General features: G+C 45.5%; 77 protein-coding genes and 1 tRNA gene. 24 read left to right on the forward strand and 54 right to left on the reverse strand.

Going from position 1 to position 89,903, the window contains the following annotated elements; genetic code table 11:
• Positions 1–81: 81 nt before the first annotated feature.
• Positions 82–744 carry an HNH endonuclease signature motif containing protein gene (locus NDI42_RS11605; protein WP_190457396.1) on the reverse strand — a complete coding sequence of 221 codons (663 nt, stop codon included), beginning with the start codon at positions 742–744 and terminating at the stop codon, positions 82–84.
• A 281-nt stretch (positions 745–1,025) separates the two neighbouring features.
• Between NDI42_RS11605 and NDI42_RS11610 the strand changes: the two genes are divergently transcribed.
• The 5 genes from NDI42_RS11610 (at position 1,026) to NDI42_RS11630 (ending at position 4,171) form a co-directional block, all read left to right on the forward strand.
• Positions 1,026–1,316, forward strand: coding sequence for a UPF0175 family protein (locus tag NDI42_RS11610; protein WP_190457398.1), 291 nt, complete (start codon positions 1,026–1,028; stop codon positions 1,314–1,316).
• Positions 1,313–1,795 carry a PIN domain-containing protein gene (locus NDI42_RS11615; protein ID WP_190457401.1) on the forward strand — a complete coding sequence of 161 codons (483 nt, stop codon included), beginning with the start codon at positions 1,313–1,315 and terminating at the stop codon, positions 1,793–1,795. The genes NDI42_RS11610 and NDI42_RS11615 overlap by 4 nt, the downstream gene beginning before the upstream one ends.
• A gap of 155 nt (positions 1,796–1,950) precedes the next feature.
• Positions 1,951–2,748: a vWA domain-containing protein gene (locus NDI42_RS11620; RefSeq protein ID WP_190457403.1), complete on the forward strand. Its 798-nt coding sequence runs from the start codon at positions 1,951–1,953 to the stop codon at positions 2,746–2,748.
• A gap of 244 nt (positions 2,749–2,992) precedes the next feature.
• The gene (locus tag NDI42_RS11625; RefSeq protein WP_190457405.1) at positions 2,993–3,853 is read left to right on the forward strand and encodes a TlyA family RNA methyltransferase; all 861 of its coding nucleotides are present in this window, start codon (positions 2,993–2,995) and stop codon (positions 3,851–3,853) included.
• Between the two features lie 75 nt (positions 3,854–3,928).
• Positions 3,929–4,171: a hypothetical protein gene (locus tag NDI42_RS11630; RefSeq protein ID WP_190457407.1), complete on the forward strand. Its 243-nt coding sequence runs from the start codon at positions 3,929–3,931 to the stop codon at positions 4,169–4,171.
• Positions 4,172–4,258: 87 nt separating this feature from the next.
• Here the strand turns inward: NDI42_RS11630 and NDI42_RS11635 are convergent, their stop codons facing one another.
• The 3 genes from NDI42_RS11635 to NDI42_RS11645 all read right to left on the reverse strand — a co-directional run bounded on the left by NDI42_RS11635 (position 4,259) and on the right by NDI42_RS11645 (position 8,126).
• A complete protein-coding gene (locus NDI42_RS11635; protein ID WP_199311284.1) occupies positions 4,259–5,614 on the reverse strand; it encodes a DUF697 domain-containing protein in 1,356 nt (451 codons plus the stop codon).
• Between the two features lie 264 nt (positions 5,615–5,878).
• Positions 5,879–6,232, reverse strand: a complete 354-nt coding sequence (locus tag NDI42_RS11640) for an FxLYD domain-containing protein (RefSeq protein WP_190457411.1) — start codon at positions 6,230–6,232, stop codon at positions 5,879–5,881.
• A 238-nt stretch (positions 6,233–6,470) separates the two neighbouring features.
• Positions 6,471–8,126: a flavin monoamine oxidase family protein gene (locus tag NDI42_RS11645; RefSeq protein ID WP_190457413.1), complete on the reverse strand. Its 1,656-nt coding sequence runs from the start codon at positions 8,124–8,126 to the stop codon at positions 6,471–6,473.
• 88 nt (positions 8,127–8,214) lie between these two features.
• Here NDI42_RS11645 and NDI42_RS11650 point away from each other — a divergent pair, with 88 nt between their 5' ends.
• Positions 8,215–10,326, forward strand: a complete 2,112-nt coding sequence (locus NDI42_RS11650) for a right-handed parallel beta-helix repeat-containing protein (RefSeq protein WP_190457415.1) — start codon at positions 8,215–8,217, stop codon at positions 10,324–10,326.
• A gap of 78 nt (positions 10,327–10,404) precedes the next feature.
• Here NDI42_RS11650 and NDI42_RS11655 read toward each other — a convergent pair whose 3' ends face one another.
• The 9 genes from NDI42_RS11655 to NDI42_RS11695 form a co-directional block, all read right to left on the reverse strand.
• The gene (locus NDI42_RS11655) at positions 10,405–11,904 is read right to left on the reverse strand and encodes a YcjF family protein (protein WP_190457417.1); all 1,500 of its coding nucleotides are present in this window, start codon (positions 11,902–11,904) and stop codon (positions 10,405–10,407) included.
• A 92-nt stretch (positions 11,905–11,996) separates the two neighbouring features.
• Positions 11,997–12,070 (reverse strand) — tRNA-Met (locus NDI42_RS11660).
• Positions 12,071–12,119: 49 nt separating this feature from the next.
• A complete protein-coding gene (locus NDI42_RS11665; RefSeq protein WP_190457418.1) occupies positions 12,120–13,073 on the reverse strand; it encodes an asparaginase in 954 nt (317 codons plus the stop codon).
• A 147-nt stretch (positions 13,074–13,220) separates the two neighbouring features.
• Positions 13,221–13,721: a CGLD27 family protein gene (locus NDI42_RS11670; RefSeq protein ID WP_190457420.1), complete on the reverse strand. Its 501-nt coding sequence runs from the start codon at positions 13,719–13,721 to the stop codon at positions 13,221–13,223.
• 4 nt (positions 13,722–13,725) lie between these two features.
• Positions 13,726–14,205, reverse strand: a complete 480-nt coding sequence (gene rsfS, locus NDI42_RS11675; protein WP_190457423.1) for a ribosome silencing factor — start codon at positions 14,203–14,205, stop codon at positions 13,726–13,728.
• 138 nt (positions 14,206–14,343) lie between these two features.
• Positions 14,344–14,979, reverse strand: a complete 636-nt coding sequence (gene yqeK / locus NDI42_RS11680) for a bis(5'-nucleosyl)-tetraphosphatase (symmetrical) YqeK (RefSeq protein WP_190457425.1) — start codon at positions 14,977–14,979, stop codon at positions 14,344–14,346.
• A 161-nt stretch (positions 14,980–15,140) separates the two neighbouring features.
• Entirely contained in the window at positions 15,141–16,370 is a 1,230-nt protein-coding gene (locus tag NDI42_RS11685; protein ID WP_190457514.1) for a glycosyltransferase family 4 protein, read from the reverse strand.
• Between the two features lie 287 nt (positions 16,371–16,657).
• Positions 16,658–17,110 carry an ATP-binding protein gene (locus NDI42_RS11690; RefSeq protein WP_190457427.1) on the reverse strand — a complete coding sequence of 151 codons (453 nt, stop codon included), beginning with the start codon at positions 17,108–17,110 and terminating at the stop codon, positions 16,658–16,660.
• 22 nt (positions 17,111–17,132) lie between these two features.
• On the reverse strand, positions 17,133–18,131 hold the full coding sequence (locus NDI42_RS11695; RefSeq protein WP_190457429.1) for an anti-sigma factor antagonist: 999 nt from the start codon (positions 18,129–18,131) through the stop codon (positions 17,133–17,135).
• Between the two features lie 298 nt (positions 18,132–18,429).
• On the opposite strand from NDI42_RS11695, the gene NDI42_RS11700 reads away from it, so the two are divergent.
• Positions 18,430–19,218, forward strand: coding sequence for a 7-carboxy-7-deazaguanine synthase QueE (locus NDI42_RS11700; RefSeq protein WP_190457431.1), 789 nt, complete (start codon positions 18,430–18,432; stop codon positions 19,216–19,218).
• A gap of 225 nt (positions 19,219–19,443) precedes the next feature.
• Complete coding sequence (locus NDI42_RS11705) at positions 19,444–20,919, forward strand: esterase-like activity of phytase family protein (protein WP_190457432.1); 1,476 nt, start codon at positions 19,444–19,446, stop codon at positions 20,917–20,919.
• 75 nt (positions 20,920–20,994) lie between these two features.
• Here NDI42_RS11705 and NDI42_RS11710 read toward each other — a convergent pair whose 3' ends face one another.
• The 6 genes from NDI42_RS11710 to bchL form a co-directional block, all read right to left on the reverse strand.
• Entirely contained in the window at positions 20,995–21,639 is a 645-nt protein-coding gene (locus NDI42_RS11710) for a DUF3318 domain-containing protein (RefSeq protein WP_190457435.1), read from the reverse strand.
• 79 nt (positions 21,640–21,718) lie between these two features.
• Positions 21,719–22,276 carry a hypothetical protein gene (locus tag NDI42_RS11715; protein ID WP_190457516.1) on the reverse strand — a complete coding sequence of 186 codons (558 nt, stop codon included), beginning with the start codon at positions 22,274–22,276 and terminating at the stop codon, positions 21,719–21,721.
• A 161-nt stretch (positions 22,277–22,437) separates the two neighbouring features.
• Positions 22,438–22,671, reverse strand: coding sequence for a hypothetical protein (locus NDI42_RS11720; RefSeq protein WP_199311280.1), 234 nt, complete (start codon positions 22,669–22,671; stop codon positions 22,438–22,440).
• 209 nt (positions 22,672–22,880) lie between these two features.
• Positions 22,881–24,287, reverse strand: a complete 1,407-nt coding sequence (locus NDI42_RS11725) for a ferredoxin:protochlorophyllide reductase (ATP-dependent) subunit N (RefSeq protein ID WP_190457437.1) — start codon at positions 24,285–24,287, stop codon at positions 22,881–22,883.
• Between the two features lie 50 nt (positions 24,288–24,337).
• On the reverse strand, positions 24,338–24,928 hold the full coding sequence (locus NDI42_RS11730) for a DUF5331 domain-containing protein (protein ID WP_242017723.1): 591 nt from the start codon (positions 24,926–24,928) through the stop codon (positions 24,338–24,340).
• 14 nt (positions 24,929–24,942) lie between these two features.
• Positions 24,943–25,809 (reverse strand): ferredoxin:protochlorophyllide reductase (ATP-dependent) iron-sulfur ATP-binding protein, encoded by an 867-nt coding sequence (gene bchL, locus NDI42_RS11735; RefSeq protein WP_190417874.1) that lies wholly within the window; start codon positions 25,807–25,809, stop codon positions 24,943–24,945.
• 698 nt (positions 25,810–26,507) lie between these two features.
• Between bchL and thiO the strand changes: the two genes are divergently transcribed.
• On the forward strand, positions 26,508–28,535 hold the full coding sequence (gene thiO, locus NDI42_RS11740) for a glycine oxidase ThiO (protein ID WP_190457439.1): 2,028 nt from the start codon (positions 26,508–26,510) through the stop codon (positions 28,533–28,535).
• 253 nt (positions 28,536–28,788) lie between these two features.
• Positions 28,789–28,968 (forward strand): photosystem II assembly protein Psb34, encoded by a 180-nt coding sequence (gene psb34 / locus NDI42_RS11745; protein WP_190417870.1) that lies wholly within the window; start codon positions 28,789–28,791, stop codon positions 28,966–28,968.
• 114 nt (positions 28,969–29,082) lie between these two features.
• Here psb34 and NDI42_RS11750 read toward each other — a convergent pair whose 3' ends face one another.
• The 5 genes from NDI42_RS11750 to NDI42_RS11770 form a co-directional block, all read right to left on the reverse strand.
• Positions 29,083–29,883 (reverse strand): tetratricopeptide repeat protein, encoded by an 801-nt coding sequence (locus NDI42_RS11750; RefSeq protein WP_190457441.1) that lies wholly within the window; start codon positions 29,881–29,883, stop codon positions 29,083–29,085.
• A gap of 102 nt (positions 29,884–29,985) precedes the next feature.
• Positions 29,986–32,046 (reverse strand): ribonuclease catalytic domain-containing protein, encoded by a 2,061-nt coding sequence (locus tag NDI42_RS11755; protein ID WP_190457443.1) that lies wholly within the window; start codon positions 32,044–32,046, stop codon positions 29,986–29,988.
• A gap of 159 nt (positions 32,047–32,205) precedes the next feature.
• Positions 32,206–32,421 (reverse strand): 30S ribosomal protein S18, encoded by a 216-nt coding sequence (gene rpsR / locus NDI42_RS11760; protein WP_190417864.1) that lies wholly within the window; start codon positions 32,419–32,421, stop codon positions 32,206–32,208.
• A gap of 65 nt (positions 32,422–32,486) precedes the next feature.
• Positions 32,487–32,681, reverse strand: coding sequence for a 50S ribosomal protein L33 (rpmG, locus tag NDI42_RS11765; RefSeq protein WP_190435516.1), 195 nt, complete (start codon positions 32,679–32,681; stop codon positions 32,487–32,489).
• A gap of 53 nt (positions 32,682–32,734) precedes the next feature.
• A complete protein-coding gene (locus NDI42_RS11770; RefSeq protein ID WP_190457444.1) occupies positions 32,735–33,280 on the reverse strand; it encodes an RDD family protein in 546 nt (181 codons plus the stop codon).
• Between the two features lie 111 nt (positions 33,281–33,391).
• Here NDI42_RS11770 and NDI42_RS11775 point away from each other — a divergent pair, with 111 nt between their 5' ends.
• Entirely contained in the window at positions 33,392–34,630 is a 1,239-nt protein-coding gene (locus NDI42_RS11775; RefSeq protein WP_190457522.1) for a molybdopterin-binding protein, read from the forward strand.
• Positions 34,631–34,708: 78 nt separating this feature from the next.
• Here the strand turns inward: NDI42_RS11775 and NDI42_RS11780 are convergent, their stop codons facing one another.
• Positions 34,709–36,328, reverse strand: a complete 1,620-nt coding sequence (locus NDI42_RS11780; RefSeq protein WP_190457446.1) for a serine/threonine-protein kinase — start codon at positions 36,326–36,328, stop codon at positions 34,709–34,711.
• Between the two features lie 405 nt (positions 36,329–36,733).
• Between NDI42_RS11780 and pheT the strand changes: the two genes are divergently transcribed.
• From pheT to NDI42_RS11795, 3 genes are all read left to right on the forward strand, one after another.
• A complete protein-coding gene (pheT, locus tag NDI42_RS11785; RefSeq protein WP_190457448.1) occupies positions 36,734–39,292 on the forward strand; it encodes a phenylalanine--tRNA ligase subunit beta in 2,559 nt (852 codons plus the stop codon).
• A 67-nt stretch (positions 39,293–39,359) separates the two neighbouring features.
• Entirely contained in the window at positions 39,360–39,629 is a 270-nt protein-coding gene (locus tag NDI42_RS11790) for a YciI family protein (RefSeq protein WP_190457450.1), read from the forward strand.
• 354 nt (positions 39,630–39,983) lie between these two features.
• A complete protein-coding gene (locus NDI42_RS11795) occupies positions 39,984–41,912 on the forward strand; it encodes an alpha-amylase family glycosyl hydrolase (protein ID WP_190457452.1) in 1,929 nt (642 codons plus the stop codon).
• A gap of 251 nt (positions 41,913–42,163) precedes the next feature.
• Here NDI42_RS11795 and ubiG read toward each other — a convergent pair whose 3' ends face one another.
• The 7 genes from ubiG to NDI42_RS11830 all read right to left on the reverse strand — a co-directional run bounded on the left by ubiG (position 42,164) and on the right by NDI42_RS11830 (position 53,112).
• Positions 42,164–42,922 (reverse strand): bifunctional 2-polyprenyl-6-hydroxyphenol methylase/3-demethylubiquinol 3-O-methyltransferase UbiG, encoded by a 759-nt coding sequence (gene ubiG, locus NDI42_RS11800; protein ID WP_190457454.1) that lies wholly within the window; start codon positions 42,920–42,922, stop codon positions 42,164–42,166.
• 494 nt (positions 42,923–43,416) lie between these two features.
• Positions 43,417–44,943 (reverse strand): trehalase family glycosidase, encoded by a 1,527-nt coding sequence (locus NDI42_RS11805; protein WP_190457456.1) that lies wholly within the window; start codon positions 44,941–44,943, stop codon positions 43,417–43,419.
• 16 nt (positions 44,944–44,959) lie between these two features.
• Positions 44,960–45,835 carry a class I SAM-dependent methyltransferase gene (locus NDI42_RS11810; RefSeq protein WP_190457457.1) on the reverse strand — a complete coding sequence of 292 codons (876 nt, stop codon included), beginning with the start codon at positions 45,833–45,835 and terminating at the stop codon, positions 44,960–44,962.
• 367 nt (positions 45,836–46,202) lie between these two features.
• Positions 46,203–46,820: an NUDIX hydrolase N-terminal domain-containing protein gene (locus tag NDI42_RS11815; RefSeq protein WP_190457459.1), complete on the reverse strand. Its 618-nt coding sequence runs from the start codon at positions 46,818–46,820 to the stop codon at positions 46,203–46,205.
• Positions 46,821–46,853: 33 nt separating this feature from the next.
• Positions 46,854–49,640 carry a malto-oligosyltrehalose synthase gene (gene treY, locus NDI42_RS11820; protein WP_190457461.1) on the reverse strand — a complete coding sequence of 929 codons (2,787 nt, stop codon included), beginning with the start codon at positions 49,638–49,640 and terminating at the stop codon, positions 46,854–46,856.
• A gap of 125 nt (positions 49,641–49,765) precedes the next feature.
• A complete protein-coding gene (treZ, locus tag NDI42_RS11825; RefSeq protein ID WP_190457463.1) occupies positions 49,766–51,592 on the reverse strand; it encodes a malto-oligosyltrehalose trehalohydrolase in 1,827 nt (608 codons plus the stop codon).
• 311 nt (positions 51,593–51,903) lie between these two features.
• Complete coding sequence (locus tag NDI42_RS11830; protein ID WP_190457465.1) at positions 51,904–53,112, reverse strand: TPM domain-containing protein; 1,209 nt, start codon at positions 53,110–53,112, stop codon at positions 51,904–51,906.
• A 280-nt stretch (positions 53,113–53,392) separates the two neighbouring features.
• Between NDI42_RS11830 and NDI42_RS11835 the strand changes: the two genes are divergently transcribed.
• Both NDI42_RS11835 and NDI42_RS11840 read left to right on the forward strand, forming a co-directional pair.
• Positions 53,393–54,121 carry a LemA family protein gene (locus NDI42_RS11835; protein WP_190457467.1) on the forward strand — a complete coding sequence of 243 codons (729 nt, stop codon included), beginning with the start codon at positions 53,393–53,395 and terminating at the stop codon, positions 54,119–54,121.
• A 448-nt stretch (positions 54,122–54,569) separates the two neighbouring features.
• On the forward strand, positions 54,570–55,613 hold the full coding sequence (locus NDI42_RS11840; protein ID WP_190457468.1) for a threonine aldolase family protein: 1,044 nt from the start codon (positions 54,570–54,572) through the stop codon (positions 55,611–55,613).
• 238 nt (positions 55,614–55,851) lie between these two features.
• Here the strand turns inward: NDI42_RS11840 and NDI42_RS11845 are convergent, their stop codons facing one another.
• Positions 55,852–56,553 carry an alpha/beta hydrolase gene (locus NDI42_RS11845; protein ID WP_199311281.1) on the reverse strand — a complete coding sequence of 234 codons (702 nt, stop codon included), beginning with the start codon at positions 56,551–56,553 and terminating at the stop codon, positions 55,852–55,854.
• A 210-nt stretch (positions 56,554–56,763) separates the two neighbouring features.
• Positions 56,764–58,089 carry a hemolysin family protein gene (locus NDI42_RS11850; RefSeq protein ID WP_190420072.1) on the reverse strand — a complete coding sequence of 442 codons (1,326 nt, stop codon included), beginning with the start codon at positions 58,087–58,089 and terminating at the stop codon, positions 56,764–56,766.
• 232 nt (positions 58,090–58,321) lie between these two features.
• Between NDI42_RS11850 and mfd the strand changes: the two genes are divergently transcribed.
• A complete protein-coding gene (gene mfd / locus NDI42_RS11855) occupies positions 58,322–61,819 on the forward strand; it encodes a transcription-repair coupling factor (protein ID WP_190457470.1) in 3,498 nt (1,165 codons plus the stop codon).
• A gap of 565 nt (positions 61,820–62,384) precedes the next feature.
• A complete protein-coding gene (locus NDI42_RS11860; RefSeq protein ID WP_190457472.1) occupies positions 62,385–62,750 on the forward strand; it encodes a Mo-dependent nitrogenase C-terminal domain-containing protein in 366 nt (121 codons plus the stop codon).
• A 201-nt stretch (positions 62,751–62,951) separates the two neighbouring features.
• Here the strand turns inward: NDI42_RS11860 and cobW are convergent, their stop codons facing one another.
• Together cobW and NDI42_RS11870 are read right to left on the reverse strand one after the other, a co-directional pair.
• On the reverse strand, positions 62,952–63,998 hold the full coding sequence (gene cobW / locus NDI42_RS11865; RefSeq protein WP_190457474.1) for a cobalamin biosynthesis protein CobW: 1,047 nt from the start codon (positions 63,996–63,998) through the stop codon (positions 62,952–62,954).
• A gap of 174 nt (positions 63,999–64,172) precedes the next feature.
• Positions 64,173–64,595, reverse strand: coding sequence for a DUF2267 domain-containing protein (locus tag NDI42_RS11870; RefSeq protein ID WP_190457476.1), 423 nt, complete (start codon positions 64,593–64,595; stop codon positions 64,173–64,175).
• Between the two features lie 343 nt (positions 64,596–64,938).
• On the opposite strand from NDI42_RS11870, the gene NDI42_RS11875 reads away from it, so the two are divergent.
• A complete protein-coding gene (locus NDI42_RS11875) occupies positions 64,939–65,376 on the forward strand; it encodes a DUF4332 domain-containing protein (RefSeq protein WP_190457478.1) in 438 nt (145 codons plus the stop codon).
• Between the two features lie 238 nt (positions 65,377–65,614).
• Here NDI42_RS11875 and NDI42_RS11880 read toward each other — a convergent pair whose 3' ends face one another.
• The 3 genes from NDI42_RS11880 to NDI42_RS11890 all read right to left on the reverse strand — a co-directional run bounded on the left by NDI42_RS11880 (position 65,615) and on the right by NDI42_RS11890 (position 69,046).
• Complete coding sequence (locus NDI42_RS11880; protein ID WP_190420083.1) at positions 65,615–66,334, reverse strand: biliverdin-producing heme oxygenase; 720 nt, start codon at positions 66,332–66,334, stop codon at positions 65,615–65,617.
• A 197-nt stretch (positions 66,335–66,531) separates the two neighbouring features.
• Positions 66,532–67,200: a fasciclin domain-containing protein gene (locus NDI42_RS11885; RefSeq protein WP_190457480.1), complete on the reverse strand. Its 669-nt coding sequence runs from the start codon at positions 67,198–67,200 to the stop codon at positions 66,532–66,534.
• A gap of 226 nt (positions 67,201–67,426) precedes the next feature.
• Entirely contained in the window at positions 67,427–69,046 is a 1,620-nt protein-coding gene (locus tag NDI42_RS11890; RefSeq protein ID WP_199311282.1) for a gamma-glutamyltransferase family protein, read from the reverse strand.
• A gap of 81 nt (positions 69,047–69,127) precedes the next feature.
• Between NDI42_RS11890 and NDI42_RS11895 the strand changes: the two genes are divergently transcribed.
• On the forward strand, positions 69,128–69,886 hold the full coding sequence (locus NDI42_RS11895) for a ferritin-like domain-containing protein (protein WP_190457482.1): 759 nt from the start codon (positions 69,128–69,130) through the stop codon (positions 69,884–69,886).
• Between the two features lie 148 nt (positions 69,887–70,034).
• Here the strand turns inward: NDI42_RS11895 and NDI42_RS11900 are convergent, their stop codons facing one another.
• From NDI42_RS11900 to NDI42_RS11935, 8 genes are all read right to left on the reverse strand, one after another.
• On the reverse strand, positions 70,035–70,904 hold the full coding sequence (locus tag NDI42_RS11900; RefSeq protein WP_190457484.1) for an aldo/keto reductase: 870 nt from the start codon (positions 70,902–70,904) through the stop codon (positions 70,035–70,037).
• 162 nt (positions 70,905–71,066) lie between these two features.
• Entirely contained in the window at positions 71,067–71,849 is a 783-nt protein-coding gene (locus tag NDI42_RS11905) for an ABC transporter permease (RefSeq protein ID WP_190457485.1), read from the reverse strand.
• Positions 71,834–71,965, reverse strand: a complete 132-nt coding sequence (locus tag NDI42_RS11910; RefSeq protein WP_277876864.1) for a hypothetical protein — start codon at positions 71,963–71,965, stop codon at positions 71,834–71,836. The genes NDI42_RS11905 and NDI42_RS11910 overlap by 16 nt, the downstream gene beginning before the upstream one ends.
• 188 nt (positions 71,966–72,153) lie before the next feature.
• Positions 72,154–72,942, reverse strand: coding sequence for an ABC transporter permease (locus NDI42_RS11915; protein WP_190457530.1), 789 nt, complete (start codon positions 72,940–72,942; stop codon positions 72,154–72,156).
• Between the two features lie 139 nt (positions 72,943–73,081).
• A complete protein-coding gene (locus tag NDI42_RS11920) occupies positions 73,082–74,062 on the reverse strand; it encodes an ABC transporter ATP-binding protein (protein WP_190457487.1) in 981 nt (326 codons plus the stop codon).
• Positions 74,063–74,263: 201 nt separating this feature from the next.
• The gene (locus NDI42_RS11925) at positions 74,264–75,304 is read right to left on the reverse strand and encodes a hypothetical protein (RefSeq protein WP_190457489.1); all 1,041 of its coding nucleotides are present in this window, start codon (positions 75,302–75,304) and stop codon (positions 74,264–74,266) included.
• Between the two features lie 71 nt (positions 75,305–75,375).
• Positions 75,376–77,082 (reverse strand): DEAD/DEAH box helicase, encoded by a 1,707-nt coding sequence (locus NDI42_RS11930; RefSeq protein ID WP_190457492.1) that lies wholly within the window; start codon positions 77,080–77,082, stop codon positions 75,376–75,378.
• A gap of 303 nt (positions 77,083–77,385) precedes the next feature.
• Positions 77,386–78,684: a Glu/Leu/Phe/Val family dehydrogenase gene (locus NDI42_RS11935; protein ID WP_190457495.1), complete on the reverse strand. Its 1,299-nt coding sequence runs from the start codon at positions 78,682–78,684 to the stop codon at positions 77,386–77,388.
• A gap of 529 nt (positions 78,685–79,213) precedes the next feature.
• Between NDI42_RS11935 and NDI42_RS11940 the strand changes: the two genes are divergently transcribed.
• On the forward strand, positions 79,214–79,792 hold the full coding sequence (locus NDI42_RS11940; protein ID WP_190435610.1) for a DUF4126 domain-containing protein: 579 nt from the start codon (positions 79,214–79,216) through the stop codon (positions 79,790–79,792).
• A 59-nt stretch (positions 79,793–79,851) separates the two neighbouring features.
• On the opposite strand, the gene hemH is transcribed toward NDI42_RS11940, so the two are convergent.
• Positions 79,852–81,015 carry a ferrochelatase gene (hemH, locus tag NDI42_RS11945; protein ID WP_190457532.1) on the reverse strand — a complete coding sequence of 388 codons (1,164 nt, stop codon included), beginning with the start codon at positions 81,013–81,015 and terminating at the stop codon, positions 79,852–79,854.
• A 111-nt stretch (positions 81,016–81,126) separates the two neighbouring features.
• Between hemH and NDI42_RS11950 the strand changes: the two genes are divergently transcribed.
• Together NDI42_RS11950 and NDI42_RS11955 are read left to right on the forward strand one after the other, a co-directional pair.
• On the forward strand, positions 81,127–81,750 hold the full coding sequence (locus tag NDI42_RS11950; RefSeq protein ID WP_190457497.1) for a class I SAM-dependent methyltransferase: 624 nt from the start codon (positions 81,127–81,129) through the stop codon (positions 81,748–81,750).
• Positions 81,751–81,927: 177 nt separating this feature from the next.
• Positions 81,928–82,779, forward strand: a complete 852-nt coding sequence (locus NDI42_RS11955) for a hypothetical protein (RefSeq protein ID WP_190457498.1) — start codon at positions 81,928–81,930, stop codon at positions 82,777–82,779.
• Between the two features lie 127 nt (positions 82,780–82,906).
• Here the strand turns inward: NDI42_RS11955 and NDI42_RS11960 are convergent, their stop codons facing one another.
• The 4 genes from NDI42_RS11960 to NDI42_RS11975 form a co-directional block, all read right to left on the reverse strand.
• A complete protein-coding gene (locus tag NDI42_RS11960; RefSeq protein ID WP_190457500.1) occupies positions 82,907–83,110 on the reverse strand; it encodes a type II toxin-antitoxin system antitoxin in 204 nt (67 codons plus the stop codon).
• 3 nt (positions 83,111–83,113) lie between these two features.
• A complete protein-coding gene (locus NDI42_RS11965; protein ID WP_190457503.1) occupies positions 83,114–84,049 on the reverse strand; it encodes an SPFH domain-containing protein in 936 nt (311 codons plus the stop codon).
• A 116-nt stretch (positions 84,050–84,165) separates the two neighbouring features.
• The gene (locus tag NDI42_RS11970; RefSeq protein WP_190457505.1) at positions 84,166–84,567 is read right to left on the reverse strand and encodes an ExbD/TolR family protein; all 402 of its coding nucleotides are present in this window, start codon (positions 84,565–84,567) and stop codon (positions 84,166–84,168) included.
• Positions 84,551–85,201, reverse strand: coding sequence for a MotA/TolQ/ExbB proton channel family protein (locus NDI42_RS11975; protein ID WP_190457507.1), 651 nt, complete (start codon positions 85,199–85,201; stop codon positions 84,551–84,553). Before NDI42_RS11975 ends, NDI42_RS11970 begins: the two co-directional genes overlap by 17 nt.
• A gap of 309 nt (positions 85,202–85,510) precedes the next feature.
• Between NDI42_RS11975 and NDI42_RS11980 the strand changes: the two genes are divergently transcribed.
• A complete protein-coding gene (locus tag NDI42_RS11980; protein WP_190457508.1) occupies positions 85,511–87,295 on the forward strand; it encodes an energy transducer TonB in 1,785 nt (594 codons plus the stop codon).
• Positions 87,296–87,673: 378 nt separating this feature from the next.
• Here the strand turns inward: NDI42_RS11980 and NDI42_RS11985 are convergent, their stop codons facing one another.
• Both NDI42_RS11985 and argJ read right to left on the reverse strand, forming a co-directional pair.
• Positions 87,674–88,018 carry a hypothetical protein gene (locus NDI42_RS11985; RefSeq protein ID WP_190457510.1) on the reverse strand — a complete coding sequence of 115 codons (345 nt, stop codon included), beginning with the start codon at positions 88,016–88,018 and terminating at the stop codon, positions 87,674–87,676.
• A gap of 470 nt (positions 88,019–88,488) precedes the next feature.
• Complete coding sequence (argJ, locus tag NDI42_RS11990; protein ID WP_190457512.1) at positions 88,489–89,730, reverse strand: bifunctional ornithine acetyltransferase/N-acetylglutamate synthase; 1,242 nt, start codon at positions 89,728–89,730, stop codon at positions 88,489–88,491.
• Between the last annotated feature and the right edge of the window lie 173 nt (positions 89,731–89,903).

An 89,903-nucleotide genomic window follows, 5' to 3' on the forward strand; every position in this document is an offset into this window, starting at 1 on the left:
TCTCTTCAATCTCCGCCCCCTAAAGCGTCTGCCAAATCCTGTAATTGCTTAGTCAGACTACACTTAAGGCTGGTTATTTGGCTACTGGGTCATCCAAATGAGCGAACGGTGAGTTAATCGATTAGGTGGTTCAACACGTAACACAAAAATTATTTGTTTGGGAGCGTGCCGAATTGTAATTCTAGCCCCTGTAATTTCTACATCCCAGTTATTAGAGTAACTCTGCCATTCATTTTGAACTATTCTAAAAATTTTATTGCCAAATTGGTCATAAAATAAAGCACTAATTCTGAATGGGCTTCCAATCTCTTCAGGAGGTTCGATTTTTAAGAGTGACTCCCCAAAAACCTCTATTAAATTGTATGTATCAATTATTGTTGTAACTCCTAAAACAATTTGAGGATGCTCATAACCAATATCAAAAGCCCCAAAGGAAAAACCATTTTCTAAACACTTTGGGCTTAGCAAAGCTCTTTTAATTTTTTCCTTTGACCAAATTTTTTTAGTTACATTATCATGGCAAGTTCCACAAAGCAAAGCCATTTTAGATGGTTCATGCTCTATAGCATCAACAAAAGCTGGATCAATATGCTCGTATTGATAAATAGCACTACCACAAACTACACATCCAAATCCACATCTTTGTCGGATTTCTCTTTTAATCGATAAAGGTATATCTTTACTTAAGCCATGCCTATTTTTATTATTGGAATTTATTTTGTTTCGTCTTTTTGCATCTCCCATAGTTACCTATACCAAAAGTAAGATTTATTTGACCAGTATGTTCACTGTCTAATTTACCAAAAATTAGCCGTCATACTAAGTATTCTAATAGTCAGTAGCATTCTTGTATTAGAGTGCATTATATAAAGATAGCAGTGTTGCTCTAGCGACTTGTAGATAGTAAGCAATTTTATGTAAAACATCACTTGCAAGCATTTCAATCATTGTCGCAGGGAATAATTGACAGTTGAATTTGAGACACTTGAAAATGTAGTGGAAAGCGATCGCGCCTTGAGGAAAAAATGACAGCATCAGAGATTGAGGTTAAGTTCACTGTAGCAGTCCCCAAAGTATCTGAAGAACACATAGCCCAAGCTCAACACAAAGCGCATGAGGCGTTTGTGATGGAACTGCTGAGGCAAGGAGATATCAGTGCGGGAAGGGCGGCAAAACTGTTAGATATAGATCGGTGGCAGCTAGGTGAGCTGATGTTTGTCTATGACATCTCACCTTTTGATGACACAATCACCAGAGAAGAACTAGAACACGAGGTAGCTGAATGCGCCCGTGATTTGGAGAAATTTCCTCAGTGATTGTTGTCTCGGATACTACGCCCCTAAGCGAACTAGCAAAAGTTGGACGGCTGACGTTACTACAGGACATCTTTGGGCGCGTCATCATACCCCTAGAAGTCTACAACGAGGTAACAACGGGAACTCACCCAGCTGTTACAGCAGTGCAGTCAGCAAGTTGGATTGAGGTGCAGTCAGTCACGGATATTAATAAAGTTCTTACCCTTCAAACAGATACAGGGCTTGATTTGGGTGAGTGTGCTGCCATTGTACTTGCTCAGGAGCTGGGAGCGAATCGGCTGCTGATAGATGAGCGTACTGCGCGGCGAGAGGCGCAAGTTCGGGGATTGCCTGTTATTGGCACGATTGGAATACTGTTGCTTGCCAAACAGAGATCGCATATCTCTAGCGTTAAAGAAGTGCTAGACGACTTGATAGCCAACGGCACACGCATTAGTCAACGGCTTTATGATGATGCCTTGACGATCGCAGGAGAGTAGGGCAATATTGTAGTATGCGTATTACAAATAACGGCGCTGCTTTGGGGAATTGCTCACCAAGCGGTTTGAATTGTGCAGTGCTTCGCACTATGGCGCTGCAACGCTTACGCATTTAAGTTTTTAACGATTATCTAACTTTAAAGGTGGTGAGATTGATGACAAAAGCTCTCAATCATGTTGATGTGTGCTTTGTAATTGATACAACTGGCAGTATGGGTGGTTTCATCCAAGAAGCAAAACAGCAATTGTTGGATACAATTCACCTGTTGTCCGCTGATATTGATATCGATTTGCAAGTCGGTTTAGTAGAATACCGCGATCATCCTCCACAAGATACGACTTTTGTAACTCGCGTCTATCCGCTGACTGCGAAGTTGCAGGAGATGCAGAAAAACATCAACAAACTAGAAGCTAACGGTGGTGGAGATCATCCGGAAGCGGTTTATGATGGCGTTCAGGATGCAGCGAATCAGATGAAGTGGAGACGCAACAGTTGTCGCTTCATCTTACTGGTGGGTGATGCGCCGCCACATGGTTTCCACGCAGATCGAGACAGCAGCGGCTTCACGCATACCGATCCGGCACGGTATCCTAATGGCTTAACGGTGCAGTCGGTGACGGCGGCGGCGGAAAATCAGCGGGTAACGGTTCATGCGCTGTGCATGGGAAGCGATCGCACTACGTTGCAGTCGTTTACCGCGATCGCAACTGGGACGGGTGGACAATGTGCGTCTGTCCGCGATGCTAAAGATGTTATCAGTCAAATGGTAACTGTGCTAACTAGCGAATTCCGTAACTTGGAATTTGACGGTAAAGTATTAGATACGGTACAGCGTCTTGGTTCTCTAGATGTCAGCGCTACTGCTGAAACTCTCGCTTGTCCAAGACTGCAAGTTGCATCTGCGATCGCGCGACTTGGAAAGCGTGGCTTTTTAAAGGCATTAATTGTCTAGGTAATGCTTGCGTGACCTAACTTTGTAGAGCATACATACTTTAGTACGAGAGGAACAGTAATAGTGGCTTCGACTTGAGCGAAGCAGCGAACGTGGGAGGAAGGAGCGAAGAACCTGGGAGGTAAGCGATTAAGTAGCTATCCTTTAAAAAGTGTGTAATAACTAACCAGCGGAGTTCCTCTTCTGATTGCGATCGCTTTGCTCTCTTAACTTGCACGCAAGCAATCCCTAATATATATAATTAATGGCGAAACAACGACTCGACACATTATTAGTAGAACTTGATTTATGCGTCTCCCGACAGTTAGCACAACGGCTAATTCGAGCTGGGGAGGTAATGGTAAATCAGCAAGTCATTGATAAGCCGGGAACTGAGGTAGAAACCGAGGCAAAAATTAAAATTAAAGAGCGATCGCGTTTTGTTTCTAGAGGCGGTGAAAAACTTATCCATGCTTTAGAAGAATTTGGCATTTCCGTACAAGATCGTATTTGCTTAGATGGCGGAATTTCTACTGGCGGATTCACAGATTGTTTGCTGCAAGCTGGGGCAAAAAAAGTTTACGGGATTGATGTTGGTTACGGACAAGCTGACTGGAAATTACGCAATGATGAGCGGGTAGTGTTGAAAGAACGGACTAATCTGCGCTATCTCACACCCGAAGAATTGTACGGTGATGAACAGCCAGCAGATTTAACAGTTGTAGATGTTTCGTTTATTTCCCTAACCAAAATTCTCGATGCTTTGTGGCAATTAACGCAGCCTCCCAGAGAAGCGGTATTGTTAGTGAAGCCGCAGTTTGAAGTTGGGCGCGAACGTGTAGGTAAAAAAGGCGTAGTACGAGATACTGACGATCAGGCAAATGCGATTTTTCAGGTATTGCAAACAGCCCAACAATTAGGGTGGAATTATCGCGGCTTAATTTGGTCGCCAATAACTGGCCCGGCTGGGAATATCGAGTATTTGTTGTGGTTAGGAATGGAGAACGCTACACCAAATATAGACTCCACCCCCGTTAATCCAGAGGGGGCTAAGCTGAGCTTAGAGGAGATTAAACAAATTACTCAAGCTGCTGCATCTCACTTTCGGAGTAATTTAAAATCGTAAATTTTTCTGTCATCTTTGTTACTGTTTCTCTAGATTCAGGTGAAATGAAGACAGAAGCATTCAGAGGGCGATCGCATGAGTACCGAAGAACAAGCACGGGGATTGATGGCACAACACCGTCAACACAAAGAACACTTGCATGATTCGATGTTAAGTCGTGCGGAAGCGGCGGAACCCGAAAACGCCCACACCCAGGAACAGGCGCGAGAATTGATGGCGCAGTACCGTCAACATAAGGAACACTTGCACGATTCGATGTTAAGCCGTGCGGAAGCTGAAATTGGTGTTCCCCAGGAAACTACCGACACTTCTGAGTAGCAACGCTTGTTTCTAAATTCTGATCAAACTAGCCTTTGCGTTGGCAGGCTTTGTTTTGCTTCGCGACATGAATGTATAGCCACCATCTTAGTCGTTCGGCATTCCCAGGTTTTGCTGTAATTCCTGGCGCAAGCGATAGAGAATTGTATTTGGTTCGACTTGGCTAAGAATCTCTTGAATCACAGTATTAGCTCCCAGTTGTCCCCAAGTGCAGCCTTGTTCTAGATAAGCCTGCGCCGCACGACCGACCGCGTAAGCTCCGTATCCGGCGATACCAGCTTGCGCGATCGCAGCGGAGCCATAAGCAGTAAGATTAGTTGCATTCTCACCACTAGCGACAGCAGCAGCACTCTTACCCAACCCAAAAACGATACTTGTACCGAGTTCACCCAGCAGCAAGCCACCAGAACTCAATAGAATTGTTTTCAGAAGCTTACCAGCTTCATATCCAGTCATGGGAAGACCGTACAACCTCGCTAGAGAGCGAATCAGAGCCAAATCTGCCACCGTTCCTCCCAAAACGTCCAAAATAGCAATCGGATTAAGGGCGACGGCGAGAGCCTTGTATCTGACAAAACTCCAAATCAGCTTTTCTGCATCAGCGTCAAGCCCTGCTACAGTTTTTTCGGCAATATTCGCCTCAGCAACTCTTGCTTGAACTAAAGCATTGAGAGCCAAAAGCGATCGCCCTTCCCGATTTAAAATATTCAAAATCTTCTGCTTCAACTCGTCTACTTGTGGCGGCGGCGTTTCCCATTCATAACTTATACGACCATCAGGCCATTCAACGCGCACTGAAAGCGGTGCAGGTTCCGCCGCCACCATCACAATTTCATCCTCTTCTAGAGGTCTGGTTAATTGCGTCTCCAAGCTACCAGCACCCAGTTGTTGCAAATTGCGATAAATTGTTTTTCGGTCTATCTCAGGATATAAATCTATCTTGTTAAAGACCAAAATTAAAGGTTTTTGAGTTTGGCGCAATTCGCAAAGCGCCTGATATTCAGTTCGCGTGATGTCACCAGAAACTACAAACAAAATTAAGTCAGCTTGACGCGCTACACCCCGCGCCATTTCTGCGCGTGCTTGTCCCTGAATTTCATCCAATCCAGGCGTATCAATTAACTCCACCTGCACTTTACTATTAGTGCTAGGTGTCCACCGCACCGACCGAGGCCACTGAGTCACGCCATTGAGGGGGCCTGTTTGCAGAATCTTTTCTCCCATCAAGGCGTTCAAAACCGCCGACTTACCACGACTAACTAAACCAAAAGCAGCAATGTGAATAACGCTAGAGTCTAGCTTTTCTAAACTATTCGTCAAAACTTCTAGTTCAGTTTGCAAAGCGGCTGTCGGGGAATGGGGTTTTACCCGTGTTTTGGAAGAATACCAGGATAGCGCTTGTCGTAAACTAGCACGAGCGCGGTTGATGTGAGTTTCTTGCAGGTTGGTACGTGCTGGCTTTGTCTGACGCTCAGCAGGTGCATTAGTTTGGGACGATTGAGGATTCAAGGCTACATAGAACCAGAGGCTACAGATCCATTTTCGTTTAATTACAGTTCGGATGAGATCGCTCTTGATTGGGAAAATATATAATCAAGAGCGCATTTCTACAGTTCAACTGCAAGAAGCGATCGCTTCTTGCTGCGTGTAGCTAGCTATTAAAGCAGATGATTCCCACAGCCGCATTCAACTCAGCAACCCAGGAGGTTACTTACTCCACTCTACAAAAGTAGGTTGTACCTTTGTACCCTTCTCCGTTACCCCACTAAATGAGGCGGAAGCACCGGGGGGAACAGTTGCAGGTTGAGCCAAGATGAAGCCATTATCTATTAAATTGCCTTTGCGATCGCGTACTTCATAATTAACCTTGATATTTTGCGCTGTATCGCCAGTTTGATTAGTAACTCTTCCCTCTAGCAAATTACCATCATATTTCACATTACTGATAGGCATTCTGGCAGCTTCAGCATCAACTGCACTTAGCCTTTGTGGATTAATTGAAGGGGTATTTTGTTTGCACAAAGCACCTAAATTCACAGTTCTGCCATCAGCAGTTTGCATATAGCAAGCTAATGAATCAGTCGGTGATTGTGCGACCAACTCAGATGCAGTGAAAAAAGAAAGTAATAACAATAATACAATTGTAGTTAAGCGCCCAAGTTTTAGCATAATATTTTTTACGTATTATTCATATCTTGCACTATTTTTAATAATCTGGAGGCTGAGCCTGGTAAAGAGAATTAGCCTGCAAAGGCAGGCTTTGTTTGTGTAGCGCCATTTAGTCTGAGCGCACTTTTTCTTAAGGTATTGCCAGTCTCCGATTAACACGGCGACGAGTTCTGAGAGTGTCATCTATTCTGGCTTTCTGTGCCGCTGCACTAGCTGTCAAACCTAAATCTTGCATAATTCTCCAAGCAGCAAGTTCACCAGTTGCACAGCCACCTTCCATGTAACCTTGCGCTGCCAAAGAGCAATGTTCGCCAGCAAAAAAGAGATTGCCTACACGCTCTCTTTCTGCACCAGCAATTGTACTATATTGCCCGACTAACCAACAGGAATAAGAACCACGACTATAACGTTCTCCAGGCCAATAAGCTCGAATTGCTTCGCCTTGTCGCTTAGCAGTAATTCCGGGGAAAATTCGCTCTAATTGTGGTAATAATATTTGAGCTTGAGTTTCCGGAGTTCCACTCCCCAAAGCTACACCGTTGCGTCCGCCTGTATAGTTAGTTATGAAACCGCTAGTACCAGGGGCGTAACGAGTTGGTTCCCAGCTAGATTGAAACCCTAAATCTGTATATACTGCTGCGGTTGAATTATAGCGAGTGCGCCAGATTCTTTCCTGGTAGGCTGTGATTAATTTAGAATTAGTGCCATAGCCTAATTGAGCGATCGCTAACTTTTTCGCAGGGGGTAAATCAACAGCTAGGGGAATTTGTCGCAGGACGCTAAAAGGCAACGTCAATAAAACTCGCTCATAAATGCGATCGAAAGCGCTTGCTCCCGATCGTAAACTTACTTGGTAGCGACCATCAGGAAGGGTGCGAATTGCATCTAAAGCTGTTCCTAATTGGATAAAAGGTGATAATCTCGCCGCGAGTCTTTGAGGAACTTGTTCGTTACCTCCGACAACATGAAAACGCTCATCACTGAACCCGTAGACGCTAAAATCTTTTGGCAAAGGCTCATAAAAGAAGAATAATAAATTTAAACAAGATTGTTCTTCTGGTTCTCTACCGTATTCTGTGGTGTAAGCTAACCGAATCATCTGCCGCAAAATTGGGCTAATTGGTGCAGAGTCTAAATATTGAGCGATTGAGGTACGGTCTAAATTAAGCCCCGCCTGATTGTATGATTTGTAGGTAACTCCATCGCCAATTGCTGCTAAATCCTGAGATATTTTCTGCGCCAAAGGTACGAAAAAATTAGCAACATCGGTGAGAGTATATTTTGTTCCTTGAAAATACCAAGTTTCTCCTACTAACCCGCGATCGATAGGTTTCAGGTTAATGGCGGTTAAGCCGAGTTCGCTGACAAGACGGCGCATGAAAGTATGACCGGAGTCGATAAATTCTCCGCCGAGTTCTACGGTGGTAGAAGTTCCGGCGGCGTTGGGTAAACTCCGCATTCGTCCGCCGATGCGGTTGTTCGCCTCGACAATATCCACAGGAACGCCAGCTTGAGATAAGCGGTAGCCAGCGATTAAACCTGCAATTCCTGCACCTACAATTAGCACTTTAGAACCACTAGCTACTGCAACGGAATCGCGATCGCGTCCCAATGCTGCTGTACCCAGTGCTGAAGCTGCTGCTAAACCTCCATAAAGCAGGCGGCGGCGAGATATTTTTTCGGCGAACATATCGCGGACTTCAGCGGTAGGAATTCCACTGTTGAGGGAAGTTTGAGCGATTTTGTAAGCGCGATGCAGGGTTTCCAGCAGAATAGACCTAGCCATTTTTTGTCAAGTGTGGCAAAGTGCTTTAACAATATATCCTCAGCAAGATGTATTGTCATGTGCAAGAGACGAAGTGAGGAAGTTCTCGATGGGAATCTCAAAGCGATCGCTTTTAAGGTACGCCCCCTTTAGTGGTTATTCGCTTTCCTTAAGTTTGCTGTTAGTTGGAATGCTTACATCAACTGGGGTAGCCCAAACTACTCCCTCCGAGTCAGCCCCTTTTAACGGACTTGGGCTACTAGCCGACGAATCGATCCCCCAGGGGGACAGCAACGAAGCCAGAATTTCCGAAGATGTGGGTTTCAGTCCCCGTTTTGGAGTTGGTTACAGCACATCGGGCGCTGGCTTTGATGCGTTTACCAGCTTCGAGGGTTTTGTTCCCCTATTGCAAACTGCGGGAAGCAACCTGACATTTCTGGAAGGACGGTTGCTTTGGTCAACCAATAATTCTACACTCGGCGGCAATGTATTATTGGGACACCGATTTTACAACTCGTCTGATAATAGAATCTTTGGCGGTTACGTTTCCTATGACAACCGCAACACCGGGAATGCTGTTTTTAACCAACTCGGTACGGGTTTTGAAAGTTTAGGTGAAAACTGGGATTTCCGAATTAACGCTTATATTCCTATTGGCGATACCCGACAAGTAGTGGAAGAAAATGTTTTTGATACGGGTTTGTCGGTTTCTGCGCCTTTTTTTACCGGAAATTTTTTAAGTTTTGTAGGGGAGACTTCGCGCCAAATTAACCGCCGTTTGGAAGCAGCAATGGCGGGATTTGATTTTGAGGCGGGAGCAAAAATAGCGAGTTTGGGCGATTCTGGTGACATCAGAGGCTATGCTGGGCTGTATTATTATGATGCGAATGGTAGCGATGAAATTCTCGGCTGGCGCACCCGATTAGAAGTACGTCCAACTGATAGTTTAAGGTTGGGTTTGTCGGTTCAAGATGACGCAACTTTTGGCACTAATGTTGTGTTGAGTGTGGCGGCAAATTTTCCCGGAAGCCGCCCCAGAGGTAGCAGAAATCAAACATTAGCAAGAATGGGGGAGTGGGTAGCGCGTCAAGTTAATATTATTGTTGATGAACAATTTGAGGCTGAGACGATACGCGATCGCTTCACAGTTTTGGCAACTAATCCCAATACCAATGAGCCATATTTCTTCCAGCACGTTAACTTAGATGCACAGGTGGGAAATGGTACTTTTGAGCTTCCATTTGGTACGCTACAAGATGCGCTGAGTGTAGCTAAGTCTGACAATATTATTTATGTGCAACCAGGTAAAAATTTAACTGAAATTCCCACCTTCACTCTCCCAAATAATGTAGCGCTATTGTCAACTGCCCCTGTGCAAAATATTAATGGTGTAGTATTACCGCTTTCTGGTGCTGGGGTACAGCCTATAGTTAGAGGAGGTGTCACTTTAGGGAATAATAACACCATTTCTGGGTTTGCGATCGCTAACCCCAACGGCGCTGGCATCACTGGAAATAACATCAGCAATCCGACAATTCGAGAGAATGCGATCGCTAACACAGCAACTGATGGCATCCGATTAGATAATCCTACTGGCAAAGTTACTATTTCTAACAACAACTTTTCTAATATTGATGGTAATGGCATTAGTATCAACACTGCCAATACTCAATCCGAGTTAGTCATAGATTCAAATATCATTACCCGCGACATTAGCGGTTTTGGTTTCACAGGAATTAAGATTGTAGCTGGTGATGATACCGTAACCACAGCCACCATTTCTAATAACAAAATTTCCGAAAGTATGTTTAGAGGTATTCAAATAGATGCTGTGGGCAATTCCCAAACTCGCCTGTTAGTCGAGTCTAATACTATTAGTGGCAGTCAATTTAATGGAATTACCATCAATGCCGATGAAAACGCCCAAATTTCCACCAGTGTCCGATTAAACACCCTGAGAAACAATAATGTTGTTGGCGCTTTTGGCGGCGGCGAATTTGACGCGCAAGCTTATAGTAACTCTTCGGTTTGCTTGCAACTTGATAATAATAAAAGCACACCGAGTACCAACGGACAGGATTATAATTTAGCCAATAACAATGTTGGCATTTCTACATTCCAAGTTGAGGATACGCTGGCAACAAATACTGGCACTGTTACTGAGAATCCTGCACCATTAGACTTACCGAAAGTACCGCGTGGAACTTGTGGCTTTCCGTAGGATTAAGAATACAGATAATAATTAAAGCCCGCCTATGCGGGCTTTAATTATTATCTGTATTCAGTCGGTCGGCGTTTTCTAACTTCCCGCGATCGCGCTTTGCTGTGACTCCGGCAAAATCCGCCCTACCGCTTGTTTCACGAAAGACTGCAAGAAAACCGTGCGTTGATTTTGCTGGAAAACTCTTTGCAGCGTCTCTTTTAATTGGTCAATATTAAAAGGATGCCCCTCGGCGGTTATACTGGCTTCCTGCGCTTGGAAGTATTCAATCAAGCACATTCCTGCCAACCGAGTTAGATAGGCGGCGCTGACGCCCTGAACTGCGCCTCCAGCGACAAAAGTGATGGCATTGCCTTTGAGAATACCGCCGATGGTTTGAGTAGAAAGTTCTACCAAACCAAGTTTAAGCATCAAGCTACCCATTGTTCCCGCCACTGTCTGCGCTTGCTGGAGGGAGAATTTTTGCTGATACATAGCGCCCAAATCTATCACCATTTGGGCATTAATCGCAGCAGTTGCCAACAAGTCTAGGGCTGGTACGGGGTTGGCAAAAGCTGTAGCAGCTGCTATCCACTGGAATTGTTCAATTACCGGTAAGGCGCGATCGCGTCTTACCTCATTTAAGGCTGTTTTCGCCTCTGTTTTCAACGCACCAGCTACCCGGAAGGTAGTTGTCCACACCAACTGTTGACTTTCTTGGGCTAAAATTTCACTCAAGCGACCAGTCAGTACACTCATGTCTGGGGCTGGAGTTTCCATCCATTCTTGCACCGAACCATCAGAGGAATGCTGACGCACTTTGATCGGACTAGGAGAGGCAGCGATCGCTACTACATCCTCTGCCATCATCATTGATAGCATCCGTTGCCGTAACTGTTGCAACACAGTCGCGCCCTCTTCTGGCAAATATTGGTCTTGCTTGTTAAAAACCAATACCGGTCGATGATTTGCTCTCACCAGCTGCTTTAATATTTGATACTCTGGGTCTGTCAAATCCCCATTTGTGACAAATAGCACTAAATCTGACCTCTCCTCCAACCCCTCCCCTAACAGCGGAGGGGAGTCTGACACCTTCCCTTTAAGGGAAGAAGGCTGAATCGTTAGGTCAGTCGCAGTAAATAAAGCTGGTGTCTCCTGCAAATCCAGTTTTTGCTGCTGTTGAGGAACCCAGTTTGACTTTAAAACTTGAATTAAGGTAGTTTTCCCTACCGCCTTCCCACCAGTAACAGCCAGGTGTATCTCTTGGCGATCTATTTCGGCTACGAGTTGCCCAACTTTTTCTCGCAGTTTACCATTGGTAACGCGACCTTCTGCTTCTGTCTCTAATTGAGTAATAACAGCTTGTGCTTGCGTGATCGCGTCTTCCACCGTTTCCCTGTCTATCTTACCCATCTCTGGCAACTTAGTTTCTTTAGCTGTCCTTCCGAACCACCAGAAACCAGTACCGACTGCTAAAGCGCCCAACATCCCCAACTCACCGAGATGTAATACCGAATGATGCAGACTCTGCAACATCCACAGCGATAATGATAAGCCTACTCCCCCCACCAAAACGGGTCGCCGCAAGTTGACAGCCATAAACAGTTAAATGTAATTCTAAATACTTATTTACCAGCATAAAACAAAACCCTGCAACCGTTTCCGATTACAGGGTTTGTTTTACTACTAAGTGGCGGGAAGTGGATTTGAACCACTGACCTTCGGGTTATGAGCCCGACGAGCTACCAGGCTGCTCTATCCCGCGTTGCCGCTTTCACTTATTTAATATAACACTAAATTCACGAATGTGACAACTAAAGCAAAGATAATTCTCCAACTACCTCTAAACGCTTGAATTTGCCCAGGCTCATAAAGTGTTCAGATAGAGTTTCCGCCACGGTGGGAGTAATCCAGCCCATCTGCTTGAGCAAGTGAATGGCAACGGCATATTTAGCTCGTCCGGCACCATCCATTACCTTAATTGCCAGCCCCATGCCAACACCTTCTCTACCGATGCACTCAATCCCTTCAGCACCGCCTTTGCTGACGATTTCCCCTTCGGTTAAGCGCATCAGTTCTGTATCAAATTCCCCTTCTCCTGCCACTAGAGTCGGGTGATGAGTCATAGCGCGGACGATGCGCTCCATATCCAAATTGTTACCAGAGGCAAGCTGAGCAAACAAGGTAGCCATTTGCCCCAGTTGCATGAAGTAGGTAGGAGCGCCACAATCATCGTGGGCGCTAATAAACTCTGCCGCAGGCATTCGCAGCAACTCGGCAACTTTGCCTAAAATTAGCTGCTGAACTGGGTGATTGCGCTGCAAATAGGTATTCAAAGGCCAATTTCTTGCCTGACAAACCGCGAGCATCCCCGCGTGTTTCCCGGAACAATTGTATTCCAGAGGACTCTTCTTGCCTGGTGGAATTGGACACTGGAGTGCCGAAGGATCGACATCGCTGCGCCAAAGGATGTTAAACGCTTGCCTTACCTGCTGGGTAGTCCCCTTGTGAGAACTACAGATAATCGCTAAGTCTCGATCCGTCAGGTTGTAGCGTTCCAGGGTACCAGTGGTGGTGACTGCTAGTGCCTGAAATGGCTTGAGTGCGGAACGGACGAAAGCGGCTGTTTCTGCGCTACCCGCAACCGATAGTACGCGCCCCCGGTTGTCGCATACGACTGCTTGGGCGCGGTGTGTTGATTCGATAATGCCTTCGCGCAGCAACCGGACTTCGAGTTCTGCGGCTTGAGTTCTTTTTCCCCTTGTCATGGGTAAGACTTTAACATTTTTTGTCGATTGTCAGTAGTCATTTGTTCATTGTCAGTAGTGATTTGTTGGTTGGGGTTGGAACTGGGAAAGTTGTTAGAACCTCCTGCAACGTTTCAACTTGACAAATCTTCCCTAAGCAATGAGTAATTACAAAAAGTTCCAGATTATGCCACCAGCAACGAAAAATAAGGCGAGGATGCCGAATGTTCGCTGCAAGCGCTGGAAAATCGGCTGGATTTGGTAGGTGACAATGAAGCGATCGCGTGCCAAAATCTCTTCCGGCTTCGTCCAGCATTGACCGTCATACCAGCCTGATTCCTCATAAAATACTGTAGAACTCGAAAGGCGCGATCGCACGTAAGACCAGCCTAAATATAGTCGCAACAGTGCGAATACCACTCCCACGGAAGCGATTGCCCCACCACAGATGATAAACTTGCCCAGATACTTTCCCGGAGCAAAACTAGCCGCCGACAGCGGTGCTGCTATCATCCACGATATCCCCCAAAGCACCGCCAGCTTTTTGAGATAATCTCCCAAATCTTGCGTCACCCAGCAAAATAACCAGGAATCCTTCAACTCCTGGTACTCATTAATAGGCTGCTGTTCAGTTGGAACCGGGCAAACAGTAACTGTCGATTCCATCATGGTCTTATTCTCCCACTGGCTGGGATGCTGTAAACTCTATTCGTTCAGCGTGTCCCCAAAATGCTTCCAGATTATAAAACTCGCGCTCTGGAGGAAGCAAGATATGAACAATTACATCGCCGTAGTCCATGACTATCCAGCTGCCCTCTGCTTTTCCTTCCACACGCAGTGGTAGCCGTTGGCACTGTGTTTCCACCTTTTCTTCAATCGACTGCGCGATCGCCCTTACCTGTACCCTAGAGAATCCGGTAGCGATCGCAAAGTAATCTGCTAGATAGGATACCTCTGCCACATTTAGCAATACAATATCAGACGCTTTGCGGTCATCTGCTGCTGTGGCAACTGTCATTGCCAGTTCTTGAGAAGCGTTCTGTTTTTCTGCATTTACGGGACGCACGGGCAACCCATTCGTCCCTGTTCGGCTAGAGAGTAATGTTTCCTCTGTGCTGGGCGTTGTCGAATGTACCTTAAACTGTTCTGACATTAAATCCTTATTTCCTTGTTCAAAAACACCTATAAATTCGTCAACAATTGATTTAACTTACAGCGACCCTGACTAAATCCCCAATTATGAATTCTAAATTTCAAATTATGATTTTTGGGCTTCCCGCCTCAAGTTTCTCTAGCTGCCAACTTTTTTACTTTTGATCATTTCTTCTGCTGATTGCTGCTTTTTGCTAGCCATTTGCAATGCCCAATTCCGGGTACGGATCGTGCGCGGATGAATTAAGCAACGGGTATCGAGTAGATATTTCAGAGAATAATCGCAAACCAGCCAAACAGCTTTGTAGAGATTTTCCCAGGCAGCTTGTCTCAAAGCTTCTAACTCACGTGTATCGCCTCTACCTGGTTCTAGGCTATCAGCTAAAAATACGATACAACTCAAGTTACTCATGCCTGGTCTGCCCAAGGTGTGATCCTGAATTGCCTGCAAAATTTCTTCATCAAATATTCCAAATTTGTCTCTAGCTACAATTGCACTGACATCTGCGTGCAGCAAATGCGGATTCTCTTCGTCCACAGGGTCTATTTCCAGTCCTTCTTCCTGTGCCATTTGCAACAGTACAGAAGGCTTAAAATATTTAGCCAGGTCGTGCATCAAGCCGCTGGTTGCCGCTTTTTCGACATCAAGGTGATAATGCAGTGCTAGAGATGCAGCCATCTGCTCAACGCCCAGAATGTGTTTTATCCGAGGGGCAGGGACATTATCTGCTAACCAGGCTAAGACGCGATCGCGCTTAATTGCCACAAATTCCATAAAATAAACGGTAGATGCGTTGAACGACTACTCTGGCGAGAGCAAGAGCGGGTGCTTTTTTCCCAGCAGTTAGTAGGGCGTGATCAACGCCTTAGAGGTTCGCTTGCTGCGAGCATCGCACATAAATCCAAAAGCAACCGCCGCATTGCTCCCATTCTAGATCAATGCAACGAAACCTCGCCAAACAGCTTCTCATACCTGTCCAGAGCTGTATTGAAAGCATAATTTTCAATAGCGTACTCTCTGCCTTGCTTACCCAGCACTTCGGCTTTGTCCGGATTTTTATACAAATCTAAAATTGCTGCCGCTAGAGCCTCGCTATCTTCCGGGGGTACGACAATACCACCTTTGCTCTGCTGCACTGCTTTAGCTGCCGTACCAGTAGAGGGAACAGAAGCTATTATCGGGCGACCGCTGGCTAATAACAGCTGGATTTTAGAAGGCATATTGAAGGAGATCACGTTTTCTTTTTGCATCACCATTCCAATATCAGCCGCCGCCAGCATTTGCGGCAGTTCTTTTCGCGGTTGAAATGGTAGCAGCAAAACGTTAGTAGCATCTATGTTTTGACGGTACAGCTCCAAATCTTGCAACGCTTTTTCCTCTCCCACAATTACAACAGCAATTTCTGGAATATGCTTGAGGCGAGCGGCTGCATCGATAAGGGCTGTCAAAGGTTGGGTGCGACCAATATTACCGGAGTAGAGAACAACAAATTTACCGTTAAGTTGATGAGCCTTACGGAAGGGACTATCTTCTTTTGGTAAGGGTTGGATAAAGTTAATATCAACCCAGTTGGGAATTAGTACAATTTTGTTTTCTTGAACACCTTTGCCCACCAAATTGTCAACAAACCCATCACTAATGACACTAATCTTAGTTGCACTCCAATAGGCAAATTTTTCCAGTCCTTCAAAGATGCGAATCATCCGTTTGTTTGTGAGCAGGCCTGTATGGACGGCTGCTTCCGGCAAAATATCCTGAAGATTTAATATCACTGGGCAACGGTGCAACCATCCCAGCATCGCCGCCGGAACGGCAACTGGCAGGGGCGGCACAGTTAAAAGAATCACATCCGGGCGCAGACCTTTAAGAGCATGAACTAAGCTGATGAGGACAAAGCTGGCATCCAACATCATTCGATCCAACAAACCCGGATTAGGGCGAATCCAGACATAATTACGCTGAACTGCCACACCCTTTTTCTTTTCGGTCATGTACAATTTGCCCTTATATTCATCGTATATGCGCCGTTGCGGATAGTTGGGCATGGCGGTGACAACACGCACTTCATGACCTTGTCGTACTAGACCTTCTGCTAGTTCGGTCATTAAAGGGGCAATGCCTATGGGTTCGGGATGGTAGTTATAGGAATAAATCAAAATCCGCATTTTTCTAGGTTCAACCACATTTTGAGCGGAAAGCTTCTACCTAGTTTAATCGCGGCTAGTCCTATGTGGCAGCGATCGCGTATCCTGCTTGTAGTTGATTTCGCTCATAATCTGTAGCTAAGTGAAGTGTGTACTCACTACAGACACATTCTTAACTGTAAATTGTTCCATATTTAAGTTACCTACCTAAAGGAGCTAAGAGCCTAGCTAGGACTGGATTTTTCCTTCTTGGCTTGTAAATGCCCGACTTTGACTAGCTTACTACTGCGATCGCAGTAGTAAGCCACTCAGCGAAGGATTTTTCTTCGCATTAACAAGCAATTTCGCCCGTCACTCATCCGGATGTAACAAAGTTCATCCGTAAACTGTTGCATAAATATCAATCCCCTCCCCCCTTCATTTTCCAAGGGGTCAAAATCCTTTTGGTTTAATAATGAAAGCTTTGATTGCAGCTTTGCTTCTAAATCAAATCGCTCTCCGTAGTCCCAAACCCGCATTTCCAGGTAGCTAGCAAAAACTTTCACCTGGATTTCAATGGGAGTATTCCGCGGTAAGTCTTTGTGAGCATGGCGAACCGCATTGGTGAAGCCTTCTGTCAAGGCAACCTGACATTGCCACCATAATTCATAGGGCAGCAACGGTAGAGTAAGCTGCTCAAACCATTGCAAAACTTCTGTTAAAGCATTCAAATCCGTCTCAACCTGAAGACGGGACTGTACCAGCGGTTGTTCCTTTTGCATTAACAGAAGTAATTGGGGTTTCCTAATAAGCACCACTGTTTTTGCGAAATAAGATCAGGACAGTTTTAACAATTAGCTGGATATCGTAAATCAAGCTCCAGTTTTGCTGATAGCGTAAATCTAAGCGGATTACGTCTTCAAAATTGCGTACTTGGCTTCGCCCATTTACCTGCCACTCCCCTGTCATACCGGGTTTCACATCTAAACGCTGCCATTCTGGCACTTCATAGCGCTCAACTTCATCCGGCGTAGGTGGTCTAGTGCCTACCAAACTCATCTCCCCTTTGAGTACATTCCAAAACTGAGGCAGTTCATCCAAACTACTCTTGCGTAAAAAGCGACCCACCCGCGTCACTCGCGGATCGTTTTCATTCTTGAAAAATGCACCCGTAGCTTGGTTTTCGATTTTGTCTTTCAGTGCTTCCGCATTTACGCACATCGAGCGAAATTTCCAAACCCGAAACCGTCTACCCATCCAACCACAGCGAGTCTGACTAAAGAAGATTGGCCCAGGATCGTCTACTTTTATGGCAATAACAATGGGGATAAACAAAATTGCTGAAATGACCAAACCTATCAGCGCCCCCACCACGTCAATACAACGCTTCACCCAGGAACGCACCGAAGGATGAGTTTCTGGTAGCTGTTTGTCTGACTTTTGTCCAGGTTTAGGTGTGGTGGCGTCTTTCGACTGCTCAATCGTCAAAACCTGATCCAGTCCCGTCATCGCCAAAACCGCCATCACTTGAGGATGGACGCTCCGGAGTACCAATTTTACTCCTTTGTCCCGCGCTACTTTTACATTACTAACCAGTGCGCCGACACCACTGCTATCTATAAATGTCGTCTGGCTCAAATCCAGAACTAATTGGTCGGTGACGGAACTCCCTTGCAAAAACTGCTGACAGCTTGTTTTAAAAGCCACTGCCTCTAGCACTGTGAGGCGAGGGGGCAGTTGCACTACAGGAGTTTCGTTGTAGAACGTAATCTGAAATTCTGCCTCTGGGTTGGGGCCTACCATGAAAACCTGGTACTAAGTTGCCACTTAATATTCTGAGCAATATTTTGCCTTAGTCAATTCAACTTCATCAAAAGTTTTTGTTAATTTTTTTTAATGCTTAAGAAATAATAATAAAAGTATATTTTTTCTTTACAAAAATACAATAACCAAGCTTGTACTAGCTGACACCTTCACAGCAACAGCCGCGCCAAAGACGGAGTGGTTAATTGAGGCACTCCAGGCAGACAATAGATTGGTAGAGAGACACACTCAATGAGTACAGCGTGAGCGAGTTGCTTGCCCTCACGCTTTTTGCAACATGACCCCTAAAACCGCCGAATCCTCGAAGGCGCGGCTGATTGAAGTCTTTTCCGCTATTCAAGGCGAAGGACTCAACGTCGGCACCCGCCAGATATTCATCCGCTTTGCCCTCTGTGACCTACGCTGTTACTTTTGCGATAGCGCCCATACCTGGCACACACCAGCCACCTGTAGCATCGAGCAGACACCCGGAGAGCGCGATTTTGAAACCCACTCCAATCCAGTAACTATCCCAATGTTACTGGATTGGATAAATCGGCAAAATCAACCCGGTCTGCACGATAGCATCAGCCTCACTGGTGGCGAACCCCTGCTTCATGCACCCTTTTTGGTAAAATTTCTGCCCCACTTGCGTGACTTAACTAAATTGCCAATTTATCTAGAAACTGGCGGTCATCGCCCGGAACAGCTGGCAACGATTTTGCCCTATATCGATTCTGTGGGCATGGATATTAAGCTGCCTAGTGTGAGCGGGGAAAGCCACTGGCAAACTCACGCGGAATTTCTCCAGCTTTGTTGGGACTCACGAGCTGAAGTTTTTGTCAAGTTAATTATTTCCAGTAAAACTGAGCCAGCTGAGCTGGAACAGGCATCTGAGTTGGTAGCATCTGTTAGCCCTGGCATCCCGGTGTTTCTACAGCCAGTGACACCCCTGGAGATGCCTCATAGTATGCCACTGCTTCCGCCAACGCCCCAGCAGGTTCTGGAGTGGCAGGTGTTGATGAAACGAAGCCTTAAGCAGGTGCGAGTTGTGCCACAGACTCATAAAATGCTGGGGCAACTTTAAATAGTTCATGGTTTATTGGAGATTTCCAATGAACCATGAATAGTCCTGATTACTAAATCGGGGTGCTAAAAATAAGGTGTTTGTATAAAGAATTGATAAAGAACCCAGAAATTTATGTGAAATTACGGTGTAGAAAATCGTCTTGAAGTATCACTTAAACTGTTCTAAATCTCTCCTTAAAAGAAGCGCCCGATGCTGAGAAAGTAAAATATCCTCGTTTTAGACATGATGCAAGCAAGGCATTGGCTTTGGGCGTTTAGTTGTTCCCTGGTGGTATCTGCACTCTCTATCGCGGCAAATACTACCTCAGCTTACGCAGTTTCCCTAGAAAGCACCCTGGCAATTCCCGGTGAAAGTACGGATTTATTCCCACTCAATGGTAGTAGTGGTGGTGCCAACATCAATCGCTTAGGTTTTTTCTCGGATATTTATTACGATCGCTACGAGAATGTGTACTACGGTTTGGGCGATCGCGGCGCAGGAGGCGGTGTCCTTTCCTATCAAACGCGGGTTCAGAAATTTTCTTTGGATGTGGACCCAAACACGGGGGCTATTAGCAATTTCAATGTGCTGAAGACAATTCTGTTTACTAAAGACGGTGAGAACTTCAACGGGTTAAACCCCACGCTACTCAACGGCGATGCTGGAAATCTCGGTCTTAGCTTTGACCCGGAGGGCTTTGCAGTTGCTCCTAATGGGAATTTCTACGTTTCAGATGAGTATGGCCCCTCTGTGTATGAGTTCAGTTCGACAGGTTCGTTCCTCAAAGCATTTACGACTCCAGAAAATATAGTTCCCAAAGTGGGAAGCGTCCCCAACTATGTTGATGGCCGCGGTACGATTACTACCGGTCGCCAGGATAACCGAGGATTTGAGGGGGTGACTCTCAGTCCTGACGGTAGTAAACTGTTTGCGATGCTGCAAGACCCTTTAGTAAACGAGGGAAGCCCCGATGGACGGCGCAGCCAGAATTTGAGAATTGTGGAATTTGATACGGCAACGCGATCGCCCGTCGCTCAATATATTTACCAGCTAGAAAGTCTTGCCGCTATTAATGATCGCATTCCGGGAACTGATGACGATTTTGGGCAAAATTCTCAAGGTCGCAATATTGGCATTAGCGCTATTACCGCCCTCAATAACAATGAGTTCTTGGTGCTGGAACGCGATAATCGCGGCGTGGGCGAAGCTGATCCTCTAGGTGAAGCTCCAGTCGCCAGTAAGCGCGTTTACAAAATTGATCTCACAGGTGCCACAGATGTCAGCAACATCAGCTTGGCAGGTACAAACACGCTACCATCTGGCGTAACACCTGTTAGCAAGTCTCTGTTTCTTGACATTGCCGAACAGCTGAAAGCCGCTGGGCAGGTAATCCCTGAGAAGGTGGAAGGTTTGGCAATTGGGCCTCAGCTCAAGGATGGTTCCTACGCAATTATACTAGGCACTGATAACGACTTTAGCGTTACTCAGGGAGATGCTGGTCAGCTGGATGTTTGCACTGATGGTACAGCCTTTAGTCTCGTCTCTATTGATAGCGGCTGTCCCTCTGGACAAAAATTGCTTCCTGCCTACCTCTACTCGTTTAAAGCTAGTGCTACAGAGTTAGAGGGGTTTGTGCCGCCAGAAAAAGTGCCAGAACCAGCTGCAACTGTTGGGTTAATGCTACTGGGTTTTGGTGGTTTGTTGCTCCGGCGGCAATAAAAAGGCAAAAAAGAAGAATTATTCAATCTCGTTACCAAGTCCAGCCTGGTAACGAGAATTACTCCGGCTTCCCGTTTAAGGTGTCGCCTCGCGTGAACCTTTTACTTTGGCTTTGGCTTTGGATGCACTGCGTTTGAGAGCAGTGAGTCGCGTTTCATATTTGCTGCGTTGACGCTTACTAGGAGTTTGCTCAAGCAGAGCTTTCAAGGCGCTACCGAGACTTTTATAGGCATTGGGGAGAGAATAGCCGAAGCGGGTGGCTAGCGCGATCGCTTTCTCATCCGCTTCAATCATTTCTTTTACTTGCTTGTCCCCATTATTTTTCTGATACAGCCGGTAGCCTGATACGCCACACAACGCCAAAGCTAACAACAGCAGCAACCCATCTTGTACCCAGAGTTCGCCCACTGCGCCACCTAAACCAATGGCTAGCGCCGCCATTTCCCAACCATCTCTGGGAATGGTGTCATTTTGAATCCGAGCGACTTCGTGCCAAAATAGCAAGTTGCGCTGATCGAGTGCCAATTGATCCCATTTCACCAGGTCAATTTGAATCTCGATTTGATCCTTGCCAATTTCTTCACAGCGGAGCAGGGGGGGATTTACCTCAGTCGTTCCCTCGACTGTTACCCAGCTTTGCAATTCTGGCGGCAGTAAAGTTTTTAAACGCCGGAGTTCACTCATCTCGGCTCTGGCAGAAGAGGTTACATAGGATGTCATAGTCCAGCCCCAGGAAGTTCGCTTCTCTACAGTAAGGGTATCATTTTGCAGTATAGCGATCTTCTGGCTACAAACAGATTTACTCAGAGGGGAATCTTCCCCGCTTCTTGCGAGCTTCCATAGCCTTCTCTAACATTTGTAGTAATCCTGGGGCTTCTTCTTGAAGGGTGAGTAATAATCTCTCTCCCATTTCTTGATCGCCTGGATCGACGCCTGTTTCCATCACTTCTTTGAGGCGAGGCACCGCTACATTATCCACAATTTGAACTAAACCTGCCAGACAGCGGTGAAATTGTCTTTCTGTGAGAATCGAATCTTCCAGGGGAAACTCAATGATGGCACGAATTTCACCATCGGTCGGGTCATACTCCCATTGCAGCATTTTGGTTTCCCAGGAAATGCAAAGCATTGTCTGGAGGATAGCTTCTTTGTAAGGATGATCTTTAACTCCAGCTATAACTTGGGGAGCAAATAGTTTGAAAAACTCTCCCTCTTCATCTAGCTGAACAACAATTAAGAATTCTTCTACGTTTTCCGCTTGCACACCCGTCAGAATGCGGTAAGCTTCTTCGTCGATATGGTATTTCCAACCTTGGTTGTCTAGATAGTTGGCAATCTGTTGTAGGGTAGTACCCATGAAAGTTCGCGACTCAGGGTGAGCAGGAGTAATCTGCACCAGTATAATATAACCCGCTACCGGACAACGGCATAGAGTTGCATAGCGACTACTGGCCTAGAAAGAGCGATCGCTCCTCACGGTGCTTTTGTCTTGTAATTGTCCTTGGTGGCGGAAGCGGTTTAAGTCCTGTGGTAAGAACGACCACCCAGGTATAAGGCTGCTGCTAAGGCTATCCCTGGCAATGTGATAGCTGCTGCCATAGGAGTGTTTAACCAACCGGGTTGCTGATATTCCTGCCGATAATAAGCAGATTTTAATCCACAAGGTTGAGCTTCACTTGCTGAAGCGAACAAAATGCCACTTGCGACAAGGGCGGTGGATGCGATCGCTGCCACTGAGGATTTTACTTTCATGATAAGATTTTTCCTGCTTCGCACAATTTCCATTTATTGTAACTGGCTCTGACTGAAGTGGGATGCGATCGCGCAAATTCCCCACTCTCGAACACTCCTAAATCCAGCTAATCTGAGTTTATAAAAAAAAGAGCGATCTAAATGCGATCGCTCCTACTATATCTCTTACACGCCTCTCCGAAAAGCAAAGGGGGCAGGGGGTTAGGTTCTTAAATCTTCGCTTCTTCCCTTACCAACTTGTCCCAACCCAAATCTTTGAGGTTATTATTCCGACGCAGCGGACGAGTTACCAATTCTAGAATGTCGCGAGCATTAGTAAAGCCGTGAATCTGAGCAAAAGTGAACTCAACAGACCACTTTGTATTGATACCGCGTGCTTCTAATGGGTTAGCATGAGCCATACCAGTAATTACAAGATCGATATTCTGCTCTTTTATCCGCTGAATTTGGTTGTAATTATCTGGCTTCTCGATAATTTTGGGTGTAGGTACTCCCATTTCGTGGCAAGTCTTCTCTAACAACGCCAATTCAGCAGCTTGATAGCGCTTATCCATGTAGGGGATGCCGATTTCCGGGCAAGTCATGCCACAGCGAATTAGAAACCGCGCCAAAGAGATTTCCAGCAAGTTGTCACCCATAAAGAAGACAGATTTGCCGCGAATCAGTTGGAGATAGTCTTCCAAATTTGCCCAAATTTGCGCTTCTCGCTCATCTAATCCTTGGGGTTCAATTCCGAACACCGAGCAGATTTTCTCAATCCAGGCGCGGGTGCCATCGGGGCCAATTGGGAAGGGTGCGCCGATGAGTTTGCACTTGCGACGACGCATCAGGGTGGTGGCGGTGCGGCTGAGGAAGGGATTGACACCAGAAACATAATACCCTTCTTCCAGAACTGGTAGTTCGGTGTAACGCTTGGAGGGTAGCCAGCCGGAGACTTTAATGCCTTGCTTTTTGAGTTCCAGCGTCAAATTGGTAACAACTGGATCGGGGAGAGAACCGAAGAGAACTAGCGGTGGATGCTTGACATATTCGGCTTCATCTGCTGTTACGTCTTCTTTCTTTTTGCCAAAGTTGAGTAGGGAAGCGATCGCATTCCTTTCTTTCTTCTCAGTTTCTACCACAGGCGCTTTATCGGGACAACGGGCAGCCATCGCCGCCAGTACGGTGTCTTCCCCTTGGGTGAAGGCGTAATCTAACCCGTTGGCACGAGCGGTCACAATGGGGATACCAATTTCGGATTCTAGCTTGGGTGCCAAGCCCTCCAAATCCATCTTGATGATTTCTGTGGTGCAGGTGCCAATCCAGACGATAACACTGGGGTTGCGATCGCGCTTAATTTGCAAGCACAGCCGCTTGAGTTCTTCATAGTCATTCAACTGAGCCGAGATATCCCCTTCTTCTAACTCAGCCATCGCATAGCGGGGTTCAGCAAAAATCATCACCCCCATCGCATTTTGCAGGAAATAGCCGCAGGTTTTCGTACCGATAACTAGGAAAAAACTATCTTCTATCTTTTGGTACAGCCACGCCACGCAGCTGATCGGGCAAAAGGTGTGGTAATTTCCGGTTTCACACTCATAAGTCAACGCTTGCGGTTCTGTATTAGCAAGGGTCATAGATTATTTTCCTCTCCAACTGGTATTTCTTAAATTGGCAATATTAGGTGTTAGTCGCGATCGCGCTTTACCCCTCGGCAAGACTCATCGATTAAAGATGGAAGGCTACTAGCGTGGCTCTGTGGCTCTAATTTCGCTTCCTGCATACCTCCGGGAAGCATTTTGACAGCTTCCTCGTTATTCCCATCCTGGGGCGCGATCGCTTCTTCGCTTTGCACAAGGGTATTATTTAGCTCAACATCAGGATTGAAGTTAAGCCCTAAAGCTCCCACAATCCGATCCGGATCGTTGTTCAGATCGACAATTAAGGGCAGCATCTCGGTCAGCCGCGGCTCCAAAATTGACAGTGTTGCCAAGATGAAACTGGAAGAAGGACGACGTTGCCCTTCACTGTTAACCCAAACTCCCAGTTGCACCAGCCACGGTCGATTTTCTTGGTAATAGTCCAGCCACTTGACTTTTATAGATTTACGCAGCAGCTCGATATTCATTGAATAATTGGACAGTTGGAAGGTTGACAAGTTGCAAGCTTGCTCGTTAGTCTTTATTTCTTCCTCATTCGTCATTTGTCCTTTGCCAATAACTAAATTGGAGAGTTTTTGACCAATGTTTGATAACCAATGACAACAAACCTGCAACATTTAACCTACAACCTTCAAACCATCATTAGATCAAGTTCTTCGTCCTCAGTCTTCACATTTGGTTTTGTGGGATTGAGGTAGAAGTCAGACAGCAAGGAGAACAACTCCCGATCTGGAGCATCATTAGGTACAACGCCCTCTGGAAGCGCCAGAATTTGGTCAGCAATATTTAGGTAATATTCGCAGACGTAGTTAAGCGAGGGGTCAGTCTCTGCCATTTCAAACAGAGTTTTGCCCTTGACGCGGGAAACCCGGATGTCTTCAATTAGGGGCAATACTTCCAGCACTGGCATCGGAACTGCTGAAATGTATTTGTCGATCAAGTCGCGCTTGGATGTGCGGTTGCCAATCAAGCCGGCCAGACGCAAGGGGTGCGTCCGAGCTTTTTCCCGTACTGAGGCGGCGATACGGTTGGCGGCAAATAAAGCATCAAAACCGTTGTCGGTGACAATCATGCAGTAGTCGGAATAGTTGAGGGGAGCCGCAAAGCCGCCACACACAACGTCACCCAACACGTCAAACAAAATCACATCGTACTCATCAAAGGCGTTCAATTCCTTGAGTAGCTTTACTGTTTCGCCGACGACGTAACCGCCGCAACCCGCACCAGCTGGGGGTCCACCAGCTTCAACGCAGTCTACGCCGCCATAGCCTTTGTAGATGACATCTTCCGCCCACACGTCTTCATAGTGGTAGTCCTTTTCCTGAAGCGTGTCGATAATTGTGGGAATCAGGAAGCCTGTGAGGGTAAAGGTGCTGTCGTGCTTTGGATCGCAGCCAATTTGCAGGACTTTCTTGCCGCGCTTGGCTAGAGCCACGGAAATATTACAGCTAGTTGTGGATTTGCCGATTCCGCCTTTTCCGTATACTGACAGTTTCACGCGCTTAGTCTCCTATAGTTTCATTTCAAACCAGGATTGTTGTCTTCCCTGAAAGGCAGTACATGAATCTTGGACTGCCCTCTTGAAAGTCAACTGTAGATTACTTTTGTTTGAAGGTTATGAAGTGAATTATTGTTCAATTGCCCAATAAAAGAAAGAGCTACTTGGAATACTTTACATAAATACAAGGATTATTCAGACGCATAGCAGTTTATGAAGCTTTCTGAGATTCACAAATGCTTCTGAGAGTTATATTAGAGGTTTTTAAGGATTTTATGTATTTTGTATTTGTAAATCGGTACAATAAACAAAAAAAAATATATGATCCAAAAGGTTTACAGCAAAGGCGGAAACTAAAAAACCCAGGCAATTGAGGAGTCGGTCGGCAAATAGCAGGGGCGATAAAGTCTTAAATAGCGGCGCTAAGTCGGATAGACTTCGACTAATCGGCTAAACTGGCTGAAGAATAGGGCTTTTTAAGAGGAGCTGAGAGTCCGATGTAAGTGGATTCGGAATAAGCGTGAATACTTGTTAAGTTTTCAGCAGTAGTTTTAAATAGATCGGGTTTGGGTTCATCGCCAGGGAGAGGCTTAACTTAACTAGAAGAAACTAGCCTTATATATATAGGACTCTTGGATGCGGGAGACGCATTTATATTTAGTAGCCCTGCGATCGCATTCTAGGTAAATTGACTAAAAATGAACACAGAAAGTGACATTCTCATCATCGGCGGCGGCGCGATCGCTTTGAGCATCGCCGTTGAACTTCGCTTGCGGGGTGCAACCGTCACCGTGCTGAGTCGCGACTTTAAATCAGCAGCTGCTCATGCTGCTGCTGGAATGCTGGCACCACAGGCAGAAGGTATCCCGCCTGGTGCGATGCTAGATTTGTGTATGCGATCGCGCTCTATGTATCCAGACTGGGCCAGCAAACTAGAACAACTCTCAGGCAGATCCATCGGCTACTGGCCCAACGGCATCTTGGCACCAGTTTATGTTAGTAGGAACGTAAGCGATGCGGTGGTCAGCAAAGCATTGCCGCTAGAATCCGTTGCTAAAAGCGATGAATCCGCCACGACGCTTCACCCGTCTACACAGTCGTCAGTCGTCAGCACTTGGCTAGACAAAGAAGCAATTCATCAAATTCAACCGGGATTAGGTGCCGAAGTTGTCGGTGGGTGGTGGTATCCCGAAGATGGTCAAGTAGACAATCGCGCATTAGCTCAAGCATTGTGGATAGCCGCACAGGAATTGGGCGTAACCCTCAAAGAAGGCGTTGCAGCTGAGGCGATACAGCAACAAAATCGGCGAGTAACTGGTGTCAGAACATCTGCGGGTGATTTTCGCGCCCGACACTATGTTTTAGCTACTGGCGCGTGGTCTAACGAATTGTTACCCCTACCAGTACATCCAAAAAAAGGGCAAATGCTATCCGTTTCATCCCCTCTGGTTGCTGGGGAATTACGTCGGGTACTGTATGGTGAGGAAATCTACATCGTGCCGCGTCGGGATGGCAGAATTGTAATTGGAGCCACCAGCGAGGATGTAGGATTCATACCCCACAACACCCCGACAGGTATAAAAACTTTGCTGGAAAGGGCTATTCGGCTTTATCCAGCCTTAAAAGACTTTCCTATTCAAGAATTTTGGTGGGGTTTTCGACCAGCCACACCCGATGAATTACCAATTCTCGGCGCTAGCTCTTGCGAGAATTTAACCCTCGCGACTGGTCACTACCGCAATGGTATTTTGCTGGCTCCCGTGACTGCTTCCGTTTTAGCAGACCTAATTTGGCAGCAAAAGTCTGACCCCTTGCTAGAGCATTTTCACTACTCCAGGTTCTACGCTGGATCTAGACTTGTTAATGCAACTCCAAAAATGCTTCAATTAAGCCGTCCTACTTCTTCTGACCTGGATCAGTCCTCGGATCTCCCAGCCGACCCCTTAATAATCGCTGGTCGCACGTTCAAATCTCGCTTGATGACGGGAACGGGCAAGTATCGCAGCATAGAAGAAATGCAGCAAAGTGTTATTGCTAGCGGCTGTGAGATTGTGACTGTGGCGGTGCGTCGGGTGCAAACAAAGGCACCGGGACACGAAGGGCTGGCGGAGGCGCTGGATTGGACGAAAATCTGGATGCTACCTAATACTGCTGGCTGTAAAACTGCTGAAGAGGCGATTCGGGTGGCGCGTCTAGGACGGGAGATGGCAAAGTTGTTGGGACAGGAAGACAATAATTTTGTCAAGTTAGAGGTGATTCCTGACTTGAAGTATCTGCTACCTGACCCGATTGGCACTTTGGAAGCAGCGGAACAACTGGTTAAGGAAGGCTTTGCTGTGCTGCCTTACATTAATGCTGATCCGTTGCTGGCAAAGCGTTTGGAAGAGGTTGGCTGTGCAACAGTAATGCCTTTGGGTTCGCCGATTGGTTCCGGACAAGGGATTAAGAATGAGGCGAATATTCAAATTATCATTGAGAATGCCGGAATTCCGGTGGTGGTGGATGCGGGGCTGGCAACGCCCAGCGAGGCTTCTCAGGCTATGGAAATGGGGGCGGATGCGGTTTTGATCAATAGTGCGATCGCGGGGGCTAAAAATCCGGCGGCAATGGCTCGCGCCATGAGTTTAGGTGTCCAAGCAGGTCGTCTGGCTAACCTCGCTGGACGTATACCTGTGAAAGTCTACGCCAGTGCTAGTTCTCCCCTAAGCGGCACGATTAGTGACTAGGGATTGGGGATTGGGGATTAGGGGCTGGGGAGTGAGAATTCTTCTCTTCTGCTCTGCCCCTAGCCTCTCAAATATAACTAGGGATTGGGGATTGGGGATTGGGGCTAGGGATTGGGGAGTGAGAATTATCCTCTTCTGCTCTACCCCTAACCTCTCAAATCTGACTTTGTTAAAAAATATTACAAAAGTTAGAAAGTTTATCCAGCTTTTATTGTTACAATTGTTAAAACTTAAAAAGCCAAGGATATCATCTATGAAATACACAACCGAAGATGGCGGACGTTTGAACAATTTTGCAGTTGAGCCAAAGGTTTACAAAGCAGAACCACCGACAGAAGCCCAAAAGCGCAACTACCTCTTCCTGAGCATTGGCGCGATCGCTCTGCTTGGCGGCTTAATGTTCGTTGCTGTTTCAGCATCTAACTTAGGCTAATCCCACGCCCAGACACCTTCAAGGAACGGGCAGGAAAGGCAAAAGTAGAAAGTAGCTCCAAACAGAGAAAATGAGTTTCTTGGTTTTGCCTTTTACCTTAGATTGGGCGCGTATTTAAAGCTGAATATTCTTCATAGCGTCTAGTGCATTCTGGTAATTCTCTGTCCTTCCTTGGGCGCGGAACATATCTGCGGCTTTCTGAAAATCTGCAACGGCTGCTTTGCCGTTTCCTAAGCGTGTGTGGGTAATTGCCCGGTTATAGTAAGCGTCAGCAAATCTCCCATCTAAAGCAAGAGTTTGAGTGTAGTCTTCAAGTGCTTTCTGATTTTCAGATAGACGGTTATAAGCTATACCTCGGTTATAGTAAGCTCTAGCACTCTTGGGGTCGATGCGTAAGGCTTCGTTATAATCCTCAATTGCCGCTTTAGTATCGCCTTGGTCGTCGCGGGCATTGCCCCGATTAATATAAACATTTGCATCTTTGGGATTGAGCCGAATCGCTTCTGTAGAATCTGCGATCGCTTCTTGATAATTCTTTAGAAGGTAATGGGAATAAGCCCGGTTGCCGTAGGCGTTGGCATAATCCGGATTTATTCGCAAGGCTTCGGTGTAATCTTTTATTGCATCCTGGTAAGCTCCCAGGATATGACGAGCATAACCCCTGTTGTAGTATGACTCAACATCGTTGGGAGCAAGACGGATAGATTCGTCAAAATCTGCGATCGCGCCTTTGAAGTCACCTGCATCTAGTTTGTCAACGCCCCGATTATAAAAATCGACAGCACTCATTTGAGTCTGGGCGATCTCATTGACATTCAGTAACTGACTAGAGGGATTGGCACGGACAGCAGAGGGAAGCCCACCGATTACCGTAGAGATTAAGAGAATGGCGATATTTCTGCAAATGGATTTCATAGCTTGATTTTCTCGCCCAACTGAAAAGAACTGAGTGTTGAATAGAAGTTCTGAGTTATTAATTAGTTCCTCGTTACTCCTAAATCAACATTCAGAACTATTTTAAGTTGCAGCTGGCTGAACTTCTTGATCTACCAACTGCCGAAACTGGATCACATCTTGCCGAGGATCGGAGTGGCTGACACTAACGGACAAGCGATCGCCCAATTTCACTGACTTGGTGAAACGCATTGCCAACTCTAAACCCAAATCCTCTAACAAAATTAATCCTAACCTGTCGTCTTCTCGCAGCCAGCGCAGCATCAACGCCTGCCAAACCTGATCGGCGTGACGGCGCAGATACTCCAGACCCCAATAACGATTTGTCTGGCGTTCCACTAATCTTGCTTCTTGGGCCGCAGTGCCAATACCCACCATGACTTCTTGCAACTCTTGGGCTGAAAATGGCGTTGGTTCGCCGCGCAGGTGTGCCTTAAGCTGGAAGTGAGCCAGCAAGTCGCTGTAGCGGCGAATTGGCGATGTCACCTGAGTGTAGGTTTCCAATCCCAAACCTGCGTGTCGTCCTGGCGTGGTACTCATTTCACTGCGAGGCATACGCCCGCGCATGGCACAATACCGGACTGGGCCTGCTGGCAGTTGCAACAATTCCTCTTCTGAGGGAAGTTCCGGTTGGGGTTGACTCCGGAAAGGCAGGGGAATATCGTGAGCCTTGGCGTACTTAGCTGCAACTTCCCCGGTGAGAATCATCATCTCTGCCACGAGTTGCCGTGCTGGAGAGTCTTCCAGAATGTCAATGGTGATTTCGTCACCATTAACTTTAATCATCGCTTCTGGCATATGGATGTTAATCGCCCCTTGAGACTGTCGCCATAACTGGCGCAGTTTAGCCCACTTAGCGATCGCTGCTATCTCCGGTTCTCCCTGGATACCCAGTTGGAGCATCTCATCCACATCTTCATAAGTCAGGCGATAAGTCGGCTTGATTATACTGGCTTGGATGCCATATTCTTGTACTGCACCCACTTCATCCAAAATCACCCCAAACGAGAGCGCACTACAAATTTTTCCCTGAACCAAACTCATTGGCCCAGTTGCCAGTTCCGGCGGGAACATCGGAATCATCCCCGTCGGTAAATACACCGTAGTAGTGCGCCGTCTGGCTTCCAAATCTAATTCGTCGCCTGGAGAAACCAAACGCGAGGGGTCTGCGATGTGTATCCAAAGCTTTTGACGACCATCTTCGAGGTATTCAACACTCAAACCGTCGTCTATTTCTTTGGTACTTTCATCATCAATCGTGTAAACCTTCAAATGAGTCAGATCCAGTCGGTTGTCTTCCAGATCGCTCGGCGTTTCTTTAGCATATTGCTTCGCCACGTCTAACACCTTATCGGAAAAGTGAACTGGGATCTGACTGCGCCGCACATACAGGTTTTCGTGCGGACTCCACAATCCCAAATCTACCAGCAGTTGAAAAGCAGCTTGAGGAGTTCCGGGTCGTCCTAGATCGTTCATGGTTTCTAGGACGGGGGCTGGCGGGGGATAGGCGCGGTTCAGAGATTCTTGATTTAAGCCAGCACGAAGCATATCTGCTAGCACTGCGGCATACTTTTCTATTGCTTCTAGGCGTTGGCGATCGCGCCGCTCCCACTCCACCTGCTCGCCTGCGATCGCTTTTGATAAGCGTGCCATAAATTCTTGCCGAGAGGTGCGCCGCTCTTGCTCGACTTCTACTTGATGCTTTAGGTCGGCTACTTGAGTTGCGCTCCGAGGCTCATAGCGATCGCCCTTTTGCTTGAAATACAGTTTATCTTCAGATAGCAAACAGTGAGCCGCGTACACCAGTGGCGGACTTTGGTCGGAAAACAGCACTGATGCCATTTCCATTGGAGTAACGGTCGCCCCATCCTCTACCAACAGTTCCCACGCTACTTCTATACTTGTTGGGTCTAGATAGCGCTGCACCTCTTGCAGGAAACTGGAAATCTGTGCAGGCTTATAGCTTTGACCTGCAACCTCATAGGTAATTTGTCGGGGATGGATGGTGTGGGATTGATTTTTGTCGTCTACCACAATCCAGTGCGTTTTCCCCTCTGGACGTTCTGTGACAGCAAGACGCCGCTCTCCATGCAGCCTAAACTCTATTAACGTTCCCTTCTCCACAAATTTTTTGGCTTACCCTGTAACGTTCATCGGACAGCCTATCTTCGATTTTAGCGGCGTAGCGATTCTAGATTTTGTGGGGGCGAAGCAGTTTCTCCGCCTCCGATGATTTTAGATTCCTTCAATCCAAAATCCAAAATCCTTCCATCCTAAATTTATTTACCCTTCGGCGTTGATAAAAGGTAACAAAGCTAGAATGCGAGCGCGTTTGATAGCCACAGTCAGGTCTCTTTGTTGCTTTGACGTTAGACCTGTAATGCGACGCGGCAGAATTTTACCCCGTTCGGTGATAAATTTCCGCAACAGTTCGACATCTTTGTAGTCAATTGGATCGTCAGGTTTAATGGGGGAAAGGCGGCGACGGAAGTAAGTCATCGGTAATTTTTATTTGTTAGTGGTCAGTTGAAATCAAGGATTGTTTTCTTCCGATTAGCCAAGGATTACTTGATTTCCTTGTGAATCGTGTGTGTGTTGCAGTGGGTGCAGAACTTCTTCAGTTCCAGTCTTGCCGTGGTGTTACGGCGGTTCTTCGTGGTTGTGTAGCGGGAAACACCTGGCGATCGCTTCGCTTGGTTTGTGCGACACTCGGTGCATTCCAACGTCACAATCAGTCGAACCCCCTTCTTACTTGCCATAATGCTATTTCTACAAGATCCAGAGTTTGAACAAATTTAACCACAAATTACTATTATTTCATACGATTCGTCACTTTAGCAACTATTTTTTTTAGTCGGATATCTAGTGAGAAACCTCGACGTGTCTGCACTATGCAGGTTCGCGCTACCCGGTCATGGAATGCTTGTTGCCACTCGGCATCAGCAACAGCCACCCCAAAATCGACTGCTAGGGGAGTAACCAAGAGCAGCAAAGATAATCCGTTAGTTACACCAATGCTCAGTCCAATCATAGCCAAAAGACTAGCAAGTCCCAGGATGCCTTCCCGCTTGCTTAGCTCAAAAAGTCCCGGTGTTTTGCGGAATTTGGGGTCGAGAACTTTCATATCCATTGCCCAACGTCCCAAACTCTGCCCTTTATTTTTGGCTGGCAGAAGCACCCGCAGACCCAACCATGCCACAATGAAAACTACTATCTGTGCGATCGGGACTAGGCCGGGAGTGTTTCCGCTAAAGGGCAAACTAATCAGCCAAACAGCCACAAAATCAATCGCGTAGGCAGCACACCGTCGCTCAATCGGAACTTTGGGTAATCGGCTGGTGGCTAGTTCGTTTGGCATGAAAAAAAGTGCTGACTGCTGAGAAGGGGACAAAGCAAGCAGTTCATGCTGGCTATTTCTATATTAAGCTTTTGTCCGTTGTGCTTCCTAGACAACTAATCCATTATGGCAATGCTGTCGGTTAAACAAGCAGAGACAATAATTTTCGATTTAGTGCAACCTCTGGATAGAGAGATGGATACTGAGGTTGTAGATTTATTAGCTGCTAATGGTCGAATTTTAGCGGCGGCGGTGACGAGTGAGTTGGATTTTCCCCACTGGGACAATTCGGCGATGGATGGGTATGCGGTGCGATATGCTGATGTCGCTGGTTGTAGCGCCGAACAACCAGCCTTGCTGGAAATTGTAGAGGAAATTCCGGCTGGATATCAACCACAGCGATCGCTCGAACCCGGACAAGCTTCGCGAATTTTGACCGGGGCGATTATGCCTGACGGTGCTGATACAGTGGTAATGCAGGAAGTGACACGGCGAGAGGAAAACCGAGTCTTTATTTTAGCTTCCCCAGAACCGCAAGCTTTTGTGCGTCATCGCGCATCTTTTTACCAGGCGGGAACGCCCCTTTTAACAGCGGGAATAATTCTCAACGCTCCAGAAATCGCCATTTTAGCAGCTGCTCAATGTTCTGAGTTGCCAGTTTACCGCCGCCCCCGCGTGGCAATTCTGTCCACTGGTGACGAGTTGGTGACACCCGACCAACCCTTAAAACCCGGTCAAATTGTAGACTCAAATCAGTATGCCTTGGCTGCTTTAGTAGCGCAGAGTGGCGGAGAACCGCTGATGTTAGGAATTGTACCGGATGAGCCAGAAGTTCTCAAAGATGCGATCGCGCAAGCTGTATCTAGTGCTGACATGGTACTATCTTCCGGCGGTGTATCGGTGGGCGATTATGATTATGTGGATGAAATTCTCGCTCAACTGGGTGCAGAGATTCATCTTCGTGCTGTTGCAGTTAAACCTGGTAAACCGCTAACTGTCGCGACGTTTTCTAATAACCAAAATCCGGTTTTGTACTTTGGTTTACCGGGAAATCCCGTGTCATCTTTGGTGAGTTTTTGGCGGTTTGTGCAACCTGCCATCAAGAAACTTGCAGGTTTAGCCGCAGGATGGGAACCTGTATTTATGGAAGCGCGATCACGTCACGATTTGCATTCAGACGGCAAGCGAGAAACCTACCTTTGGGGCAAACTACATTTAGTAAACGGTGTCTACGAATTCCAAAAAGCAGGTGGTAGCCACAGTTCGGGTAATTTAATTAACCTAGCTCAAACCAACGGTCTTGCAGTTCTAAGAGTAGGTCAAGCTTCCATAAAAGCTGGAGAACCAGTGCAAGTTTTACAAATTAACTAAACTGACATTTTGTAACCTTATTTGAGCAGTCAGGAGGCGGTCGCCTCCAGCTTGTTGCGAATAGTGCAAGATATCAGTTTACCAAAACCCTCGTTTCCCACTCGGTAGCACTGTTGCCCAATTCGTCTTCGCCTGCGCCAGCTGCTCCTCAGTAATTTTTGCCCCGGTGAGATTAGCACCGCATAGATTCGCCCCTCGGAGATTAGCATGGTTCAGATAAGCAAAGCTCAAATCTGCGCCGCGCAGGTCAGCTCCTTCCAAATTAGCAGTGCTAAAGTAAGCCCTGCCCAAATTTGCCTCCTTCAGAATTGCCCCAGTTAAACTCGCCCTACCAAAATCAGCATTAGACAGGTCAGCTCCCTGAAGGTTGGTTTTATTCAATTTTGCCTGATGAAAAATTGCTCCCGATAGATTGACCCGCTGAAGATTAAGCAAGCTCAAATCTTGCGAAGCAAAGTCTCTTCTACCTTTTGTGTAGTAATTTAGTACGCTGACTGCATCCAACTTCGCCGGAAGTTTCCCCTTAGAACCAGCAGTAGCATCGCTGTTTTTCAGCGTAGTCGTATAACCAGTACCAGGCAAAGCCCGACTATGAATACCGCCCCCCGTTTGCGGGTCATTCGCTTCTAACCTGGCTCGACGCGCTTTAATTGCCATAGCCAGACGTTCTGAGGTTGACGTACCAGCCGAAGGGGATGAGGAGTAAGTCGGAGAGCTTAAGTCTCCGGTGTTCAAGCGGCCGCCTGGTTGTCGCTGCGGGGTAGCTTTACCTGTTGTCAAGCCTTGAGCCAAAGTGTCGAGATAAGGTTCAAGGTCAAGCGCTCTCAAGACTTCTTCAGCAGACTGATAGCGATGACGAACTGAAACCTCCAGCATTTTCTTGAGGACATCGGTGAAATGAGGGCTGATATGAACGTGCTTTTGCCAGAGCATTTCGCCCGTTGTCGGATTGTAGTCTAAGTCTTTTGGCGATTTTCCGGTCAGCAGATAAATGCAGGTGACACCCAAAGCATACAAATCGCTGGCATAAACTGGGCGCATCGCCATCTGTTCTGGTGGGGCAAATCCAGGTGTGCCAATTGCGTAAGCTGTTAAAGCTGTTTGCTCAGAACTGCTTGCTGCCTGGTTGACCTGGTTTTTCACCGCTCCAAAGTCAATTAGAACCAGTTTGCGGTCTTGTTCGCGGCGAATCAAGTTAGCTGGTTTGATGTCTCGGTGAATTACCTGCTGGCTATGGATATATTGCATCACAGGCAGGATTTCGCTCAAGAATTGCTTGACCCCAGCTTCGCTCAAGGGGCCAGATCCTTTCACTTCCTGCTGTAGAGTTAAGCCGCTAATATACTCCTGTACCAGATAAAACTGCTGATTGTCTTCAAAGTAGTCCAATAGGCGAGGTACCTGGGGATGATTGCCAATCTTTCCCAGGGTTCGTGCCTCTCTTTCAAATAGCTCGCGTGCCATTTGTAAGACTTGGGCTACGGTAGTTGCTGGTCTCAGTTGCTTGATGACGCAACTTGGCTCACCAGGCAGAGACTCATCATGAGCTAAGAAGGTAGCTCCAAAGCCTCCTTGCCCTAGGGCGTCCAGCACTCGATAGCGCTTTCTAAGCAGGAGTTTGGAACCACACGCCCGACAGATTTCGGCGTGTTTGATGTTTTGAGGACTAGGACAAGCGGGATTAAGGCAGTAGCTCATTCAGACTCACCGGGATGCTGCAACCGGATATTGCTACCCTAACTTAAATTATCCAGGCATTAAAGGACAATAAGAATGTTGATTATACGGACAATTCTTTAAAGAGTGCCTGAAGATGGTTTATCTTCCTATAAAGAATTTGCTAAGCGGGGGTAGCTGCTTTCTTTCAGGATGTTTTTCCATCATTGCAGAAGAGGAGGTATAAAAATGTAATCAAACCAACGGGCTAATAAAGGTTAGGGTGCATGGCAACAAGAACTGTTTCCATTTCTTTGATAGCACATCCGGAAGCACTCTTAGGTGAATGGTTTTACCCTTCAAACTGAATCAAGATAAGGGAATGAGGGTAGTTATAGGGTTGAGCGGTAAAATGATCGGGGTGAACTAGGTAAAAACATAGAGTAAATGCGTATCTCTCTCAACTGGCTGCGAGAATTAGTTGATTTGACGATGACCCCAACCCAGTTGGCGGACACGCTGACTATGGCTGGGTTCGAGGTGGAAGAGATTGAAGACCGCCGGACTTGGGCTGATGGGGTGGTGGTGGGGAAAATTGTGGAGATTCAACCCCACCCGAATGCGGATAAGCTCCGGGTCTGTACTGTGGATGTGGGGGCAGCGTCTCCTTTGAATATTGTCTGCGGGGCATCGAATGCGCGGGCTGATATTTATGTGCCTGTGGCAACTGTAGGAACTTATTTGCCTGCTGTTGAGTTGAAGATTAAACCGGCAAAACTCCGGGGTGTACCTTCTGCTGGGATGATCTGCTCTTTGGCTGAGTTGGGTTTGGCGAAGGAATCGGCTGGAATTCATATTTTTGAGCTGGAGAATCCGCAGTTGGGTAGCGATGCGCGATCGCTTCTCGGTTTAGATGATGTAATTTTAGACTTGACTTCTACGGCGAATCGTGCTGATGCTCTGAGTATGGTGGGCGTGGCGCGGGAGGTGGCGGCGCTGACTGGTGCAACTCTCCGACTACCAGAAGTTGGCTCTGTATCTATCCCAGAGGGAAGTGCAGGTCTAAGTGTGCGAATTTCAGAGCGGCAAGCTTGCCCCGCCTATATTGGGACTGTAATTGAAAAGGTAAAAATTGCGCCTTCTCCGGCGTGGTTGCAGCAGCGATTACAAGCGGCTGGGGTGCGCCCGATTAACAATGTGGTGGATGTTACTAACTACATTTTGCTGGAATGGGGTCAGCCGCTACACGCATTTGATCGCGATCGCTTACAACAGATTGCAGGGGGCAACACCCTGACTATCGGCGTGCGCTTTGCCAATGGGGGGGAATCCCTGAAAACGCTGGATGGGCAAACTCGCACCTTGCAACCCCAAAATCTACTGATTACTGCCAATGACAAACCTGTGGCTTTGGCGGGGGTGATGGGCGGTGAGGAAACAGAAGTTTATCAGGGTACTGAGAATTTAGTTTTAGAAGCGGCTTTGTTTGACCCGGTAGCAATTCGACGATCTGCTCGCAGCCAGAATTTAAGGACGGAGGCCTCTGGACGCTACGAACGGGGGGTGAATCAAGCAGAATTGGCGGTGGCTTGTCAGAGGGCGATCGCGCTTTTGACTCAGTTCGCTAGTGGCACCCCTGTGGCTCAGGAAGTTGCGGACACTCGTCCTGACCCTTCAGCTTGGATGCGTTCGATTGAGCTGCGTCTTGACCGGATAAACCAGGTTCTAGGGCCTGTAGAGTTGGGAGATGCTACTGGTGAAATTCAACCGGAAGATGTGCAGCGGATCTTGACTGCGCTGGGATGTGACGTATCGCTGGGGACTGGGGACTGGGGACTGGGGACTGGGGACAAGGGACTGGGGACAAGGGACTGGGGACAAGGGAGTTCCAATTCCCAATCCCCAATCCCCAATTCCCAATCCCCAATTCCCAATTCCCAATCCCCGGTATGGATGGTAAAAGTGCCACCCTATCGTTACCGAGACTTAGAGCGGGAAATTGACTTGATTGAAGAAATCGCCCGTCTTTACGGCTACGATAATTTCTGCGACACTCTGCCAGATAAAACTGAACCTGGGTATCTTTCCTCCGACCAAATGCTGACGCGCAAGCTGAGGGAAGCTTTGCGGGGAGCAGGATTGACAGAAGTAATGCACTACTCTTACTCGGTGGCGAAGACGGAGGACGATCGCGAGGTAGCGATCGCTAATCCGATGTTCGCAGAATACTCATCGCTGCGAACTGAATTGGTATCTGCCTTAATTAATGCTTTCCAGTACAATTTGGAGCAAGGCAACGGTTCCTTGAACGCCTTTGAAATAGGTCGGGTATTCTGGCGGGAAGAGGACGGACTAATAGAAGCTGACTCGGTGGCGGGAATTATTGGCGGCGACCCCACTCAAGGTACTTGGACGCGGGGAGGCGCATTACAACCGATGACTTGGTTTGAAGCCAAGGGAGTGCTGGAAAGTTTGTTTGCACGGCTGGGAATGCCTGTAGAATATCAACCAGACCGACGCGATCCGCGCCTGCATCCGGGACGCACAGCTTCTTTGTGGTTGCAGGGTGATCGTTTGGGTACGTTTGGGCAACTGCATCCCCAGATGAGGCAACAGCGGGGTTTGCCGGATGCTGTCTACGTTTTTGAGATGGATTTGGATGTGGTCTTAGACTATCTGGATCGGGATGAAAACCTGATACCTGTGTTCAAACCTTTCTCGACTTTCCCCGGTGCTAACCGGGATTTGGCTTTATTTGCCTCGACTAAAATTTCTGTAGCGGAAATTAAACGAGCGATCGCGTCTGCTGGCGGTGCTTTACTAGAATCGGTGGAATTGTTTGATGAATATCGTGGTCAAAATGTCCCAGAGGGACAGCGAAGTTTGGCCTTGCGGTTAGTTTACCGCGCCAGCGATCGCACTCTCACCGATGAAGATGTCGAACCAGTACATCAAAAAATCCGAGAAGCACTCGTCGATAAATTTAGTGTCAGTCTGAGAAGTTAAGTTTTGCTAATGGCTAATTCTTTATATTAGCCATTAGCAATTAACAATTAGCCATTAGCAATTAGCCATGACTAAATATGTGATGTGGGGAAATTATTGCGAGGATGTTTTAGAGAAGCGATCGCCTTATCGCCAAGCACATCTAGACGGTCTTGCCGCCCAAAAAGAATCCGGTGTTTTAATTACCATTGGCCCTACTAAGGATCTCACCAAAGTCTTTGGTATCTACGAAGCCGAAGACGAAGCCACCGTCCGCCAGTTAATCGAAGCCGATCCTTACTGGCAAAACGGCATTTGGACAGAATACGATGTCCGCGAATGGATTCAAGCCTTTTAAATAATCTTTCGTTAGTGCGTTCACCCTTTTATGGTGGCGCTACGCGAACAAAGCCTGCTTTACGCAGGCTTTCAAGGTTTTAATCCACACAGGTGGACGAAATCTGTAGCCGCGAATTACATTCACAGGGGCTTTTTTCAATAAAGTTTTATTTAAACGCTGCAAGATTTTTGGGCAATTAATGTTATTTAACCCAAATACACAATTATTTCCAAAACTGAATCCTTATACCATAGCTTTACAATTTTTGAACACTGCCTTAAGGCAGATATACAAAAAAGGACACAACTCGTTAAATTTAAAAAACGTCTATCGAAAGGCTAGACTCTTACTCTTACAGTACCACTAAAATTTATGGTATCAACTCCTCCATCTCAAGCTTCATCAAGTCAATATGAAGTTACCGATCCAAAAGCAGAAGTTGAAGTTATAGTCTCCGAAACTAAACCAGACAGCGAAATAGATTTAGAATTTCTTTATACCAGAGATATTGAATTTCGCCAAGAAACCATTTACTTCATCGTTGTAGACCGCTTTTATGACGGTGATCCTGACAACAGCGAAGGCCCAAACCCAGAACTTTTCGACCCAGAAGCAAAGGATTGGGGAAAATATTGGGGTGGAGATTTACAAGGAATTATTGATAAACTCGATTATTTAAAAGATATGGGAGTTACAGCACTTTGGCTGACTCCCTTATTCGAGCAAGTTGAAGCATTATTTGTTGAACAAGCCGCAATTCATGGCTACTGGACAAAGGATTTTAAACGCATCAATCCTCGCTTTATTGGCAAAGATGAAGAACCTTCACTCAACAAAACCCAAGAAACTAGAAATACAACTTTTGATAAATTAGTTGCTGAATTACACGTCCGAAAAATGAAGCTGGTGCTGGATATTGTGTGTAACCACAGCAACCCAGATTTTAGCGGTAAGAAGGGGGAACTCTACGACGATGGAGTGAAAATAGCAGATTTTAACGATGATAAAAATGGGTGGTATCACCACTATGGTGAAGTAAAAAATTGGGAAGATGAGTGGCAAGTTCAAAACTGCGAACTGTCTGGTTTAGCCACCTTCAACGAAAATAATGTCGAGTACCGAAACTACATTAAATTAGCAATTAAACAATGGCTAGACCGGGGAGTTGATGCTTTGCGGGTAGATACCGTTAAGCATATGCCTATCTGGTTTTGGCAAGAATTTAACGCTGATATTGTAACCCACAAGCCGGATGTTTTCATTTTTGGCGAGTGGATTTTTAGCGATCCTCGAAGTGAGCTTTCGGTGGAATTTGCCAATGAGTCTGGGATGACAATTCTAGACTTTGGTCTTTGTTTAGCAATTCGAGCAGCTTTGGCGCAAGGCGCTGAAGGTGGATTTCACCTGATGCAGGATGTTCTAGATTTGGATCATCGCTATTACGGGGCGACTGAGTTGATTACATTTATTGATAATCACGATATGCCCCGATTCCAGTCTTTGAATCCCAATCCAGAGATGCTCAGGGTAGCGATCGCTTTCATTATGACCTCTCGCGGCATTCCCTGCATCTACTACGGCACAGAACAGTATCTTCACGACGATACAAACGGCGGTAATGACCCCTACAATCGCCCCATGATGACTCAGTGGGATACCAATTCACCCCTTTATCGAGATATCCGGTTACTATCAGGTTTGCGACGACTGAATCCGGCGGTATCTATGGGAAGCCAGTGGCAAAAATATCTGACACCTGATGTTTATTGTTACGTTCGTCGTTACCGAGATTCGATACTTTTTGTGGCGATGAATCGTGGTGAAGCTGTTAAGCTGGAATCAGTTGATACAGAGTTACCAGAAGGAGAACATACCGATATTTTGTCGCGGCGCAAATTTGAAGTTAAAGACGGAAAGTTACAAAACTTAGAACTAGAAGCACAGGATGTAATTGTCATCAGTCACGTTGGGGAACGTATCAAAGGGCAAACCATTGTGCGGGTACAACTCAATGCTGTAGAAACACAGCCTGGAGAAACTGTTGTGGTAATGGGAGATTGTCCGGAGTTAGGTAATTGGGATATATCCAAAGCTTACCCCCTGGAATACATCAACACTAACACTTGGTTTGGGGAAATTCCCTTTAACGAAAGTGCTGGAAAGTTGATTACTTATAAATACGCGCTGTGGCGTGAAGGGCAGTCACCATTACGCGAAAATAACGTCGGTCGTCGTTGGGTTATTGCCAACGAAGGGACGGTAAAATGGCGCGATAAATGGGCGACAGGACGCGAGTCTTAAAAAGGTAAAGAGTAAGAGGCAAAAAGGCCAAAACAAAGAAACAAAGATACATTTGCTGCCTAGACCGATTACCTTAGCATACCTTTTCTCGTTCTCATGCTGTGGTCTGGGAACGCATGAATAAAGCTCTGTCTCTCGTTTCCAATCCAAACAGATTTCAGATCAAGAGGAGGCTGGAGCCTCCTCTTTTATTCCCAGCACTTGGAATGAGAGAGAAAGTAGAATAAAACCCTATTCCCTCAGCCTTAGCATCAAAGCTTAACAGCTTGGCCGATATAGCATACAGAAGTGTCATCGTTAATTTGGATGTGAAATAACTCTGTCGTGTCGCCATTTCTGCGATTATTTAACCCTTTAAATACCATATCCCTAAGTGTTTTAAAATTAGTGCCGTCAGTCAGATCAAACCCTTTAATTGCAATATTTTTGAAGCCAGTTGTTTCCATTAACCCAATCAATTCATCGGGTTTAATAAATTTATTCCAGTCGTGAAGCCCTCGCGGTATTTGCTTTAAAATATCCTCCAAAAGCCAAATCATTATCACTTTTGACTTAAAAGTTCTGTTGATTGTATCAAATAAAAACATTCCATTTTTCTTTAATACTCTGTAAGCTTCTGAGATAACTTTTTCCAAATCGGCGATATGCTCTAAAACATCAAAACACACAACGGCATCAAATGTATTTTCCTCATAAGGGAGGTCTTCAGCAGTTCCCCATTTGTAGTCAATTAGTAGGTCGCTCTTTTGGGCGTGTTCTTGTGCTGCTTTAATTGAGGTGAAAGATAAATCTATACCAGATACATTAGCTCCTCGCTTGGCTAGGAATTCGCAGGCTAATCCACCTCCGCAACCCACATCCAAAACTTTGAGCCCTTTCCAATTGGGGACATAGCTATTAAAAAATTCAAACCTAGATTTGTTTAAATGGTCAGGCAGATATAATACCTCATCTTCCTTCCACCATTTATCAGCATTCAAGTTATAGTATTCCAAATCATTTTTAATCATGGTCTATCCCCTGTTCTAACTCAATTTCTCAATCTACAGCTCTAATCAAAGCGGTTAGCTGTAGATTGTTAATTGTTATGCTGATGAAAACGCGATCGCAAAGCGTTGCGTTTCCAGCACTGCCTTAACAAACACCTTGTTTATATAATTTCAAGTTAGCTACTAATGTTGGTGGCTTGCTTGTACCTGAAGACTTGATTTATTGTTAAATCAGTCGGTTACAAGTTATACACGCTGCTGGTAGTTAGTTTGTAAAGATAAAGACATACGCAGTGAAGGCAGGGTTGGTTAATGCAGAATAAGTATTTTTCTTAGTAATAAATAACTACCCTTTATAAAATTTTTTAGCTTCTTTACCTAATAGACAAAAGCTTTTCTCTATCTTCAGAAACTCCCTTCAGGGAAAGGCGCGATCGCAGCTTTCTCAAAAAGGCAAACAAAAAACAACGCAGAGAAATATTTAACTCTGCGTCCCTTTGCGTACCAAGAGCGTTTTAATCCAAAATGGCTAATAGTTCCAGAAAAACTGCATTTGTCCAACCAAAACCAATTTCATTGGAACTGTATCCGAAGTGGATTTCATCGGAAACATCGGCTGAACAGTTATAAACGTCGTATTTCTCTAGGAGTGTTCCAGTTCTTTCAAACTCTTGAACTAACAAAGATATAAAGTTTCGCGCTAAACGTTTAGCATCTTCTTCGTAACCATATCGTAGCAATCCTTGAACTGCAATTAATTGTAACGGCGCCCAACCAAAGGGAGCATCCCATTGACTTCCGGTGACACGGGTGCTGGTGAGTAATCCTCCGGGGGCCTCAAAGTCGGGCAAATTTTCTACAACTCTTTTTGCTTGTTCTTCGGATGCGATACCTGCCCACAAAGGATAAAATGTTGTGGCAAATTCATAGTTGCGACGTTTGCCAGTGTGAAAGTTGTAATCAAAGTACAGTCCGGCTTCTTCATCCCAGAGAAATTTGTCAATTAATTGGCGGCGGGATGCAGCGCGATCGCGCCATTGATGGGCAATTTCTTTGTATCCTAAAATATCGTTAATTTCTGCTGTATCTTCCTCCATTTTGTAAATCAAAACGTTCAGGCAAACGGGAGCATAATGAATAATATCTACATTGAAAGGTCCAAAACGATAAGATGGATCAAAACCAGATTCTCGCATTGTCCTGTCGCCTTTGTAGAACAAATCAGTTAAGCGATCGCTCTCTCGGTCGTAATACAAACTAACATCATAAGCTTCGACTTCAAATTTACGATAATATTCTCGTACCCGGTCATAATGAGTTCTTCCCTCCTCATCCCGTTCGGAAATAAGCACTTCTGGGGCTGGCCCTTCACCTAAAGCAAAATAGCGAGAAAGTCCTGTCGCCTGATTCAAGTGTGGTGGCAAAGTCCAGTAGTAATAAAAACTTTCTGTTGCTGATAATACAGATTGCAGCCACTCCTTATCCTGAGTGTGCTGATAGAGTGCCAGAATCATTGGTGTTAGTAAAGGTGGCTGCGATCGCGTCAGCATATACGTCCGATTCGCATTTAAAATCGTCCCGTAATGCACAATTTCATATATCAACTGTTCCACCAAACTTTTCGCTAATTCCAGTTCTCCATCCTGTAGTAATCCTAATTGGATGAAATAACTATCCCAGCCGTACATTTCATTAAAACGACCGCCAGGAACTACATATTCATGAGGTAAATAGAGCAACCCATGTTCTTCAATTTGCTCAACTTCTGCTGGTAAAGTTCTAATTTCAATTTGATTAAATTCTTCCTGACTGAGGACTTTTCGTAGAGATGCTTCTATTTGCGATCGCTCTTCTTTTTGCGATATATATATAGGCCACTTTTTTCCGGGAAAATGATCAATTTTTGGATCGCGTGCAGCATCTAAAATATGTTCGTGAGAACGAGATAGTGTCTTCCAAGTTTCCTTTATATAGGCTCTCACTGCCTTGATTTTTTCTGGAGATAGAAAGGCTTCTTTTTGAGTTAAATCTTCACTATTCACGGTTTATCCTTAGCTTTTAATATTTTCTTGTAGCGTGGGCATTCTGTCCGCCTTGCGGCGCAAATCTACTCACTTCCGAGCTAGTACAAAGTAAAGTTGTAATATCATTCCATATTCCTTGGTCTGTTGCTAACACCTCAACTTCTGCCATGTATTCCGCCTCAAATTGTTTTAATTTTTGGGGTTGCAGCTGCAATACCGGATTACCGCCAGGAGTCTTCCAGTTTTCTTTCCATGCCTTTTCCACATCACTGCGATTAAGATAGGCACCAAACTGCTCAATTTTGACTTCAATATCTACAAATCCTGCCTCTTGTAACATTTTATGACACTTACCAGGGCTACCAAGCGGTTCTTTTACATCTGAAATAAAAATGCCATATTTTTGAGCTATTTTTTTAATCAGTGCATATGTAGTAAAGGATGTGTCAGAAAAAGTAGAAAATACCACTACCCCGCCTTTTTTTACAAAGCGATGCCACAAGCGCAAAACACCAGGTATGTCAGTAAACCATACTATCGCTGAAGAACATAATATCGCATCAAAGCTATTATTACTGAAGTCTAACTTGTTGGCATCTGGTTCAATAAGTTCTATATTCTGCAAACCTTCGGCATCAATTTTTTGTTGCGCTTGACTGAGCATTCCTGTGGAAATATCCACCCCAATTACTTTGCCTTCAGGAGCAACGATTTTTGCAGCAGGGATGGCAACTAAACCAGTACCAGTTGCCACATCCAGTATGTTTTGCCCCCTGTGTAGCTGGGAAATTTCAAGCAGTCGATTAGCAAGACGAGGGTGAAAATCACTTTCTTTATCATAGTTTGTTCTCCCATTAAAGAAAGCAGCCAATTGCTGCTTGAAATTGCCTTTTTCCGCCTGATTGAGCATTTAATATATTCTCCTCAATTTGGTTGAGAAACTGTTTTTTTTTTTCTACTGAGTTGTTGCGTGGCTAATAAGTAAAGCCACAGGAAAATATTTTTGGTTCTTCATTACTTGGTATGCCAAACTATTAGTTTAAAGGGCTGAAAAGCTTGGAATAGAAACCTTTGGGGCTTCTTAGCGCCTCTACCGCCAAAAACAATTTAAAATAATGCCCAAAACTTTTGCACAGCAAGACCTTTGGGCATCGCAGGAGGCAGATTAGCATATCAGGTACGGAAGAGCCATATTTTTAGCTTTCCCCAATTAACAACGTAGCATTAGCTCTGAGTGATTTGGATGCTCGCATCATATAAAGGGTGGTTAAATGCTCCTAATCAAAGACTGTAGGCAAATCTGGATGTCGAGAATACTCGAAGACTTTGGCTATTTGAGTAGGTGTAACGCGACTGAGAGATAACTCTGGAATTTCGTTTTCAGCAAAGAATGCCACTTCACTTGTCTCTATACTCGATGATGGAGAGCCGCTCAATAGCTCGCACTGAAAAAAGAGTTTGTAAACATACTCTGGAATGGGTGGATGTGGGTGTCTGTTTCTGTCATAAACAGCCAATAATTTGACAGCACGAGTATGAAATCCAGATTCTTCATACACTTCTTTTTCAATACACTCACTGGGACTTTCGCCCACATCAGCCCATCCACCAGGTAGCGTCCAACCACCATCCGAGCGTTCTTTAACCAACAAGAGAGTATTATCTTGAAATACGGCTCCTCGTACATCAACTTTAGGAGTGGCATATCCTACTTCACCTGCAAAAAGATTGAGGATATATTGTGGATTTTTCTCTGAATAAGTAGCAACTATCTCAGCAGCAATCTCGCGGATTAACTTGTACCGCTCAATGTCAAAAGGGTCTGTAGTATATTTCAGACCCGTTTGAGCGATCGCTTGTAGTTTCTTTGCCCATTCAAGCCACTTCAGATCCACAATATTTTTCCTTTTTCTTGTTTTACGATTGCTTTAGCTAAAAAGTAAAGACACAGGAAAGTATTTCAAGGCATCACCAATCAACACTGTACCATTAGCTTTGAGTGATTGGGCAGTTATAGCATCTTTCCACTCAGACGGCATTCCTTGCGCCAACTCAATTCTAGTATCATCCCATTGTTTGCCAAGCGGATATTCTCCTTGCTTGATAACCCTTGTAAAGAATCGGGGTGCGATCGTAATTGCCACACTATTTTCATACTTTCTCGCAAAAGCAACAATACAATCTTTAAACTTCCCAACTACCTCTAGAGGCAGATAATCCCCTTCTTTGAAGAGTTGCAAATTTTGTTTTCTCGCCTCAAGGCTTCTAGCGGTTAAGAAAAGCTTAACCCTGCCATCTTTCTTATTTGCCAACAAATCCTCAATCAACTTCAAGATATCTGTGTGCGCCTTTTGTTTGATGTCTTTCAAAAACCCTAACCGTCGCTCAAAATCAACCGGACGACGGTTATCAGGGTCTACCAAACTCAGCTCCCATAATTCCGTGCCCTGATAAAAATCAGGTACGCCAGAAGCCGTTACTTTTAGGAGTGTTTGTGACAGTGAATTGAATATTCCATAATAAGATATCAACTTTTGAAAAGGCAGAAATTCCTGCAAAAATTGGTTATCTTCCGACGGATTCATCACCTCTTCAATAAAAGCAACAAAACCATTTTCATAATCGGTGTCTGGTCTAAGCCAAGCTGTATGCACCTTAGCTTCTCTGACAGCCTTAATCGCATACTCTTTCACTCGATCCACAAATTCTGGCAGTTCGCTCTCCTCAAACGGGAAAGCTCCAACAAGCGTCTGGTAAAACAAGTATTCATCATTCTTCTCAGGAACAGTTCGACTATCCAATTTACGCTTTTTAGAGGCGTTAATCTCGCTCCAAGTTTTTACCTGTTTTTCCCAAACTTCAGGAATTTCTGAAATCACATTAATCCGCGTTCTGACATCTTCACCGCGTTTGGTGTCGTGAGTTGCGGTAGCATTCATTTTATAAGGCCAGCGTTCTTGCTGCCTTTTATTAAACTCGTGAAAGTCTGCAACTGTAATCCCAAATTGGCTAGGATCGCCGCCTACTTCATTGAGCGATATCAGGCGGTTATACACATATAAAAGTGTATCCTCAATGCCTTTTGCCATCAAAGGCCCAGTTAACTGCTGAAGCCGCATTACAAAGTGACGCTGTAACTCTTTTTGTTCTGAGGTTACAAACTCTTCATCTTCCAGAAGAAGTAACTTTTCGATGTAGTTAAGTTCTTTTAAAAGCAGAGGGACTTGCTCTTTTGCTTTGGCAATAACTTCCTTAACGTAAAAGCGATCGCTTTCTCTCAAACCCTCTTGGTTGATGTAAGTTCGATACACTGGAAAGAGTGTTAGCACCTCCGTCAAAGCTCGTTGTAGGCCGTGCTGGGTAAAATCACTCCCTACTCTGGAATGACCCGATACTCTTTTCAACAGGTAGGCTAAATTATCTACATCCCCTGCCATATTTCTCTCTACAATCAGCCTTTTTTTATCCCGAAAAAGCTGCTCATAGGGAGTTTCAAAACCCGTCAATCTGGAATAAATTTCTTTTAACTGCTGTTCGCTTTCAGTTTTACAGAAAATACCGTTAACGTAGTTTAAGAAATCATAGCCACTTGTTCCCTCAATCGGCCAGTAATTAGGCAAATCTTCTTTATGTTCCAGAATTTTTTCCACCGTGATGTAAACATCTCCGGTTTTGTCTCTGAGTCTTTGCAGATACTCGGTTGGATCGTAGAGTCCGTCTATGTGGTCAATCCTGAGTCCGGTTATCTTTCCTGATTCAACTAATTGACCGATTAAAGTATGAGTTTTATGGAAAACTTTTAGTTCTTCAACCTTGACAGAAATCAACTCATTGACCGTAAAAAATCTTCTGTAGTTAAGTTCTTCCGCTCCTACTTTCCAGAAAGAAAGACGATAAAACTGTTCTGAAAGTAAATTATCTAAAGGATTAAAACTTTCAGGCTTGCCCTTTTCCCCATTAAAAAACTCTATGTTGCTGTCAATAAATTCTTTAACTTCCGGATTTTTCGTATAAAGTTCCCAAAGCAGTCCTTTAACAAAAGCTATCTGGTCGTATCTTTCTTTACCTTTTGGTTCCTCAGAAGGATTTTTAAGCAGATAAAGAATACCAAGTAGCTTTACGAAATCTGGATGATACCTTCCCAGCGCTTTAGTTAATTTACCCAAATTAAGAGTGACAAACTTAGCATAAGATTCTATCTTTACGGGTAGTCTCAGGCTATAGTAATTAACGCTTAGTCCAGAGTGGTCATACTTTAGCTGAATTTCGCCATTTTCCAAACAATCTCCATAATAATTTCCCAGCAGAGGCGCAAGCACTCGACCTCTAATAGCTTCATACGGGTGATTCCATTCGATGTCGAAGTAGTCGAAAGATTCGGAATTAGAACCATTTTCCATCACATCCATCAACAATTGGTTTTGGCTATCATAAGCCATATGATTAGGCACAATATCTTGCACCCATCCCATGTCGTAACGCTGTACTTCATTCACCAGCTCTTCAAAGTTTTCTTGTGTTCCTAGCCCAGGATTTATTTGATTAGGGTCAACGACATCATAGCCGTGAGTGCTGCCTTCTCTGGCTTTAAAAATGGGCGAAGCATAAAGGTCAGAAATTCCTAATTCAGCCAGATAAGCAATAATTTTTTTTGCTTCTTCAAATTTAAAACCAGAATTAAATTGAAATCTATATGTTGCTGTTGGAATCCGCATGATTTAATTTTTACTCCTAAATAATATTTTCGATTAATCCTCGTTACCAGGCTCAGCCTGGTAACGAGAATATAGAGGCTAAGCCTCCCAATTGCATTCCCAGGCGTTCGCCTGGAAGAATTGCGTTATCCTGCTATTTCGTAGAGGGCGAGACTTTGGGGTTTGATTGTCAATTCTCGATCTAGTGTGAGTTTATCAGGTAATGTGGAACCAGAACCCATCCACTTTGTATCAGCAGAATCTAAAATCTTTTGCCACCTGCCACTCGGCGCAGGTGGCGTAAAAGCGACATCTTGATCGTTAAAATTCATAATGCAAAATATCTGACTATCATCATTCCATCGCCGCAAAAACAGGATTTTATCGGATTCTACGCTGGATACTTCTAGACTTTTCTTATCCAGCTTCCTTAATGCTGGAATTGTCCGACGTAGCTGAAGTAGTTGTTGATAAAATTCCCACAAAATTTTGTGTTTTCCTTCTTTTCGTTGTTCCCACTTAAGCTGGCACTTATGGAAGGTGTCAGGACTCTGGGGGTCTTGCATCTCGCCTCGTCCGGCAAATACTTTAAATTCTTCTTCTTTACTCTTGCGGATGGCTTCAATTAAGTCTTGGTCTGAGTGACTGACAAAGTAGAAAAAAGGAGCTTCTTCACCGTATTCTTCCCCCATGAAAAGAAAGGGAATGAAGGGAGAAAGAAAGACAGCACCAGCAGCAAGTTTTAGACCTTCAAGAGAAACAAGCTTAGATAATCTTTCCGCCAGAACGCGATTTCCTATCTGGTCGTGAGTCTGGGAAAAGACAATGAAACGATATCCGGGTTCCTCTTTAGAATTACTACCATAACGGCGTTTTCTATGAGGGGCGTACTGTCCGGAATAAATAAAGCCTTCGCGGAAGGATTTTTCTAGTTGTTCAATCTTGCCAAAATCTTGATAATACCTGTCATTTTCCCCTGTTAGTAAGGTGTGTAGTGCGTGATGGAAATCGTCATTCCACTGAGCATCTATTCCACATCCACCTACTTCTTTGGGTCGAATTACTCGAACATCATTTAAATCGCTTTCGGCTGTTATATAACATTTCCGGCCATTAGCTTGAGAAAATTCATCAACTAATTCTGCTAGTTCCTCTAAGAAGTGTTTAGCACCCAAATCGTAGATGCCTTGAATTGCATCTAATCTCAAGGCATCTACGTGATATTCTCTAAGCCAGAAAAGGGCATTTTCTAGGCAAAAGTTCCGCACCCCGTCGCTATATTTATCATCCAAATTCAAAGCGTCTCCCCAATGACCATGATATTTGGATGTGAAGTAGGGGCCAAATTCAGATAGGTAATTTCCTTCGGGGCCAAGGTGGTTATAGACGACATCGAGAATTACTGAGATACCATGTTGGTGACAGGCATTGACGAGTTTTTTGAATCCTTCCGGGCCACCATAAGAATCCTGTGCAGCAAAGAGATAAACGCCATCGTATCCCCAGTTTCTTTTACCTGGAAATTGGGCAATTGGCATAATTTCTATGGCATTAATTCCCAATTCTCGTAAGGTGCTAAGTCGGGGAATCATTGCCTCAAAGGTGCCTTCTGGGGTGAAGGTACCGACGTGCAATTCATAGATTATCGTTTCATCTAGGGGTATGCCAGACCAATTAGTATCATCCCAGGCGAACGTGTTAATATCAATTACTTGAGAAGGGCCATGTACTCCCTGTGGTTGAAATTTTGAGGCAGGGTCTGGTCTATCTTTGTTTCCTTCAAGTTTATAGAAGTAAAGCGTTCCTGGTTCAATGCCTGATGCTTTTACTTTCCAATAGCCTTCCTCATCTTGTTGCATGGGAATGAGACGTTGTTCCGGAGCAACAATTTGTACGGCTACTTCTTTGAGAGTGGGAGACCAAACGGTAAATTCACAATTTCCGTTGCCCAAGTAACAAGCGCCAATTCTCACTTTAAATTAGCCTCACTGTTAATAAAGACCTGGCTTTTTAAGAAAATGCACTGGCATTATTCAAGCCTACTTTTATAGGTAAATTGAATAATACCAGTACCCGCAATTTTTTCTGTGAAAGTTATTAGATTATTATTCAGAATTTAGCCTTTTACATATCAGATTTTTTAACATTATTCTGAATTATGGCTTCTGGCTCTTAACTGCTGAAGTTTTAAATAATAACCGTTCCAAGGATATATTTAATTTTGATTACGCAGACCTGCCATAAGGTGTATTTTTTTGCTCTTGGCAAGGTGCAACAGATCCTTTTACCAGCTGCCGCCTGCACCGCCGCCGCCGCTACTCCCGCCGCCGCCACTACTTCCGCTGCCGCCACTACTTCCGCTGCTGCTACTTCCGCTGCTAGGGGGTGGCGGTGGTGGAAGGCGAGGGATAATTTCTTCTTCCTCCCGATGATCGGAACAATATTGGCAGTCGTAAGTAATCAGGCGTATACCATCAGAATAAGTTGTAGCGTGCCTAAGAGTTTTTTCGTTGCGGATGACTGTGTATTCTTGACACTTGGGGCAATTGCTAAATTCACCTAAGTTGTTAATATCGGCGCGGATATGAAAGGCTGGTTCGCTAAGAGTTTTACTACAGGTTGGACACTGCCAAGCTTCAAATTTGATGCTGCCAATATTTTGTGCAACTTGCTCGCCTTTACTCAAATAAGGTAACAATAAATCTGAATTTAACTGTTGTAACGGTTGTTTGCAATTAGTACAATGAAAACGTCCTGGAAACAAACTGTCACTTTGCGATCGCCCTTTCGGTTCGATGTACACTGGACGGCGAGATAGGGTATACGCGATCGCGCCTATACCGCCTATACCGCCTATCCCCGCTAACAACCAACCGGGTATACCAGCGTTATCGTTTTTACTCGGTGCATCAGCGTTATAAACTGTTTCGGGTACGTTCGTGTTAGGAGAAGTTGTAGACGGTTCATTTGTTTGCAAAGCTACAATTATCGCTTTGGTTCCAGCCAGGGTACCGCCATCAAAATTGTTTTCTTTGAATTTTGGGGTGATTTCTTGTTGGATAATGCTACCCGCTTTTGCATCCGGCAATAGGGATTCTACGCCGTATCCAGTTTCAATCTCTACTCGGCGATCGCCCTTAGAAATTAACAACAACACGCCGTTATCTTTTCCCTTTTTCCCAATTTTCCAGCGATTAAACAGGGATGTAGCAAATTCTTTTGGTGTAGCAGAAGGTGCTGTTTCTGCCACTGTCACAACGACAATTTCACTGTCATTTTCAGCTTCTAATTTGGAGATGATTTCGTTGAGTTGTGCTTCCGTCTGGGGAGTCAGCACCTGCGCCATATCTGTCACCCAACCGCCATTTACTTGTCGGGGGTTGGGAACTTCTTCTACCGTTATAGCTAAACTCGACGGTGCGAAACCCAGAATTGCGACACTCAAGCCGCACGCGCACAAACTTTGCTTTAGTTTAAGTGCTACCCATTGCATAACTGCTTTCTTTTAACGCCTGTTGTTAGGTATGCTTTTTTCCCCGACTATCTGATTGTATCAACTCCTCTGTTCTACTTGTGTTTCCTTTGCATCGTTGCAGTTCGTTCTTTTTTTTAGTATATCTTTAGATAGTAGAGATTAGGTAAAATAACATCCAACACTTAAAATGTTCAAAAAAATTAACTGCCAAGACCCACTAGCTGTTGCCATGCGCGTTAGGGTTATAGAACGTTAAGGAAGAGGAGAAATTTTAAGTTAATTATATTTGTGTAAAGTTATGAACCAATCAAACCCTAATATTCCTGAAGAAATTGCACCGGAAGTTTTGGAAATTGCTTCTCGCTTGTATGCAGAGAAAAATCAAAGTTATTCGATGCAAGAATTAAAGGAGGCGGGTGCAGAGGTAGACATTCCGCCAGAGTTTATTGAACAGGCGGTACAAGAGGTACGCCAAAGAAGGATACAAGAAGAAAAACGACAAAAAAGGGTGAAGATAATTGGCGCTGCTGTGGCGGGCGCGATCGCACTCTGGGGAATCGTGACTTACAATATTCTTTCCGGTGCTGAATCTAGAGTAGATGCAGCCCAGGCGCAATTAGAAAATCAGCTTTCTCGACGTGCCGATTTAATTCCTAATTTAGTGAGCATTACTCAAGCTTACGCTAAACAAGAATATCAACTTGCAGATTTACTGACAAAATCTCGACAAAACTATTTGCAAGCTGATACCTCCACAGAAAAAGCAGCGGCGGCGGCACAAGTTTCTCAAGCTATAGAACGTTTCCGAAGTTATGCGGCTAAGAATCCTCAGTTGCAATCTTCTCAAGCTTTTATTAATTTACAGTATGAGATAGCAGGAACAGAAAATCGCATTGCTGTTGAAAGGATGCGTTATAACCAAAGTGTGCAAAATTACAATCAGAAAGTTAACCAATTTCCTAATGTTTTGTTAGCCCCGATTTTAGGGTTTAAGACGAAGCAATTTTTTCCAGCAAAAGCTACATAGCAATTCAAGGGTTGGATGCAATACATCTGTAAGGACATCGCATTGCCATGTCCTTACCAAGGTAGCCCGAACATCAGAACCGGGATATATTCCACCCAACTGAGAAACGCTATAATACCCAATTTGTAGCCGCACCTTTTAGAGGATGTCTGAAAAGTCATAATCGAGACGCTTAGACGGTGGAGATCCCCCTTGCATCCCCCTTTTTAAGGGGGACTAAGACTTGATTGTCCCCCCTTTTCAAGGGGGGCTGGGGGGATCAAACTAACTTTTGACACTTTTCAGACATCCTCTTAGGGTGTCGGCTACACAAACTATCGTCCGGATGGTGCGCGGACTTTATTAAGACGTTCCCTTGGCAAGTTTTGTTTGTGTAGCCACAGACTTAATGTGGGGATTTCGGCAGAGATGATTAGGATAGAAATAAGTATAGGTAAACATAAGAAATATGAACTTTTGCAGCGATAATGTCAGCGGAGTTTCGCCGGAAATCATTGAAGCAGTAGTTGCTGCCAATGAAGGTGCAGCTATGCCCTATGGTGATGATGAATATACTCAGCGCTTGTCAACACAGTTACAGGAATTATTTGAGACAGATTTAATTGTTTTTCCAGTAGCAACGGGTTCTGCTGCTAATGCCCTTGCTTTGTCTGTAATGACACCACCTTTTGGGGCAATTTACTGCCACAGCCAATCCCATATTAATGTTGATGAATGCGGCGCACCAGAATTCTATACTGGGGGTGCGAAATTGGTGACACTTCCAGGCGCAGATGGCAAAATTTACGCCTCTGACTTGGCAAATGTGCTAAACAAAGCTAGTGCTGGCGTTGTGCATCACGTACAACCTGCCGCTGTCAGTTTGACTCAGGCAACTGAAGCGGGATGTGTGTATAAACCAGAGGAAATTTCTCAAATTGCCGAGATTGCCCATACCCATAATTTGGGGTTACAAATGGATGGGGCGCGTTTCGCTAATGCTGTGGCGAGTTTGGGCTGTTCGCCTGCCGATATTACTTGGCGAGTTGGGATAGATGTGCTTTCGTTTGGGGCGACTAAAAATGGCGCGATCGCAGCGGAAGCAGTAATATTTTTTAATCAAGAATTGGCAAAAACTTTCGGCTATCGTCGTAAACGCAGCGGACATTTATTTTCCAAAATGCGTTTTTTGTCAGCACAGTTAGAAGCTTATATTAAAGATAATTTGTGGTTGAGAAATGCTGCCCACGCTAATAATATGGCTCAAAAATTAGCGCAGAGTTTATCATATTTGCCAGGAGTGAGATTGTGTCACCCAGTTGAGGCAAATGAAATTTTTATCGAGCTGCCAGAGTTAGTTACTCAAGGTCTTCTTGCTGAGGGTTTCCGCTTTTATCGTGGGGACGAAGGAGCTAAATCTACAGTGCGTTTAGTGACTGCTTTTAATACAAAAGAAGAGGATGTTTCTGCTTTTATGAAAGCAGCACAAAAATATTCTGAGAAGGCGAAATAAGGAGTTTATGGATCTTGAAGATGCAGGGCAATATTTTAGGTAGCCTATCATATCTATAGCAATCCTAACTTATTTATGAACTTCGCCCTTTCCTCCTACGTCCTGGTGAAAGCTTTCACAGATAACAGTTGACAGATAATATTGCCATTACTCCCGGTATTATTTGACTTACCGCACCGAATCACAACGAAAACAATTGAGACATTGTTCTTGGCACCATCCGAACTACCTTTAGTTTTTAAACTAAAACCTCCTTCAGCTTCTCTACAATCCACTGGCGAACCTCCTGATGAACTTCTTCGGCAACTTCATCAAGACCATGATCGGCACCATCGTAGAGGATGAGGTGCTTGGGTTCGCGGCTGAGGCTGTAGATGTACTGTGAACAGGACGGCGAAAGCACCTTGTCGCGTTTACCGTGAATCAGCAAGATTGAGCATCGTGGTGCTAACTGGCAAGCAGGCGCAGCACCATAGCTTTGGCTGGCGAGTGTCACGATGCTGCGAACAGCTTGGGAGAGGAAAGCAGCTTGAATAACGACAGCACCGCCAAAGGAGTGACCTATCAAAGCAACGGTATCAATACCTTCGCTTTCTAGATAGCTGATGCCTGCCAGAACGTCGAGAACTGATTCCGCAAGTATTGTGGGGTGCCGGAATCGCACTCTTAAAGAAGCGATCGCTTCACAGGTGAGTTCTTGGCACAACTGGGGATACAGCCCCTTGGCTGGTGTATCCCAACCACCGCCAACACCGCCGACGTAAATAGCACCGCACTTCGCACCATCCACTGGGTAGTAGCGACACTCTACCTTGCCACGGCTTGTCACCAGTGCGATTGGGTAATAGTCTTCTTGAATCGCTCCCACTTCCAGACCACTAACTACCATCTCGAAGGGATCGTCTTCATCGTCTTTGACATTATTCTTTGTGTGTAGCATCAATTATTATATTCCCTAAAGCTTTTATGCAAAGTAAAACACCCTTTCCTATTTCATTGCACTAATTAATACAGCTTGGCTCCTTCTATCCCTGGGCTGGAATTTTCAATGGCTAATTTAAGTGAGCTGTTATACATTAGACTCCTAGTCAAAGATGCCTGCACTTAGTACAAGAAATTTGCAAAATTAGGATGATACCCTAACTATTAATTAATCGCCAGATTCAGAATCAATTGATTCTGTGGGTATGGGCATCACTAGGACTTTATCAACTCGGTTGCCATCCATATCCATTACTTCAAAGCGGAACCTGTCTAATTCAAAATGGTCGGCAGCAGTAGGAATTTTCCCTAGATGCGTCATTACGAAGCCGCCCATTGTGTGATAGTTACCCTTTTGTTCTCCAGGCAACTCCTCGATGTCTAACAGTTCAAACAATTCTTGCACAGGCAACATCCCATCCACCAACCACGAACCATCCTCACGTTGTACAATTGGGGGATCTTCTGCCTCATCGGCTGAGGGAACGTCACCAACGATTTCTACAAAGATGTCGTTGAGAGTGAGCAATCCCTGAGTGACACCGTATTCGTCTACAACTAGCGCCATGTGAGTGCCAGTTTGCTTGAACAACTCTAGGACTTTCAATCCTCCCATGCTTTCAGGCACAAAAACGGGCTGTTGCAAGGAAACTGTCAGGTCAAGCGGTTGTCCCGATAGACTGCGGGCTAATAAGTCTGAGACTGGAATCACCCCCAGAACGTGGTCAAGGCTATCCTGGCAGACTGGAAATCGAGAATAGGTACTATTTATAATCTTTTGTTGGTTTTCGTCTGGGGAGTCTTCCAAATCGAGCCAGGTAATATCCGGTCGAGGTGTCATCAAGGCGCTTACGGGTTTGTCTCCTAAGCCAAAAACTCGCTCTACCATGTCTTGTTCGGCTTCCTCAAAGGTTCCCGCTTCGGTGCCTTGCTCGATCAAGTCTGTGATATCTCTTTCTGTAACCAATGGCTCTGTGGAGGGTTTGATGCCCAACATCCGCACCACCATATCAGTAGAAGCGCTCAATACATAAACGATCGGGGAAGCAATGGCAGCTAGCATCCGCATTGGGATAGCAACGGCAGATGCAATACGTTCTGGGTAGTTTAACGCCAAGCGCTTCGGCACCAGTTCGCCAATAATCAGCGTTAGATAGGTAATGATCAAAATGGCAACCGCTGATGCGATCGCTTCTTTATATGGTGCTAACCAGGGGATTAAACCTAACGCAGGTACCAGTCTTTTAGCGATCGTTCCTTCGCCAAAAGCACCGGACAGAATGACAATCAGGGTAATCCCCACCTGAACGATAGCTAGAAATTGATTCGGAGCATTAGCTAGTTCCAACGCAGCGCGAGCTTTGATATCTCCCCGATCGGCCAGCTGTTGCAGTCGTATTTTCCGTGCGGAGACGATCGCCAACTCTGACATAACAAAGATGCCATTGAGGATGGTAAGCAGGAAAATAATTAGAATTTCGGTAGTTGGGGACATTTGTATTTGTAATGCCAGTAGTATTGGCTAACGGTGCCTAAGATGGACGCCAGCTTTGTATGGGAACATAAGTTCCCCGAAAAAACGGTGGCTATAGAGAAATTAGCAGATTCGGTAGAGCAGAAATCTGTCTGTAGACCAGTCTCGATTTGATCTGCCTTCTAAAATGATGAAGGTAAGGAGATATACTCCTGCTGTTTTGTCAGAACGAATTAAGTATTTCCTCCAACTAATGGCATTTTCTTCTATTATTCGTGCCTTGGGGCGATCGCCTCTCACTACAGAACTGGTCTCTAAGCTAAACCGTCAGCGCTATCTCCAGCTCAACGGTATTCCTCGCTTGCCAAAAAATTTAGTGGCATCCGCCTTGGCACAAGTCTCTGGGCAAAATTTGTTTGTGGTGTGTGCCACTCTTGAGGAAGCTAGCCGTTGTTGCGCGGCTCTGGAAGCGATGGGCTTCGCCACGGTTCATTTTTATCCAACTTCGGAAGCGTCACCCTACGAGCCTTTTGACCCGGAATCGGAGATGATTTGGGGGCAGATGCAGGTGTTGGCAGATTTGGTCAACGGTCAGTCGTCAGTGGCAACGAACAACGGACAGCTGGCAACTGACAACGGACGATTAGCAATTGTAGCGACGGAACGCGCCCTACAACCGCATTTGCCGCCCCCTGAAGCTTTTAAAGCTTACTGCGTAACGATCCCCGCCAACCCCTCCTTAATAAGCGGGGATCAAGAGGGGATCGGGGATTTGGGAGCGTTTAGTAAGAAGGTGGCGACTCTGGGTTATGCGCGGGTTCCTTTGGTGGAAATGGAGGGGCAGTGGAGTCGGCGCGGGGATATTATTGATGTGTTCCCGGTTTCGGCTGAGTTGCCTGTGCGTCTGGAGTGGTTCGGGGATGAGTTAGACCAGATGCGGGAGTTCGATCCGGCTACTCAGCGATCGCTTGATAAGATTGAGCGTCTGGTTTTGACTCCTACTGATTTTAGTCCGATTGTGCGGGCGGCTTTAGAAGAGAAAAACCACTCTTTAGACGCGGGGGAAGACCAGAGAAGTACGCGGCGGTTGCTGGGGGTAGCTTTTGAGCAACCTGCTTCTTTGTTGGATTATTTGCCTGAGAATACTTTAGTAGCGATTGATGAGCCGGATCAGTGTCGCGCTCATAGCGATCGCTGGGTGGAACATGCTCAGGAACAGTGGAAATTGGCTGAGGAAGATTCTTCCCCATTACCAAAAATTCACCGTTCTTTTGATGAATCTCTGGCGGCGACAGAAGCTTTTCAGCGGTTGTATTTATCGGAGTTGGTTGAGGAAGGTCAGGGGTTAAATCTTGCTAGTCGTCCGGTTCCAGTGACTCCTCATCAGTTTGCGAAAATTGCTGAAACTATGCGTCAGGAACGCGATCGCGGTTTTGCGGTTTGGATTGTTTCTGCTCAACCTTCGCGTTCTGTGGCTTTGCTGCAAGAACACGATTGTCCGGCGCAGTTTGTCCCTAATCCTCGCGATTTCCCAGCAATTGATAAGTTGCAAATTCACAAGACTCCCATTGCACTAAAGTATTCTGGGGTTGCGGAACTCGAAGGTTTTATTCTGCCAACTTTCCGGTTGGTGGTGGTGACGGATCGGGAGTTTTTTGGACAGCATTCTCTGACAACTCCTAGTTATATCAGGAAGCGTCGCCGCGCTGCTTCTAAGCAAATTGACCCCAACAAACTGCGTCCTGGCGATTATGTGGTTCACAGAAATCACGGCGTTGGCAAGTTTGTCAAGTTGGAAAGTATGACTGTCAGCAACGAAACCCGCGAATATTTGGTGGTGCAGTATGCTGATGGTTTGTTGCGAGTCGTGGCGGATCAGCTGGGTTCTCTATCCCGGTTTCGCGCCACGGATGGGAAAGCGCCGGAACTTAATAAAATGTCCGGTAAGGCTTGGGAAAATACTAAGAATAAAGTCCGCAAGGCGATTAAGAAACTCGCGGTTGATTTGCTGAAATTGTATGCTCAAAGAGCGCAACAGCAAGGTTTCACTTATCCATCTGATTCGCCTTGGCAAGAGGAAATGGAGGATTCTTTCCCCTATCAACCAACGCCGGATCAGTTGAAGGCGACTCAAGATGTGAAGCGGGAAATGGAAAGCGATCGCCCAATGGATCGTTTGGTGTGCGGTGATGTCGGTTTTGGTAAAACGGAAGTCGCTATTAGAGCAATTTTTAAAGCTGTCACCGCCGGAAAGCAAGTTGCCTTTCTCGCCCCTACTACTATCCTGACTCAGCAACACTACCACACTTTAAAAGAGCGTTTCGCTCCTTACCCGATTGAAGTTGGTTTGCTTAACCGTTTCCGCAGCGCTGAGGAACGTCGCAACATTATTAAGCGGCTGGCGACGGGTGAATTAGATATAGTCGTTGGTACTCACCAGCTACTTAGTAAGGATATTCAGGTGCGAGATTTAGGGTTGTTGGTGGTGGACGAAGAACAGCGTTTCGGCGTTAACCAAAAGGAGAAAATAAAGTCTCTCAGAACTCAAGTTGATGTGCTAACTCTCAGCGCCACTCCGATTCCCCGCACACTTTATATGGCACTTTCGGGAATTCGGGAAATGAGTTTAATTACCACGCCGCCGCCTTCTCGTCGTCCGATTAAAACTCACCTAGCTGGATACGATCCTGATGCAGTACGCACTGCAATTCGCCAAGAACTTGACAGAGGGGGACAAGTCTTTTATGTTGTTCCGCGAGTTGAGGGAATTGAAGAAACTGCCACCGCTTTGCGGGAAATGGTGCCGGGAGTTAAACTAGCGATCGCGCACGGTCAGCTAGACGAATCTGAACTAGAAGCGACGATGCTTGCTTTCAGTGCTGGCGAAGCAGATATCCTCCTGTGTACCACGATCATTGAATCCGGTTTGGATATCCCCAGAGTCAACACAATTTTAATAGAAGACGCGCAGAAATTTGGTTTATCGCAACTTTACCAATTGCGAGGAAGAGTCGGACGTGCGGGAATCCAAGCTCACGCATGGTTATTTTATCCCAAACACAAGGCGCTATCTGATGCCGCCCGCCAACGCTTACGAGCAATTCAGGAGTTTACTCAGTTGGGTTCGGGTTATCAACTAGCGATGCGCGATATGGAAATTCGCGGTGTCGGGAACTTGTTGGGTGCAGAACAATCTGGTCAAATGGATGCAATTGGTTTCGACCTTTACATGGAAATGTTGGAAGAATCCATTAAAGAGATTCGCGGCCAGGAAATTCCCCAAGTTGATGATACTCAGATTGACTTGGCTCTGACTGCATTCATCCCCGCTGACTACATCACAGACTTGGATCAAAAGATGAGTGCCTACCGCTCTGTTGCTGCGGCTCGTTCTAAGGAAGAATTAGTAAGTATTGCCGCAGAGTGGAGCGATCGCTATGGTAACATCCCTAAATCTGCTACTCAGTTGTTGCGGGTAATGGAACTTAAACAAATAGCCAAGTCTCTAGGCTTCAGTCGCATCAAACCCGAAGGCAAACAACACGTTATCTTAGAGACACCAATGGAGGAACCTGCCTGGAACCTTATCCGAGCAAATCTGCCAGAACACCTGAAAACTCGTTTTGTCTATACCCCTGGTAAAGTCACTGTTCGCGGTTTAGGTGCCTTAAGCGCCGATCAACAGATGGAAAGTCTGATAACTTGGTTGGGTAAAATGCAGGGAGCATTGCCAGAACCCGCACTCGTTTAAATTTAACCCAAATAGTACATTCTGTAGGTTGGCTTGAGGAACCTCACCCAACCTACAATAGAGTGTTATAGTTATCAAGTAAAAATTGACTTTCCTAATAATTGTCGGTAATTTCTAGAGAATTGTAGCTTTGGATACAGCTATCAATCTTTAGTCAGAAAATGCACCAATTGAGGTAAAAAAAATTACTCCGTTGGGTACTTCTGATTTCGCGGCTTGCCACGTTTCAATAAACTTATAGACGCAATAAATAAAAGCTAGTGGCTAACTGAGGTTAAATAAGTGTCTTCTCAACTCTCATTTAACTGACGCTAATTTTAACGTAGCTATAAATAGCGCTTATCAATATTAACCACTCCTGAAAATAAAAGCAGAAATTTGCTAGGAAAAGCTTGCCTTAGCTATTTTTATGTGTCATATTTAATTTCTGGTTACTTCATTAAAACTTTATGAAATTATCAGAAACTTTGTTCAGACTTTTACCACACTATTCTTTAAGGTTTGTACCGTGGTACATAGAGATGAGCAAATCACTCAACTAACCGGATATCAACAAGGTGAACTTATGAGTAGGATATGCACGAAAGAAGAACCTAGCGCTCTACAAGCTTTAGCAATAGCTTCAGCACAAAGCGTACACGCCGCTAAGCCTGCGAAATTACTAAAGCGACAATTTGATATCTTGCAACCATTGCGTCAATGGCTGGACGGGATAGAGATTCGTACCCCTAAGATGGCTCATTTCCTCGCCAAGGCTATTCCTGCACAGTGTCCTTTTGAACGCGATATCAAGATTTTTGGTCGCATAATCGCGCATATTCCCCCACTGTGCAAGCTGAATCCACTTTACGAGCAACTGGTAGGCTTGCGTTTTCGCGCTCTGTGTTATTTAGTAGATCGGTGTGGGCTGGATATTCAGTCGTATTGCTAGATAGAATTTGCTACTTTTAAGAAGGCAACAGTTGGATTATACGACTTGAGGGCTTTTTTGGCTAGAATGTCTTGCACCTAGAAGATTCAACAGAGATATTTGCAAGCATCATCTAAGCAATCGAATAATTTATGGCAGTAGCGATCGCTTATCGGGTTAACAAGAGTAAGATGTGGTGGATGCGATCGCTTACAATAAATTTCACCCAGCTAATGCTGCCAACTGCGATTCAATTTCAACTGGATTGAGTTTTTGACCAATAAAGACTAACTGAGTTTGCCGATTCTCTTCTGGTTGCCAAGGTCTATCGTAAAATTGATCAAATCTTGTTCCCACACCTTGCAATACTAACCGCATCGCTTTATTGGGAACAGCAACAAAACCTTTGATTCTGTAAATTTCCTGTTGTTGCACCAGTGCTTCTAATTGTTTTTGCAGCTGCTGGGGATCAAAAGCACGGTTTAAAATAACGTGAGCTGAAGTGATTTCCTCATCGTGGTCGTGGTCTTCTTCCGTGTCGTGATGACTGGGACGCGCATCTAAGTTGTCTTCTACAGCAACTTGCAAGCCAAGAATAACAGAGGGATCGAGTTGCGATCTGTTGCTTTCCACAATCTTAACAGCTCTCGACAACTCTCCTTTAATCAAATCCACCACCCCAGCTTGCTGCGTAGCATCCACCAAATCAGTTTTGTTCAACACCACCAAATCCGCACACGCCAGCTGATCTTCAAACAATTCTTGCAAAGGCGTTTCGTGTTCCAAATTCGGATCTGTTTGACGCTGTACATTTACCGCATCTGGATCACTAGCAAAAGTTCCAGCAGCCACGGCCTCACAATCAACGACTGTAATTACAGCATCCACAGTAGCCGCATTGCGAATTTCCGGCCAGCGAAACGCCTTCACCAACGGCTTTGGTAAAGCCAGTCCCGATGTTTCAATTAAGATGCAATCAAGTTTATCTCGCCGCTTCAGCAACTCTAGCATCGTCGGCAAAAATTCTTCCTGCACCGTGCAGCACAGACAACCATTCGTCAATTCAACAATATTACTGCTGCTGTCCCCATCTTCTGGACAGTAGCCACAAGAACGCAGCAATTCGCCATCAATACCCAATTCACCAAATTCATTCACCAAAACGGCGATGCGTCGTCCTTGGTTATTTTGTAGTAGATGGCGAATCAAAGTTGTTTTGCCACTGCCTAGAAAGCCAGTGATTACTGTTACGGGGAGTTTTGCAGCCATTTTTTGAAAAAGTTTAAATTAGTAACTTGTAATCAACAGCTTTCTAAATTAGCACAATTGGGATTATTAACACAAGCTTAAAATACTGTCTTATCAATTAAGGCGGGCCAAAAGCCCACCTTAGAGTTCGGTGTATTTACTTTTACCTACTTAGGCGTTCATATGCAAGGCTAATTAAGCTTGCTCCCACATTTCGCCAATTTCGCCAGGTAGAAAGCTAGCAACTTCCTGCATACGTTCAGGAGATAACTCTTCTTTTGTAGCAGAAAATATTGCTTTAATAATTTTTTCTGCGTCGGCTCCTGGTAAATTCCCTTCTTGTCTCAGCCTTACTAAAAAGTTTTCCGGCTTGATTTTTAACTGGGGTCTAATTTTGCTCAAAAAATTGACGATGGGGTTAGTATCTTCCCAAAGGTCTTCTACTTCATCGGAGGCTGGACTTTTATCCAGTTCTTCTTCTACTCGCTCTACTGCTTCATTGCTCATTACATCGCGCATGGTGCGAAACAGTACCTCTGTAGCACGGCGAGCTTCATCCAGATCCTTCAAATCAGCCTTTTGTCTGACTTTTTCTAAGAAAGGGTGATGTGACTCCATGAGAAACTCCTCCAAGTAAAAGTAATAAAGTTGGTTTGCTAAGTAAGAAAACTTCAGCTTCAGTTACTTTAAAAAATAAATTCTTGTTGTGCTTCTCTCCGCAGAGGGAAATATTTTATACTAACTTTCGGGATGAACTCAAGAGATAATACTGCTGTCAGTTGCTTCGATAATTAGTATCTGATAGAGTGTATATTCTTAAATTACAGGTAGGTTGTGGCTTTTTTGGGTGTAGAAGTTTTGATACAGTGGTTGCTGAGGTCAGACGTTGCTATTGTCTTGCTTGCAGTACCTACAATTGTTGTATGCCCCTCGAAAAGTCCATCAGCTGTGATGCAAGGAAATGAATACTCATCGTTCTGTTCCAAATCGCTTGAAACCGACTAATTGGCGAATTGAGCAATTGCCTGGAATAAGTTCTGAAGATCAAGCTCGACTGATAGGCTGTGGAATTACAACTACATTGCAACTATTACAGCAATGCCATAGCCAACAGCAAAAACACGCCTTATCAGAGAAGTTACAAGTTCATATTCACCACGTTTCTAAATGGGTGGCTCTGGCCGATTTATCCCGCATTCCTAGTATAGGTTGTCAATATTGCGGGTTACTGCTTCATGCGGGGATTGCTTCCGCCGCGCAACTAGCTCAAATGCACATCCACAAGGTACATCAACAAATTTTGCGCCTGCAAGTGGCAACAATGCAACGCCGGGATTTATGCCCATCAAGAGGCGAAATGGTGCAATGGATTCAACAAGCACGTCTTCTAAGCAATTAAAAATGAAAAATGTCAAGTTGTCGCTCTGTTGAAGCATTTGTTAAGTTTCACTGGCCTTTAACCCAACCTACAATTATTGAATTAAAGCAGACAATCCTGAAAACTCGATGATAATGGCACCACCATCACCAAGTTTTCAGGATTGTTTGAAAAAATGAGATATTGTCTAGAAATCAGAACTCAATTCAGAAGTAAAGGCTATTTGGAAGAAAGAATAAATTCCTTCATTCCTTATGCTTTACCCTTCGGAAGTTGCCAGTTCCGTGCTACCACGAGAGCGACGGCGTGTAATCGAGTTGAACAACATTTGACCAACTGCTTTGATCAAGTTGCCATTCAGTTCTTGGAACATTTTCATGTTCATGGCAAAAGCAGCATTGGCTTCGTCCACAATTTTATCTGCTGTGGCATCATCAATCGGCAGGTCGTTCATCGCTTGGCGATAGGTTGCTTTGAACTCCTTCTCATCGGGAATGTCGTTGAACTCATAGAAAGCGGTGCCTTGCCCTTCGCTGAGGTTCATCCCCCGTTGAGCAATTCCCTTGAGAATTTGACCGCCGGATAAGTCGCCGAGGTAGCGGGTGTAGGAGTGGGCGATTAATAATTCTGGTGAGTTGGCAGATACTTCCCGAATCCGGCTGACGTATTCTTCTGCGGCTGGTGAGGCAGAGACTTGCTCGCGCCAGTTGGTTCCGTAGTAGTAGCTGAGGTCTTGTTCCAGGCTCTTTTTCCGGTTCAGCTCTTGGAAGTAAATCTTGGAGAGAAGCGGGTGCTGGCGATGCCGTTCCATCTCTTCTTCCATTGCTGAATAGACAAAGTAGAGGTTGCCTACTAGATTCCGGTAGGAGTTCTTTTCAACTACTCCTTTTAAAAAGCACTTGACAAAACCAACGTTTTCTGCCATTGTGTGAGATTTTTTGGTTCCCACACGCAATTTTGTTGCTAAATTGCTGCTCATGCTAAATTTTTGTCCCTAATGTCTACTGAGGAGCGTAACTGTTTTTCAAAAGGCTGAAAAAGCACCTAAAACGTTACAGTAGACCGATTTCATGAGAAATGGTGTTAAGAATTCTTACAAGGGACAGCTAAAAAGGGCGGGCATTGCCCACCCTTCAAGAGTTTGATGAATTTAGTGACAAAGCGTCAAGCGATCGCTTACTGTGCCGTCTTGGGAGCGTCAAGACCTGCTTGCACATCGGGAGGCAGAATTACCTTGTCAACAACGTGGATAATTCCGTTGCTGGCTGGGATATTTGGCTGGATCACCTTGGCATTGTTCACCGTGATGTCATTGGTGGAACTATCAATCGCGACGGTGACGGGAGTACCTTCAACTGTTTTCACTTCTCCAGCTTTCAGTTCGCTAGAAGAGATTTTCCCAGGCACCACATGGTAGCTCAGAAGCTCCACTAACGCTGGTTTGTTTTCTGGCAGCAGTAGCTTGTCTAAAACCCCTGCTGGTAAGGCGGCGAAAGCTGCATCAGTCGGAGCAAATACTGTGTAAGGAGTGCTACCAGTCAGGTTTTCAGTCAAGCCTGCTGCTTGCACTGCTTTGGTTAGCGTTGTGAAGGAACCAGCGCTAGCTGCGGATTGTGCAAGTTCTCCGAGGTTTTTGTCTTCAGTTGTAGCTGCGGGTGATTCTGTAGCTGTGGGAGCTTCTGCAATTGGTGATTCTGTAGTTACGGGAGCTTCTGCAACGGGAGACTCGGTAGTAGGAGCTGTGGCTGTTGTCTCTGGGTTGCCGCAGGCAGACAGGGCTACAAGGCTACCAACGCCGATAACACTGAACAAAAGTTTTCCTAAAATCTGTTTGCTTGCTTTCATGGATTACCTATGGTTGTAAAGATAAGTTAAATAGCCTGTTAACAAAACTTAATGGATAAATTGAGTAATGTACTCAGCCAAAAGAGAGAGTTAAAAGTTCGTCTCCCCAGTCTCCGACTGGCAATGCCTTGAATGAGGTTCTACCTCGTGCAAGCCTTATTTTTCTGCTAAAAGGGGAGGCAGAGTAGGACAGAATCCATTCCCAGTCAGGGGTTGGGAAAGAGATTTACCACGCTAGTGCCAAACCATCAGCACGAGGTTCAGAGGCGGCGACAAGTACCCCGCCTCGCCGTAAAATAATCTGACCTTTACCAAACATTCCAGGTTCGGCGCTAATTTGCACATTGTGACCGCACTCAGCCAGAGCCAGTGCTATATTCCGGGATATCGCTTGCTCTAAAAGCACCGTATTTCCGGCGATAAACCGCCATCTAGGGGCATCGAGTGCGGCTTGGGGGTTCATTCCATAGTCCACCAAGTTAGCCACGACTTGTAGATGTCCCTGCGGTTGCATCGGTGCGCCCATGACACCAAATGGCCCTAAGGGTTGGTTGTCTTGCGTCAAAAAGCCGGGAATAATGGTGTGAAAGGGACGTTTAGCTGCTGCTACTTGATTTGGGTGTCCCGCCTCTAAGGTAAATCCCGATGCTCGGTTTTGCAGGGCGATGCCTGTATCAGGGATGAGAATGCCGTTGCCAAAGCCACTGTAGTTGGATTGGATGAAGGAAACCATCAGTTCTGAGTCAGCGGCGGCGAGATATACTGTTCCGCCTTTGGGTAGCCCAGGTTCGGCTATGATCGCATTTTTTCCAATTAAACTTCGACGTTGAGCCGCATAAGTTTTATCTAAAAGGTGTTCGACAGGCATCTCCATAAAGTTAGGATCTGCGACGTAGCGGTGGATATCAGCAAAAGCTAACTTCATCGCTTCAATTTGCCGATGGTAGCTAGAAGCTGATTCGCGGGGAGACTCGGATAAGTTGTAACCTTCAAGGATATTTAAAGCAATCAATGTGGCGATACCTTGAGTGTTGGGGGGAATTTCCCAGACGGTAACGCCGCGATAATTGGTAGAAATTGGCTGCACCCAGTCGGCTTGATGCACGGCTAAGTCAGATTTTGATAGAATGCCACCTGTGTTGGCGGCGAAGGACGCGATCGCTTCTGCTAGTTCGCCGCGATCGCGTCCTTCGCCGCCAGTTTGCGCGATCGCTTTCAGCGTTTTGGCATGAACTTGACTGCGCCAAATTTCCCCAGCCGCAGGTGCGCGACCGGAAGGGAAAAATACCTGTTTAAAGGGTTGAAATTCTGGCGCAGTTAGAGGTAAATAAATATCAGCCGCACGTTTCCAAGCTCGCGCCGTCTCTGGCGACACCGGAAAACCTTCTTCGGCATAGCGAATTGCTGGTGCAAATAATTGCTCAAAAGGTAACTTTCCCCAACGTTCCCATAATTTCCGCCAAGCTGACACAGCACCAGGCACAGTTACAGTCAACCAACCCAAAGATGGAATTTGCCACATCCCAGCAAAATGTCCCGGCGATAAGGTTTGGGGACTTTTACCAGAAGCATTCAAACCGTGTAATTGCCCATCCCAGACTAAAGCAAAGGCATCGGAACCAATGCCATTGGAAGTAGGTTCGACAACTGTAAGCGCGATCGCCATCGCCACAGCCGCATCCACCGCATTTCCCCCAGCCAACAGCATTTCCATCCCTGCGATCGCTGCTTGAGGTTGGCTAGTTGCCACAGCGCCCTGCTGCCCCATCACGACTCGTCGGGCGGAAGAATAAGGATAATCAGTCAAATTTTCTAACATCACCTCACACCCTTTTGCTTGGAACATTAGCAATAAGCCAATAGCTAATTGCTATTGGCAACGATAAGATCGCATTTGTAGCTTCCTCATAATCAACGAAATTTACGAATGAACTTCTTTACTTACCTTTTACACCTAGCTGGTTCCAGCGCCAGCGCTTATATTGGTGCCAGCCAGATCCGCGATCCGCTGACGCGCCCCAACGTTATCGCTGGATTTCAACTAGCTGAATCTGGTTCAGTTCCGTTTCTGCAAGCTTTAAGCGATCGCGCCGCCGCAGAAGGCGATACTTGGTTAGCTGAAAAACTTGCCCGTCACGCCTCCGACGAAAAGCGTCACGGTCAAATTTTCGCCCAGGCCCTGAAGCGAATCAACAAGCAAGTCATCGACTTTAAGAATATTCCCAAAACCACAACCGAAGGAAAGCCAGACGAACGTCGTCGCAGTCCCTTCTTCGAGGCTTACTTTCAGGGATATCCGCCAGAAGCCATAAAACCAGAAAATATGGACTGGACGGTGTTCATGGCAAGCACTTATATCCTAGAACTAGATGCCAGCAAAGACTTCGTTCGCATGGCTAACGTATTGCCAGAGGATGAGTCGAACAGTGTCGCCTTGAAAAAGGGACTCCTCAGCATCGCCGAGGACGAAACCGGACACGCAGCTTATCTTTACGAGGCGTTACAGCGTCGTTTCCCAGAGGCGACTGTGCAACAGATTGTGGATGAATGGCGGACTCGCAAGGTAAACGCGCTGCTGGCAATGGTGAGTAATATGATGCAGAAAAGCGGAAAGATGTCTTCACTGGTTCAGGATGGCGTTCCTACAGAAGAGTCTGAGGAAGAGTCAGAATTAGCCGCAGCTTAGCCCTGGCGATTGAAATCGCGGCTACACAAACAAAGTCCGCCTGCGCGGACTAATGTAGAGACGTGAAATTTCGTGTCTTTACAACCTGCGAAGGCAGGTTTTGTCTGTGTAGCCGCGATTACGAACATCACCTGATGTTAGAAAACTTTCAGGATGCTGTAGCGCTGTCAATTTTTGCTACGTCCTCATCAGATAGTTGCACATCGACAGCACGCACCGAGTCTTCAATGCTGGAAACTTTACTTGCACCCGGAATAGGTACAACAACTGGAGACTTTGCCCGCAACCACGCCAAGACGATACAGTAAACTGATACGCCTTTTTCTTGGGATAGGGTAACGATCGCTTTTATATCTTCCAAATTCCCCACCCGGCGACTACCACCAAGGGGACTCCAAGGCAAAAATGTCAGCTTTTCTTTCTCGCAATATTCCAGCACACCATCAAACTCTGGCTGACGATACCAAGGATTGTACTGATTTTGCACCGAGACAATATCAACAACCTCACGGGCGCGTTTAATTTGTTCGACGGAAAAGTTGGAAACGCCGACAAACCGAATTAAACCCTCATCCACAGCTTCTTTTGCTGGCTTTAGCGACTCTTCAATGGTATAATCTGTGTCTGGTGCGTGATACTGCCAAACATCAATCGGCTTCTTGCCACCCAAAGCTTCAAAACTAATCTTAATCGTCTCCCGCAAATGCTTCGGATTGCCGTTGCGAGTCCAGCTACCATTCGGGCGCATCAGCCCGCCCTTAGTAGCAACGATGACATTACTGGTATCGCCATAAGATGAAAGTGCTTTACTAATTAGTCGTTCGTTGTGGTGCTTGTCTGATTCATCTTTACAGTAAGAATCAGCGGTATCAATCATTGTGACACCCAAATCGAGGGCGCGATGGATGACTTTGATTGATTCTGATTCCGGCGGTCTGCTACTTAAAGACATCGGCATTCCACCCAATGCGATCGCGCTAATTTTTACACCAGTATTTCCCAGTTCTTTCGTTTGCATCGTTAAACCTTGCTTTCGTCTTCTACCCTTCAATTGATTGAAGATCGGCGGATAGAAATCGTCTGTCTGACGGTTAGTTCTCAACAAGCGATCGCAAATTCTGTCTATCAACATCCTGTAGAGACACGACAATACCGTGTCTCTACGTCTAAAAGGGCAATTCTAACTCGAAGCACTGGTATAAAAACGCAACGCAAACCGCCACAAAAAATGCGAAGCAACTAACAACACCAACGCCAACACACCTGCACTTACTATCCAACTAACTTCGCCACGTCCTAGCATCGTTTCCGCTGGTATAGTTGTTAAAAATGCTACTGGCACTATAAAGGTAAAAAAGAAACGATAAGCAGTAGGATAAGCAACCATCGGAAACCGCCCAGCTTCCAGAAAACCCCTCAGTACCTCAGTAACATTGTAGATTTTCACAAACCAGATGCTAGTCGCACCCAGCATAAACCACAAACTATAGAGAATCGCAAAACCAAATATTAGCGGAACTGCACTTAGAAAATAGTCACCGATATGCAAACTCAACTTGGAACCAGCATAAGCAATTACAATAATCCCAAATAATAAATCCGGCAAACCCCAAGGGGAAATTGTGCGAGTAGAAAGCCAAAATTGACTGCTAATTGGCTTTAAAAGTACAAAATCTAAAGTTCCTTGCTGAACCAGATCCACAATGCGGTTTAAATTAGGAACCAGGAAAGTCGCCGAAAAGCCTTGTAAAAGTGTAAAAATTCCCAACACTACCAAAGCTTCTTCCCAACTCCATCCGTCAAAAGTGTAACCGTTGCTGTAGAACAGGGACAACCCGAACATACTCCCGGCGAGGTTTCCCAAACTGCTGAATGCTGCCAAGACAAAGTTTACTCGATATTCAAGTTCAGCAGCGATCGCTGTATTCCAAAATAACCCCAGTACCCTCAGATATCGTTGCATCTTCTTAAGTTGTCAAAATCTGCCATTTTGAAGATAACGCGATCGCGCTTTCCCTTTCCCATTTCATGCCTAAGAGCGATCGCACTCCTCTGCGCCTCTGTGGTTCGTTTACCCATAAACTACAACAGAAGCGATCGCATCTACTTTTACTTTTATGCCAAAAGCCGCAGATATCAGTAGCAAACGTTTAATTAGTCTCTCACCTGAAATCTGGGCGAAATTGGCAACACAGATCATCTAAATAGTAGCCGGAGAAATTATCAACTATCAAAGTAGACAAATCATCTTTCTTTTGCCTTTTCTCTTACGCCCCCATCCCCGAATACTGCTTCAAACCTTGCCTCCACATCCAACGATTCCACACAAAAAATAGCAAACCCCAACCAAACATTGCCAACAAACCCCGCCCTAAATCTACTGGTAAACCTACCAACAACGCCGCCGGGAAATGAATCAAATACGGGAACGGTGTCCACAGCACCACTTCGCGCACAGCTGGTGGAAAAACTTCTAGGGGTGCAACAATACCAGAGAGAAATAGATACAGCAGAAACCAGAATTGCTCAATGGCGCTAGCGCGTTCCGTCCAAAAGGCGAACAGAGCAAAAGTGTATTGTATGAGAAAGCGGAGAGTGAAAGCGATCGCTACCACCACAAAAAACAACAAAATTCTCCCCACACCAGGAAACCACAAAGCCTTCGGGTAAAGCGTGAAAAATAATATCACCAGCCCCACAATAAACGGCAAACGGGCAAAGCGTTCGGAAACATGGGCAGCAACGTGATGCCACACCGGATCTAAAGGTTGCAAAAGTCGCGGCGACAACTTCCCCTGCACCACCTCCTTTTCAAACTCCCAAATCACCCAAACTACCGTAAACTGCCTAACAAGAAAAGCCGCAATAAAATAGCGGGCAAAATCCACAGGTGACAGCCCAAACCGCCCCCCTTGTGCCGCTTCCATCCAGATACCCATCAAGATAAAAGGTACAGAACCCGACAGCGCCCACAAAAATAACTCCGCCCGGTACTCTACCATATGAGCGTAGTAAGTCAAGAGCAAAACTTGAGATTTTCTGACAAATGAACTCATCATATTTCTTATTTCTTAGTGCGCGGCTTTATTTATTTGTTTAACCGCACTTATTTCTTAGCCCGCGCAGGCGGGCTTTGTTTGTTTAGCCGCGACTAAGCGAAGAGAGCGCAGGCTCCGCCAACAGTCGTCGGGTATTTCATACAACCTCTCCCGCCCGAAATACTTGACCAATAACTTCTTCGATAGGCGGTTCAGTTACCGTCAAATCCAGCACATCCAATTCTGCCAACATCTTTGCCACCGTGCGAGTCAGCAACTCCCGACGCACCAAGAAACGCACAAATTGACCATCCAAAGCTTTGATTTCACCGTAAGGCAATTCAGATTCAGGTAGGGGATGCGCCAATTCCACCTTAACCTCGCGACACGGTGCAAAACGTTCCAGCAGCCCATCCAAACTACCATCGTAAATCAGCTGTCCTTGGTGAATTAACAGCACCCGCTGGCAAAGTGCCGTAATATCTGCCATGTAATGGCTGGTTAAAAGTACAGTAGCCTGATATCGCTGATTGTACTCGCGTAAAAATTCCCGCACCCCCACCTGTGCATTCACATCCAATCCCAGGGTCGGCTCATCTAAAAACAGTACCTTGGGTTGGTGCAAAAGTGCTGCCATTAACTCAGCCTTCATCCGTTCCCCCAAGGAAAGTTTCCGCACAGGTTGAGTCAGCTTCCCTTCTAGCGAAAGCATCTCGGTCAGTTCTCCCAAGATACGTCGAAACTGTTTATCGGGGATGTCATAAACAGCAGCATTTATTCTCAATGAGTCCATCGCTGGCAAGTCCCAAAGTAGCTGCTGCTTTTGTCCCATAACCAAGGTTATTTGTTGTAAAAAAGGCGCTTGACGGCGAAAGGGAACGTGTCCAGCTACTCTCACAACACCCGCCGAGGGATGAATCAACCCGGTGAGCATTTTCAGTGTAGTAGTCTTTCCCGCACCATTGGCACCCAAAAACCCCACCACTTCCCCTGTTTCAATGTGGAAGGAAACATCTTGCACAGCTTTAACCTGGCGGTAAGTGCGGCGCACAAAGTGCTGTAACGTTCCCTTGAGTCCGGGTTCTTTGACAGCTACGGGATAGACTTTGCTCAGGTTTTCAACCGAGACTATGGGCATTGCAATTACTTAGGCTCTATGGATCTACCTTAATGATTACAGAGACAGTTAGTTGTGGCTATCCAACTATGGCAAGACTTCTATAATTCTCGTTTCCAGTAATTTGTAGGTTGCGATTACCCTTGGGAAATCCAAAAACTTGCTCTCGTTTACGGGGTATTAAGTTTCCTTCTAAGGGCGATTCCCTACGTTCTGCTGATGTTACTTTTCTCGCCAACAAGCAGGTGAGATAATTGTTGCCTCATCATCTAAATAAAAGTGAAAAGTGGATTCTCCTGATTTTTCGCACCGCAATGGTTCAAGCAGCTTAGTAAAAGGATTCCAAACAACAGTCACCGTCCGCTTAGTGCGTTTCCTCACCAATTCACATTGAATATGAATTGTCGGTAAATGCAGAACCAAAGCACTATGCAACTGTGCCTTTAGGTTAATTGCGTAACGCTTTCTCACATCTGCCAATTTCCGCTCTAACTCAATTTCTGTTGCCGCAATCCTGTCTAATTCTTTCTCCTTATCACCACCTTCCAGCTTTTTTTTGTGGATTTTTAATTGAATTTCTTGCTCAATAGTACCGTAATAACCCTTAAGTCTTTCTTCATCTCGCTGTTGCTTCCGAATTAACCTATTTTGCCAAGCTTCCAAATCCCGTCTAATCCAATCCTCAGCTTGTTTTTGAATCAAAATAGACAAAAATTCATCTGTTTGAGACTGCGGCAAACTTGTATCATCAACAGCAATCCAATCAGACTTCCATAATAAAGCGTCCCCAATTTCTACTGGAGAAACTCCCGTTAGTTCGTTGATAAAAAAGGAAATCATTCCCTGGCGATTTTCATCCGCCTCTGCTACATAGGCCACATTACACAAGATGTATCGAGTAATTTCTGGTTTGGCTTCTCCTACACGCAGCAAACCGTTTAATGGTCTGATTCGCTCCGAAACCAGTTTCTCAAAACCTGTAGTTTTCAGGTAGCCATCTAATTTTACACCTAAGGCGCTGACGCATCCTTTTTTTTCGAGAAGCGATTCAAATTTTTTTAAAATCTCTGAATTGTAGCTAACAAAATGGCTGTTCGGAACATCTGCTCTCGTACTAAAGGTGACTTCTTCTGAGAGTTCCAGCGTCTCTGCTACGTTTTCTGTTAATAACACACTCAAAGTATGAGGATTGGTTGATTCCGCTACGCCTTCGTGCAGAAAGACAATTTTTTCTAGAGTTGTTAGCAAGGGATCTTCGGTCATTTTACAAAATATAAAATTAAGTTCCTTTTTAGTTTCTCGTTCCTATCCAGCCTGGGAACTAGAATTATACATTAGGCTTCAAAGTCTTCACCAAAAATTTTCTCATCCAGTTCGTGAGATTCTTGATAACTCTGCTTGGCTTTCAATAAATCATCTGCCAATTGGTCAAAAGCTGTTTCTAATTCCGGTTTAGCTTGATTTTTCAACCAAATCTCCATCACGGCTTCGCTGAAATCAAAATCTTCATCGAGATTGCCTAAAATTGTTTCAATCTCCCCTACAACCAGTTCAAACATATTGATTTTGTCGTGCAAGATTCGCAGAATATATTCTTCAATGCTACCAGCCAGACAAAAGTTAAAGATAAAGACATCTTGAGTTTGCCCAATCCGGTGAATGCGACCTATTCGTTGTTCTATTTTCATCGGGTTCCAGGGTAAGTCATAATTTACTATGACATTGGCAAACTGAATATTACGTCCTTCTCCCCCCGTTTCAGATGCTAACAGCACCGACACAGTATCCCGAAACAACTCAATAGCTGCATCTTTTTCTTTTAAAGACATATCGCCGCTAAATTCAGCAAACTTAATCCCCGCTTCAGTTAAACAAGAGACTAAATAGGACTGGGTTTTTCTATGAGTTGTGAAAACCAAAGTTTTTTGCGTAGATTGTTTTAACAACTCCATCAACTGATGCGCTTTCTCAACTTGCTTAATTTGAGATGCTTGTTTCAGTAAGGCTTTAAGTTCTTTATGGTCAAAGCGTTCAGTTAGATTGTTGAGGGAATCTGTTAAAGCAGTCGGGCTGCTACCAGCACGCATTAACAAGCTTGTGCGCGTTAATCTGTCCATTTGTTCAGCATAGGTACGCAGATAATCAGTTAAAGATTGATAAAGTTTTTTCTCGCTGGGTGTTGGTTGGACTGTGATGGTGGAGGCGAATCTTTTGGGCAGTTTGACATCCACCAGAGAACGGGTGTTTCGCACCATGACTTCCCGCATCAGTTGCCGCAGTTTCTCAGGATTTTTGGGTACTCGCCCATTTTTGGAGTCTACATACTCTTTTTTGAATAAAGCTTCTGTTTTTAACAGTCCGGGCTTTAATAGTGTTAAAAGATTGAATAGCTCTACCAGAGAATTTTGAACTGGTGTGGCAGTGAGCATTAAAATAAATCGTTTGTTTAGGGCATTAACAAGCTTCCAATTGAGAGTATTGCGATTTTTGAGATGATGGGCTTCATCGACAATTACTAAATCCCAAGCACGGGCGGTGACGTGGGGAAAGTGTTTAGCAGATTTGGCTGTGTTGATGGAAGCAATAATTCGGTTGTTAGCTGTCCAAAATTCGGCGGCGTTTTGAACTTGTTTATCGTCGGTGGTGATGGTTTCTATGCCGAATTTTTCTTGTAATTCTAATTGCCATTGCGATACAAGGGAGGCTGGGGTGAGAATTAGGAGGGATTGAATCATGCCTCGGACGAGGTATTCTTTGCAAATTATTGCTGCTTCAATGGTTTTGCCTAGTCCGACTTCATCGGCGAGTAAGGCACGTCCTCCGAGTTGTTTCAACACTTTTTTGGCGGTTTCGATTTGATACCAATGTTTGTCTATGTTGGTGAGGGTGGGTAAACACACCAGTTGGTCATAATCTGCTAGTACGGATAAGTTAAATAATTCTAAGCGGACTTCATAATATTCCCAGGCGTCGGTTTGTCTCTCTTTAAGGGCTTCTAAGGCGGGGGAGTTCTCGAAGTTAAAGGAATAGAAGTGAGGCATTGTGTAACTGGTAATTGTAAAATCGCAAATGTTCCCAGAAACAGGGTTTCTCTAAGAGGATGTTTGAATTATGTATGTGACGCTGAAATCTTGGAGATCCCTACGCCCATCCCCTTAAAAAGGGGGATTTAGGGGGATATTTAACCTATAACGTTAGAAAAAGCACTTTTCAAATATCCTCAAAGTAGAGTTAGGCTGGCTTTTGGGGGTTTGCTGTGGTTATCAGATGAATTATATCAATGAAATAGGGCAGGGAAATTCCCTGCCCTATTTTCTGAAGGTTCTGTTTAATTCAACTACTTGCTACCCGTAAACTCGACCGTTAATGTAGTAGTCTCGCGTACCTTTGGCGTTGATGGCTTCTCCCAACCTGTTTAAGGCATGGACATAAGCGGCTGTTCGCATTGAAATGGCTAATGTTTGAGAAATTGCCCAAATCTGCTCGGTTTCTTTGACAATTTTCTCTTTTAATTGTTGATTTACTGCCTCTAGTGTCCAATAAAGTCCGCTGCGATTTTGCACCCATTCAAAGTAGCTGACTGTGACACCGCCTGCATTGACTAAAATATCGGGAAAAACATGGATTCCCCGTTGTTCGAGAATTTTATCAGCTACTGAGTTAATTGGACCGTTAGCAACTTCAAAGATATATTTGGCTTTGATGTCCTGCACGTTTGCTTCAGTAATTTGATTTTCCAAAGCTGCGGGAATCAAAATGTCAACGTCTAAGGCTAAAAGTTCCTCATTGGTGATTACTTCGTGTTCGTGGATGTTGCAAACTGTGCCTTTGCAGTAGATGGCTTTGATTCCTTGGCTGGATCTTTTGTATTGTCTGATGCTCGGAATATCTAATCCTTGTTTGGTATAGATGCCACCTTGAGAATCACTCACCGCAACGATTTTATAACCTGCTTTGGAGAGTAATTCGGCTATTTCTGCGCCAGCATTGCCAAATCCTTGAACGGCTACTGTTGTTTCTTGGGGTGGGCGATTCAGTTTGCTCATAATGCTTTCTATTACAAAAAAAGCACCTGTGGCGGTGGCGGTATCTCTACCCAAACTACCGCCCATTGATAGGGGTTTTCCGGTGACAACGGCGGGGGTAATTTGACGGCGGATGATATTGTATTGATCCATCATCCAACCCATAATCATTGGGTTGGTGTAAACGTCGGGTGCGGGAATGTCTATGTCAGGGCCAATAAAGTCTGCGATCGCATCCACATAACCTCGACTTAACCTTTCTAATTCCATCTTCGAGAGTTCTTTGGGATTTAGCGTTATTCCCCCTTTCGCACCCCCAAAAGGTAGATTTAGCACTGCACATTTAAAGGTCATCCAAAACGCTAATGATTGCACTTCATCCATTGATACATTGGGATGATAACGCACGCCTCCTTTGGTTGGCCCTCTGGTATCGTCGTACCGAACCCGATAACCTTGAAAAATTCTCAAAGTGCCGTTGTCCATCCGGACGGGAATTGAAACGGCTAAACTTGCTTTAGGATATTTTAGGTGTTCCGTTGCATCGTCGGAAAGAGAAACATATTTCAAGGCTTGTTCCAATCTTTGACTAGCATCAGCAAATAATGAATCTGACATCCCACTATTTCTCCTCTTGTACGATTGAGTTGGTATGCAGATGCAAATTTAACTTCCTTCCTAAGTAGATTCACGGAAGTAGAAACGAATTGCTTTGGCTATGGTCGTTAATAAATAGGTGAAAAACATACAAAGATCCTCCCAACCCGTTTCTTCTTTTGTCTAGTACGCGGGTTTCTCAGGTTTGGGGATATTTTGGGAATATTTTGACGACCTACTTATTAAGCGATGCTGCGTTAGCAGCCGCTTTGCTACGCATCACACGTATCGCAATCAATTCCTTGTCTTGGGTTACATCTCCTATCACTCATTAAAACACGAGATTCGCTGTAGCATAAGTAACAAATTAACAAAAAGCTACAAAAATCGGTATGGGGTAGAAAGCCCCCTTATGCGATCGCAATCCATACAATATCTTGGATATTAGTGGCTGTTCTTAGTGCAGGGGTGTGACACTAGAAGCATAGAGACTCCCTAAAGCGAGTCCTAAAGTCAAGCAATAAGTTTCCCTTCCTCGGCTGAATGTCTTATGATTGAAATCCTCGCCGCGCTCTCTGCTTCGTCGGCGGCAGGGATGAGAATAGCTCTGCCCCTGCTAGTCATTGGCATATTGCCGAACACCACTCTCTGGGCTAGCGTACCAATTTTGTCACGCTTTCCTCCCCCTGTGGTGATGGGAGTGCTTACCAGCTGGTCGTTATTTGAGCTTTTTGCCTCTAAAAAGCTTCTGGGACAGCGCGTATTGCAAGTTATGCAGCTAGTCTTTAGCCCAATAGTGGGAGCAATTCTGGGCATCGCCGTTGCTCAAATTACTGGCACTTCAACATGGTTACTCTGGATAGTTGCTGTGGTCGGTGGCTTATTAGCTTTCGTACTCCAGCTAGTTCAGGTTGGTTGGTTCTACCGTCTGCGCGGTTTACCCCTGTGGGCTGTCTTTATCGAAGATGCTTTGTGCATTTTCCTAGTCATCTTCGCCTTTGACGCGCCTCAGCAGGGAGGATTAATTGCTCTAATTTTGTTATGGCTAGCCCTTCGCAGTTCTAAGGAGTGGTATCGCTGGTATCGAGGACGAAAACCTTCTAGAAAGCGCTATCAGGAACCAGATTAAAAAGTAAAGAGTAAGCAGTTATTAATTCAAAACTGCTCACTCCTTACTCTCTAATTTCTCTACAGCAGTCCAACAAAGTGCAAAGGGCCGTGACCGCTAATTAACTCTAAAATCAAGGCAAGAAAGCCAAGCATTGCCAGCCGCCCGTTCCAGACTTCTGCGGTTGTGGTCATGCCCCACTCCCAACTTTCTTGTGGGTACATTTTGACTTTTTTCTTGAGTTGCGTAACCTGAGACAGCTTTAAACTAGGGGCATTGAGGGCATCAACGACCAGATCCGCCAAGGCTTCAATGAATACTGGATGCGTATTTAAAGCTGGTACGCGGTTAAAGTTGTGGATACCCGCTTCTTCTGCTATTTCTCGATATTCGATGTCAATTTCTTCTAAAGTCTCGATATGCTCAGAGACAAAGCTAACTGGCACTACGAGCAAATTTTCGATTCCTGCGGCTCCCAATTCTTTGATAGCATCTTCGGTGTAGGGCTTGAGCCATTCCACCGGGCCTACACGACTCTGATAAGCTAAGGTGTGAGGATTTGGTCGATTGAGAGTCTGCATAATCAGCGCTGTGCAATCCTCGATTTCTTTTTGATAAGGATCGCCAGCTTCTTCGACATAGCTTACGGGGACACCGTGGGCGCTAAAAAAGATATGAACTTGGTCGGGATTTGGTAAAGAGTCGAGTTCTTGGGCAATCAGCTGAGCCATTGCCTGGAGGTATCCTGGTTGTTGATACCAAGATGGAATAACAGTGTATTCAATTTTGTTGAGTGCTGGGTCTTCTTGCCAGAGTCTTTCCAAAAGGCGGAAGCTGGAACCGCTGGTGCTGATGGAGAATTGGGGATAGAGGGGTAGGATTACCAGACGATCTATGGCATCACGTTTGAGGCGAGCGATCGCTTCTTCTGTAAAAGGATGCCAGTAACGCATCCCTATGTAAATCCTAGCGTCTTCTCCTTTTGAGTTTAATTGTTCTTGTAGTGCTTGACCCTGCGCTTCTGTAATTCGTCGTAGAGGGGAACCGCCGCCAATTTGCCGATAGTTCTCTTGAGATTTTTTGGTTCGCAGCGTGGAAATCAGCCACGCCAAGGGTTTTTGTAAACCGCGAAAGGGTATGCGAATAATTTCTGGGTCAGAAAATAAATTAAACAAAAAAGGCCCAACATCGTCTAATTCATCCGGCCCACCCAGATTTAGCAGCAAAACTCCTACACGACCCATAGCGGTTTCTGTTTCCCAATCTTTCATTTTCGTTACTGATTTTAACAATAATATGCTTTCAACGGTTTAGGTCTGCAACAAGGGATACACATCTTAATTCGAGGTGGAGCAATGGCTACTATTTTAAGAACGTGGAGTTATCAGTATCAGTGGTTGTATGATGCGATCGCGCGTCTTGCTGCTGTGAGTGTAGGTGGAGAGGCAAGATTTCGCCAACTGCCTTTGAAAGGTTTAACCATTGACTCAGAAACCAAAGTTCTAGACCTCTGTTGTGGCAGCGGTCAGGCAACTCAATTTTTAGTGCAATATTCCCAGGATGTCACAGGTTTGGATATCTCACCAGTCTCTCTGGCTAGAGCGCAGCACAACGTCCCCCAAGCGAAATATGTAGAAGCTTTGGCTGAAGAAATGCCGTTTCCAGATCATCAGTTTGACATAGTACATACCAGTGTGGCAATGCACGAAATGGAACCCGAACAACTAAGGGCCATTTTCCGAGAAGTGTACCGAGTGCTGAAACCTGGCGGTATCTTCGCCTTAGTTGATTTTCATCGTCCCACGAATCCCCTATTTTTGCCTGGTTTATCTATATTTCTATGGTTGTTTGAAACACAGACATCTTGGCAGCTGCTACAAACTGATTTACCTGGGTTGCTGGAGGCGGTCGGTTTTCAGGCGTGCAAACCAGAATTGTATGCTGGTGGAAGTCTCCAGGTGATTCAGGCTCAGAAATGAAGGGATTGGGGAGTAGGGGACAAAGAGGACTTGACGTTTTATCCTTTGCCTCCCAACTACAAATTACGAATCCCAGGTAAAAGTTTTTTGTGAAACTTGGTTAATTACGGGAAAATACTCTTGTGGTAGGCTTTAGCTTAAAGTTATGATCTACCACTAGGAAACGAGTAAATATTTATGAACAATAAAATCATTTTACCATTCTTCCTAACAACTGTGTTAGTAGGTGGATATCTAGCAATTGATGCCTTTCAACAAAGTCAACCAACTCAAGCAGCTCAGTCGATATGGAAACAGTTTTCTTCAAGTAAAGGCAACTTTAAAGTATTGATGCCCGGTAAAACAAGCCAATTGAAGCGAGTTGTAAACACTGAAGCCGGAGAAATTACTGTGTATGGGTTTCGGGCTATCCGACCGAACGAAGCAGTATATGGGGTTACTTACTCTGATGTACCTAGTCAAACTATAAAAACTCCTAAGGATGTCAATGATTTATTTAACGGCACCATCCAAGGTTTTGCACAGAGCGTTCAAGGTAGTGTGGTAAGTCAACGAAATATTAAGTTGGGTACTTATCCGGGAAGAGAAATAAAAGTTCAGATATTCGGAGGTGCTACTGCTAAAAGTCGGATGTATTTGGTCAAGCAACGGCTTTATCAGACATTAGCAGTAACAAAAAAGGAAGAAAGTTTATCTAAAAGTATTAATGGTTTTTTAAATTCATTCCAAGTGATTAATAAACCAGCAGCATCGCCAAAGAGTCGCCAAGTTAAGAAACCTACAGTTTCTCCCAGAGTTGTCCAAGAACAGCTTAATGCCAAGCTGAAACAAGCAGTTTGCGCTCAAAATTGGTCGCAAGCCGTGACAACAGTTAACCGAATGATAAATATGGCACCTAAGTCAGGAGGAGTGCGGGAGCAATTGGTAACGTATCGGGGACGATTACAAAATATGGCTAGAAATAAAGAAGTTATTCCTGCGGGAACGCTTACTGGTTGCTCTCCTGTTGCTGGAAGTGGAGGTCAATAAAAAAGTTTTGCAAAGCCAGAGGCGAAACGTCTCCGGAGTGTTGAGTTACTTGGTGTTGCTCAAAATAAAAGTTATTTCAATTGGGTATAACCTATTAAGTCAAATCTCAAAACTCAAGTCTCAAAACTCAAGTATCCTCCGTCTCAGTTTTCTGTTCATCGACAACTTTTTGCTGCTTATCTTCTTTCCATCTTCCCTGCTTACGCGCTGCTTCTGTCAAAAGATATTCAATTTGGGCATTCACGCTCCTCAACTCGTCAGCAGACCATTTCTCAAGGATTTCGTAAAGTTTGTTGTCTAAACGCAGCAAAAACCGCTTTTTCTGGGTCATGTGTTAGGTGTAAAGGCTGCCAGTGTTAATTACAGGCTGGGCGTTCTGATCTGAGGTTAAAATTACCAACAGATTGTTTATCATAGCGGCTTTGCGTTCTTCGTCCAATTCAACAATTTGCTGTTGGCTTAGCCGCTTTAACGCTTCATCAACCATTCCCACTGCACTTTCAACAATTTGTCGCCGCGCATCAATAATCGCTTTGGCTTGTTGGCGACGCAGCATTACTTGGGCAATTTCGGGAGCATAGGCTAGGTGGGAGAGTCTGGCTTCTAACACTTCGATTCCAGCAACTTCTAATCGACTTTGCAATTCTTTCTGGAGTGCGTTAGCGATTTCGTCAGGAATTCCTCGCAGGGAAGGAATAGACGATTCATCAGGCGCGTCATAAGGATAGCGAATTGCTAAGGCTCGAATGGCTGTCTCGCTTTGGATAGCGATAAATTCTTCGTAGTCATCAACATCAAATTGACACTTGGCTGAGTCTACTACTTGCCAAACTACTACAGCACCAATCTCAATGGGACTGCCTTGGGCATCATTGACTTTGAGTTGCTTGCTGTTAAAGTTGCGAACTCGTAAAGAAATCTTCCGTTTACTGGCAAAGGGGTTACTCCACCAAAACCCCGCTTCTCGAACAGTACCGACGTAACGCCCTAAAAAGACTAACACTACTGCTTGGTTTGGCTCAACTGTAAAGAAGCCGGACACGGAGGGAATTACTACTGCTATTAGTGTTGCTCCTAAAGTTGCGCCGAGTTCTGCGGTTATATCCTCTCCGAAAAAATCTCCTACTCTAATGCTTCTGCCTAATATTTCTGCTAATCCCTGTATGCTATGCCACGCTTCCCATACGCCAAATATGGCTAAGGCTAACAGGACGATAAGAACCGCGAAGCCGTTGACTTTAAACGCAGGAACTTCTCTAATCCGCTCCATATTTACTCCTAGGATTTTGCTTAGCTTGATATTCCGATGATATCACGCAAATATCAAAAAGCCAGGATAGGTGCGTTAGGCGATCGCTAACACACCCTATGGTTGCGGTTTGTGGTTTATGGTCTTTGGGTAGCGATCGCTAACTTGGCACCGGGAACTTGACGCAACTGATCCATAACGGCGACGACTTGACCGTGATCGACTGCTGCATCAGCATTCACAATTACTAGCGCTTCTTGATTTTGTGGAATTAGTTGTCGCACCTCACCTTGCAACGCCTCGATGGGAATTGAGTTGCGGTTGAGTGCAATTTGTCCTTGAGGGCTAATCGTTACAGTAATTTGAGTTGAAGGTTGAGCTTTAGCGGTTGTTGCTTGGGGTAAGTTTACTGGCAACCCTTGAGAACGGGTGAGGAACAGGGTTGACATGATGAAAAAAGTCAAGATTGCAAAGATCACATCGATCATCGGTACGATGTTGATCTGAGCTGGGATATCTGGTTCATCGGGTAGGCGCATAGTGAGATATTCCTTTTTCATATCGACGACGGTAGAGCAGTTCTAGCTGACCACCGTACTCTTGAATTAATGCTATTTGTCGCAGATAGAATCCCCGAAAGGCATTGGCAAACAAAAGTGTAAAAATAGCAACAACTAATCCGGCGGCGGTGGAAACCAACGCTTCACTGATCCCAGATGTGACGTTAGTAGTTTGAGTCCCCCCGACATCACCCAAGCGCAGGGAGGCAAAGGAATTAATCAAGCCTAAAACTGTTCCCAGCAAACCCAGCAGGGGGGAAAGGCTGATAATTGTGTCAAAGACGGTATTGAACCGCTTGAGTACAGGGATTTCTGCCTGAGATTCACTTTCTAGCGCTAATCTAAATTCTTCTGGGGTGGGTTCCTCCAGTTCCATTGCTGCCAAAAAGATTCGCGCAATGGGTAGATCGGCATTGGCTTTGAGCTTTTGCAAAGCTGCTGCTGTGTCGTGCTGATACAGAGATAGGACATCGCGCACCACACGGCGTTGCCGTTGATTGATGCGAAACCAGAAGGCAGCACGTTCTGCAACTAACGCGATCGCAGTCACAGAAAACGCCAGCAACGGCCACATTACCACGCCGCCCGCCGCAAAGATTTTATTAATTTCCATTACTTCTACTGTCTCTAAGGCAATAAAGGAAGCAGCGAAAGTCTATCAGCGTCCTCGACTGGCAAAACTGATATAAGTTCTCAAAAAAAAGTAAGGCTAATGACAATTAATGTCAAGCAATCGTAGCCCATAATTAGCAAAAAAAGTTTTATTAGCCAATATTAAATGGGCGGAAAGCCCCACGGAGCCTAACTTATAAGGCTTGTTAAGTAAAGCAGGCGAATTCCTATCTTTGGACTTTTCACTTGACATTTGCTACTTGGCATCTTACTTTACTCAATCAAGTGCTAATTGTTCGCAATAAAACGTATGGGGTTGTCCAGCATCGCTGTGGAGCAACGAGAAAGAGAAGACAAAACTAGGCAGTCTTTTCTCACTTACAGCCTGATCGGTTCGCTGGCGCTGCATATTGCGGTGCTGATTTTCGGCAGTTTGGCGGTGGAACCGCCTGGACTGGCAGATGAATCGATTGAAGTGATAGTTCTTGAACCGCCTAGCGCCGAGCTAGAAAAACCAAAAGAGCCGGCTCCAGCCAAAAGCGTGTCAGAAGCTGGAGGTGGTGGCGGCGGTGGTAGTGGCGGTGGTGGCAGTTCTGCGTCAGAAGCGATCGCGCTATCGCCGCCATCGGTTAGTTCTAAAAGATTCCGTAAGTCGGTTCAACCAGTAGCAACGCCGGAACCGATCCCGACACCTGTGGCTAGTGTACCGCCGTTACCAGTAGCCACACCGGAACCAATCCCGACACCTGTGGCTAGTGTACCGCCGTCACCAGTAGCAACGCCGGAACCGATCCCGACACCTGTGGCTAGTGTACCGCCGTCACCAGTAGCAACACCGGAACCGATCCCGACACCTGTCCCGATGCCGCCAGAGCCAGTCGAGACACCGGAAGTCAGCAAAACTCTGCCTCCGGTTCCTACCGTTCCTCGTCTAGCGACGGAACCAGTGGCAACCCCAGCACCAACCCCAACACCAACCCCAACCCCAACCCCAACACCAGTTGGGGGTATACCGCCAAAACCAGCTACTACGCCGCCGCCGAGGATTGCACAGCAGCCACCTTTGCCAGCTAGTACGCCATCATCTACGACCCCACCAAGGCAAGTGCCAACACCACGACCTTCTAGTGGAGGATCGGTTTCGGATAGAGTTAGAGATTTTTTCCAAAGACCAAGAAACTCCAGCAATAATCAAGAAATTGCCAAAGATGACGCTGGAGGAGCGAGTAATAGCAGTAGAGGAAGCGATCGCTCACCTACGGGCGGTTCCGGAACCGCAGCAGGTAATAAACCTCCTTCAGGTAATGGCTCTGGTACTGGCAAGCAACCAGGAAGTGGCTCTGGTTCGGGAAGCGGTTCTGGTTCGGGAAGCGGTTCTGGTTCGGGAAGTGGTTCTGGTACAGGGCGTGGTTCTGGTTCGGGAAGTGGTTCTGGTACAGGGCGTGGTTCTGGTTCGGGAAGTGGCTCTGGTTCAGGCACAGGTTCGCAGGTAGCGACTGCCCCAAGTCCACCCATACCAAAACCAAATCCTCAGTCTGGTTCAGGATGGAATCCTGTCAATTGTCGCAAATGTCCCAATCCCACCCTTCCCCGCAGGGCGAGAAGTTTGGAAGGCACGGTAAAAGTTATATTTGATGCCGACCGTGACGGAAATGTGAGCAATGTCAGGGTTGACAGCTCTAGCGGTCACGATGTTATCGATCAAGCTGTTAAACAAGCAGTAGACAATTGGAAATTAGCGTCATCAGAAGCTGGATGGAATGGCATCTCCCAAACATTTACCTTTGCTAAGCAAGGCTCCGATTTAGAGCGTCAAGCCCGCGAACGACGCCAACAGCAAGAACGCGAACGTCAAGCTCGCGATCGCGAACAGCAACTGAGGGAACTTGCCCAACAGCAAGAACGCGAACGTCAAGCTAGGGAAGCCCAACAGCAAGAACGAGAACGTCAAGCTAGGGAACAAAGAGAACGGGAACAGCGCCAAACACCTACACCCTTGCCTACAATCGAACCTACACCGTTGCCACCTGTAGAAGAACCTACACCCTTACCACCTGTAGAAGAACCTACACCGTTGCCTGCATCTCCCGAATAGTAGCCACCTTCCAGGCGGGCATTACTTTCTGAAGAGCGCAAAATTATCAACTTCATTCAGGCTTCTCAATTTCAGAGGAAGTCTGGATAAGATTTTTGCGTTTGACAAGGCAAAACAGTACAGTTTCCAGAAAAAATCTCTATCTATTGAAATAAATTTTCCTTTAACTTTACGCTGCTATCTTTAGCAGGGTCATTTTACGATGAAAGACTCTCAATTGTTTTGGCGTTACAAGATGTCTATCGCCACAAACTAGAGCTATTTGAACGTGCATAAAACCTGCAATAGCTCCTACGCACAAGAGCAGGAATTTCTATGGATAAGATGAGAAATTAACAAAATTCGCGGTAAGACTTTTGCCCAATTTCCAATTCTCAATTAACTGCGTTTTTTCTGAAGTGCAGCTACTTGCGCCTCTAGTTTGTTGATGCGCTGCTTGAGTTCAACTACCAAGGTAGCGAGTCGGTCAAACATTGGATCGGATGAAGGTGTTGTTCTAGTGATGGAAGGAACGGTCGGCGATCGCCTACTTGCTCCCGACTGTTGAAGACCATCTATTTGAGCGTCTAGCTGGGTGATAAGCGATCGCATTTGATAGTTTTCTGCTTCCAGTCTAGAGATGCGTGATTCCAGGTAAGATGCCCCCTGCGCCAGCGTCAAACGAGGCATAATGACAACTACCAAAATCAAACTGAGGCAAAACAACGCTATTTTCTTGACCATAACTTACGCTCCCAGCCCGGAAAGCTCCTATTAGCTGAGGTTAGCATCAGTTACATCAAATCAACTCCGTCTTGGGGAGAGCAAATTTTTCTGTTTTGCTGTATACCCAAGCCAGGGCGATGCCCAAGATAGCGATCGCATCCCAAACTACAATTTAATTGATTTGTTAATCCATTTCCTGCTAGCGAGGAGAGGGAAAGATTCTTTTGCAATAGCACCCTATATTCTTCCAAAAGCAGACTTATAGGATTGAAATTTAGTGATATTCTTAGATTTATTGGTTTTAATTATGTCAACCTCTGCAACTGTGTCTTCGCCATCAGTTCTAGGGTGTGATTATATGTCCATTGAAATAGGCCCAAATTCTTACTCAGTATTCTTCAGAAGACTTTAGCTGTTAGCCTGGGGCTTAAACCCCAGGCGGTTAATACGACTGCTACAAAATGTGGATTCAACTACCTACTGAAAGTTCAAGTGGTGTACTCGGCGTTAATCTTCACGTAGTCATAACTTAAGTCGCAACCCCAAGCTTTACCAGAACCAGAACCAGAACCGATACTGACGGAGATTAAAACGGTATCTTCTTTGAGGTAAGCGCCTGCTGCTGCTGCTTTTAAATATGCACTCGCCGCCGCACGATCAAATGGCAGAGGTTGACCATTTTCCATTAATAAGAAATCTCCAAGTTGAATGCGGAGATTTTCTTGATCGAATATTACGCCAGCACGTCCAGCAGCAGCGGCAATTCGTCCCCAGTTGGGATCGCGCCCAAAAATTGCTGACTTAACTAAAGATGAACCGACAATGGTTTTGGCAACTTGACGCGCATCTTTGTCATCGTGCGCCCCTGTAACTTGCACTTCAATTAAGCAGGTGGCACCTTCGCCGTCACGCGCGATCGCTTTCGCTAAATATTGACACACTTGGGTGAGCATTGCTTCTAACTTTTCGGCTTCTGCACCCATTTCAGTAATCGCTGGGGTGCGAGACTGACCATTCGCTAGAGCAATCAGGGTATCGTTGGTACTGGTATCGCCATCTACAGTAATTTGGTTGAAACTTTGATCGGCGGCGCGGCTGAGCATTTTCTGCCACAGGGAAGGCGCAACCGCAGCATCGCAAGTTACAAAGGATAACATTGTCGCCATGTTCGGATGAATCATGCCTGAACCTTTGGAAATGCCGCCGATTCGCACCGGGCGATCGCCTATAGTTGTTTCCAGAGCAATAGATTTGGGTACTAAGTCAGTTGTACAGATGGCTTTTGCAGCTGCGTCGCCTCCATCTTCGGATGCTGCTGCAACTAGCTGAGGAATTGCCGCCTTCAGTGCATCCATTTTAATTCGTTGTCCAATCACCCCTGTGGATGCCAGCAAGACAGTATCCGAGGGAATATTCAGCACTTGCGCTAACATCTGGGCGCTTTCGATGGCATCGATCCAACCTTGAGCGCCTGTGGCGGCGTTGGCTTGTCCGGCGTTGCAGAGAATGGCTCTGGCACCGTGCTTAGCTTGCAGAAGCTGGCGGCAATAGTCTACGGGAGCAGCGCGGACAACAGAGGTGGTGAAGACACCAGCTGCGATCGCTTCCACTTCTGAATAAATTAACGCCAAATCTGGTAAACCTGATGGTTTGAGTCCTGCTACTATCCCCGCCGCCCGATATCCTCTGGGAGCCGTCACACCGCCTGATATTTCTTGCCAGCCTGCCATCGTTCTTTCCTCAAGCCTGGTTGAAAGCAGATTATACCAAGCTGTCACAGGTCATTGGTCATTAGACCTCTTGCAAAAGTCCCAGATGCGTGGGACAAGTAGGTTAGAGTTGGGTAGCATTTATGACCTACGAACAAGTAAAGAGCCTGAAGTCAGAAGACTTTAAACGCTTG

Origin of the sequence: Funiculus sociatus GB2-C1, assembly GCF_039962115.1 — a bacterium.
Taxonomy (GTDB): Bacteria; Cyanobacteriota; Cyanobacteriia; order Cyanobacteriales; family FACHB-T130; genus Funiculus; species Funiculus sociatus.

What these genes read in the sequence shown, in the direction of transcription:
- NDI42_RS11605 (WP_190457396.1), bottom strand. Translation starts at nt 744, where the DNA reads ATGGGAGATGCAAAAAGACGAAACAAAATAAATTCCAATAATAAAAAT.
- NDI42_RS11610 (WP_190457398.1), top strand. Translation starts at nt 1,026, where the DNA reads ATGACAGCATCAGAGATTGAGGTTAAGTTCACTGTAGCAGTCCCCAAA.
- NDI42_RS11620 (WP_190457403.1), top strand. Translation starts at nt 1,951, where the DNA reads ATGACAAAAGCTCTCAATCATGTTGATGTGTGCTTTGTAATTGATACA.
- NDI42_RS11625 (WP_190457405.1), top strand. Translation starts at nt 2,993, where the DNA reads ATGGCGAAACAACGACTCGACACATTATTAGTAGAACTTGATTTATGC.
- NDI42_RS11630 (WP_190457407.1), top strand. Translation starts at nt 3,929, where the DNA reads ATGAGTACCGAAGAACAAGCACGGGGATTGATGGCACAACACCGTCAA.
- NDI42_RS11640 (WP_190457411.1), bottom strand. Translation starts at nt 6,232, where the DNA reads ATGCAAACTGCTGATGGCAGAACTGTGAATTTAGGTGCTTTGTGCAAA.
- NDI42_RS11645 (WP_190457413.1), bottom strand. Translation starts at nt 8,126, where the DNA reads ATGGCTAGGTCTATTCTGCTGGAAACCCTGCATCGCGCTTACAAAATC.
- NDI42_RS11650 (WP_190457415.1), top strand. Translation starts at nt 8,215, where the DNA reads ATGGGAATCTCAAAGCGATCGCTTTTAAGGTACGCCCCCTTTAGTGGT.
- NDI42_RS11655 (WP_190457417.1), bottom strand. Translation starts at nt 11,904, where the DNA reads ATGGCTGTCAACTTGCGGCGACCCGTTTTGGTGGGGGGAGTAGGCTTA.
- NDI42_RS11665 (WP_190457418.1), bottom strand. Translation starts at nt 13,073, where the DNA reads ATGACAAGGGGAAAAAGAACTCAAGCCGCAGAACTCGAAGTCCGGTTG.
- NDI42_RS11670 (WP_190457420.1), bottom strand. Translation starts at nt 13,721, where the DNA reads ATGATGGAATCGACAGTTACTGTTTGCCCGGTTCCAACTGAACAGCAG.
- rsfS (WP_190457423.1), bottom strand. Translation starts at nt 14,205, where the DNA reads ATGTCAGAACAGTTTAAGGTACATTCGACAACGCCCAGCACAGAGGAA.
- yqeK (WP_190457425.1), bottom strand. Translation starts at nt 14,979, where the DNA reads ATGGAATTTGTGGCAATTAAGCGCGATCGCGTCTTAGCCTGGTTAGCA.
- NDI42_RS11685 (WP_190457514.1), bottom strand. Translation starts at nt 16,370, where the DNA reads ATGCGGATTTTGATTTATTCCTATAACTACCATCCCGAACCCATAGGC.
- NDI42_RS11690 (WP_190457427.1), bottom strand. Translation starts at nt 17,110, where the DNA reads ATGCAAAAGGAACAACCGCTGGTACAGTCCCGTCTTCAGGTTGAGACG.
- NDI42_RS11695 (WP_190457429.1), bottom strand. Translation starts at nt 18,131, where the DNA reads ATGGTAGGCCCCAACCCAGAGGCAGAATTTCAGATTACGTTCTACAAC.
- NDI42_RS11700 (WP_190457431.1), top strand. Translation starts at nt 18,430, where the DNA reads ATGACCCCTAAAACCGCCGAATCCTCGAAGGCGCGGCTGATTGAAGTC.
- NDI42_RS11705 (WP_190457432.1), top strand. Translation starts at nt 19,444, where the DNA reads ATGATGCAAGCAAGGCATTGGCTTTGGGCGTTTAGTTGTTCCCTGGTG.
- NDI42_RS11710 (WP_190457435.1), bottom strand. Translation starts at nt 21,639, where the DNA reads ATGACATCCTATGTAACCTCTTCTGCCAGAGCCGAGATGAGTGAACTC.
- NDI42_RS11715 (WP_190457516.1), bottom strand. Translation starts at nt 22,276, where the DNA reads ATGGGTACTACCCTACAACAGATTGCCAACTATCTAGACAACCAAGGT.
- NDI42_RS11720 (WP_199311280.1), bottom strand. Translation starts at nt 22,671, where the DNA reads ATGAAAGTAAAATCCTCAGTGGCAGCGATCGCATCCACCGCCCTTGTC.
- NDI42_RS11725 (WP_190457437.1), bottom strand. Translation starts at nt 24,287, where the DNA reads ATGACCCTTGCTAATACAGAACCGCAAGCGTTGACTTATGAGTGTGAA.
- NDI42_RS11730 (WP_242017723.1), bottom strand. Translation starts at nt 24,928, where the DNA reads ATGTTGCAGGTTTGTTGTCATTGGTTATCAAACATTGGTCAAAAACTC.
- thiO (WP_190457439.1), top strand. Translation starts at nt 26,508, where the DNA reads ATGAACACAGAAAGTGACATTCTCATCATCGGCGGCGGCGCGATCGCT.
- psb34 (WP_190417870.1), top strand. Translation starts at nt 28,789, where the DNA reads ATGAAATACACAACCGAAGATGGCGGACGTTTGAACAATTTTGCAGTT.
- NDI42_RS11750 (WP_190457441.1), bottom strand. Translation starts at nt 29,883, where the DNA reads ATGAAATCCATTTGCAGAAATATCGCCATTCTCTTAATCTCTACGGTA.
- rpsR (WP_190417864.1), bottom strand. Translation starts at nt 32,421, where the DNA reads ATGACTTACTTCCGTCGCCGCCTTTCCCCCATTAAACCTGACGATCCA.
- rpmG (WP_190435516.1), bottom strand. Translation starts at nt 32,681, where the DNA reads ATGGCAAGTAAGAAGGGGGTTCGACTGATTGTGACGTTGGAATGCACC.
- NDI42_RS11770 (WP_190457444.1), bottom strand. Translation starts at nt 33,280, where the DNA reads ATGCCAAACGAACTAGCCACCAGCCGATTACCCAAAGTTCCGATTGAG.
- NDI42_RS11775 (WP_190457522.1), top strand. Translation starts at nt 33,392, where the DNA reads ATGCTGTCGGTTAAACAAGCAGAGACAATAATTTTCGATTTAGTGCAA.
- NDI42_RS11780 (WP_190457446.1), bottom strand. Translation starts at nt 36,328, where the DNA reads ATGAGCTACTGCCTTAATCCCGCTTGTCCTAGTCCTCAAAACATCAAA.
- pheT (WP_190457448.1), top strand. Translation starts at nt 36,734, where the DNA reads ATGCGTATCTCTCTCAACTGGCTGCGAGAATTAGTTGATTTGACGATG.
- NDI42_RS11790 (WP_190457450.1), top strand. Translation starts at nt 39,360, where the DNA reads ATGACTAAATATGTGATGTGGGGAAATTATTGCGAGGATGTTTTAGAG.
- NDI42_RS11795 (WP_190457452.1), top strand. Translation starts at nt 39,984, where the DNA reads ATGGTATCAACTCCTCCATCTCAAGCTTCATCAAGTCAATATGAAGTT.
- ubiG (WP_190457454.1), bottom strand. Translation starts at nt 42,922, where the DNA reads ATGATTAAAAATGATTTGGAATACTATAACTTGAATGCTGATAAATGG.
- NDI42_RS11810 (WP_190457457.1), bottom strand. Translation starts at nt 45,835, where the DNA reads ATGCTCAATCAGGCGGAAAAAGGCAATTTCAAGCAGCAATTGGCTGCT.
- treY (WP_190457461.1), bottom strand. Translation starts at nt 49,640, where the DNA reads ATGCGGATTCCAACAGCAACATATAGATTTCAATTTAATTCTGGTTTT.
- NDI42_RS11830 (WP_190457465.1), bottom strand. Translation starts at nt 53,112, where the DNA reads ATGCAATGGGTAGCACTTAAACTAAAGCAAAGTTTGTGCGCGTGCGGC.
- NDI42_RS11835 (WP_190457467.1), top strand. Translation starts at nt 53,393, where the DNA reads ATGAACCAATCAAACCCTAATATTCCTGAAGAAATTGCACCGGAAGTT.
- NDI42_RS11840 (WP_190457468.1), top strand. Translation starts at nt 54,570, where the DNA reads ATGAACTTTTGCAGCGATAATGTCAGCGGAGTTTCGCCGGAAATCATT.
- NDI42_RS11845 (WP_199311281.1), bottom strand. Translation starts at nt 56,553, where the DNA reads ATGCTACACACAAAGAATAATGTCAAAGACGATGAAGACGATCCCTTC.
- NDI42_RS11850 (WP_190420072.1), bottom strand. Translation starts at nt 58,089, where the DNA reads ATGTCCCCAACTACCGAAATTCTAATTATTTTCCTGCTTACCATCCTC.
- mfd (WP_190457470.1), top strand. Translation starts at nt 58,322, where the DNA reads ATGGCATTTTCTTCTATTATTCGTGCCTTGGGGCGATCGCCTCTCACT.
- NDI42_RS11860 (WP_190457472.1), top strand. Translation starts at nt 62,385, where the DNA reads ATGAGTAGGATATGCACGAAAGAAGAACCTAGCGCTCTACAAGCTTTA.
- cobW (WP_190457474.1), bottom strand. Translation starts at nt 63,998, where the DNA reads ATGGCTGCAAAACTCCCCGTAACAGTAATCACTGGCTTTCTAGGCAGT.
- NDI42_RS11870 (WP_190457476.1), bottom strand. Translation starts at nt 64,595, where the DNA reads ATGGAGTCACATCACCCTTTCTTAGAAAAAGTCAGACAAAAGGCTGAT.
- NDI42_RS11875 (WP_190457478.1), top strand. Translation starts at nt 64,939, where the DNA reads ATGAATACTCATCGTTCTGTTCCAAATCGCTTGAAACCGACTAATTGG.
- NDI42_RS11880 (WP_190420083.1), bottom strand. Translation starts at nt 66,334, where the DNA reads ATGAGCAGCAATTTAGCAACAAAATTGCGTGTGGGAACCAAAAAATCT.
- NDI42_RS11885 (WP_190457480.1), bottom strand. Translation starts at nt 67,200, where the DNA reads ATGAAAGCAAGCAAACAGATTTTAGGAAAACTTTTGTTCAGTGTTATC.
- NDI42_RS11890 (WP_199311282.1), bottom strand. Translation starts at nt 69,046, where the DNA reads ATGTTCCAAGCAAAAGGGTGTGAGGTGATGTTAGAAAATTTGACTGAT.
- NDI42_RS11895 (WP_190457482.1), top strand. Translation starts at nt 69,128, where the DNA reads ATGAACTTCTTTACTTACCTTTTACACCTAGCTGGTTCCAGCGCCAGC.
- NDI42_RS11900 (WP_190457484.1), bottom strand. Translation starts at nt 70,904, where the DNA reads ATGCAAACGAAAGAACTGGGAAATACTGGTGTAAAAATTAGCGCGATC.
- NDI42_RS11905 (WP_190457485.1), bottom strand. Translation starts at nt 71,849, where the DNA reads ATGCAACGATATCTGAGGGTACTGGGGTTATTTTGGAATACAGCGATC.
- NDI42_RS11910 (WP_277876864.1), bottom strand. Translation starts at nt 71,965, where the DNA reads ATGGGTAAACGAACCACAGAGGCGCAGAGGAGTGCGATCGCTCTTAGG.
- NDI42_RS11915 (WP_190457530.1), bottom strand. Translation starts at nt 72,942, where the DNA reads ATGAGTTCATTTGTCAGAAAATCTCAAGTTTTGCTCTTGACTTACTAC.
- NDI42_RS11920 (WP_190457487.1), bottom strand. Translation starts at nt 74,062, where the DNA reads ATGCCCATAGTCTCGGTTGAAAACCTGAGCAAAGTCTATCCCGTAGCT.
- NDI42_RS11925 (WP_190457489.1), bottom strand. Translation starts at nt 75,304, where the DNA reads ATGACCGAAGATCCCTTGCTAACAACTCTAGAAAAAATTGTCTTTCTG.
- NDI42_RS11930 (WP_190457492.1), bottom strand. Translation starts at nt 77,082, where the DNA reads ATGCCTCACTTCTATTCCTTTAACTTCGAGAACTCCCCCGCCTTAGAA.
- NDI42_RS11935 (WP_190457495.1), bottom strand. Translation starts at nt 78,684, where the DNA reads ATGTCAGATTCATTATTTGCTGATGCTAGTCAAAGATTGGAACAAGCC.
- NDI42_RS11940 (WP_190435610.1), top strand. Translation starts at nt 79,214, where the DNA reads ATGATTGAAATCCTCGCCGCGCTCTCTGCTTCGTCGGCGGCAGGGATG.
- hemH (WP_190457532.1), bottom strand. Translation starts at nt 81,015, where the DNA reads ATGGGTCGTGTAGGAGTTTTGCTGCTAAATCTGGGTGGGCCGGATGAA.
- NDI42_RS11950 (WP_190457497.1), top strand. Translation starts at nt 81,127, where the DNA reads ATGGCTACTATTTTAAGAACGTGGAGTTATCAGTATCAGTGGTTGTAT.
- NDI42_RS11955 (WP_190457498.1), top strand. Translation starts at nt 81,928, where the DNA reads ATGAACAATAAAATCATTTTACCATTCTTCCTAACAACTGTGTTAGTA.
- NDI42_RS11960 (WP_190457500.1), bottom strand. Translation starts at nt 83,110, where the DNA reads ATGACCCAGAAAAAGCGGTTTTTGCTGCGTTTAGACAACAAACTTTAC.
- NDI42_RS11965 (WP_190457503.1), bottom strand. Translation starts at nt 84,049, where the DNA reads ATGGAGCGGATTAGAGAAGTTCCTGCGTTTAAAGTCAACGGCTTCGCG.
- NDI42_RS11970 (WP_190457505.1), bottom strand. Translation starts at nt 84,567, where the DNA reads ATGCGCCTACCCGATGAACCAGATATCCCAGCTCAGATCAACATCGTA.
- NDI42_RS11975 (WP_190457507.1), bottom strand. Translation starts at nt 85,201, where the DNA reads ATGGAAATTAATAAAATCTTTGCGGCGGGCGGCGTGGTAATGTGGCCG.
- NDI42_RS11980 (WP_190457508.1), top strand. Translation starts at nt 85,511, where the DNA reads ATGGGGTTGTCCAGCATCGCTGTGGAGCAACGAGAAAGAGAAGACAAA.
- NDI42_RS11985 (WP_190457510.1), bottom strand. Translation starts at nt 88,018, where the DNA reads ATGGTCAAGAAAATAGCGTTGTTTTGCCTCAGTTTGATTTTGGTAGTT.
- argJ (WP_190457512.1), bottom strand. Translation starts at nt 89,730, where the DNA reads ATGGCAGGCTGGCAAGAAATATCAGGCGGTGTGACGGCTCCCAGAGGA.